The 115343-nt window shown below is 37.5% G+C and carries 111 protein-coding genes, 1 tRNA gene, 1 rRNA gene and 4 other annotated features (1 of these 117 running past the window's edge); of the genes, 105 read left to right on the top strand and 8 right to left on the bottom strand.

Annotation, left to right across the window (positions count from 1 at the left end; all coding sequences use genetic code 11):
* Positions 1-1022 carry the 3' portion of a peptide chain release factor 2 gene (gene prfB / locus FFM61_RS03345; RefSeq protein WP_074427125.1) on the top strand. The gene continues 94 nt to the left of window position 1, outside the view, so 1022 of the gene's 1116 nt are visible here — the last part of the coding sequence; the start codon falls outside the window, past its left edge; it ends in the stop codon at positions 1020-1022.
* A 124-nt stretch (positions 1023-1146) separates the two neighbouring features.
* Here the strand turns inward: prfB and femX are convergent, their stop codons facing one another.
* Entirely contained in the window at positions 1147-2166 is a 1020-nt protein-coding gene (femX, locus tag FFM61_RS03340) for a UDP-N-acetylmuramoylpentapeptide-lysine N(6)-alanyltransferase (RefSeq protein WP_074427126.1), read from the bottom strand.
* 94 nt (positions 2167-2260) lie between these two features.
* Between femX and FFM61_RS03335 the strand changes: the two genes are divergently transcribed.
* The 3 genes from FFM61_RS03335 (at position 2261) to FFM61_RS03325 (ending at position 4771) form a co-directional block, all read left to right on the top strand.
* On the top strand, positions 2261-3031 hold the full coding sequence (locus tag FFM61_RS03335) for a TrmH family RNA methyltransferase (protein ID WP_074427127.1): 771 nt from the start codon (positions 2261-2263) through the stop codon (positions 3029-3031).
* 41 nt (positions 3032-3072) lie between these two features.
* The gene (locus FFM61_RS03330; RefSeq protein WP_074427128.1) at positions 3073-3555 is read left to right on the top strand and encodes an HD domain-containing protein; all 483 of its coding nucleotides are present in this window, start codon (positions 3073-3075) and stop codon (positions 3553-3555) included.
* Between the two features lie 262 nt (positions 3556-3817).
* On the top strand, positions 3818-4771 hold the full coding sequence (locus FFM61_RS03325) for a GRP family sugar transporter (protein WP_074427129.1): 954 nt from the start codon (positions 3818-3820) through the stop codon (positions 4769-4771).
* Between the two features lie 73 nt (positions 4772-4844).
* On the opposite strand, the gene FFM61_RS03320 is transcribed toward FFM61_RS03325, so the two are convergent.
* A complete protein-coding gene (locus FFM61_RS03320; protein ID WP_083194449.1) occupies positions 4845-6068 on the bottom strand; it encodes an MFS transporter in 1224 nt (407 codons plus the stop codon).
* Positions 6069-6213: 145 nt separating this feature from the next.
* On the opposite strand from FFM61_RS03320, the gene FFM61_RS03315 reads away from it, so the two are divergent.
* The 5 genes from FFM61_RS03315 (at position 6214) to recQ (ending at position 13573) form a co-directional block, all read left to right on the top strand.
* Positions 6214-6567 (top strand): winged helix-turn-helix transcriptional regulator, encoded by a 354-nt coding sequence (locus FFM61_RS03315; protein WP_137604601.1) that lies wholly within the window; start codon positions 6214-6216, stop codon positions 6565-6567.
* Positions 6568-6604: 37 nt separating this feature from the next.
* Positions 6605-6807 (top strand) — a binding site (T-box leader).
* 60 nt (positions 6808-6867) lie between these two features.
* The gene (gene pheS, locus FFM61_RS03310) at positions 6868-7908 is read left to right on the top strand and encodes a phenylalanine--tRNA ligase subunit alpha (protein ID WP_074427130.1); all 1041 of its coding nucleotides are present in this window, start codon (positions 6868-6870) and stop codon (positions 7906-7908) included.
* A gap of 6 nt (positions 7909-7914) precedes the next feature.
* Complete coding sequence (gene pheT, locus FFM61_RS03305; protein WP_074427131.1) at positions 7915-10338, top strand: phenylalanine--tRNA ligase subunit beta; 2424 nt, start codon at positions 7915-7917, stop codon at positions 10336-10338.
* A 113-nt stretch (positions 10339-10451) separates the two neighbouring features.
* Positions 10452-11603 carry an endolytic transglycosylase MltG gene (mltG, locus tag FFM61_RS03300; protein WP_074427132.1) on the top strand — a complete coding sequence of 384 codons (1152 nt, stop codon included), beginning with the start codon at positions 10452-10454 and terminating at the stop codon, positions 11601-11603.
* A 149-nt stretch (positions 11604-11752) separates the two neighbouring features.
* Complete coding sequence (recQ, locus tag FFM61_RS03295) at positions 11753-13573, top strand: DNA helicase RecQ (RefSeq protein WP_074427133.1); 1821 nt, start codon at positions 11753-11755, stop codon at positions 13571-13573.
* Positions 13574-13773: 200 nt separating this feature from the next.
* Here recQ and greA read toward each other — a convergent pair whose 3' ends face one another.
* Positions 13774-14259, bottom strand: coding sequence for a transcription elongation factor GreA (greA, locus tag FFM61_RS03290; protein ID WP_074427134.1), 486 nt, complete (start codon positions 14257-14259; stop codon positions 13774-13776).
* 113 nt (positions 14260-14372) lie between these two features.
* Positions 14373-17015 carry a YfhO family protein gene (locus FFM61_RS03285; RefSeq protein ID WP_074427135.1) on the bottom strand — a complete coding sequence of 881 codons (2643 nt, stop codon included), beginning with the start codon at positions 17013-17015 and terminating at the stop codon, positions 14373-14375.
* Between the two features lie 181 nt (positions 17016-17196).
* Between FFM61_RS03285 and FFM61_RS03280 the strand changes: the two genes are divergently transcribed.
* The 7 genes from FFM61_RS03280 to FFM61_RS03250 all read left to right on the top strand — a co-directional run bounded on the left by FFM61_RS03280 (position 17197) and on the right by FFM61_RS03250 (position 23591).
* The gene (locus tag FFM61_RS03280; RefSeq protein WP_074427136.1) at positions 17197-19248 is read left to right on the top strand and encodes a peptidoglycan D,D-transpeptidase FtsI family protein; all 2052 of its coding nucleotides are present in this window, start codon (positions 17197-17199) and stop codon (positions 19246-19248) included.
* 73 nt (positions 19249-19321) lie between these two features.
* Positions 19322-19885 carry a 5-formyltetrahydrofolate cyclo-ligase gene (locus FFM61_RS03275; RefSeq protein WP_074427137.1) on the top strand — a complete coding sequence of 188 codons (564 nt, stop codon included), beginning with the start codon at positions 19322-19324 and terminating at the stop codon, positions 19883-19885.
* Complete coding sequence (locus FFM61_RS03270; protein ID WP_083194451.1) at positions 19878-20549, top strand: rhomboid family intramembrane serine protease; 672 nt, start codon at positions 19878-19880, stop codon at positions 20547-20549. Before FFM61_RS03275 ends, FFM61_RS03270 begins: the two co-directional genes overlap by 8 nt.
* 19 nt (positions 20550-20568) lie before the next feature.
* Positions 20569-20781 (top strand): YqgQ family protein, encoded by a 213-nt coding sequence (locus FFM61_RS03265; RefSeq protein WP_074427139.1) that lies wholly within the window; start codon positions 20569-20571, stop codon positions 20779-20781.
* A 97-nt stretch (positions 20782-20878) separates the two neighbouring features.
* Positions 20879-21847: an ROK family glucokinase gene (locus FFM61_RS03260; protein WP_074427140.1), complete on the top strand. Its 969-nt coding sequence runs from the start codon at positions 20879-20881 to the stop codon at positions 21845-21847.
* Between the two features lie 362 nt (positions 21848-22209).
* The gene (locus FFM61_RS03255) at positions 22210-23037 is read left to right on the top strand and encodes a COG3942 and LysM peptidoglycan-binding domain-containing protein (protein ID WP_074427141.1); all 828 of its coding nucleotides are present in this window, start codon (positions 22210-22212) and stop codon (positions 23035-23037) included.
* 164 nt (positions 23038-23201) lie between these two features.
* Positions 23202-23591: a rhodanese-like domain-containing protein gene (locus FFM61_RS03250; RefSeq protein ID WP_074427142.1), complete on the top strand. Its 390-nt coding sequence runs from the start codon at positions 23202-23204 to the stop codon at positions 23589-23591.
* A gap of 78 nt (positions 23592-23669) precedes the next feature.
* On the opposite strand, the gene FFM61_RS03245 is transcribed toward FFM61_RS03250, so the two are convergent.
* Entirely contained in the window at positions 23670-23852 is a 183-nt protein-coding gene (locus tag FFM61_RS03245) for a DUF3042 family protein (protein WP_042491660.1), read from the bottom strand.
* A gap of 73 nt (positions 23853-23925) precedes the next feature.
* Here FFM61_RS03245 and FFM61_RS03240 point away from each other — a divergent pair, with 73 nt between their 5' ends.
* The 17 genes from FFM61_RS03240 (at position 23926) to FFM61_RS03160 (ending at position 42268) form a co-directional block, all read left to right on the top strand.
* The gene (locus FFM61_RS03240) at positions 23926-24555 is read left to right on the top strand and encodes a glycerophosphodiester phosphodiesterase (protein WP_074427143.1); all 630 of its coding nucleotides are present in this window, start codon (positions 23926-23928) and stop codon (positions 24553-24555) included.
* Positions 24556-24557: 2 nt separating this feature from the next.
* On the top strand, positions 24558-25481 hold the full coding sequence (gene miaA / locus FFM61_RS03235) for a tRNA (adenosine(37)-N6)-dimethylallyltransferase MiaA (RefSeq protein WP_074427144.1): 924 nt from the start codon (positions 24558-24560) through the stop codon (positions 25479-25481).
* A gap of 65 nt (positions 25482-25546) precedes the next feature.
* The gene (locus tag FFM61_RS03230; RefSeq protein ID WP_137604600.1) at positions 25547-25849 is read left to right on the top strand and encodes a MerR family transcriptional regulator; all 303 of its coding nucleotides are present in this window, start codon (positions 25547-25549) and stop codon (positions 25847-25849) included.
* Positions 25850-25883: 34 nt separating this feature from the next.
* The gene (gene glnA, locus FFM61_RS03225; protein ID WP_074427146.1) at positions 25884-27230 is read left to right on the top strand and encodes a type I glutamate--ammonia ligase; all 1347 of its coding nucleotides are present in this window, start codon (positions 25884-25886) and stop codon (positions 27228-27230) included.
* 141 nt (positions 27231-27371) lie between these two features.
* Positions 27372-28250, top strand: coding sequence for a hypothetical protein (locus tag FFM61_RS03220; protein ID WP_074427147.1), 879 nt, complete (start codon positions 27372-27374; stop codon positions 28248-28250).
* A gap of 1 nt (position 28251) precedes the next feature.
* On the top strand, positions 28252-29265 hold the full coding sequence (locus FFM61_RS03215) for a hypothetical protein (RefSeq protein WP_074427148.1): 1014 nt from the start codon (positions 28252-28254) through the stop codon (positions 29263-29265).
* Positions 29266-29775 (top strand): dUTPase, encoded by a 510-nt coding sequence (locus tag FFM61_RS03210; protein ID WP_074427149.1) that lies wholly within the window; start codon positions 29266-29268, stop codon positions 29773-29775.
* A gap of 70 nt (positions 29776-29845) precedes the next feature.
* Positions 29846-29919: transfer RNA gene (locus FFM61_RS03205), tRNA-Arg, on the top strand.
* A gap of 346 nt (positions 29920-30265) precedes the next feature.
* Positions 30266-30341 (top strand) — a sequence feature (ribosomal protein L21 leader region).
* A 29-nt stretch (positions 30342-30370) separates the two neighbouring features.
* Positions 30371-30673: a 50S ribosomal protein L21 gene (rplU, locus tag FFM61_RS03200; protein WP_042491645.1), complete on the top strand. Its 303-nt coding sequence runs from the start codon at positions 30371-30373 to the stop codon at positions 30671-30673.
* A gap of 25 nt (positions 30674-30698) precedes the next feature.
* Entirely contained in the window at positions 30699-31010 is a 312-nt protein-coding gene (rpmA, locus tag FFM61_RS03195; protein ID WP_042491643.1) for a 50S ribosomal protein L27, read from the top strand.
* A gap of 561 nt (positions 31011-31571) precedes the next feature.
* Positions 31572-33596, top strand: coding sequence for a site-specific DNA-methyltransferase (locus FFM61_RS03190; RefSeq protein ID WP_083194452.1), 2025 nt, complete (start codon positions 31572-31574; stop codon positions 33594-33596).
* A complete protein-coding gene (locus tag FFM61_RS03185) occupies positions 33596-36514 on the top strand; it encodes a type III restriction-modification system endonuclease (protein WP_074427150.1) in 2919 nt (972 codons plus the stop codon). Before FFM61_RS03190 ends, FFM61_RS03185 begins: the two co-directional genes overlap by 1 nt.
* Positions 36507-37778, top strand: coding sequence for a hypothetical protein (locus FFM61_RS03180; protein WP_074427151.1), 1272 nt, complete (start codon positions 36507-36509; stop codon positions 37776-37778). The genes FFM61_RS03185 and FFM61_RS03180 overlap by 8 nt, the downstream gene beginning before the upstream one ends.
* Before the next feature lie 34 nt (positions 37779-37812).
* Positions 37813-39639, top strand: a complete 1827-nt coding sequence (locus FFM61_RS03175) for an SNF2-related protein (RefSeq protein WP_240005964.1) — start codon at positions 37813-37815, stop codon at positions 39637-39639.
* Between the two features lie 461 nt (positions 39640-40100).
* Positions 40101-40481: a hypothetical protein gene (locus tag FFM61_RS03170; RefSeq protein WP_074427153.1), complete on the top strand. Its 381-nt coding sequence runs from the start codon at positions 40101-40103 to the stop codon at positions 40479-40481.
* A gap of 115 nt (positions 40482-40596) precedes the next feature.
* Positions 40597-40929, top strand: coding sequence for a hypothetical protein (locus tag FFM61_RS03165; protein WP_074427154.1), 333 nt, complete (start codon positions 40597-40599; stop codon positions 40927-40929).
* A 187-nt stretch (positions 40930-41116) separates the two neighbouring features.
* Positions 41117-42268 carry a tyrosine-type recombinase/integrase gene (locus tag FFM61_RS03160; protein ID WP_074427156.1) on the top strand — a complete coding sequence of 384 codons (1152 nt, stop codon included), beginning with the start codon at positions 41117-41119 and terminating at the stop codon, positions 42266-42268.
* 4 nt (positions 42269-42272) lie between these two features.
* On the opposite strand, the gene FFM61_RS03155 is transcribed toward FFM61_RS03160, so the two are convergent.
* On the bottom strand, positions 42273-43454 hold the full coding sequence (locus FFM61_RS03155) for a hypothetical protein (RefSeq protein ID WP_074427157.1): 1182 nt from the start codon (positions 43452-43454) through the stop codon (positions 42273-42275).
* A gap of 321 nt (positions 43455-43775) precedes the next feature.
* Here FFM61_RS03155 and FFM61_RS03150 point away from each other — a divergent pair, with 321 nt between their 5' ends.
* From FFM61_RS03150 to FFM61_RS02985, 34 genes are all read left to right on the top strand, one after another.
* A complete protein-coding gene (locus FFM61_RS03150; RefSeq protein WP_137604599.1) occupies positions 43776-44591 on the top strand; it encodes a hypothetical protein in 816 nt (271 codons plus the stop codon).
* Positions 44578-45033 carry a hypothetical protein gene (locus FFM61_RS03145; RefSeq protein WP_074427159.1) on the top strand — a complete coding sequence of 152 codons (456 nt, stop codon included), beginning with the start codon at positions 44578-44580 and terminating at the stop codon, positions 45031-45033. The genes FFM61_RS03150 and FFM61_RS03145 overlap by 14 nt, the downstream gene beginning before the upstream one ends.
* Positions 45026-46762, top strand: a complete 1737-nt coding sequence (locus tag FFM61_RS03140; protein WP_074427160.1) for a hypothetical protein — start codon at positions 45026-45028, stop codon at positions 46760-46762. Before FFM61_RS03145 ends, FFM61_RS03140 begins: the two co-directional genes overlap by 8 nt.
* Positions 46749-46988 carry a helix-turn-helix domain-containing protein gene (locus FFM61_RS03135; protein ID WP_002827777.1) on the top strand — a complete coding sequence of 80 codons (240 nt, stop codon included), beginning with the start codon at positions 46749-46751 and terminating at the stop codon, positions 46986-46988. The genes FFM61_RS03140 and FFM61_RS03135 overlap by 14 nt, the downstream gene beginning before the upstream one ends.
* Before the next feature lie 14 nt (positions 46989-47002).
* A complete protein-coding gene (locus tag FFM61_RS03130) occupies positions 47003-48124 on the top strand; it encodes a tyrosine-type recombinase/integrase (protein WP_074427161.1) in 1122 nt (373 codons plus the stop codon).
* A gap of 179 nt (positions 48125-48303) precedes the next feature.
* On the top strand, positions 48304-48420 hold the full coding sequence (locus FFM61_RS09240) for an AbiH family protein (protein WP_083194454.1): 117 nt from the start codon (positions 48304-48306) through the stop codon (positions 48418-48420).
* The gene (locus FFM61_RS03120; RefSeq protein ID WP_371258042.1) at positions 48365-49300 is read left to right on the top strand and encodes an AbiH family protein; all 936 of its coding nucleotides are present in this window, start codon (positions 48365-48367) and stop codon (positions 49298-49300) included. Before FFM61_RS09240 ends, FFM61_RS03120 begins: the two co-directional genes overlap by 56 nt.
* Positions 49301-49762: 462 nt before the next feature.
* Positions 49763-50941, top strand: a complete 1179-nt coding sequence (locus tag FFM61_RS03115) for an isochorismate synthase (RefSeq protein WP_074427163.1) — start codon at positions 49763-49765, stop codon at positions 50939-50941.
* Positions 50934-52613 (top strand): 2-succinyl-5-enolpyruvyl-6-hydroxy-3-cyclohexene-1-carboxylic-acid synthase, encoded by a 1680-nt coding sequence (gene menD / locus FFM61_RS03110; protein ID WP_074427164.1) that lies wholly within the window; start codon positions 50934-50936, stop codon positions 52611-52613. Before FFM61_RS03115 ends, menD begins: the two co-directional genes overlap by 8 nt.
* On the top strand, positions 52610-53416 hold the full coding sequence (gene menH / locus FFM61_RS03105) for a 2-succinyl-6-hydroxy-2,4-cyclohexadiene-1-carboxylate synthase (protein WP_083194457.1): 807 nt from the start codon (positions 52610-52612) through the stop codon (positions 53414-53416). Before menD ends, menH begins: the two co-directional genes overlap by 4 nt.
* 24 nt (positions 53417-53440) lie before the next feature.
* A complete protein-coding gene (gene menC, locus FFM61_RS03100) occupies positions 53441-54553 on the top strand; it encodes an o-succinylbenzoate synthase (RefSeq protein ID WP_083194458.1) in 1113 nt (370 codons plus the stop codon).
* 39 nt (positions 54554-54592) lie between these two features.
* Positions 54593-55690, top strand: a complete 1098-nt coding sequence (locus FFM61_RS03095; protein WP_342353935.1) for a M24 family metallopeptidase — start codon at positions 54593-54595, stop codon at positions 55688-55690.
* A gap of 1 nt (position 55691) precedes the next feature.
* Complete coding sequence (locus FFM61_RS03090) at positions 55692-56141, top strand: phosphoesterase (RefSeq protein ID WP_074427166.1); 450 nt, start codon at positions 55692-55694, stop codon at positions 56139-56141.
* Positions 56142-56156: 15 nt separating this feature from the next.
* The gene (locus FFM61_RS03085; RefSeq protein ID WP_074427167.1) at positions 56157-56777 is read left to right on the top strand and encodes a metallophosphoesterase; all 621 of its coding nucleotides are present in this window, start codon (positions 56157-56159) and stop codon (positions 56775-56777) included.
* A 2-nt stretch (positions 56778-56779) separates the two neighbouring features.
* The gene (locus tag FFM61_RS03080; protein ID WP_074427168.1) at positions 56780-58156 is read left to right on the top strand and encodes a bifunctional metallophosphatase/5'-nucleotidase; all 1377 of its coding nucleotides are present in this window, start codon (positions 56780-56782) and stop codon (positions 58154-58156) included.
* Between the two features lie 21 nt (positions 58157-58177).
* Positions 58178-58846: a YutD family protein gene (locus tag FFM61_RS03075; protein WP_074427170.1), complete on the top strand. Its 669-nt coding sequence runs from the start codon at positions 58178-58180 to the stop codon at positions 58844-58846.
* Positions 58847-58855: 9 nt separating this feature from the next.
* Complete coding sequence (locus FFM61_RS03070) at positions 58856-59635, top strand: TIGR01457 family HAD-type hydrolase (RefSeq protein WP_074427172.1); 780 nt, start codon at positions 58856-58858, stop codon at positions 59633-59635.
* A 111-nt stretch (positions 59636-59746) separates the two neighbouring features.
* Complete coding sequence (locus tag FFM61_RS03065; protein WP_074427174.1) at positions 59747-60889, top strand: hypothetical protein; 1143 nt, start codon at positions 59747-59749, stop codon at positions 60887-60889.
* A 98-nt stretch (positions 60890-60987) separates the two neighbouring features.
* Positions 60988-61860, top strand: a complete 873-nt coding sequence (locus FFM61_RS03060; RefSeq protein ID WP_074427176.1) for a phosphate ABC transporter substrate-binding protein PstS family protein — start codon at positions 60988-60990, stop codon at positions 61858-61860.
* A 12-nt stretch (positions 61861-61872) separates the two neighbouring features.
* Positions 61873-62790, top strand: a complete 918-nt coding sequence (gene pstC, locus FFM61_RS03055) for a phosphate ABC transporter permease subunit PstC (RefSeq protein ID WP_074427178.1) — start codon at positions 61873-61875, stop codon at positions 62788-62790.
* Position 62791: 1 nt separating this feature from the next.
* A complete protein-coding gene (gene pstA, locus FFM61_RS03050; protein WP_074427180.1) occupies positions 62792-63685 on the top strand; it encodes a phosphate ABC transporter permease PstA in 894 nt (297 codons plus the stop codon).
* A gap of 83 nt (positions 63686-63768) precedes the next feature.
* On the top strand, positions 63769-64533 hold the full coding sequence (pstB, locus tag FFM61_RS03045; RefSeq protein ID WP_371258043.1) for a phosphate ABC transporter ATP-binding protein PstB: 765 nt from the start codon (positions 63769-63771) through the stop codon (positions 64531-64533).
* Between the two features lie 14 nt (positions 64534-64547).
* On the top strand, positions 64548-65306 hold the full coding sequence (pstB, locus tag FFM61_RS03040) for a phosphate ABC transporter ATP-binding protein PstB (protein WP_074427184.1): 759 nt from the start codon (positions 64548-64550) through the stop codon (positions 65304-65306).
* A 45-nt stretch (positions 65307-65351) separates the two neighbouring features.
* On the top strand, positions 65352-66026 hold the full coding sequence (gene phoU, locus FFM61_RS03035) for a phosphate signaling complex protein PhoU (protein WP_042491621.1): 675 nt from the start codon (positions 65352-65354) through the stop codon (positions 66024-66026).
* An 84-nt stretch (positions 66027-66110) separates the two neighbouring features.
* Positions 66111-66905: a RecX family transcriptional regulator gene (locus tag FFM61_RS03030; protein WP_074427186.1), complete on the top strand. Its 795-nt coding sequence runs from the start codon at positions 66111-66113 to the stop codon at positions 66903-66905.
* Between the two features lie 80 nt (positions 66906-66985).
* A complete protein-coding gene (gene ntdP, locus FFM61_RS03025; protein ID WP_074427189.1) occupies positions 66986-67540 on the top strand; it encodes a nucleoside tri-diphosphate phosphatase in 555 nt (184 codons plus the stop codon).
* A 172-nt stretch (positions 67541-67712) separates the two neighbouring features.
* Positions 67713-69284 (top strand): peptide chain release factor 3, encoded by a 1572-nt coding sequence (locus FFM61_RS03020; protein ID WP_074427190.1) that lies wholly within the window; start codon positions 67713-67715, stop codon positions 69282-69284.
* Complete coding sequence (locus tag FFM61_RS03015) at positions 69281-69490, top strand: hypothetical protein (protein WP_074427191.1); 210 nt, start codon at positions 69281-69283, stop codon at positions 69488-69490. Before FFM61_RS03020 ends, FFM61_RS03015 begins: the two co-directional genes overlap by 4 nt.
* Positions 69491-69638: 148 nt before the next feature.
* On the top strand, positions 69639-70085 hold the full coding sequence (locus FFM61_RS03010) for a YueI family protein (protein ID WP_240005963.1): 447 nt from the start codon (positions 69639-69641) through the stop codon (positions 70083-70085).
* A gap of 24 nt (positions 70086-70109) precedes the next feature.
* Positions 70110-71396, top strand: a complete 1287-nt coding sequence (locus FFM61_RS03005) for a replication-associated recombination protein A (protein ID WP_074427192.1) — start codon at positions 70110-70112, stop codon at positions 71394-71396.
* 358 nt (positions 71397-71754) lie between these two features.
* Positions 71755-72030, top strand: a complete 276-nt coding sequence (locus FFM61_RS03000) for a hypothetical protein (protein ID WP_074427193.1) — start codon at positions 71755-71757, stop codon at positions 72028-72030.
* 119 nt (positions 72031-72149) lie between these two features.
* Positions 72150-72602 (top strand): universal stress protein, encoded by a 453-nt coding sequence (locus FFM61_RS02995; RefSeq protein WP_074427194.1) that lies wholly within the window; start codon positions 72150-72152, stop codon positions 72600-72602.
* 236 nt (positions 72603-72838) lie between these two features.
* Positions 72839-73696, top strand: a complete 858-nt coding sequence (locus FFM61_RS02990) for a hypothetical protein (RefSeq protein WP_074427195.1) — start codon at positions 72839-72841, stop codon at positions 73694-73696.
* Between the two features lie 130 nt (positions 73697-73826).
* The gene (locus tag FFM61_RS02985; protein WP_074427196.1) at positions 73827-74555 is read left to right on the top strand and encodes a hypothetical protein; all 729 of its coding nucleotides are present in this window, start codon (positions 73827-73829) and stop codon (positions 74553-74555) included.
* 83 nt (positions 74556-74638) lie between these two features.
* On the opposite strand, the gene trhA is transcribed toward FFM61_RS02985, so the two are convergent.
* A complete protein-coding gene (trhA, locus tag FFM61_RS02980; RefSeq protein ID WP_074427197.1) occupies positions 74639-75295 on the bottom strand; it encodes a PAQR family membrane homeostasis protein TrhA in 657 nt (218 codons plus the stop codon).
* A gap of 116 nt (positions 75296-75411) precedes the next feature.
* On the opposite strand from trhA, the gene FFM61_RS02975 reads away from it, so the two are divergent.
* The 34 genes from FFM61_RS02975 to rpoZ all read left to right on the top strand — a co-directional run bounded on the left by FFM61_RS02975 (position 75412) and on the right by rpoZ (position 112547).
* A complete protein-coding gene (locus FFM61_RS02975; RefSeq protein WP_074427198.1) occupies positions 75412-76032 on the top strand; it encodes a LysE/ArgO family amino acid transporter in 621 nt (206 codons plus the stop codon).
* Between the two features lie 58 nt (positions 76033-76090).
* Positions 76091-76298: a binding site (T-box leader), on the top strand.
* 79 nt (positions 76299-76377) lie between these two features.
* Positions 76378-79044: a valine--tRNA ligase gene (locus FFM61_RS02970; RefSeq protein WP_074427199.1), complete on the top strand. Its 2667-nt coding sequence runs from the start codon at positions 76378-76380 to the stop codon at positions 79042-79044.
* Positions 79045-79208: 164 nt separating this feature from the next.
* Positions 79209-80528, top strand: a complete 1320-nt coding sequence (locus tag FFM61_RS02965; RefSeq protein ID WP_074427200.1) for a bifunctional folylpolyglutamate synthase/dihydrofolate synthase — start codon at positions 79209-79211, stop codon at positions 80526-80528.
* A gap of 88 nt (positions 80529-80616) precedes the next feature.
* Complete coding sequence (locus FFM61_RS02960; protein ID WP_074427201.1) at positions 80617-82560, top strand: ABC-F family ATP-binding cassette domain-containing protein; 1944 nt, start codon at positions 80617-80619, stop codon at positions 82558-82560.
* A gap of 230 nt (positions 82561-82790) precedes the next feature.
* Positions 82791-83066 (top strand): co-chaperone GroES, encoded by a 276-nt coding sequence (locus FFM61_RS02955; protein ID WP_042491596.1) that lies wholly within the window; start codon positions 82791-82793, stop codon positions 83064-83066.
* A gap of 44 nt (positions 83067-83110) precedes the next feature.
* Positions 83111-84730 carry a chaperonin GroEL gene (gene groL, locus FFM61_RS02950; RefSeq protein ID WP_074427202.1) on the top strand — a complete coding sequence of 540 codons (1620 nt, stop codon included), beginning with the start codon at positions 83111-83113 and terminating at the stop codon, positions 84728-84730.
* A gap of 207 nt (positions 84731-84937) precedes the next feature.
* Entirely contained in the window at positions 84938-86773 is a 1836-nt protein-coding gene (gene kimA, locus FFM61_RS02945; RefSeq protein ID WP_074427203.1) for a potassium transporter KimA, read from the top strand.
* A 271-nt stretch (positions 86774-87044) separates the two neighbouring features.
* Positions 87045-88028: a DUF2785 domain-containing protein gene (locus tag FFM61_RS02940; RefSeq protein WP_074427204.1), complete on the top strand. Its 984-nt coding sequence runs from the start codon at positions 87045-87047 to the stop codon at positions 88026-88028.
* Between the two features lie 78 nt (positions 88029-88106).
* On the top strand, positions 88107-89255 hold the full coding sequence (locus tag FFM61_RS02935; RefSeq protein ID WP_074427205.1) for a D-alanine--D-alanine ligase family protein: 1149 nt from the start codon (positions 88107-88109) through the stop codon (positions 89253-89255).
* 158 nt (positions 89256-89413) lie between these two features.
* The gene (locus tag FFM61_RS02930; RefSeq protein ID WP_074427206.1) at positions 89414-89941 is read left to right on the top strand and encodes a YqeG family HAD IIIA-type phosphatase; all 528 of its coding nucleotides are present in this window, start codon (positions 89414-89416) and stop codon (positions 89939-89941) included.
* A complete protein-coding gene (yqeH, locus tag FFM61_RS02925; protein ID WP_074427207.1) occupies positions 89934-91076 on the top strand; it encodes a ribosome biogenesis GTPase YqeH in 1143 nt (380 codons plus the stop codon). Before FFM61_RS02930 ends, yqeH begins: the two co-directional genes overlap by 8 nt.
* A 3-nt stretch (positions 91077-91079) precedes the next feature.
* Positions 91080-91394 (top strand): ribosome assembly RNA-binding protein YhbY, encoded by a 315-nt coding sequence (yhbY, locus tag FFM61_RS02920; RefSeq protein ID WP_074427208.1) that lies wholly within the window; start codon positions 91080-91082, stop codon positions 91392-91394.
* 27 nt (positions 91395-91421) lie between these two features.
* Positions 91422-92060 carry a nicotinate-nucleotide adenylyltransferase gene (locus tag FFM61_RS02915; protein ID WP_074427209.1) on the top strand — a complete coding sequence of 213 codons (639 nt, stop codon included), beginning with the start codon at positions 91422-91424 and terminating at the stop codon, positions 92058-92060.
* A complete protein-coding gene (gene yqeK, locus FFM61_RS02910) occupies positions 92050-92649 on the top strand; it encodes a bis(5'-nucleosyl)-tetraphosphatase (symmetrical) YqeK (RefSeq protein WP_074427210.1) in 600 nt (199 codons plus the stop codon). Before FFM61_RS02915 ends, yqeK begins: the two co-directional genes overlap by 11 nt.
* The gene (gene rsfS / locus FFM61_RS02905; RefSeq protein ID WP_074427211.1) at positions 92649-93017 is read left to right on the top strand and encodes a ribosome silencing factor; all 369 of its coding nucleotides are present in this window, start codon (positions 92649-92651) and stop codon (positions 93015-93017) included. The genes yqeK and rsfS overlap by 1 nt, the downstream gene beginning before the upstream one ends.
* Positions 93017-93763 carry a class I SAM-dependent DNA methyltransferase gene (locus tag FFM61_RS02900; RefSeq protein WP_074427212.1) on the top strand — a complete coding sequence of 249 codons (747 nt, stop codon included), beginning with the start codon at positions 93017-93019 and terminating at the stop codon, positions 93761-93763. The genes rsfS and FFM61_RS02900 overlap by 1 nt, the downstream gene beginning before the upstream one ends.
* Positions 93764-93777: 14 nt before the next feature.
* Complete coding sequence (locus FFM61_RS02895) at positions 93778-94959, top strand: nucleotidyltransferase (protein WP_074427213.1); 1182 nt, start codon at positions 93778-93780, stop codon at positions 94957-94959.
* A gap of 13 nt (positions 94960-94972) precedes the next feature.
* A complete protein-coding gene (locus tag FFM61_RS02890; RefSeq protein ID WP_074427214.1) occupies positions 94973-95509 on the top strand; it encodes a YceD family protein in 537 nt (178 codons plus the stop codon).
* Between the two features lie 99 nt (positions 95510-95608).
* Positions 95609-98260, top strand: coding sequence for a DNA mismatch repair protein MutS (mutS, locus tag FFM61_RS02885; RefSeq protein ID WP_074427237.1), 2652 nt, complete (start codon positions 95609-95611; stop codon positions 98258-98260).
* Positions 98261-98273: 13 nt separating this feature from the next.
* A complete protein-coding gene (gene mutL / locus FFM61_RS02880) occupies positions 98274-100310 on the top strand; it encodes a DNA mismatch repair endonuclease MutL (RefSeq protein ID WP_074427215.1) in 2037 nt (678 codons plus the stop codon).
* 21 nt (positions 100311-100331) lie between these two features.
* Positions 100332-100793, top strand: coding sequence for a flavodoxin domain-containing protein (locus FFM61_RS02875; protein WP_074427216.1), 462 nt, complete (start codon positions 100332-100334; stop codon positions 100791-100793).
* Positions 100794-100837: 44 nt separating this feature from the next.
* Positions 100838-101038 (top strand) — a binding site (T-box leader).
* 77 nt (positions 101039-101115) lie between these two features.
* The gene (thrS, locus tag FFM61_RS02870) at positions 101116-103095 is read left to right on the top strand and encodes a threonine--tRNA ligase (protein ID WP_074427217.1); all 1980 of its coding nucleotides are present in this window, start codon (positions 101116-101118) and stop codon (positions 103093-103095) included.
* A 191-nt stretch (positions 103096-103286) separates the two neighbouring features.
* The gene (locus FFM61_RS02865; RefSeq protein WP_074427218.1) at positions 103287-104018 is read left to right on the top strand and encodes a glucosamine-6-phosphate deaminase; all 732 of its coding nucleotides are present in this window, start codon (positions 103287-103289) and stop codon (positions 104016-104018) included.
* 176 nt (positions 104019-104194) lie between these two features.
* The gene (locus tag FFM61_RS02860) at positions 104195-104707 is read left to right on the top strand and encodes a hypothetical protein (RefSeq protein ID WP_074427219.1); all 513 of its coding nucleotides are present in this window, start codon (positions 104195-104197) and stop codon (positions 104705-104707) included.
* Positions 104708-104731: 24 nt separating this feature from the next.
* Positions 104732-105268, top strand: coding sequence for an ECF-type riboflavin transporter substrate-binding protein (locus FFM61_RS02855; protein ID WP_074427220.1), 537 nt, complete (start codon positions 104732-104734; stop codon positions 105266-105268).
* Positions 105269-105436: 168 nt separating this feature from the next.
* A complete protein-coding gene (locus FFM61_RS02850) occupies positions 105437-106327 on the top strand; it encodes a bifunctional 5,10-methylenetetrahydrofolate dehydrogenase/5,10-methenyltetrahydrofolate cyclohydrolase (RefSeq protein ID WP_074427221.1) in 891 nt (296 codons plus the stop codon).
* Positions 106312-107574, top strand: a complete 1263-nt coding sequence (gene xseA, locus FFM61_RS02845) for an exodeoxyribonuclease VII large subunit (protein ID WP_074427222.1) — start codon at positions 106312-106314, stop codon at positions 107572-107574. Before FFM61_RS02850 ends, xseA begins: the two co-directional genes overlap by 16 nt.
* A 1-nt stretch (position 107575) precedes the next feature.
* Complete coding sequence (locus tag FFM61_RS02840; RefSeq protein ID WP_074427223.1) at positions 107576-107794, top strand: exodeoxyribonuclease VII small subunit; 219 nt, start codon at positions 107576-107578, stop codon at positions 107792-107794.
* Between the two features lie 5 nt (positions 107795-107799).
* Positions 107800-108660 (top strand): polyprenyl synthetase family protein, encoded by an 861-nt coding sequence (locus FFM61_RS02835; RefSeq protein ID WP_074427224.1) that lies wholly within the window; start codon positions 107800-107802, stop codon positions 108658-108660.
* Positions 108661-108662: 2 nt separating this feature from the next.
* Entirely contained in the window at positions 108663-109511 is an 849-nt protein-coding gene (locus tag FFM61_RS02830) for a TlyA family RNA methyltransferase (protein ID WP_074427225.1), read from the top strand.
* Entirely contained in the window at positions 109498-109941 is a 444-nt protein-coding gene (locus FFM61_RS02825) for an arginine repressor (RefSeq protein ID WP_074427226.1), read from the top strand. Before FFM61_RS02830 ends, FFM61_RS02825 begins: the two co-directional genes overlap by 14 nt.
* A 24-nt stretch (positions 109942-109965) precedes the next feature.
* Positions 109966-111657, top strand: a complete 1692-nt coding sequence (gene recN / locus FFM61_RS02820; protein WP_074427227.1) for a DNA repair protein RecN — start codon at positions 109966-109968, stop codon at positions 111655-111657.
* Positions 111658-111732: 75 nt separating this feature from the next.
* Entirely contained in the window at positions 111733-112350 is a 618-nt protein-coding gene (gene gmk / locus FFM61_RS02815) for a guanylate kinase (RefSeq protein ID WP_074427228.1), read from the top strand.
* Positions 112347-112547, top strand: coding sequence for a DNA-directed RNA polymerase subunit omega (gene rpoZ / locus FFM61_RS02810; RefSeq protein WP_042491557.1), 201 nt, complete (start codon positions 112347-112349; stop codon positions 112545-112547). Before gmk ends, rpoZ begins: the two co-directional genes overlap by 4 nt.
* Positions 112548-112588: 41 nt before the next feature.
* Here the strand turns inward: rpoZ and FFM61_RS02805 are convergent, their stop codons facing one another.
* A complete protein-coding gene (locus tag FFM61_RS02805) occupies positions 112589-113251 on the bottom strand; it encodes a VTT domain-containing protein (RefSeq protein ID WP_074427229.1) in 663 nt (220 codons plus the stop codon).
* Positions 113252-113386: 135 nt separating this feature from the next.
* Here FFM61_RS02805 and FFM61_RS02800 point away from each other — a divergent pair, with 135 nt between their 5' ends.
* From FFM61_RS02800 to FFM61_RS02785, 4 genes are all read left to right on the top strand, one after another.
* Positions 113387-113971, top strand: coding sequence for a peptidylprolyl isomerase (locus FFM61_RS02800; RefSeq protein ID WP_074427238.1), 585 nt, complete (start codon positions 113387-113389; stop codon positions 113969-113971).
* Between the two features lie 69 nt (positions 113972-114040).
* The gene (locus FFM61_RS02795) at positions 114041-114439 is read left to right on the top strand and encodes a CvfD/Ygs/GSP13 family RNA-binding post-transcriptional regulator (protein ID WP_074427230.1); all 399 of its coding nucleotides are present in this window, start codon (positions 114041-114043) and stop codon (positions 114437-114439) included.
* A gap of 18 nt (positions 114440-114457) precedes the next feature.
* Positions 114458-114844 (top strand): hypothetical protein, encoded by a 387-nt coding sequence (locus FFM61_RS02790; RefSeq protein WP_074427231.1) that lies wholly within the window; start codon positions 114458-114460, stop codon positions 114842-114844.
* Positions 114845-115270: 426 nt separating this feature from the next.
* Positions 115271-115343, top strand: a 16S ribosomal RNA gene (locus tag FFM61_RS02785); the annotation flags it as partial.

The raw sequence follows: 115343 nt of genomic DNA, 5'->3' as shown, positions 1-115343 counted from the left end.
AAATTGCTGCTAATGAAGCTAAAATGATTGCACCAGATTTTTGGCAAGATAATATTGCAGCACAAAAAGTAATTGATGAAAACAATGTCTTAAAAGGACGTCGAGATGATTATTTAAAATTAACAGATAGTGTTGAAACTGTTGAAACGGCAATAGAATTGTTGAATGAAACTTTTGATGAAGATATGGCCCAAGAAATGGTTACCGATTTGAATCAGTTGAACGAAGATTTATTGGCTTATCGATTAGCACAGCTATTAAATGAACCGTATGATAAAAATAATGCTATCTTAGAGATTCATCCTGGTTCCGGTGGTACTGAGTCAGCCGACTGGGGGGCTAATTTGCAACGAATGTATACACGTTGGGCAGAACGCCATGGCTTTAAAGTTGATATTATGGATTATCATCCTGGGGATGTTGCTGGTATTGATTCGGCAACATTGAAAATTACGGGACATAATGCTTATGGATATTTGCGTTCAGAACGTGGGGTACATCGTTTTGTACGTATTTCACCATTTGATTCTGCTGGACGTCGTCATACGTCATTCGTCTCAATTGATGTGATGCCAGAATTAGATGATTCGGTTGAAATTGATATTAACCCGGCAGATGTTAAAATGGATGTTTATCGTGCTTCCGGAGCAGGTGGTCAGCATATTAATAAAACATCTTCAGCAGTGCGCCTAACACATATACCAACAGGTATCGTTGTTGCATCACAACAACAACGTTCGCAGTTTCAAAATAAGGATACTGCATATGGTATGTTGCGGGCTAAATTATATCAGTTAGAGATGGATAAAAAAGAACAAGAACGGGCGGCCATTGCCGGAGATCAATTAGAAAATGGTTGGGGATCACAAATTCGTTCATATGTTTTCCAACCATATCGAATGGTTAAAGATCATCGCAATAACTTTGAATCAGGAAATCCACAAGGTGTGATGGATGGCGATTTAGACCCCTTTATGAATGCCTATTTACGTTGGCGTTTAGCTGAACAAAATCCTGAATAAAAGAGTCAGTATAGTACTGATATTAAGTATTATATTTTAAAAAAACACGTTAAAAATAGCACATCACCACAAAATTTGGTGATGTGCTATTTTTTAGTTTAAAGAATTTATTTTATCCGATGATTTACTTATGAACTAATGTTGTATAGGCGTTTTCATCCAATACTAAATCAATTTCGCCAATGTATTCACGTGGATCCGCTTTAATAAAAGTGTGCTTAAAAACATAAAGTCCATCGTCAGTTGACTGTGAGGCAATCCCACCCATGTCATACAAGTCAACACCGGCGTCCAATGCCCATTGAATCATGGCTGTTTGCACGGCATAGGGTGCGTAATAAGTAGGACCATCATTTGATCCGGCATACATATACCAAATCTTACGACCGTATTTAAAACCAATACCAGTTGACAGAAGTTCACCTTCACGCTCGGCCATGTAGACACGCATTATACCATTTTCACCACCAAAGGTAGTTAACATACGTTCGAAATAATCTTTTGGTCGATATGTAATGCCGTGACGATTAGCCATGTTTACATAGGTCTCATAAAAAGCATCTAGTGAAGCAGCATCACTACCATAACGAACGGTTACACCATCACGCATTGGGCGCTTTAGTTTAGATTTTGTTTTTGAAGGATATAAGTCAAAGGTTTCTTTTGCGTCAGGATTCGTCGTTAAATCTAACACCATATTTAAACGGGGTTGAATTGTCGCATGCATTCCTTCATCAGCAACATTGCGATTACGTGTTTGAAAACCACGTGCTTGCAGTGCATCATCTAATTCTTCTGAATAGGCGACTTCTGGGTCCATGCGTAGGACGTAAGCATCGTCACCATCAAGCGCTTTTTTAGCTTCAACCATTAACTGATCTAATAAGTCTAAGTTAGCAATATCCATAACTGGCCCTTTGGCTGCATAGGCAAATTTTTTACCTAATTTTGTTTGCGTTAATAACATCGAAATGGCAGCAATAATCTGACCGGTTTCATCAGTCACGTAAGCATAACGAGGTTCCCAATTATTTTTAACTTGTGCCCAACCAAGGTCTTGATTAACCTGTCCATATGGTGAACTTTGTACAAATGATTCATATTTTTTGACAGCAGCCGTGTCATTTAAATCTAAAACTGGCATGTTATCCTTCTTTCTTTAGCAACAAAATGTGATTTAAATCCCATAATAGATTATATCATAAGCAATCACCTTCGTTTTAGCGTATAATAGAGTTATGGAAATTATAAAATCAGTAAAAAATGACCGTGTTAAAACATGGCAAAAGCTACAAACGAAAAAAGGCCGTCAAGCTAGTCAAACATACTTGCTTGATGGTTGGCATTTAGTACAAGAAGCAATTAACCATGAGGGTAAGTTACATGCACTTATGGGTACGACTGAACAATTGGCAGAACATCAGGAGGAATTGCCATTAGGAGTACCTGTATTTGAAATTACCGATGAAATTGCTAAGAAGCTATCTGACTTGGTTACGCCGCAAGGTATTTTTGCGGAAGTCTCATTGCCGAAAGCAACGCGTGAACCACAGTTTATTCATGATGGTGCTTGGTTATTCTTAGATGGTATTCAAGACCCCGGTAACGTTGGAACAATGGTTCGAACAGCTGATGCAGCAGGATTCTCTGGTGTTGTTTTTGGCCAAGGCTCTGTTGATCCTTATTCGCCTAAAGCGCTACGAGCTATGCAAGGGTCACAATTCCACTTGGTCACAACTACAGGAGATTTGGCAAAGTGGACGGCGTCATTTACCCAAAACGGTATGAACGTTTATGGTACACAGTTAGACCCACAAGCTGCAGATGTCTTTACGATACCTGCGGAAACGCAATTTGCGTTGATTATGGGGAATGAAGGACAGGGGATGCAGTCAGCACTAGCTGGTATGACCACGCAAAACTTGTATATTCCAATTACTGGTCAAGCAGAATCTTTGAATGTTGCCGTTGCTGCCGGAGTAGTAATGTTCTCATTAAAGGCTCGTTAAAGTTTGATTAGGTAATCTATACTTATGCGAGGGGGAACGCTATGGTATTAGACTGGGAAAAAGATAAAGTATATAAAGATATCGTAAAAGATTTGTTATCACATCCACAAGTACAAGAAATGGCTAACTATACGCAGCATCACCATTCGGATCGATTAACTCATTGTATTACGGTGTCTTATGTTAGTTATAAACTAGCATTGCGCTTTGGACTTAATGCGACAGCGGTTGCTCGTGCAGGTGTCTTACATGATTTGTTTTTCTATGATTGGCGTGAAACCAAGTTTGAGCTGGGGTCACATGCATTTATCCATCCACGAGTAGCATTGCGTAATGCAGAAAAAATTACGCATCTATCACCAATGGAGAAGGATATCATTTTGAAACATATGTGGGGCGCTACTAGTGAATTACCACATTATCGTGAGAGTTTATTAGTCGATTTGGTTGATGATTACTTAGCAATAGCTGAATTTTTCTCACCAGCTTCAGCACGTATGAAGCGACTATTTCATACAAACTAACAAAAATTGAAAAACGAATTGCACTTATTTTGAGATGCAATTCGTTTTTTTGATTATAAAATATAAAATTAACAATTAGATTAAATAACGGTGATAAAAAATAGATCTTAAATACTTACGCTACTGGTAAGGCTTGATTTACAGTGCTTTTATGGTGATATATTACGTTGAAAGCTAATATTTATGCTTGTGTAATCGGTTACAATAGTGTATTCTCAATCATGTTGATTTATATATTTTTTTGATTGTGGAGGAAAGAAAAATGTCGATTTTAATCGCTTTAGTTCCTGCTCTAGCCTGGGGGTCAGTTGGTATTGTAACCACCAAAGCTGGTGGAACTGCAGCTCAAGGTATTATGGGAATGACCATTGGTGCCCTTATTTTAGGATTCGGTACTTTATTTGCATTTGTTATTCCCAATGCTGGTGCAGACTATGCTTTTAACTCAAGGATTTGGGTTGTTGGATTCATATCAGGATTGGTTTGGGCTATTGGTCAAGTCGGTCAATTAATTGGTTTTAAGAAGTTAGGGGTATCAATTGGTAATCCACTTTCAACTTCTGGTCAAATTGTTGGTAATGCCTTGATGGCAGCAGCCGTTCTTGGTGAATGGCACACTGGTCGGATGTGGTTCTTTGGAATTTTGTCAATTGCATTGGTAACTGTTGGTGCTTTATTTACAACGGTTAGCGATAAAAACGCACCAAAAGATTTGAATCCGGAGCGTGATTTCAAGGGTGGGATTACTGCCGTAATTATTTCAACGCTTGGATTCATGGCCTACTTTGTTATTCCTAACTTGTTGAACAAATGGGGTTACATCTCAGATGCCGTTCATAACCAAAACAATGGTTTGGATTACATGACTGCTATTGTGGCACCACAGTCACTTGGACAAATCTTAGGGGCTATCCTAATTGTTATCTTCTTCTTTAAGGAGACAGGTGATATGTTCAAATCAGGTACTTGGCGTCAAGTTATTACTGGTTTGGTTTGGGCACTTGGAAATGTGTTCATGTTCATCTCAACTGGTAATCCTGATGTTGGTCAAGCAACAGCAACGACATTGTCACAAACAGGTATTATTGTTGGAACGTTTGGGGCCATCTTCATCTTGAAAGAGAAGAAGACCAAGCATCAAATGGGATTCATTGTTGTTGGTGCCATTATGGTTGTTATTGGTGCTATTTTGATTTCTAAGTTAGCAGAACTTTAATTTAAGATAAAAATAAATACCAGAATTTATTGGTTTACATCAATAAGTTCTGGTATTTTATTATATAAAATTATTATGCAGAGACTTTGCGTCCATGAATAAGGTAGTAAAGTACAATACCAATAACGGCAATAATTGCCATCATGATAAATAGATTTTGATAGCCTAATATTGGTTGAATAAAGCCAATGATTGAGGGACCGAACCCTAATGAAAATTCATAACAAATAAAATAAGTAGCTGTTGTTTGGGTTAGCCGATCAGCTGGGACCATTTGGGTGGTCGTTGACTGAACAGCTGATTGGAAGTTACCAAATCCAAAGCCAATAAAAATTGCAGCAAGTAGCATCGTCCAACCATTTGACATCAAAGCTAGTAATACTAAACCGATTGCTAAAATGATCAAAGCTGGATAAACAACATAATTTTCGTTTTTACTATCCATTAAACGTCCAACGACTGGTCGTGAAATCAAAACAGCAAAGGCGTAAACCAAAAAGAAATATGAGGCAAATGTCGTTAGGTTCAAATCACTTGCATAAAAATCAAGTTCGGATTGAATCGCAGCATAACCGAAAGTTACAAAACCAAGAGTTAAAGAAATGCCTAATACTTTAGGTTCAATTAAAGTTTGCCAGCTAAATTTTTTGGTTGTTGGCGTTGCTTTAATAACGACCCTGTTTGGATCAATTAGTAATGAGGCAATTAAAGCAATGATACCAATGAAAAATTCTATCCAAAATAGTACCGTGTATGAAGCATGTTGCTCAATTAGTAAAGCAAAGAACGGACCAAAAGCGGTACCTAGGATTGTTGCTAATGAGAAATAAGCAATTCCCTCAGCGCGACGAGTAGTGGGGATGACATTCACAACAGCCGTATTTGTGACAGTTCCAGTTAATCCAACAGCAAGCCCTTGAATAAACCGTATAAGTAACAAAACAGCAATCCCACCATGATATTGATAGGCTAATAAAGTGGGCACTAAGATAATCATGCTGATAATGGTTAAGCTTTTTGCGCTGAATTTAGCAGTCATGATACCAGCTCCAAAACGAGCAACCATCGTCCCAATAATCGTCATACCTGTAATTAAACCGGCCATCGTTGTACTAACATGATATGTGTTGACAGCATAAGGCCCGATAATGACAAAGAGACTATAAAAAGTCATCATACTAAGAATTTGAATAATAAATAATTGAATAAAAGTCGCATTTAAAATACGACTGGAATTTTGTGTTAACGTAGGCTGATACCTGTCTTTCCTAAAAAAATTTCTTAGATAATTATACACCTAATGTCAACTTTAACTTTCGCTGTACTGCGTATAACGTTATAATAGAAATAATGTATTAAAAGTTATTTCGTGCATTTTTTGTAAGTAAAGCATAAAATGGTTATACGATAAAAGAAATTTAGTTGATGAAGGAGAAAAACATATGACAGAAGCAACTGAAAAAATAGCTGGTGATATGTCTGAGAATAAATTGTGTGATAAGTTTGTCGCAACTTTTGAGATTTTAGGGCGCAAATGGAACGGCATGATTATTGAAACGTTATTGGTCAATGGTCCACGACGTTTTAAAGATTTAGCAGAATCTGTTTCGAAATGCTCAGATCGTGTTTTGGTTGAACGTCTAAAAGAGTTAGAAGCCGCTGGAATTATTGAACGTCGCACATATGCTGATTCAGCACTGATTGAATATGCGTTGACACCACGTGGTGAGTCAATGCGTGACATGATGGCCGCAATTCATGAATGGTCAGATAAGTGGCAAACAATTAATAAATAGAAACTTGAAAATGTAAGTTAAAGTTTGTACAATAGAGCAAGAAGCAATGAATGACCTAGTATGTGTTTTTCAATGAATTAGCGAGCAGGAGATGGTGAAAGCCTGCCTTTGGAATCATAGAATTTCAGTCAGGAGTTCATCAGTTAAACATTGATGCGGTTTATCACCGTTAATAGATAACCGAGGGTAGTCTTTTGACTACTAAAATTGGGTGGTACCACGTTAATGAGCGTCCCTTCGATAGTAATATCGAAGGGACTTTTTATTTATAATAGTTATATAAGTATAAGGAGAATGAATATGAGTTTACAAGATGAGCTCACGACACTACGTGATGAAGCATTAGGCCAAATTAATGATTCGGCAGATGTTAAGATATTAAATCAAGTTCGTGTGCACTGGTTAGGGAAAAAAGGGCCACTAACTGAAGTGTTGCGTGGCATGAAAAATCTAACGCCTGAAGAGCGCCCAGTTGTTGGTGCATTAGCTAATGAGGTCCGTGATGTATTAACGACGGCAATTGCTAATCGCCAAACTCATTTGGAAGCAATTGCTTTGGATGCACAATTGGCAGCTGAGGCTATCGATGTCACACTACCAGGTCGTGCTGTTAAGCAAGGACAACCACATGTGTTGCAACAAATAATTGAAAATCTTGAAGATCAATTCATGGGGATGGGATTCCAAGTTATTGAAGGACCTGAAGTTGAAGAGGACCAATATAACTTTGAGCGTATGAATTTGCCAAAGGACCATCCTGCCCGTGATATGCAAGATACGTTCTATATCACGCCTGATATTTTGATGCGTACGCAAACATCACCAGTTCAAGCCCGGACAATGGAAGCGCATGATTTTAGTAAAGGACCGTTAAAGATGGTGTCACCAGGTCGTGTATACCGTCGTGACACTGATGATGCGACGCATTCACACCAATTCCACCAAATGGAAGGATTAGTGATTGATAAGCATATTACAATGGGTGATTTAAAGGGTACTTTATTAGCCGTTGCCCATAACTTGTTTGGTGAAGCACATGATATTCGACTACGGCCTTCATACTTCCCATTTACGGAACCATCTGTTGAGGTTGATATTTCATGGAATGCCGTTACACCTGATATGAATTCTGAAGACATTGAATGGATTGAAGTGTTAGGAGCGGGTATGGTACATCCAAATGTGTTGCGTAAGTCAGGTATTGACCCTGAAGTTTATGGTGGTTTTGCCTTTGGCTTGGGCCCTGATCGTTTTGCAATGCTTAAATATGGTGTTGAGGACATTCGTAACTTCTACTTAAATGATGTACGTTTCTTAACACAATTTGATCAGAAAGGATAAGACAAAATGAAAGTTTCAGTAAATTGGTTACGCGATTATTTACCAATTGAATTGCCAGCAGCGCAATTATCAGAAAAAATTTCTCGTACGGCAGTAGAAGTGGAAGGGTTATACCAACCAAAAGGCAACATGAAAAAAATTGTGATTGCTAAGGTCTTGTCTGTTGTCCCTCATCCTGATTCAGATCATATGGTTATTACCCAACTTGATGCTGGTGAAGATGAGCCAATCCAAGTTGTAACAGGGGCACCAAATGTTGCTGAAGGCCAAACGGTGGTTTTAGCTAAGCATGGTTCAGTTATTGGTGATAATAAGAAAATCCGTAAAGGTAAATTACGTGGTGAACCATCTAATGGGATGTTAGCAGCACTACAAGAAATTGGCTTTGATGATAAAATTTCACCTAAAGATTTTGAAGATGGTATCTGGGTATTTAACGATGTTGATGCAACGGACCTAAAGCCTGGCGAGGATGCTCTAAAGGTTCTAGGTCTTGATGATGATGTTTTGGAAACGGGTATTACACCAAATCGTGCAGATCTGTTTTCAATGAATGGTACGGCATGGGAAGTCGCTGCCATTCTATCTGAAGAACCTGTATTACCAACGTTCGAACTAAACGAAGTTGATGAAAAGACTAGTGATGTCATTAGTTCAACGGCACCAGCAGAACTAGCTTCAAAATACGCTGTTCGCGTTGTTAAAAATGTTACGGTTAAGGATTCACCATTATGGTTGCAACGTCGTTTGTGGACCATGGGGATTCGCCCAATTTCAAATATTGTTGATATTACAAATTATATGTTGTTGATGTATGGTCAACCAATGCATGCCTTTGACTTAAATGCATTACCAGCTGCAGAAGTACATGTACGTCGTGCAGCAGATAAAGAACAGATTAAGACTTTAGATGGTGTTGAACGAGAAGCGTCAGCTGAAGATATTGTGATTGCATCAGGGGATGAAGCCTTGATGTTTGCGGGTGTCATGGGTGGTGAATCTACTGAAGTAACGGGACAAACGACAGACATTGTTTTAGAAGGGGCTATTTTTGATCCTAAGTCAATTCGTCACACGGCGCGTGATCAAAATCTACATTCTGAAGCATCAATGCGTTTTGAACGTGGTGTGAATGTTGCAGATACCTTTACTGCTTTGGATCATGCTGCTGTTCTAGTTGCTGAACTAGCTGGTGGACAAGTAACTAGTGGACGTGTTGTTGCACAAGACTTTGCTTATGAGGCACCAGTTGTTAGCGTTAGTGTGGCATATGTTAACCATGTGCTGGGGACAACAATTACCAGTGATGAAATTGCCGCCATCTTTGATCGTTTGTTCTTTGAATATGAAGTTAATGACGATGTATTTTCAGTGACTGTCCCTGCTCGTCGTTGGGATATCACGATTGCAGCTGATTTGATTGAAGAAATCGCTCGTTTGTATGGGTATGATAATTTACCAACGACGCTACCAACTGGTGATACGACACCGGGTAAGTTAACAGCACAACAACGCTTGGTACGCGCTAGTCGCCACGTTTTGGAAGGTCTTGGTCTTAACCAAGCTATTTCTTACGTTTTGACCACACCAGAAAAAGCCAACCGTTTTGCGTTACATGATGGTCAGCCAGTGCAATTGGATTACCCAATGTCACAAGATCGTCAGCAAACACGCAGTAGCTTACTGACAAGCTTGTTGGATGATGTTGCTTATAATAAAGCTCGTAAGCAAACGGATGTGGCTTTGTATGAACAGGGACGCGTTTTCGTTTCAGATGGTGATTTGACAAAGCAGCCACAAGAAATTGAACATTTAGCAGGTGTTATTACTGGGAATGTAGCAGAACGTACCTGGGCAGAACAAGCACAAGCAGCTGATTTCTATACAATCAAGGGCATTGTGGAACAATTATTAACGAACTATGGCTTTGCTGATGATGTGGCTTTTGTTGTTAATACAGTGCGTGAGGATATGCATCCAGGGCGCACAGCTGATATCTATGTGGGCAATGTATTGATTGGGTTTGTTGGTCAAATTCACCCATTGACAGCAAAAGAGTATCGGATTAATGAAACTTTTGCCTTTGAATTAAATTTAACAGCGATTATTGAATTGACTAAGGTCACTGGTCGTTACGAGGCTATTTCACGTTACCCAGCAGTTTCACGTGATTTGGCAATTTTAGTTAATCGTGATATACCAGCAGCTCAAATTGAATTGGCGATTAAACAAGCTGGTGGTAAGCACTTGCATGATATTGTCATTTTTGATGTCTATACTGGTGAAAATGTGCCAAGTGACATGAAGTCAATTGCTGTTGGGTTGACTTTCGTGAATGCAGAGCAAACAATGCTTGATGATGAAACGAGTCAAAAGGTTGACCATATTGCCAGTGCGTTAGCTGAGCAGTTTGGTGCTGAAATACGTTAAGATATAATTAAGCACTTTTTAAATAGTCGCTATTACTGATATAATTATCGTAATGGCGACTATTTTTGCTGTTGTCGTTTTTGTTAAAAAAGATATATTTAGGAGAAATTATTATGAATAATGGTAATCACAGGGGACGTAAAAGGCGTAGCCGTCGTGGTACTAACCGAGCTATCGTGATTATTATCATTCTATTGGCAATTATTGTTGGTGGCGTGAGTTTTGTGATCCATTATCAGGATAGTCGTGATTATTCTGCATTAAATACACAGGATAAAAAGAGCAAGCAAATTAAAATTAAAGCCGGCGCGGATGCAGACCAAATTGCAGATAAATTAGACAAGGCCAAATTATTGCGATCAAAGAGTGCTTTTACGCATTATGTGGCTGCTAATAATATTTCTAATTTAAAGTCAGGTTATTACTTATTTGCACCGTCTGACACAGTTGCAGACATGGTTAAAACTTTGCAAAGTGGAGGTGCTTCATCACCATTAAATAATCAAGAGACCGTTACTGTACGTGAGGGTGAAACGATTGACGATATTGCAACCGAAGTAAACAACAAAACGAAGTTTACGAAAGCTGAATTTTTAAAGGCGGTTAATGATAAAGCCTTCTTTAACCGTTTGAAGGATGCTTATCCCGGTTTATTAGACTCAGAAACCTCAAGTGAACAAGCTAAAGACATTCGTTATCGGCTAGAAGGATATCTATATCCGGCTACTTACAATTGGAAAGATGCTAATAACGTTCGTGAGTTAGTTAACCAAATGGTTGCGCAATCTTACATCCAGTTAAAGGATCGCTTTAAGAGCATTAAAGACTCTGGTTTGACAGTTCATGAAATGTTAACTGTTGCTTCCCTTGTTGAACGTGAAGGTGTTGACCAAACAAGTCGTCAAACAATTGCTGGTGTCTTTTTGAATCGTATTGATGATAAGATGCCATTACAGTCCGATGTCGCAACAAAATATGCGATGAAGACAAATAAGCCTAACTTGACTAATAAGGATGTCCAAAGTAAGAATCCTTACAATTTGTATCGTTACTCAGGATTTGGACCAGGACCACTTAATAACCCATCACTGGAAGCTATTGATGCTGTTTTGAACCCGAGTGATCGTGATAAGCAGTATCTATACTTCGTCGCTAATTTGAAGACTGGTAAAGTTTACTATTCTGCTAATTATGATGAGCACTTGGGCAAGACCGATGATGTACAAGATGCTAATGATGCCGTTGGTAATGCTAACAATAACTAAAGTAATTGAGGCTAATCAAGCAGTCAGTGGCAAAGTCAAAATAAGCAGCAAGATGCCAATTATGATATCGGTAGCTTGCTGCTTTTAAAATGTAGAATTGATGGTAAGACCTTTGAACGCATTTTACTAAATAGGTATAGGGAGGAAATATGCAATCAGCACTAGAAACATTGCAACAAACTTTTGGGTATGATGCCTTTCGTGAAGGTCAGGCAGAAATCATTGATGCTGTGTTGGCAGGCGAACGCACCTTGGGTATTATGCCCACAGGTGGTGGTAAATCATTAACCTATCAAATTCCAGCATTAATGTTACCAGGCATAACGATTGTGATATCACCTTTGATTTCATTAATGAAGAATCAAGTTGATGAATTAATTGCTAATGGCATTGATGCCGTCACCTTAAATTCAACACAAGATGATAACGCATATCGTCATGCAATGAATCATTTATTAAATGGTCAGGCAAAATTATTATATTTAGCACCTGAGCGTTTGAAGAGTGAAGGTACCTATGCATTATTAAACCGATTAGATATTTCATTGGTCGTAATTGATGAGGTGCATGTGCTGTCTCAGTGGGGGCATGACTTTCGACCTAGTTATTTAGAAGCAGTTCATCTTATTAATAATTTGCAGTCAGCACCACGTGTTATGGCGCTGACTGCAACGGCAACAAAACGTGTGCAAGATGATTTAGAGACAAGGTTGGCCATTGATCATAGTGTGCGAACAAGTGTTGTCCGTGATAATTTAACAATTCGCCTTGAAACAGGTTTGAAAAAACGCGATAAAGATGCTTATTTGTATCGTTATTTGAAAAAACATGGCGAAGATGCCGGCATTATTTATGTGCCAACACGTAAACTGGTGACGAGTATCACAGAGGACCTGGTGCGACAGGGACTATCAGTTGTTGGTTATCATGCAGGCATGTCGGATGAGGAACGTGTTACGGCGCAAGATGATTTTTTGTTTGATCGTGCCAACGTTGTTGTTGCAACCAATGCCTTTGGGATGGGGATTAACAAATCAAATGTTCGTTTTGTCATTCATTATAGTATTCCGGGATCGATTGAAGCATATTATCAAGAAATTGGGCGTGCCGGTCGTGATGGGTTACCATCCGAAGCTATTTTATTATATTCGGCAGCGGATTTACAAACGCAACGATTTTTTATTGAAAATAGTGACAATCAAACTGATGAATATCAACGCTTACAAAAGAAAAAGTTACAAGAAATGGCAAATTATGGGGCAACCACAGTTTGCTTACAGCAGTATATTACACGATATTTTGGTGAAGAAACGCTACCTTGTGGCCATTGCACCAATTGTTTAGATACACGTGCAGTAACGGATATTACCACCAATGCTCAAAAGGTGTTAAGTCATGTGGTACGGATGCGCAACTCCCGTCAAAATAAAGATGCTTTTGGTAAAATGATAACGGCCGAAACGCTGAGAGGACGGGTACCAAATAAGTTTAACTGGGCGCATTTTGACAAGCTACCAACGTTTGGACTGATGCAAGGTATACCACAAGTGCGAATTGCTGCCTTAATTGATTTTTTGCTAGCATCTGGTTACTTACAAGTAACGGGTGAATTTCGAGGATTAACAGTTTCGAAGACAGGTTTACAAGTTTTGCATGGTGATATTAAAGTGTTGCAGCGAGAAGCAACACTAGCTATAGATGACCGGATAACTGCTGGATCACCATTGACGCAAGAAGACTTAAATGAAAGTGAACAACAGCTGTTTAAGCGATTACGTGAGTGGCGTTTAGCTTTGTCGAAAAAGACTGAAGTGCCATCTTTTATCATTTTTAACGATCGTACTTTGGTTGCGTTGGCACGTCAAAAACCCACAACAATGGCAGACTTGTTGAACGTATCTGGAATCGGGCAAGCCAAAGCTGATAAATATGGGCAAGAAGTTTTGCAAGTTATAGCAAAAGTTAAGTAATATAAAAAAGCGAGACAAATTTTTTTGAAGCCGCAATGTAACGTAAATTGCGTTACATTGCGGCTTCAAACTTTTGTCTCGTGTTTTTGTTATAAAAATTGTAAGTTCATAATTAATACCATTTAACTAAAAAAGTTCTGAAAGAGATTTGTTTCAAATTTCTTTCAGAACTAATTTTAGATTGTTTAAGTTAGTATTGATTAAGCAACTTCAACTGAAATAATTTCAACTTCCATTTCAAAACCATTTGGCAAAGTAACACTAACGCGTTCACCAACTTTATGACCGATTAGGGCAGCCGCAATTGGTGATTCATTTGAGATTTTACCTTCTGTAGGGTTAGCTTCGACAGCACCAACGATACTGTAAGTTTCAGGCTCTTCATCAGGTAGTTCCTTAAAAGTGACCTTTTTACCGACGGCAACTTCATCAACAGCAATTTCTGATGAATCAATGATTTCGGCATTGTCCAACATATTTTGCAAAGTTTTGATACGTCCTTCAACGAAGGCTTGTTCGTCCTTTGCTGATGCATATTCAGAATTTTCTGATAAATCACCAAAACTACGAGCTAATTGAATACGACCAGTGATTTCGGCACGAGTTTCTGTAATAAGTTTGTTTAATTCCTCTTCGATTTTGGCTTTTCCTTCGAGAGTCATTGGAAATGTTTTTTCTTCAGCCATGACATGTTCTCCTGTAAATATAATGAATTTTTATTTAGACTAATGGTTATCCCCAAAGTTTCAAGATTTACATTACCACGCAGAATAGCGAGTGTAAAGTAATTTGAGGTGTTTTAATACAAAGAATGCTTTCTTTTCTTATTTTCTGACCATGCTATTCCAGTAATCAATAGTATCATACCTAATGAAATAATGGCGCTAATTTTGAAAAAGGGTGTTTTAAATTTAAAGGTTACTTCATGATGACCAGTCGTTAAGGGTACCCCAATAAAGAAATTACCAATCGTAATGGTTTTAACGACTTTACCATCAACAATGACTTCCCAACCAGTTGAAGCTGGAATTGTTGTCATCATGAGATCATCTTTATTTGGAATCGTGATATCACCAGTAATTTTAGTTGGTGATTGTTTTGTGATTTCATAAGGGTGTTGTTGTAATTGTTTTGCTTGTTGTGTGAGGCGCGTAGCATGTCCTTGATATAAGGAAACGTTTTGCAACCAAACGTCTTTTTTCTTAAGTGAGAACGTTAATTCTTGCGGTTGTCCTTTCGTATAAGCAGGCAAAGGCAAGATGATTGTATGACGATGACTTGGAATGACCGGCAATGACTGGCCATTTAATTGAATATCGACATTATCACTCGTAACGGCATTACCCAATGTTAGATAATAAGGATTATTTGACGTTGGTGTATAAGTTAAGGACAAGCTAGCACTGGCATTAGTGTTTTGTTTTTTCAAAAACGCGCCTGTGATCGTTGTCGGTGCAATGACGTTATCAGCACTTGATTTAGAAAAGTTTACACTCTCAAAAATAGGCTGCTGTTTGTAACCGTTTAAACCTTCCCAAAGGACGTTTTGATTGCGAAGTGGATCATTTTCTTTAAAAGTGATATTGCGTACATTAGAGCTTGCAGCAAAACCTAAAGGTAAGGCGTTCGCATTATGCGATAAAATAGCCTGATTAGTTTGTTTAATTAATTTATAATACCCGTTGGTATCTGAACGTGAATAAGTTTGCATATTTGTGGGGGTACCACTGACGTTGGGTTCATTACCAGTTGGCTGCAAGAGATAACGCATCCCCAATAATGAGTCAGATAATAAGGTCCCACTTGTGTAGGCAATGTAATTATCACCTTCAGGTTGACCAAGTGCGGCCATGATATCACTTTGTTGGTGTTCCAATGCTGAACTAAAAGTGGAAGCACCGTTATAACCACCTTGAAGTGGGTCACCTTTGGTCCGTTGGAATGACTGAGCAACACGGTAAAAGTCATGATCGTTTTTGGGTAGGTTCTTTGTGATTTGATTTAAACTACGGATATAAGTTTGGTATTCGGTATTCGTTAAGTAGCTAAAATTATTAAGTGTCATAACAGTACTCAATGTCATTTCACCAATGACAAGTACAGTGACGAGAGGCAACCATAATCGTGTTTTCATAGATGTCAGGTGTAATAATAATAAGGCTAAAAAGAATCCGCTGCCAATATACAGCTGGGTATCACTCAAAAAATTTAACGCATCTAAACGGGTAGTTAAGTATAAGATGACACCACCGGCACAAATAAGGAGTGAGAAAAATTGGCGCCAAGAAAGCCGTAATGCAGGCGACCATATTGAACCAACTAACCATAAAATCCAGAAGCTAAAGACGTATGAAAAACGATAAGGGTACCAAACTGGAAATTGAAAGCCGTGCCACAATAAATTTAAGGGTGCATACATCATAGAAACAACTAAGATGCCAGTAATCACGAATGCAGTAAGTCGAGTTTGCCAGCAAATATACTTATGAGTAAAGAAAAACCACAAGATAATAATTGGGAGACTACCAATAAAAATATTTGATAAGCCAGTCGGCATTTGATCAAAATTGAAAGTCCCTAAAAACAGTTTGCCAAGGATGTCAGCCGGCTGATAATCAAACTTCCAATTTAGATTATCAAGCATATGTTGCCCTTTACTATTCATCAACGTAAAGGCAGTGGGTAACCAAACAATTGTTGCTAATCCAATACTAGTGAGACCGCCAATAATAAAACGACGGATCATGACAAGGCGTTCCCTAATTGGATATGCTTGCCAAGTTAAGCGCCAAATGAAATATAGGATTAGGAAAATACCAATCATATAAGCCATATAATAATTAACCATAATAACGGCAGTTAATGACACTATAAAGGGCCAAGCTTTCTGGTGTGTGAGATAGTATTCTAATCCAACAACGATTAAGGGAAGCAAAATAGCAGCATCTAACCAGAGAATGTTTAAGTCATTCGCAACAAACCACCCCATCATCGCATAGGTAACGGCAAACCAAGGTAAACGCCAACTGGTTTGCCAATGTGCTTTGCGTAAAGCAAACGCAAAACTCCAACCAGCTAAGCCATATTTTAAAACAGTTAAGAATAAAATGGCTGCTGGTAGATACACATTTGAAAAAGGTAATAACAAGAAATTGGTGGGGCTTAACAAGTAATAAGCCCAATCACCATATGTTTCACCACCAAGCCCTTTCGCAAAATCATAGAAAATCCGTAAAGGATCGTGAAGGATTGTTTGACGAAAGCCTGCATAAAAATCAATATACTGTTGTCCCAAATCAACAGTTAAAATAGAACTTGGACCAAATGGCGCCATGTGGCGACAGGCAAAGTAAATTAACATGATTAGTGCAGGTAATAGGAAACTAATCCATAAAGCTTTGGTTGAAGATCGCCATTTAAGGGGATTAAAGGTTTTAGACATGATATTGTTCTCCAAAATAATTTCAATTACCTCTATTAAAACATAAAAATGACAACGGCTCGACTACGATTTATAATAATGGCGTGAGAAAAATTTATTATCTCCATATTTGGTTAAGGTATGATTGTCTTTTTTTATGCTACAATAAGTAGATTAGAGTATGAAGGAAAGGGTTTAGATTATGCGATCTCCTAAACGCCGTAGTGGCCGGCTAAAGATTAAAAAAGGCTCGATGTCACGAATACCAGTTCGATTGAATGTTCTGATGGGTATCGTGATTTTGATGCTAGTGGCATTAGGTTGGCGATTGGTGAATTTACAAATCACAGATAGTGCTAAATATAAAACAGAGGTTACCAGTTCTGAATCTAGTATCGAAAAAATAAATGTACAACGTGGTTTAATTTATGACAGTACAGGTAAAGTGCTCGTTACAAATAAAGGTTCACAGGCGATTACCTATACAAAACCGCGAACGATTACAAATAAAGGAATGTATGATATTGCTAATCAAGTTGGTTCATATTTAAAGATAAATGATGATCAACAAGTATCTACAGCAAACTTTGCAATGTATTATATCCAGTCACCCAAACGGGCGGCAAAAGTTGTTGAGGCTTCTGGCACAACATCAGCACCCGGGACTGATCAATACGTTGACGACTTAACAGATTATATTGCGAATCATAAATCAGAATTTACATTGAATGATGTCCAACTTAATAAAGTGAAAATTTTCCAAAAAATGGCTAATGCGTATTCACTTTCAACGGTCTATTTGAAGGAAAATGATGTTTCTCAAGAAGAAATAGCTAATATTGGAGAACGTCAATCAAAGATGCCGGGTGTGCGTGTCGGTATTTATTACACCCGTGATTATCCTGGTGGGCAAGATATTAAATCGTTAATTGGCGCAACGTCAACTTCTAAGAGTGGGTTGCCTTCAGATTCTGTCAATGAATTATTAACGAAGGGTTATGCGCGTGATGATATTGTTGGAACGTCTTACCTAGAAAAGCAATATGAAGATACTTTGAAGGGTTCAAAAGGGCGTGTTAAAGTCACGACAAGTAAGGATGGCCAAACAACAGAAGACAAGATTTATGCTGGTCAAGCTGGTGGTGATTTAAACTTAACTATTAATAACAAATTCCAAGAGGATGTTGAAAAAATTCTGCGTGATAATATCCCTGGTGGCAATACAACGGGTGCTTATGCAGTTGTATTAAATCCTAAAACCGGTGGTGTTTATGCAAGTTCTGGTGTTAATCGAGATGCCTCAACGGGTGCTTTGACATCAGATGCACTATCAACGGTTAATCAGGCTAACGTTGTTGGGTCAGTTGTTAAGCCGGCAACCATCACAACTGGATTTATGAATAATGTCATTACACCACAAAATAATGTTTTGACTGATCAACCAATCAAAGTGGCTGGTACATCACCCAAAACATCATGGTGGAATCAAAATGGTAGTGGTAACATGCCGTTAACAGCCGATAAGGCGCTAATGATGTCATCTAACACGTATGTGATGCAGGTAATGTTGAAACTAGGTGGTTTAAACTATTACGATGGTATGTCATTAGCTTCATTACCAACCAGTGTCTTCCAAACCATGCGTGATGGCTTTTCACGTTTTGGATTAGGTGTTAAAACAGGAATTGATTTGCCTGGTGAAATCACAGGATTACGTGGTAAAACAACACGTGAAGATATTGGTAAGGCGTTGGATGAATCCTTTGGTCAATATGATACGTACACAACAATGCAATTAGCGCAATATGTTGCAACCATTGCGAATGGTGGGTATCGTGTTCGCCCACATATCGTGCAGTCAATAACGAACCATAATGCTAAAAATCAGAAAACGACAACCACGATTCCGACTGAAGTTATGGGAACTGTTAATTGGAATGCAGACCAACGTCAATTAATTTGGGATGGTATGAACGAAGTTGTACACAGTAGTTCTAGTTACGCAACAGGTGCAGGATTAAAGGATATCAAACCAGCCGTGTCCGCTAAAACGGGTACTGCCGAAACCTTTACAAATGGACAGGCGACCTTAACGAGTTCTCTGATTTCATTCGTGCCTAATTCTAATGTTGCTTTGGCTATTGTTGTGCCAGGTGTTGATCAAGCAACTGAAAATGTTAACCAAAAAATTGCTAAAGCCATTTATGCAGCTTATTGGAAAGACGTTGAACACGCAAATTCAGCTGATAAATAGTTTATAATGAAAGCACTAGATTCACCCAATAAAATGGAGATGATATTTAGTGCTTTTATTTTATGGAGGAATCATGACAACAAAACAAATCGTACGAGAACAAGCTTTAGCTAATTTAGCTGATTTTTCAGATAAACAACGGGCACAATTTATGCAACAAACCGTTGCAAAAATAACGGCATTACCAGCTTGGCAAGCGGCGCAAGTGATTGCCCTGACCTTATCGCAGGAAAAGGAGCTTCCAACAGATTTATTGATACAAACAGCATTATTACAACATAAGACAGTGGTTTTGCCACGGGTATTACCAAAAAAGCAAATGGTTTTTATGACAATTACGCAAGATACAAGCTATGAAAAACATAAGTTTGGTATGTTAGAACCGGTTGGTGGACGTGTTGTGACGCCCTCTGAAATTGATTTTGTTTTAGTACCTGGTCTTGCCTTTACAACAGACGGGCAAAGAATTGGCTTTGGTGGTGGGTATTATGATCGATGGCTACCACAAGTTGCTGCACCAAAAATTGCCGTCTCCATTACAGCAAATGTATTTAGTCAACCAACTTGGCCAATTGAAACAACTGATCAAATAATTGACCAAGTTATTGTATTAGATGAGGAAATAGATAATGAATAATGTTAAATATGCTTGGCGTCAAGCTCCGGTGACAGTGAGTTTAGTTGGTATCATGGTGGTTATCTTTGTTATTGAAATCATAATTAGTCAACAAATCAATGTCATGGCACCAGCGTTATATAAAATGGGGGCCTTATTTACACCGGCAGTTATTTTATTTGGAGAATGGTGGCGGTTATTAACAGCAGGATTTTTGCATGTGACACTTATGCATTTAGTGTTAAACATGATTACACTTTACTATTTGGGTCGTTTACTGGAACAATATTTTGGTAGCATTAAATTTATGCTCAGCTACCTACTAGCGCTATTAACTGGTAGTTTGACTAGTTTGGCTTTTGGATCAGCCAATACAATTTCAGCTGGTGCATCAGGGGCTATTTTTGGGTTATTTGGTATGATTTTTCTACTCGGTCTGTTGGACGATGGTGATTATTGGCTATATCAAGCTAAGACTTTAAGTATTTTTGTGCTTTTATCGTTATTACCGGTGCTTTTTGGCGGGAACATTGCCATAACTGCCCATATAGGTGGTTTAGTTTCAGGATTTTTGTTGACGCCTATTTTTCTAAAGGGGCATGCAACTAATAAACAGGGCTTAATCGGTTTGATTGTTTGGCTTTTGTATATCGTGATATTATTAATGAGAATTTTTAATCGTTAGTCAAAGAGAGAGTGATAAAATGAAAACTTTTTTAGACGTTTTACAGCTTTTAAAAAAATATGATATTTATATACATCTAGGGAATCGTTTATGGGATATTGAATTAGCAGCAATTGAAGTTGATAATTTATATAAAGCTGGTTTGTTAGATAACAAACGATATGCTCAGATTAAATTAGTATTAGGTCATGAGCATGAAAACGAGGAAAAAAAACAACAAAATAGTCTGTAAACGGTTTCAAATCATGTTGTGTAATTAGTTATTTGTCGGTATAATGGTCACGAGAGCGTTGATTATTTCACAATATTTTAAAAAGAGGTTTTAAGTTATGGCTAAAGATAAATTAATCGGAATTGATTTAGGTGGTACAACCATTAAGTTTGCAATTATGACGGCTACAGGTGATATCCAACAAAAATGGTCTATCAAGACAAATATTATGGATGAAGGTAGCCATATTGTCCCTGATATTATTACTTCAATTAATTACCATTTAGATCTTTACCAACTAGACAAAGAACGCATCATTGGTGTGGGGATGGGAACGCCGGGAACTGTCGATGAAAAAACAGGTACAGTACAGGGCGCTTTTAATTTAAATTGGAAAGAACCACAACATGTTAAAGCTGATTTAGAGGCAGGATTAGGATTTAATGTTGCAATTGATAATGATGCCAATGCAGCTGCTTTAGGTGAACAATGGCGTGGTGCTGGTAATAACCAACCGGAAGTTGTCTTTGTGACCTTAGGTACTGGTGTTGGTGGCGGCATCGTTAATTATGGTAAGTTAGTTCATGGTGCTAAGGGTGCTGCAGGTGAAATTGGTCACATGATTGTGGAACCAGGTGGTTACCTATGTACTTGTGGTAACTATGGTTGTTTAGAGCAATATACATCAGCAACTGGAATTGTCCGTTTGGCACATGATTATGCTGATGCATATGCAGGTGACTCAAAGCTAAAGTCAATGGTTGCCAATGGTGATGAGATTACATCAAAAATTGTCTTTGATTTAGCACAAACAGGTGATTACTTAGCTAATGAAGTTGTTGATAAAGTTTCATTTTACTTAGGATTAGCAACTGCTAATATTGCTAATATCTTGAATCCTTCAGCAATTGTTATTGGTGGTGGTGTTTCAGCAGCAGGTGATTTTTTGTTGAACAAGGTTAAAAAGAACTTCCAAGACTTTGCTTTCAAAATGACACGTGACGTTACTGAAGTAAAGTTGGCTGAGTTGGGGAATGATGCAGGGGCATATGGTGCCGCTTCATTAGCGTTACAAGCACAGATTTAAAGATAAAATAAGTTGGGACAACTTTGGTTGTCCCAACTTATTTAGTTAAAAATGTATTAATGATGAGTCCGGAATTTTTATAACATACATGCATTCCAAAAATTTGCTCCCGCAATATAATGCAATTTTCGCACCGGTTTCAAAACGACTTTTATCTCGCTCCTTTTTGCGCTTATGAACATTGGGTAAATTAAATGAATAATAAGCGCTACAATATATTTTAAAGAGACTAATTAAGAAAATGAATCATAAATCCTAAGTTTTTATTAAAAATTGTTATACCAATGTAACTTGTATGTTAAATCAAATTGATATAATTCTTGTATCTTTTAGAGAGTAATCACATTCAAGGGGAATAAACAATGACTTTAAATGCACAACGTTCAAACAAAAACTGGCTGGTAGCAGCTGCTACTGTAGCTGCCGCAGCTATTTTACCAATGACACAAACATCAACTGTATCAGCAGATGACACAAAAGATAATGGTGATACCCACAATTCTTGGCGTGCTAAGACTGTTGAAGATGTTAAGTCAGTTTTGTTAACAGCTGGTAAAGAATATCAAGTACAATCAGGTGATACACTATCAACAATTTCAGAAGCAACTGGTGAATCAGTTGATGATATTGCTGCTGCCAATGGTGTGTCAGATATTCACATGATCAGTGTTGGTGAAGTTTTAAAGTTGGACGTTGATGGTGCTGATAAAGCCACGACATTACAATCATCTGAAGTTCAAAAGCCAGCAGCTCAGGCTACACCTGAAACACAAGCTGTAGAAGCACCACAAGCAACACAGCCAGTTGCAGCACAAACAGTAGCAACGACGCAAGCTGCAGCACCACAAAAAGTGGCAGCACCAACATATAATACAGCAGGTAACTCTTACCCAGCTGGTCAATGTACATGGTTTGTAAAGAATGCACTATCATGGGTTGGTAACAACTGGGGAAATGCCTCTGGATGGGCTTCATCTGCTGCTGCCGCAGGTCGTGTTGTTAATGGACAACCTGCAGTAGGTTCTGTTGTTGTATTTGCCCCAGGTGAAATGGGAGCCGGTGCATTGGGTCACGTTGCTGTTGTTGATGCAGTGAATGGTAACTCAGTTTCAATTTCAGAAGGTAATTATGCTGGTATGGCATACCATACTCGTACAATCTCAGCTTCTGGTTTGACGTTTATTCACTAATTAATAGCTAAAAAGACATTTTCAGAGATTATGACATCATGTCATAACCTCTGATTTTTTTAATTTTAAATAAATAAGCATGAATTCTTATTTTTTCAAAGATTTATGATATAAATTTTGGTATGATATTAGAAGCATTGTATTAAGAAATGGGGAATTGAAGTATGTGGATAACGTTATTTGTAATTATTTTGATTTGGTTATTGTGGATGGTCGGCAGTCGTATCTGGACTAACAGATTACTTAAGCAGTCGGCAACAGTATTATCAAGTGAAGATTTTGAAGTCCAAAGTCATGGCCATGATATTGTTGATATTCGAGAACCAGCCAAATTCAAAGCAAAGCACATCTTTGGTGCCCGAAACATTCAATATATGTTATTAAAGGAAAACCATGCCGCATTACGTAAAGATAAGCCAGTCTTTCTTTATGATGAAAATGGCCAGTTTGTTGCTCGGATTGCTAAAGTTTTGCATAAAGATGGTTACAACCAAGTAAACGTATTGAAGGGTGGCTTTAATACTTACAAGGGTAAGGTAAAGTCAAACCAATAATAAATGAAAATCAGCTAGATAAGTTAAGCAAAATTGCTTAACCCATCTAGCTGGTTTTTGATATTATGGTAATAGTGATTAAAAGCGGTTACCGTGTGATTGCGCAGCTTTACGAGCAGATTTACGCTCTGTTTCTTCAAACTTTGCTTCTTCTTCCTCAATTGGCTCAACTGCCACCTTGTGAAATGTGAAAGCTGTAGCTGCTGTAGCTGCAATTGTACCGATAACGCCTGTTAGAAGGCCCGCCCCAAATTTTTTCATGTTATGTTCCTCCAAATATTTGTTAAAATTATTTTAACATATTTATAACCATTTAATAAATAGAGGTATTACAATGCAATTACTAAAAAAATCCGTCATTGCGCATCGCGGCGTGCATGATCAAGGTACACTTGAAAATTCATTATTGGCGTTCGAACGCGCAATGAATAGCGAAGCAGATGGTTTAGAAATCGACGTACAGTTAAGTAATCATCGGTTAGTACTAAAACACGATATTAATGAAGAGACAACTGCAGATTTACCAACATTTAGTGATTTTTTGACATTAGTACAGCAAGCGGATTATCAAGGATTACTACTAATCGAATTAAAAGGTCCCCAAGGTGCGCAACAATTATACCAAGAACTAATGGCGCGCCAACTATCAAATACCGTGATGTTACAATCCTTTTGGGAGCAACCTTTGCGTGAATGGCGCGCTTTAGATAAGCAAGTCGCCATTGGTTATTTACGTCATTACCCTAACCGAAAATGTTGGCAACTAGCTAAAGAAAACATCATTCAACAAGTTAATTTGGATTATCGTTATTTGCCTTTGCGTATTTTTATACCATGGCAAATACCAACTTATTGGTGGACAATTAATCGCCCGACCGTCACTTGGCTATTGATGCATTTGCCAGTAGCAGGAGTTATTACGGATAATGTTGTGCAAGCGGTTAAATATAAAAAAAGGAATTAATTATGCAAAAATTGGTTGTCATTGTGGGGCCAACGGCTGTCGGAAAAACAGCCTTGTCAATAAAAATAGCGAAACAATTTAATGGTGAAATTGTTTCAGGTGATTCGATGCAAATTTATCGTGGATTAGATATTGGGACCGCTAAAGCAACATCAGTAGAACAAGGCCAAGCACCACATCATTTAATCGATATTGCTGATCCAACTGAAAATTATTCGGCTGCAAAATTTGTCCAAGCTGCCCAAAAGGCAATTGATGAGATTGCATCACGCGGCAAATTACCAATTTTAGTTGGTGGGACAGGTTTTTATGTCCAAGCGTTGTTAGGAGATCGCCCGTTAGCTGTTGTGCCTGATGTTTTAGATCCAGAGTTTGTTGCTCATTGGACACAAATAGCACATGAAGAAGGAGAAGAAACGGTGCGGTCAGCGCTAAAAGCGGTTGATCCAATCAGTGAGGCTCGTATTTTACCTGGACAAATACGTCGATTAATACGTGCTTTGCTAGTTAGTACGCATACAGGGCACCCTTTTTCATCTTTGCAACCAGAGTCTAAGCGACGTTATGATGCATCAATTATTGGGTTAACAACAGAGCGGTCAATTTTGTATGATCGCATTAATCAACGCGTGGATTTAATGATGACGACGGGGATTTTAGATGAAGCAAAATTTGTGCAAACACTACCGGCTGATAGTACGGCACAACGGGCAATTGGCTATAAAGAATTATTTGATTATTTAGCGGGAGTTAGTAGTTATAAAGATGCCGTGGCTAAACTTAAACAAAATTCCCGACGGTATGCGAAAAGACAAATGACTTGGTTCAATAATCAATTTACTGACATTCATTGGTACGATATCGTACAATCACCTGACCAGCTAGACCAAATCTTAGACCAATTAAATGAATTTATGTTAGAATAGCTAACATCAAAGCACATCTGTGTCTTAGAGCGTGGTATTATGCTAAGCATAGGGAGGTCGGTAATATGAGTGGACGAGAATTAACGGGGTTAACTGATCGTCAGGTACGATATTATGATCAACAAGGTTTGGTTGAACCACAAAGGGGTGCAGGTAAACAGCGACGTTTTTCTTTAGAAGATGTTGATCGTCTACTTCAAATTGCTGAGTATTTAGATGCGGGCTACACTGTAGCAGAAATTCGTGAAGTCGATGAAAAGAAGCTTCGAAAGCAAAATAATACAGCACCTTCCGAGGAAAGCTTACGCCATATGTTAGCAGATGAGTTATTAAATATTGGACGTTTTAATGGTCAGCAGAAATTTTAAAAGTTGTATACAGTATAAAGGAGACGTGAGTTTAATGGTACGTAGAGCATACACAAAAGATGATATCCGACAGAAAATTGTAGATGAAAATGTTGAGTTTTTGCGATTGCAATTCTCAGATGTTTTTGGCAATATCAAAAACGTTGAGGTACCTGTTTCACAACTAGAAAAAGTACTATCAAATAATTTGATGTTTGATGGTTCATCAATTGAGGGATTTGTACGCATCGAAGAATCAGACATGTACCTATACCCTGATTTAGCAACTTTCATGATTTTTCCATGGGCAACAGATGAACACGGTGGAAAAGTGGCCCGTCTAATTGCTGATATTTATACAGTAGATCGTGAACCGTTTGCAGGTGATCCACGTAGTAATTTGAAGCGTGTACTTAAGCAGATGACTGCCGATGGCTTTTCTAAGTTTAATCTGGGTACTGAACCTGAATTCTTCCTTCTTAAACTGGACGAAAAGGGTAACCCAACAATGAACTTAAATGATAAGGGTGGCTATTTTGATTTGGCCCCATTAGATATGGGGGAAAATACCCGTCGTGAAATCGTTCTTGAGATGGAAAAGATGGGCTTTGAAGTAGAAGCTGCGCATCACGAAGTCGCTCCTGGTCAACACGAAGTTGATTTTAAGTATGCAGATGCCTTAGATGCTGCTGACAACATTCAAACGTTTAAGCTTATTGTAAAAACAATTGCACGTAAGCATGGTTTATATGCAACATTCTTGCCTAAGCCTATTTCAGGAATCAATGGTAACGGTATGCACGTTAATATGTCGTTGTTTAATGATGAAGGTAATGTCTTTTATGATGAAGAGGGAGAGCTACAGTTATCACAAACAGCCTACCATTTCTTGGGTGGTGTCTTAGAACACGCTGCTAATTTTACGGCCATTACAAATCCAACAGTTAACTCATATAAGCGTTTGACACCTGGTTATGAAGCACCAGTATATGTTGCTTGGTCAGGATCAAACCGTTCACCGATGGTTCGTGTACCAGCTTCTCGTGGAAATTCAACTCGTTTAGAATTACGTTCTGTTGATCCAACTGCTAACCCTTATTTGACGTTTGCGGCTATTTTGAAGGCAGGTCTAGATGGTATTGAGCACAAGTTGGAGCCAACGCATGCTGTTGACCGTAACATCTACTTAATGGATGAAGGTGAGCGTCGTCGTGCTGGTATCACTGATTTGCCAGATACACTTCTTGAAGCTGTAAGCAAATTGCAGGAAGATGAAGTTATCCAAGCAGCTATCGGAAAGCACATGGCACGTACTTTTGTGGATGCTAAGCGTCTTGAATATCAAGCTTACCGTCGTGAAGTTTCACAATGGGAAATTGATAATTATCTAGAGCAATACTAAAATTTCTAAAAAAATTATAAAAACAACGCTAACTTAATCTTAAGTAGCGTTGTTTTTTGCATTATCGTTGTATGATAGTAATAGGCAGATTTTATTTGTCAGTATTTATATAACTTATCAATAGAAATAGGAGGGGTTGAGATGGAAAGTACGCCATATATTCAGACAAATTTACCGTCAGATCAATCCGGATTACAACAAAAGTTACAAACAAAGTTAGACTATTTAGCAGATATTCAAACTGCGGTTGTATCGGGGGATGATCGCAAAATTTATGAACTACTGGACAATCAAAAGTATGATTTAAAAGTACGACATCAATCAGAAACAGAATCGAATCGACCATTAGCAACCTTAGTGGACGATATTCGTGATGAATTAAGTCATCATTTAGGTAAAAAATTAATTAGTTACCTATCACAAACATTTCCATTTTTTTATTATGAAGAAACACAATTAGGTGTTTTTCAATTATATTTTGGTAATTGGTGGGACCGTCGTCATTTTGGTATTTTAGATCCATTGGCAGTTAATTTTATTTTTGATGACAATGAATACGAAAAGCTTGATAAGGCTGTTAGTTTAGCTGAACGTGGCCAGCGTTATAATGCACAGGTAATCGAAGATACAACTCGCGCCAATGAAACATTGCAAAAAATCGTTGACGCTCAAAATCAACGTGATGCAGAACGAACGCAATTATTAGCACAATTATCTACCACTGAAGAACGCAGTGGCCTATTTGGTAATCGTGGTCAGTCTGAGCAACGTGAAGTACTAAAAGAACGCTTGAAACATCTAGATGCAGCTGATGCTAAAGCCCAGAAAGTGCCGGTGCTAATTGCAGAGAATAATGCACAAATTTTGAGTTATTCAAAGGAAGATACAATTTTAATTTATGAACAACGCGCAATTGTAGATGCATTTGGAACATTCGATAATTTCCAACAAGCAGTTGTTAATTTGTACGAAAGTTATGTGTCAAATTTAACGGCTACTTCTGAGCAAGGAGGTGTTTAATATGACCAAACATCTACAACAACGTGTTAATTCTTATGTTAATTTACTTGCAAATGATATTGGACGTATCCAAGAATTATTAGCACAGGTTAACGAATTGGCTAGCACTGATAATCCTAAGAAAGTTCATTTATTGGCACAACAATTAACGACAGCAACTTTAGATACAGAATGGGTTGTCGTACCACGTCAATATTCGCAAGCCGATTGGTATTTGTTGGCTTTTGATCGATTCTTACAATTTGCTAAAGTGACAACATATGACATTTTGACACCAGCAGAACGAGAAGAATTAACGTTAGTATTTCCTGGTTTAGATGAGCCGGCAACTTTTGAATTTGAGGTTAACCATGATGATAATGGTGGCGCTTATTTTACTGAATTAGGCACACAAAAGCGCTTGTTTTATTGGTCGCTAACCCGTCGGCAAATTTATTTTAATGCTGATGCAATTACTGATTTGTTGGTAGAAAATTTCCGTAAAAAAACAACAGCGGGGCGAATTCGACCAATCGCTAACTTATTGACGATATTTGGTCGCTATATGGAAAAAGAATTTGATTATCAAGTTGACTATAATATTTTAGAAACGCAAGATGATTTTTTGTATCCAATGAAACAAAAAGAATTACCTGCCGGTATGTTGGATCGATTATTTGTGTTGTCAGCCGATTCAAATTATTTTTTACAAGCAATTCCAAATGGTGCCGGGTTAGTATTAGATCGCGGTGTAGAAGTGCGTCTATTTTATGTGAATGATGCAACTGTATCAAATGCGCAACGCTGGCATTTTCAAGTGATAGATGGCCAGGACGCTATCTCATGGCTAGATGTTTTGCTGGATTATGATTTTATTGGTGCATGGTATCTTGTAGAACGACGTTATTTGGCAATCGAAAGTGAATCGCTCGTGTTTGAAAATATAGCGGTAAATGAGCCTGAAACAAGTGGTATCCATGAGCCCGTTATTAAACCAGAGGTGTTGATGCCAAAATCTATTGAGGAGTTAGCATAGATGCCAAAATTGGATATTGCACAATATTTGCGCCGTACTAAAGACATGTCACATGTGATTAGCAATCAGTGGACAGTGCCAATTGGGCCTAAACAAATCTTGTTAAATGACTATTTAAATTTAGACGTCACGCTAAGTAAACTAATGATGGCGACACAGACAGTGATGATTAATGTGCCAGGTGAGATGGACCCAGTGGCTGAAGAAAAAATCCTTGATTTTTATACGCAGGCGTTAATTCAGTTTTTGACGATTAGTCTAAAACAGCAATGGACGCATTTGATGGTTATGACAGATGAGGATATTGACCAGTTTAAAAAGTTTCCGCAGCCTCGTTTAGCGCATCAATATATGGGCATCAAGACCATGTTATTAAATAGCTATCATCAAAAACGACAAGCTGACTTTGCTCATGCATGGCGTTCATTCTTGAAGTTAGGACTGGTTGAATTAAATCTGACACAGAAATCATTGGACGAGACAATTCAAAAATATTTTAATAAGAAGTAAGCTTGATTCATTATGAAAATAAACGTACAATAGATGAGGCGGATGCATATTCGTAACATCTATTGTATATGCAACTGTAGCACAACTGGATAGTGCACTCGGTTTCTACCCGAGAGGTTGTGGGTTCGACTCCCACCAGTTGCATAGATGTAGTCTTACAAATGTTGTTAAATCAATGTTTGTAAGACTATTTTTTTGATTTGTAGCACTTTATAAATTTGAAATTAAATTAACTAACTTTCCTAATTTAGATGACTCATAGTGCAAAGTGAGTTCGTTATTGGTTTGCATACCCTGTAATTTTATAGCACCAATTGGTATTTTATGATACGGTTAACCACTTTAAGCATGGTTTAGGTAAAACAAAAGTACGCACGATTAATGTATTTGTTGTAGCCTATTAGTTACATGAATGACGTGAATAAGTATCTTATGATTGAATTTCATTATGCATTGGGTTATAATATTTTATGTTGTGTTTGTGGTATCTCACAAACTGCAACCACTCATTATCTGTATTAAGTGATTAATTTAATCCGCGGGTATTGGTGAGTCTAAGTTTTTACAAAAATTTTTTATGGAGGTCTACAGACTCATGGCATCATATGCAATCATTGAGAACGGTGGAAAGCAATACAAAGTTTCTGCCGGTGACGTAATTTACGTCGAAAAGATGGACGCCGCCGAAGGTGACAAGGTTGTCTTTGACAAAGTTGTCTTCGCTGATGGCAAATTAGGTGCACCTTATGTTGAAGGTGTTACTGTTTCAGGAACTGTTGAGAAGCAAGGTAAGGAAAAGAAAGTTGTTACTTTCAAGTACAAGCCAAAGAAGCACTCACATGCTAAGCAAGGTCACCGCCAACCTTATACTAAGGTTGTCATTGACTCAATTGCCTAAGCCATCGGATAGGAGGATTTAAATCATGCAATTAAATTTGAATAACTTGACGATGCTTGCTCACCACAAAGGTGGTGGTTCATCAGCCAACGGTCGTGACTCAGCTGGTCGTCGTCTAGGTACAAAGCGTGCCGACGGACAAGACATCAAAGCTGGATCAATCATTTACCGTCAACGTGGTACTCATATCTACCCAGGTGTGAACGTTGGACGCGGTAACGATGATACATTGTTTGCTTTGACTGATGGTGTTGTAAAGTTCGGTCGTATGGGCCGTGACAAGCGCCAAGTATCAGTTGTATCTCGTGAAGAATACAAAGAAATCATTGCTAAGTAATTAGCTAATAAAATGACCTTACTAACTTTGGCTAGTAGGGTCATTTTTTGTTGTTATAATAGGGTTTGTGGGTATTAATGAGTATTATTTGTATTGAATAAGGGTAATTATTGTTAGTGTAAGTTTGTTCAAAATTGACAATAGTTGACGTCAAAAGTGTCACCAGTTGTCACTTACTTGTCGCTATATTTACTCAGAAAATGGAATATCATTAGTAATGATGTTTGTCTGACCAATAAAAAATACCACCCCAATCATCCCAATGACCCTGAATTGAATGTTTGGTATAATAAACGGTAGTTGTACACTGATAAACAATTGCTAGCGCAGAATACAAGTTAGAAATTAAGGATTTAAAGTTTCTAAATATACTAATTCAAAATGGTGAAAAAGACGGCGCTATTCACAAATAAACTTCAGCAAAAAAATAAGAACAACAAATGGTGACTATTTAGCAAACAAGGTTAAAAAATGATTGATGAAGTGAATTTCAATTCAAATGTAATATTATTATTTTAATAAATGAAAAATGAGTGATATAACTTGAAAGGTGGTCTTGCCATGGTTGATTTTAAACAAATACTAACAGAGGATAATACAGAGCCGAACACTGAATTTTTAAAGCAATTACGTAGTAAGTTGCCTGAATTTTTTACTCAAGATAAATATGGTATTGATAAAAATGGGAAAGAGGTTGTTGTTGAAGCAGGCGGATTTGATATCCAAAAATTTCAGACTAGCTTGTCTAATCATAATGTCAATGAAATTGTAGATGGATATACATTGAATTTTGTTGGGAAAAAATATGCAGAGCTACAAGTAGGAAAACCGACGGCGAGTGTTATTATTCCCGATATGAATCATAATAATGAACCAAAAAATGCGCAGTCAGAGAATATCTTTTTGACGGGTGATAATTTGAACGTGCTTAAACACCTCCAACAAGCTTACACGAACAGCATTGATATGATTTATCTTGATCCACCTTACAATACAGGTTCAGACGGATTTGTTTATAATGACAATTTTGATTTATCGGATGAAGATTTGCGAAACATTTTGAACATGAGTGAAGATGAAATTAACAAAATTCATCTATTAAACGGGAGATCAAGCCACTCAGCTTGGTTAACTTTCATGTATCCTCGATTAAAAATTGCACAACAGTTATTGAAAGATAGTGGCATTATTTTTGTCTCAATTGATGAACATGAATATGCAAATTTGAAGCTTTTACTAGACCATGTTTTTGGAGAAAATTCTTATTTGGGAGATGTAATTCGCAAAACTCGTTCGAGCGCAAATGACACTTCTAATGGATTCAACCAGCAACATGAATATGTTTTTATCTATGGGAAAAATGCTCGATTAAGTCATATACATGGTGAAATTAAGGATAACTCTAAGTACAAGAATCCTGATAATGATCCTTCTGGCGCTTGGGTTATCACTGATCCAAGCGCCAGAAGTGGCGGGCCAAACAGTTCATTTCAAATTGTTAATCCCAAAAACGGTCATGTTGATACTCCCCCTGCAGGTAGGTATTGGGCATTTTCTCGTTCTACTTTTGATAAATGGGTAGAACAAGGAAAAGTAGTATTTAAGGACGAAGTTAAAGAAGGACAGCGCGGTTTTTTTGTTAAAAAGTACTTATATGAGCTTAAAAATGAATTCAACACAGTTAACTCTTTATTCGGAACTGATAATAGATTTATGAATCAAGCGGCAACAAAGTATTTACGAGATGAACTATTTGATGGAAATGATTACTTTTCAAGTCCCAAGCCAGTTGAACTTATAAAAAATCTTGTAAAATATTCAACAAATCAGGATAGTCTAATTCTAGATTTTTTTGCTGGTTCAGCAACAACTGCCGATGCAGTGATGCAACTTAATGCAGAAGATGGTGGTAATCGTAAGTGGATACTAAACACTCTCGACGAAAAGACACCTGATGATAGTAACGCTAGCAAGGCAGGCTACCTAACCATTGATGAAATTGCACGTGAACGTATTAAGCGATCAGGAAAAAAAATAAAAAAAGAACATCCAGACTTAGGCGTACATTTTGATTCAGGATTTAAACATTACTACATTAAGGAAATGAATGCCAGTACAATTGACAAAATTGTGGATTTTGATCCTAATAATATCCAGCTGTTAACAGATGACGTCGTTTCTGAATTTTCAGGAAATGCAGTGAAATTAGGTAAATACTATGAAAAATCTGACAAAGATAAGGTAAATCCAAAATTTGCCAAGGTTGTTGATACCGGAGCAACGGGAGAAAATACAATTCTACAAACATGGTTAATCAATGATGGTTATAAGTTAGATGTACTAGTTAAAACTATTGAATTAGTACATAATAATGTACACTATGTGGAAGATGGATCAATGATATATATCATTGATCAATTTACACAAGAAGACGTGGAAGCGCTATTGAATATAATTGGCACACACCAATTAAACGTAAAAACAATTATTGTTTTTGGTTACTCGTTTGATTTTGCAACCATGACTAGTTTGAAGAACAATGTTAAAACAGCCCTTGACGGTGTGAGAGTTGAGGTGCGTTATTGATGAGAATTAACCTAGAAGAATTACAGCACCAACGTGAAGCACTGGATAATATTATCCATAATTTCCCATTACTTGACGACGTGAATTCTCAGGATAAAAATGGTATTTCTGCCACGTCAATCTATGCTAACCCACTAATCCAGTATGCGGGGCAAGAAAGTGCCTTTTTAGATGTCAAAATGGAGACAGGTACAGGAAAGACATATGTCTATACACGAATGATGTATGAACTGAATGTTGAGCGTGGTTTGTCAAAATTCGTCGTGGTTGTTCCAAGTCTGGCCATTAAAGAAGGCGCTAAGAATTTTTTAACGAGTGCTTATGCTCGCCAACATTTTTCTCAATTCTTTCCAAATAAACAATTACGGGTATATCAGATTTTAGCGGGTGATTTTGCTAAGAAAAACGGACGTTATCAGATGAGTGCTGATTTAGAACAGTTTACCAGTGCGATGACGAATGATAAAAATACGATTCACGTATTATTAATGAGTGATAAGGGTTTTTTGGATAAGGCATCTTCAGCCTTGTTCAAAGATCACTACGATGTGAGCCTGATAACATCGGCACGAACTCCAGCGGAAGCTATTATGATGACACGGCCGGTTGTAATTATTGACGAACCACATCGCTTAAAGCGTGACGGTAAATCGTATTCAAATCTTCTGAAGCGATTTAAACCAGAGATGATCGTACGTTTTGGGGCAACATTCCCCGAAAAGCCAAAGACAAAAAACCATGAAATCGATTACTATCGTTCATCAGGTCCGGTATATGATTTGGATGCTGTGCGCGCGTTTAATCAATCCTTGGTAAAGGGAGTTGAAGCCATTTATCCAACGCTAACCAATCCAGATAGCGCCCAATATAAAATTACCAAGTTGTCGGCTAAGTCAGTTACTTTTAAGTCAAGGAACCGAGAGTATGAAGTAAATATTGGTGATAGTTTAGCGTCAGTATTTAATGATAATAATTTTGATGGCGACATTATCTATGAAGGGAGTAAAAAATTATCCAATGATTTGGAACTGCATGAACATCAAACATTGATTTCAGGTACATTTGATAATTCCTACCAAGAATTAATGTTAAAGATATTGATCGATGAGCATTTTGACAAAGAACAAGAGAACTTTTTTCGTGAAGGGTATCAAGTAAAGACTCTTAGTTTAGTGTTTATTGATCATATTCCATCTTATCGTGATCAAAACGGTTGGTTAAAGCAAGCCTTTGAACGTCTGTTAAACAACAAGCTAGATGATTTAATTCGAGATTATCAGGTAAAGACCGATGAACTTAGCCAAAGTTATTTGGACTTTTTACGTACGACTAAGACTAGCTTGAACAGTGATATTCAAACTGTTCATGGTGGTTACTTTGCTAAGGATTGGGGAGAACCAGACGATAGTGCGGTGGCATCTGAACGTGATGATATCTTGCATAAAGAACGTACATTACCATTCAAAAATGAAAAAGGGGAGTGGAACTTACGCCGATTTTTCTTCTCAAAATGGACGTTACGTGAAGGCTGGGATAATCCTAATGTTTTTGTCATTGCTAAGTTGCGATCAAGTGGTTCTGATAACTCAAAAATACAAGAAGTGGGTCGTGGATTACGATTACCAGTTGATGTGAAGGGAAATCGTATCAGTAATCAAGAGTTTTATCTGAGCTATATCGTTGGTTATGATGAAAGTAATTTTGCTGACACGCTTCAAGGTGAAATTAATCAAAGTATTACAGATGATATGGTATTAGGCGAACCAATTTCTGATGCGATTATTCAAAAGTTAATTGATCTTGGTACGCATGGCAAAACAAAGCGCGCAGTTCAAAATACACTGGCGGATGATGGCATTTTGGATGATGACTTTAACGTTATTAATGTTGAAGGATTACGTCAACTGTTGCCAAAGGTAAACGGTGAAAAAATTAAAAAACGCCCAAATGGTGTAAAACAGAAGAACAAGATTAAATTAAATAAGAAAAATTGGGATAAAATAAAGAATTTGTGGCTTACACTATCCAAGCGATACATGGTCAAATATGAAGATTTGACCACAATGGGATGGCTACTTCTGCTTTCAGACATCTTACAAAATGATATTCTTCAAGTGCAACATTCAGAACAGACTCGGCAAAGGTTAACTAAAAACGATGATTTATCCGGCGTGTTAACTTTGCAAGCAACCAATGAGGAATATCTTGAAACATCTATTGGTAAATTAACATACGGTGAGTTTATTAAACGAATAGCCATGCGAACCAACTTATCAATTCAAATTGTTCATCAAGCCTTTTCAGAATTTTTACCCGAATTTGTTCAAAATAAGATGGAAAGCGGACGACAATTAAGTGATTACTTTAATGAGTCATCAGTGTCAAGCTTCGTGAGTGAATTCAAAAAACGATTTGATAATAAGTTCGCTACACTATATCGCTATCAAGCATTAGCATTTGATGCAAGTACATCAATATGGGATAAGTCTAAGCAAGAGTTCAAAGATGAAGTAGATGCGAACCTTATTGGTCAAAATGAGAGTCATGAAGTTCTGATTGATGAAACAGTTACTTTGTATGAGGGGCCATCAGTTCGATTTGATAGTGAAGTGCCTGAATTAGATTTATTAAAACAAAAATATAAGCCTCAAGTGACCAGTTTTGGCAAGTTACCCAAAAGTGCAATTAAGATTCCAAAATATACAGGTGGGACCACAACACCAGATTTTGTTTACAGTGTTAATGGTGATTTGTATTTGTTAGTGGAAACGAAGGCCGATAATAAGCGGCATACTGATGATCAGATTGTGGATATACAATCCAAATTTTTCAAGCAAGTTATGCAGGATAAAGTGATCTATAAAGAAGCACACAAAATTAACGATGTGTTAAAAGTATTGGAGAAATTGAATGATTGATGAATTTTCATTACTTGATAGAGTAGATAATGGCGATATTAAGCCAACCGGTGCAAAGCCCAAGTTACCTTTACAATTAGATGGATTAGATTCAGAGAACTTAAATGTTTATCGTATTCCGTTGGATATGTTGTACTATAATGATGCGAATGGTCGTATTCGTTCGGAACATGTTCAAGTTGAAAATGTGTCACGTTCTATTGATGATGGCGATGAGTATAACGCTATTGTTGAACGATTGATCGAAAATAGTGATAGTGTGAAGCTAAGAAATACTAAGAAGGATATTCATGACAAAGGGCAACTTATCTTTGGATATGTATTGGATGATGGTCGAGTAATTGATGGGAATCGTCGATTTACGGCGCTACGTCAGTTACAACGTGAAACATCCCAGAAACAGTACTTTGAGGCTGTTATTTTGCCGGTAACGTTCAAGAACAAAGCCAATCGTGAATTAATTAAGCGACTTGAACTAGCTCTCCAAATGGGTATCGAAAATAAGGTGGATTACGATGCGGTTGATGCTGCTGTTGATATATGGCAAACGGTTGAGATTGATCAAATTATGCTTTTGGGTGATTATGCTAAAAACGCAGGGAAAACGGTTAAAGCAGTCGAATCAAGTTTAAACGTCGTTTACCTAATGCAAGACTTTTTGGATCATATAAATGCAGACAAACAAAACTTTCAACTTATTAAAGACTTGAAAATCTATAATCTATTGGAAGAAATTGGTAAAAAATTGAAGAAGCGTTATCCAAAATCAGGTCCTGATATGGAATATAGTAAACAATTAGCATTCACGCAATTACACTCAATGATTTTGACGGGTGGTGACCGTGTACGTTATATGCGTGATTATTTTGAAGGTGTCGTAGATGCAGAAAAGTACAATGACTTTAAGGATGAAGTTGATGACTATGTTGAAGAATTACAGGACACTTTTGACAATACGAACATATCTTCTGCAGCTGATTACCGTAAAACTTTAGAAGAATTAACACCACAATTTCGTAAAATCCAAAAAATAAAAAATGATACAATCAATTCAACGAAGCGATCAAAAGATACGTTAGAATTTATCGAATCATTGCGTCAAATTAATAAAACGCTTGCTGATTTGAATGTGGGTCATGGATTAACCGGTAAGTTACGCTGGAATCAATTTGACAGTACAGAAATTCGTACAATCAGAGATTATATGGCTCAAATTGGTAAAGACGCTGAGGTATTGGTGGATATATATAATGGTGAGCTCTAAAATTATAATAAGAGATGGTGCTTTTGTTTTGGAGATGGATGAAACATTACTATCAAATCGACGTTTGCAACGGATTTTTGATCGTTATCGTCGGGATTTTGATATGGCCAATTTGATGTTTTTTGAAGGCATTAATTATATTAAACTTGAAAATTTTATTGAGTCAGTTAATAAGACTCTGATCAAAATTGATAGTGAACCATTGATATTATCAGATGAAGTTCAATCTTTCTTGAATGAGAGTGCTTATGCTATTCAGGAACATCGAATTGCTGGCATGACCATTAAGGGATACGACGCTCGTTGGCGATCAGAGTTAGTTCAATTTGAAAATGTTTTATTGCAAGAAATTACGCGTCCGTTAAAGAGGCAACAATTGCAAGCAAGTTTTTATTTGGCCAAAATGAAACGAGCCGCTAATTTTTCTGTACCTGGTGCCGGAAAAACAGCTATGATGTATGGCACATTTGCGTACCTAAGTGCACCAGTAGTAAACAGAGTAAACAAATTGTTAGTCGTCTCGCCATTGAGCGCTTTTGAAGCCTGGCGTACCGAGTATATGGAAGTCTTTGGTGATAAACGATCATTGATGTTCATGAATCTCAAAGAAAAGCGTTATAGTGATGACAGAAACATTCGATTAGATTGGGGAATTGCAGATGTGATTGTGGTGAATTACGAAGCCCTAATCGGAAAAGTTCGATTGTTAAATCAACTTATTGATAGCAAAACTATGATTGTTTTTGATGAAGTACATCGCGTGAAAAATCCTACCGGTCAGCGTGCTGCTAAAGCCTTAGAGTTGGGACCACAAGCTAGTTTTCACTATGTATTAACGGGAACTCCTATACCCAACTCTTATAAGGATATTTATAATCTCTTACATCTTCTTTATCAAAATGAGTATGATTCATATTTTGGTTGGGAAGTAAGTGACTTGGAAGCAATCGATTCTGAAGTAGTCAATGATAAGTTGCAACCTTTTTTTTGGCGAACAAACAAGCAAGATTTGAATGTGCCGTTAGCTGAACCAGATCAATTAATTGAAGTACAACCAAACAGCACTATGGCAGAATTAGCTTCGTATATTTGGAATAATGAGCCAGGTATATTGGCGATTTACATACGCTTACTTCAAGCTTCAACTAATCCTGCTATGCTATTAAAAAATATTGATGAAGTAGATTATCATGAGTTAGGATTTATCTCTGAAGAAGTTGATCAAATTAGTGCCTCAGAGGCATTAGACAAAGCCGAAGCTAAACAGGCTCGGCAAGATTACTATCGACAGATTGGTGTAGATAGGCTGGTTTCACCCAAATTTACTGCTGGTATTGCATTAATCACTCAATTGGTTCGAGAAGGTAAAAAAGTCATTGTTTGGGGAATGTTTGTCGACACAACGAAGAAGATACAGGTTGCTTTGCAAGATGCAGGAATTATGGCCAATTTGGTCTATGGTGGCACACCGAAAGAAGATCGAGTTGGCCTTATCAATTCTTTTAGAAATAAGAGGAGTGGCATCGATGTCATGATTTCCAACCCGGCAACGTTAGGAGAATCAATTTCTTTACATAAAGAAGTACATGATGCGGTTTACTTTGAGTATAATTTCAATCTGACATTTATGCTGCAATCTCGCGATCGTATTCACCGATTAGGATTAAAACCTGATGACTATACTCACTACTATTATTTGCAGCTGGATGGCGAAATAGCACGTGACGGTTTCATTGATAAACGTGTATATGAACGACTAAAGCAGAAAGAACAAATGATGTTGTCAGCAATTGATGGTGATTTGTTGCTACCTATGATTGAGGATGATTTCTTGGAAGATGTAAAACGCATTATAGAATAGTCTGGTCATTATAATTTATATGTAATTTCCATTAAACAATCATTTTATAGGGGCCAGAATATAAAATAACCCCCATTAACGATGAGGTGTAACCCGTAAGTTGAAGTAATTTCCAAAACTTACGGGGTTTTACTATGTTTTCAAAAAACACAAATCGAAGCTGTTACAAGGTATTTAAAAGGTGTGCTAACTTCCAAAATACAAAAATAATTTAGCATTAAAGGATCAGCAACGATTCTTAATTGGGTAGTAACATTAAAGACCAATGTTTTTTGTGACATAATAGTCATCTCCTAGAATATTACCTGACTAATTTAAGTCAGGTAATTTAATCATCAAGAGTACCTTTACTAAAAGTAACAAAATAATACTTAAGGGTCGCAATGAATTGAAGTGTCAAATACATATTTTAATTGTGACAGGATAACCTGTTAAAAAAATTTGTATTGGAGAAACAGACAATGGAATATGCAGTGGTATATGATATGGTTGGCCAGTTTGTTGTGCCAACAATTACAAAATGGGCAGGTGATGTAACCAATGACCAACTAAATAAAACATTTGAAGGAGCAGTTGATGTCATCGCATTACGTCTAGCGACAGATGACAAAATAGGATATGATGCTTGGGTTCGTGATGATGCTTTAGCAACCGGTATTGCAAGTGCCTATCGTGTGGAATTTGGGCAAGAATATTTTGGGATGGCTTTGTTACCGCAGGTAGGAACAGGGTTAGTTGTGTTAGGTACAGATGATGTGGGGCATACAAGCGGACTAACAGCTGAACAAGCACAAGAAGTACAAAAAAAGCTAATTATTAGAAAATGGTCGACAAATCTGTGATTAGTATGCGGACACTAAATTTTATAGACACATATTTTGACATTGTATAACAATGATGTATAAGTAATGAGAACTAGCCAGATGAGGTTGGTTCTTTTTTGTATAGGAGGAAGATATGGATGTTACACGTATAGTGCCAGAAATAGAATTAGATATCGTATATTTGGCCGTGAGTTTGTTAGACATTCAAAATGTGCAACGAATAGATTTTTCAGGACTGGATAATGTCCGCTTGGATATTGATGAGATGGAACCGACTATGGTGCCATCTTTTTTATTATCCAAGCAGACAGTCAATTGTTTTATGTTAGCTGGGACGATCAACCAAAAAGAGGAATTGTTGATAGTCGTTTATTATGATTTGGCTGGCAATTATATCGGTAAAGCAGCTTTGTATCATGGCGATGTTGCCTTTGAAAAGAAAGTGGGTGAAAGCACATGGCAGTAGACATTATCTCAATTATTGTGAAAGAAATGATGATTGCAGTTGGCAAAGCGTTAATTGAAGTAAGTGCTAATTTACGTTAAGTGAATTAGCTATATTTTCATACAACAACGTAAAAATTGGTTAGATAAAGCATCCTGAAAATGAGGATGCTTTATTTTTTTATCCTTTGTAGAAGGAGGTCATAAGGATGAAATTACCTAAGGGAATTGATTTAATGCCAAGTGGCAAATATAAGGCAACCGCTAGCATTGGGTCAGGTAACACGCGTAAGCGTAAATCAAAAAGTTTTACGACGGTGAGTGATGCTAAAGTATGGTTACTGGAAATGAATGCGGATATGCATTCAGGGACAACCTATGTTGGCGATGATGCCAAAATTACGGATGCTTATAATGAATGGGTGGCTACTTTTGTGACTAGTAAGGTCAGTCCAGCAACTGAAAAAGGCTATTATTTTACGGGAAAGATCCTTGCAAAATATTGTGAAGGTTGGTTAGTGAAAACACTAGATCGTCGACATTGCCAAAAGTTGTTCAATCAATTAATCGCTGATAACTATACCAAAAATACAATTAAGAAAATCAAGGTACATGTCGGAAAGTATTGTCGCAGTTTGGTTACGGAAGGGGTTATCAAACGAAACCCAATGCAAGAAATAGACATTCGAGGGGCTCGCTTAGGTAAGGATGCTAATCAAAAATTTATTAGTATCGGTCAGTACAAGCAGTTGTTGCAAACACTAAAGCAACGACCAATATCACAGATGACACCCTACACGATGGTTATACTGGTTATTTTGTGTACCGGTATGCGAGTAAGTGAGGCCATTGACTTACGGCAGGATGATCTTGACGAAATCAAACTGACGTTACGCGTTGACTCAAGTTATTCACGAACGGTGCACGATAGTAAAGCACCTAAGACCAAAAATTCATATCGGACCATACCGATACCTAGATTTTTATTGCAACGTTTAAGAGAATGGCGGTTTGAACAGAATCGCTTGTTAATGCTGAATGGTCATCGAAATCACGAGCAGCATTTATTCATCACCAAATTTGGTAATGTACCCGATGCAAGTAGTGTAAATTACTATGTACAAAAACTAGAACATACAATCTGTCAGATACCAGTGGGGCAAACAACTTCAACACATTCACTTCGACATACTTATGCGAGCTACTTATTATCACGTGAAGGTGGTAATCAGTCGTTACAGTATGTCGCCAATGTATTAGGTGATACCCAAGCAATGGTACAAGAAGTGTATGCACACTTGATGCCAGAAGAAAAAGCATCACAAGCCAATGTGGTTCGTGATGCTTTGGAAGTTATCTAAGAGCTTAGAGGCTCTTTTTTTCTATTTGTTTATCAACCATAAATTGGATTGCATAATCTGCCATTCCATTCAGAAGTTGATTATTGCGTAAAAATTCAAATAAGGAAGTCACTTGATCAATTGATGAAAACGTGAGGGTTGAAACAAATGGTGTAAATATCTCACTGGGAAAGCTCCATTCCATATGAATGTATGTACTTGTAATGTCTTCATTTTTTTGTGATTGGAGTAATTCTTGATGGCATCGTTCTTTGATACCGTCGTATAAAAATTCGAAAATAGGTACCCAATTATTTGGGTTAAATTTGCTGTCAGCAAGAGGATTGAATAGGTCGTCTAAATTATCATGCTCTTCAATAACTTGATTTAATGCATGAATGACGATTCCAAAACTTTGTATGTCCCTTACTGAAATATTAATCCAATCATTATAAATTGTCATCGCACTAGCAATGTAGGGGAATTCTTTATAATGAGCAAATGGGTAACTTTTCATGGACGTTTTGGATAGATGGTTAGAAAAATCATACTCTAATGATCGACTAAGTTTGAGCAAAGCGCTTATTTTGATCAAGTTAATTTTACTTATTCTTGAATTTGTTTGTTCATCCAGATGAATTTCTAGTATTTTGTCTAATATTACATTTGAAAAGCCTGAGAATAATTCAATAATGTCTTGCTTTTGGTTGTTCGTTAGAGACTTATTTTCTTTAAATAGAGTATGCAAAAGTGTTCGGGCAGATTTAATATCCAGCCGATTGGTTTCCCAATGGCTATATGTTATTCGAAGAATCTTATCAAGTAAATCTGATGGTAAATCAAGCAGCAAAAAAATTAGCAAGTCAGAAATTGATAAGGTTTCATCATAGTTGATATGAAATAGCTCAAAATAAATATTTGCTCCCTTTCGAAATGTACGTGAACGTTTTTCTTCAGTAAAGCGATATTTATGCTTAGGATCTTCTATTAAATATTTATCAAAGTTATTAAATATTTTTGTATTTGTTGAAAGAACATCTTCATCAATTTCATTTCCATTCGTAATTAGTACAAATGGATTATCCTTTTGGTCTAACCTGATTTGAATTTTATATGTACTTGTCGAATTACTTTGGGTTTCCAAAGTAACAATGAGTGAAATAGCAAAAGCTAATCGCTTGCATTCTTCTTCAGTAAATTTGTGCATAAATATTTTCCTTTTGAAAAAAGCCACTTTGAATATTCGGAGTGGCCTAAAGACTTAAAGCATTTCAAACTACAATGGTTATATTCCTTGACGCAGGCCTGCATGTTTATTCAAGGAGTGAATTAATTAGTAACGGAGGATGTAAAGTTGAAAGAAAAAATTTATGGTAAAGATGATCAATTTGATAAGTACATTTTACCACAACTTAATTCAAAGGGTTTTACCATTAGTTATTATCAAATCATTCAGGATTATCTCAGTGACAAGTTAATAATAGATGATACGTTTGAATTTCGAAGATGGTCTACTGGATTATTAAATATGCAAGGTCGAGTAATTGACGAGACTGCTGGAGTCGTACATGTTGTTGGTAGACATGAGGCATATGCTAATATTCCCATGCAGATAAGTACTAGTGCCCCCAACACACAAGCTATCCCAAAATGGTGCCGAAATTATTTAGTTGCACCTACTGGAAGACGATTTGTTGCTTTAGATATTGGCTCAGCTGAGCCGCGTGCGTTAGCTGGTGTTGCTGATGATGAAAAATTACGAATGGCAATCTCTGAAGGGTTGTACGAATCAGTGGGTAACTCTTTACTGGAGCATACGGGAATTATAATACCACGTAAAATCGTTAAACGGCTATTCATGGGCTTCCTGTACGGACAATCTCTAACTGGCGTGGCTGCTACTTTGGCAGAAATCTCGCTGGATACTGGGTACGCTCATCATATTTTTTATGAACTTCAGGGGTTATTTCCAAAATCTACATCTCTGTTGGAGCAAGTTAGTAAGATGCCTGTTGCCTATCTACAAGGGAGTCCCTCTACGATTAATGTTTTAGACAAACGACCTAATCAACGACGATCTTACTTGGCTTCAAGTATTATAGCAGCCCTGGTAAAACGTTGGTCAACTAGGCTTATTGAATTGAACCCAGAAATATGGATACATGAAATACCAAGGGATGCTTTGTGGTTAAGTATACCTGAATCAGAAACTGATGAAACAATGCTTAGTCAAGGCATTATGGCATTGAAACAAGCAATTGACGATTGTAAATTTCAGTTCCCTATTGATGAGCATGTAATGACAATTAAAAGATTAGGAGAACAGAATAATGAAAATTGGTAAGAATGTTACACCACGATTGGTTAATGATAAGGAACCTCTAGCAGTTAAATTAGTAAGTTTAGATCCTTATACACAAATGAATTCATTTGGCGAGGTTGCCTGGCGGGCGTACATTCTTGAGCTGGTTCCTGAAAACACAACCATACGTCCTTTTAAAACCCGAATGTATCTGGTAGATAAAACTGACGCCAGCTTCGAAAAAATCGATGATCGATTTTTGGCTATGATAGAACGCTTTAATGACTTTGCCGCAGAGCAATATGGTAAGGAAGAATACGATATTACTGACTTAATTGGGTCAACATTTGTAGTGGAAGTTACTTACAGTAAAGCAGGTCACTTGCCTTATATTAATTTAATTAAAATAAATTCAATGCCTGCATTGGAAGATAACAATAATAATGGGCGTGGCCTAGGCTTTTTGGAGGATGAGCATGAATAGTAATATCAAACATAGAACTACTTTAGCGGAGGATGTTGAAACGTTTATTACACCTTTGTTATCTCAAGATAAAATTATACGGTTAACTGAGTTAAAATCGATAACTATAAATGACACTCTTAAGGAACAGCTTGAGCAAGCGACACCAAGTATGATTAATGACGCTGGAGCTAAGCTAGTCACTATTTATGGCGAGAAACTAATTAGTTTTCTAAATGTTTACTTAGGTACTCTGGGCAAAAAATTGGATTATCGTGATGGACATATTGAACAGGCAGACAATACCGCGGTTCAATTATTGAACGAGTTGTTGAAGGAGGCCCTATTTGCACATTTAGGATTGCCACGTAACAGAGATGGCCATCAAACGCCTATTGATGCTGGTAAAGCCGCCATTGGATTACGTTCGATAATGAATGTTGTGACTTCAGCAACTGAATCAGCCGTAGATGCTACATCTATTCGAGTTTATAATGATATTCTTCATTATTATCAATCGATGCAAGTCACATTTGGCAGTTTTTGGTTAACACTATTAACGCGGATACTGGGTATAAAGGCTACCAGTCAATCTGAATCTGAAACTTTGCTTGCATTAGCTAAGATGGCGGATAGGTTCCATTTTTCAAAGCTGAATAATGCTTATACGACGCTATTAACCGGTGATCTTAATCTAAGTACGTTTGAACTAGAACCATTTGATGCCAGTCATATGACTTCCTATCAACTGAATTTAGCACCGAATTTAGATGCTCAAGTGATACCGCCTGCTTGGCAGAAGTATTTGGATGGACAATGGGAAAATGATGAAGAGACCGTTACGTTTATTCTGGAATGGTTAGCAACACATTTGCTTTTGCAAAATCCGGGAAAAGTGCTCTTTCTTTATTCACCAGGGGGATCTGGCAAGACACTTCTGCTCGATGCAATCAGAGCTATGCTTTCGCCACAGTTGACGGCGAGTGTGCCAACGGATCAACTGGATCGACAGTTTGGCTTGGAGTATTTACTTCAAGGCGACCGTCAAACAGTAGTTAGGGCCAACTTGGTCGACGAAAACGGCATTGACAAGGGGATCGGGATCGATTGGTCGAAGACAAAGCGTCTGGCAGATATTAATGCTGTGATGAATGTTGACCGCAAGAATACTAGCAGCTTGTTATTGCCTATGAATGTGCAATGTACATTTGCTATGAATTCATTGAATGTGCAGACCAACAATGTTGAAACAACGTATGCAGTACAACGTAAAGTTTGCTTGCTGAGGTTTGAAAAATCATTTTCTAAGGAAGAAATGGACGAGGGTCTTGGTCAAAGAATGATTGGCGAGTTACCACAGTTGGGTGGGTTACTAATTCAAACGTTAAAGGAAATGAAGGGACGCGACGATATGGTTCCAAAAGAGAGCCATAAGATGTTGGCTGATAAGAAAGCATGGTTTGCTAGCATGACACAGGATAATTCACCAGTGGCATCATTTGCAACAGAGAGATTACAGCAAAAGAATGACGAGAGTGTTACGCGTATTGAGCTCTTGGATGCATTTGTTGCTTATTGTGTAAAAAGAGATATACCTAAAATTGGTTTTGATAGTCCCAGACGCTTTTTTCCTGAACTTCGACGAGTTTTGAAAAATAATGGTATCGAAGTCGTTGAAAATAATTCGCATACGTCACCTAAATTCTTAAACTTGATAATTACAGGAGATACAGACGATGAAGCAATTTGATGAGATGGGTGAAGCTGATGATAGCATGACACTAATTAGTGCTTCGCAAGCCGCCAAGATGTTGGGAATATCACGGGCAACGTTCAAACAATTATCTGACATGTATGATTTCCCACGAATTAAGGTAGGTCGGGCTATTAGATTTCCAAAGCAAGGTCTGTTGGATAAGGTAGACTATGTTGCAACTAACTATCGAGAGTTCTTATCACTTGATGATTTATTATAGGAAGGATAGGTGATATGCAAAAAATTAGTAGTGGCAAATACAAGGTTGTCATTTCTTCAGGTAGTGGTACTAATCGTGTCAGAAAGAGTCGGACTTTTGCAACTAAAAGGGAGGCGTTAGCATGGGAAGGTAAGATGCAGCTATTACGTAGTACAACGCGCACAATAAACTATGCTAATGTGTCATTTTGTTCAGCGTTTGAAATATTTATCTTAAAGTATAAGCGACCTGTGGTATCAGCAGCGACGTATAAGTCGTATGAGAGTACATTGCGAATGCTATCCAGACAAGTACCGGATCTGAAGTTGGGTAATTTGAATCATGATATGATGCTTAAATTATTCAATAGATTAGGAAAATCTGGACTATCAAATCGTAGTTTGCGGAAACATAAGAGCAATATCAGCGCAGCTTTGAGCATGCTTGTCCAACATGGTGTCTTATTGAAAAACTATGTTGCCTTAGTTGATTGTCGAAGCGCTGCTAAAAATAGGCCGCCAAAAGAGATGAGTGTGCTATCAATTACGCAATATAGGCGTTTAGTGAGTTATCTTAATCAAAAAGAGGTATCAAAACTTGATTGTTGGCAAATGCTGATTTTAGTCATGTTGTCTACGGGGCTACGTACGCAGGAAGCACAGGCCTTAACGACTGATTGTTTGGATATGGAAAATCAAACATTGACTGTTAAGCAAGCGTGGTCTCGGGCAAGCCACTCGATAAAGGAGCCCAAGACACGGCATTCATATCGGACAATCAAGATACCACAATCACTACTTAATAAGTTAGTGACTTGGGATAATATTCATAATCAGACTCATGATGATAACCACTTACTCATTAGAAATGCTAATGGTTGTGTACCTGATTCTGCCGCACTTAATTACCACTTTCGACAGATACAACAAGACGTTTTGGAAATGGATCCTAGTGATTGTATTGCACCACATGGATTGCGAAGGACGTTTGCCTCGGTCATGCTTTCCAAAGACTTTGGTAACATGAGTGTGGAGGTGGTTAGCCAAATATTGGGAGACACTATTACAGTGGTCAATGAATTCTATCGCAAGGTAATGCCGGAAACCAGTAATGCAGAAGTCTCTAACATGATTGAGCAATTGAATGATATAGCGTAAATGATCTAGTAAAGCACGGAGTGAATAGCTTCGTGCTTTTGTATTGGGGATGTCGGGGTAGTTGGGATGATGTTTCATACTAGCCTAACTCTCTGCTGTTGAAAAATGAGCCTATTTATATGTAGTAAATTGCGAAAAATATGTTAATATAATGTAAAAATGTAAATGGAGCAATAGATATGAGCAATTTGTTGATTATTGGTAACGGCTTTGATATGAAACATGGATTACAAACCGGATATGATTCTTTTAAGGACTATTTGGAGATTAAAAAAAAAGTCTTGTTCAGATTTTGATAGTGTAAAAAAAAGTCCGGATGGTGATATCTATCTTGAGGAAGATGATGCAGCAACTATTCTTTTTGAATTATTGAATAATACTAATGAGGATTGGGCTGAATTTGAGAAAATGCTTGGATCAATAAACTATGAATATTTAGATAATCAGGTTCAACCCTTCTTTCAAAAGGACCGTTGGACGGGAGAACTAGATGAAAACTATTCTGCAAGTGATGAAAATGCTATCTCAGTATATGAGTGTCCATACTTGGCATTTAAATACCATTTAATTCCACTTTTTAAAGAATGGTTGGAATCTAAAGAAATTGAATCAAGTAAATTCGAAAAAAATAAGTTGGATGATATTAAAAAAAGTACGATAGATAAATTAATATCACCAGAAACATTAATAATAAATTTTAACTACACCAATACAGTAGAAAAATTATATGGTGAGAAATTAAATGAGAACAATGTCCTACATATTCATGGCACCATTGATAATGATGACATTGTTTTAGGACACTTAAAAGAGGGAAAAGTATTTGACAACAAATATTTTTCAGCATCAGAATATCAGAAAAAAATTTATGATTTATTGATTAAAAATACTGAAAAGGGTCAAGATGTTTTAAAAAGATTCATAGCAAATCATCAATTTGAAAAGGTTGATAAGGTGTATATTATCGGACACAGTGTATCTGAAGTTGACAAGGGATACTTTACTAAATTAGCGGGTAGTACATCGGATGTAACTTTGTTTTTGGATAAATATCAATATGAACATGCAGGTAAAAATAAGAACAAATTGATTAATAGAATAGAAAATGTGTGGAATGATAATCGAAATGGGAATAACAAGGAGATTCAGATAAAGTGTATTGATCTTGAGAAATGATTTTTTGCTTATTCCAATTTAATGATTTAGTAGTTTAAATTAACTACAGCTAATACCTTTACTAAAATTTCGATAAATTTGGCTGCATCTGTGTAAAAGAACTATCCTTGATTGATGTCAAGACTGCTCAAAATTGACTTCAAAAAAGGCGCTTAATGGCACTTGGAAAAGGATACTTGTCGCTCGTATGTCGCTTGCTATCAACGTTTTCATTGAATTAATAAGCACCGATAAAGAACTCGTGAAGAATACAAAGAAATTATTGCTAAGTAATTAGCTGTTAAAAAGACTTACTAATTTAATTAGTAAGTCTTTTTTGTTTATGATTCACGTTAAATTTATTGGCAAAAACAGGTGTATATTTAAGCCGTATTGTATACTATAAATATAAAAAAATTTGTAAAAAAAGACATTATAAATAATTAGAAAACATAAAACATTAAATATAAGGGAGGTAGCACTGTGACGTTTGCGACTGAAGAAGAATTACAGTGGTCATTTGAATTAGCAAGTGATGCCGTTTATTTTGCGTCATCAGATGGACAAACTAAATATTATGGATTTGGAAAAAATGTTGAGCTAATTGGGGGCTCATTTGAACAGGTGCAAGATTGGTTAGCTAAAGTACAACAAGCCAATCCCCAACCAGTTTTTGGTGGTTTTGCTTTTGATGACCAAGAAATTAATGATTCTGAATTGATGAATGGTTACTTTTTTCAACCTGCTATTGTTTATGATGTCGTCAAACAAGAAATAATTGGTCAAAATATTGATCTAGTTCGTCAAACACAGCCGAGCGGTGCTGAAATTGTGACAACAGAAGATGAGACTGATTGGTCTGCAAGAATTCAAGCGGCTATCGATGATATGCGACAAAATTCAGTGCATGAAAAAGTTGTTTTGGGACGTCAACGCCAAATTAATTTGTCGTCAGCCTTAAATGAAAGCCAGTTAATTAAGAGTCTACAGAAAACACAACCAACTAGTTATCATTTTGTTTTAAAACATTGTGATGAATTATTTGTTTCGGCAACGCCAGAACGATTGGTTAAAGTTGATGGTGGTAAAGTAGCGACTGCCGCAGTAGCTGGTACGATTAAACGTGGTGAAAATCAGGTTAACGATGAAACATTAGCTGATGAATTATGGCATGATCAAAAAAACCGGATTGAACATCAAACAGTCGTCGAAACAATCAAAGCAAATTTGCAAGCTGCCAATATTATAGATTTGCAAATGCCAACTGCGCCTCAAATTTTAAAGAATCCGCAAGTACAGCATTTGTATACGCCAATTACGGGTGAACTACCAGCTGATAATAATTTGTTAGGAATTGTGAAACAATTGCATCCGACCCCTGCTTTAGGTGGTAAACCAAGAACATGGGCTTTGGATAAGATTGCGGCAATCGAGAAATATCCACGTGGTTTATTTAGTGGTCCGATTGGTGTGATAACCCCAGATGCGGATGGTGAATTTATTGTTGGTATTCGGGCAATGTGGTATCGCGAGAAGATGGCTAATTTATTTGCCGGTGCTGGTATTTTAGCTGATTCTGATGCTGCCATGGAATATCAAGAAACGGGTCTAAAATTATTGCCGATGATGAATGTATTAAAGGAGCAAATATTACATGACTGATACTTTAACAACTAATATTAAACATTTACTAACCGCCCTTGTTTTACAAGGAGTTCACGATTTTGTTGTCTCACCTGGTTCAAGAACAACGCCGATTGCTTTGCTTCTGGCTGAAATGCAAAAATTACGTGATGATGTTCGCGTTACAGTAGATGTGGATGAACGTTCAGCAGCATTTTTTTCCTTAGGGATTGCTAAAACAACACATCAACCAGTTGCTTTATTAGCGACTTCTGGTACGGCAACTGGTAACTATTTGCCGGCAATTATGGAAGCAAGCATCTCACATATTCCTTTGATTGCACTAACGACTGATCGTCCACAAGAGTTACAGGAAGTGGGGGCACCACAAACAGTACATCAAGCAAATTTATATGGTGACCATACAAAATCTTTTACTGCCATCACTGTACAAGATAATAATGAGGATGTGACAGACTATATTGATTATCGTGTGCAAGAACTAGTCGGTCTGGCAATGACTAAGCCAGCTGGGCCCATTCAAATTAATTTACCATTACGTAAGCCATTGATGCCAATTTTAGGTGAAACATGGCCAACAGTCGCAACGCAACAAATTTTAGTAGGTCAACAACAAATGGGTTGGCAGAATGTGCAAGCTTTAGCTGCATTGTTACGTAAACCTAAAGCAATGATGTTGTTAGGACCAGATGAAGTCGGTTGGAATATTGCAAAATTAAAACAATTAGCAGCACATTATCAATTGCCCGTTCTGGCAGATGTATTAAGTAATTTTAGACCTAGTGAATATGCAATTAGTGGTATCGATAGTCTATTGGCAGCTGATGTCATAAAGGATGATTTAAAACCAGAAGTCGTGATACGTTTTGGTGGCACTCCGGTTTCAGCTAAAGTAACGGCTTGGTTACGAGATGCTAAAATTACGGTGGTGCAAATTGGTCAAGAACATGCGGGTCATGATCATGCACGGCATGCACAAACAACAGTTATTGCGGATACGGATGCAGTAGTAGCAGATTTGCTTGCTGAACCAGGGGTGAGAAAGGCAACTTTCTTAGAACAATGGCAAAAAGTTTCGGCAACGTTATTATCACTTACGATGAAAACGGATGAGCAAGGTGCAGAATATCAAATTCCAGCCGCTTTAGCAGATTTACCAGAAAATGGGCAATTATTTATCGCTAATTCAATGCCAATTCGTGATATGGATAATTATTATGTGCCAAACCATTCGATTAAAATAGCCGCTAATCGTGGTGCTAACGGGATTGATGGTACGATTTCATCAGCTTTTGGTATGGCGATGACAGGCAAACCCACAACGTTACTAACCGGAGATTTGACCTTATTCCACGATATGAATGGTTTGATGTTGAGTCATCAGGCCCATGTGCCATTGACAATTGTGGTAGTTAATAATCAAGGTGGCGGTATTTTTTCTTTTTTGCCACAAGCAGCAGCAAAAGCCTACTTTGAACCAATGTTTGGGACCCCGTTACCAATTGTGATTGAGCGTATTGCGCGCCTTTACGATGCGGAATACAAGTCGGTCGATGATTTAAATCTGTTGTATGAACTAGTTCATAAGCCGGCAACGCGTTTACGGATAATTGAAGTTAAGAGTAATCGTGAACAAAATGTGGTTGCACATCAAAAACTAACGCAAGCTATTAAAGAGGCGCTATCGTGAACAAAAAAGTTGTCATAAATAATTATGAATATGAAGCTATGATTATAGGAACAGGTCAACCAGCTTGGTTATTTATGCATGGCTTTATGGGAAGCATGGCTGAATATCAAGATGTTCAGCCTAAGGGTACACGAATCTATTTAAATTTGTTAGGATTCGGACCTAGTGCGCAGGTAGTTAAGCCAGCACAAAGATTTCAATGGCGTGAACAGGTTAATGATCTGAATGAGTTATTGAATCAATTGGACATTAAAAAAGTTAATTTAGTTGGTTATTCAATGGGTGCTAGGTTAGCATTAGCTTATGCGACTGTGTTTCCTAACAGAATTTCTAAACTTGTGTTAGAAAGTGGCACAGCTGGTTTAGCAACACAAAGGTTACGCCAACAACGTATTATTGCTGATACTAAAAAAGCAGCAGATGTTGTTAAATTAGGTATGCAGCAATTTATTTCTGAATGGGAACAATTGCCACTATTTAATAGTCAACGTCTTTTGCCACTAGTAAAACAAAAATTTATGCATGACCAACGGGTTAATCAGCACTCTGAAAATGTTGCGAATTCATTATACTTTTTTGGGACAGGTGCGATGCCTAATTTTTGGGGACAATTGTCATTCCTTCACGTACCAGTTACACTAATAACGGGGGTACATGATCAGAAGTTTACCATGATTAATCAGCGTATGAGTCAGCAATTACCACAAGTCACTTGGCATCAAATATCACATGTCGGGCATAACGTACATTTTGAACAAACGGGAACCGTGACAGATATTTTAAATAATTTTGCGACTGATTAACAACGATGTTAGAAGGTGATTCTGATGAAAATTAAAAAAATCAAGCTTTATCCATTGGTGTTAACGTTAAAAACGCCTTTTAAAACGGCTCATGGTACGACAAGTCAACGTCCAATTACACTGGTTGCGGTGCAGTTGACAACGGGTATTGTGGGATATGGTGAAATTCAATCATTTGCTGATAGTCAATATGTTAATGAGACACATCACCAATCAGCATTAATGGTGCAAAAACTTAGTAAGCTATTAATCGGGCAAACATTTATCAGACCAGAAGATGCTGCCGAATGGCTAGCGGCCAAGACAACGTTGTCATTTGCTAAAGCAGCTATTGAAATGGCAATTTGGGATGCGTATGGGAAGCAAACCCACCAATCTTTGACAACTTTGTTAGGTGGTCAAAGCAAACGAGTTGCGGTAAGCCAGGCAATTGGCATGCAAGAAGACTGGCAATCGACCCAACAGCTAGTTATCGAGGCCATTGCACAAGGCTACCAACGAATCAAAATCAAAATTAACCAGGCAACGAATTTGCAGCTGGTTGCCGATTTGGTGAAAGCATTCCCTAATCAGATGTTTTCATTGGATGCAAATGCTGCTTGGACGGCTGATAGGTTAGCAGATTTACAACGGTTAGATCAAGCTGGCTTAGCGATTATTGAGCAACCATATGCAACAACAGCATGGGAAAAACATCGACAAACACAGGCCAGATTAGCGCAATTGAAATTGAGTTTAGATGAGTCGTTAAACGACCTTACTGATGTCAAAAGAGCGATTGACCAGCATACCACGGCAGCTTTAACGCTCAAACAGGGGAAATTGGGTGGCATTATGCAAACAAAAAAAGCCATTCAATTGGCCAATCAATCACAGGTTACGCCATGGATTGGTGGTATGTTAGGTACTGGATTAGGACGCACAGTTGATTTAATTTTGGCTAGTCTGCCGGGGGCTAATACGATTCCGACAGATAGTTCTCAGTTTGATCATTATTATGAGGCTGATATAGTGGATGATTTACCCTATGTGAAAAACGGATATCTACCTGTTCCGGTAAATGTTGGGATTGGTGTCACTTTAAATTGGCAGATTATTGGTCAATGTTTAATAAGCGAGCCAATAGTTTATCAATAAGCAAGTGATACAATTTGTTATAATACAGTTAGTATAGAAATGAGGGCGAAGATGACAACAAGAATTGAAAATGTACGACAAGTGTTTACACTTTTAAAAATTGATGGTTTATTAATTGCTGATGGCATGAATATGGCATATTTAACTGGTTTTACTGGTGGTACCGGTGATGGCCTTGTCTTGGTTGGTGGTGATCAAGTTGCCTTGATTACTGATTCACGTTATGAAGATGCCTACCGTGATCAATTACCAGAAGGTGTTGAATTATTAGTAACACGTAATTACTGGGGTGTTGCAATGGCCGCTGCTCGTCGTTTTAAAATTGATAAGTTAGGCTTTGAAGATTCATTGCCATTTCGCGATTTTGATTATATTGATGAAAATTTTGTTGGTACTGACATTGCCCCGGTTCCGAATTTGATAGAAGCGTTACGTGAAGTAAAAGATGAACAAGAATTAGAGAAGCTTCGTCATTCAGCTCAAGTTGCTGTGGCTGGCTTTAATGACATGTTATTAGAACTACATGTGGGGATGACTGAACGTGAGATTGCTAATCTATTAGATTACAAAATGAAGCAACATGGGGCAGATAAGCCATCGTTTGACACGATTGTTGCTTCAGGTTATCGCGGTGCTTTGCCACACGGCACATATTCGGACAAGCCAATTGAAAATGGCGAATTAGTGACGATTGATTTTGGTTATTATGTGGCTGGCTATACATCTGATATTACGCGCACAATTGCATTCGGTTCACTTGATGATCAACTACAAGAAATTTATGATGTGACTTTAGAAGCGCAAAAAGCAACGATTGCAGCAATTAAAGATGGTGTTGCAGTTAGTCAAGTTGATAAGATAGCACGTGATATTATTACTAGTGCCGGCTACGGTGACCAATACACGCATTCAACAGGGCATGGTGTGGGTCTTGATATCCATGAAGGTCCTATTTTATCAGTCAATGCACCTGCAGAAGATCAAATTAAAACGGGAATGATTTTAACGATTGAGCCCGGTATTTATTTGACAAATATTGGTGGTGTTCGTATTGAAGATGATGTTGTTGTCACGGCAGATGGTTTTGAAAACTTAACTGAGGGGATCACAACTGATTTGATTGTGATTGATAAATAATATGGTATTAGAATATTTAACTTTTTATCAAGGTAATTTAGAAACGGGATTTGATTATATTTATGCTAAAAAGACAGCTGATCATGCCTTTTATGTCAATGCACCAGCTGCGTTAGATTTAGACATCATGGATATAACTGATGAAAATTTTGATTTTTCTCAAAAAAATCGATTGCAAATTACAATCGATAAAAATTTACGGCCTTTTGCCGATGTTTGGCAAAATATTACTTTTCAATGGCCTAGCGTTGAACGACAATTAGAAGCGTTAACAGCTGATTGGGGCGATGATTATGCTAAAAAACAGCCAGGTATTGTACAAGAGTGGGGGCTAACCATCAAAATGGCAGATGAAGACCAGCGAACAATTGTAGGATACAATGATTTTCCTGATAATTTTAGTCAATTGGTACAGTGGTTAAATAGTTACGCTCAAGGTAAATTACGTTAAGAAACGAGGTTGATGATGATTTTTTTTACGGCAGATACGCATTTTTACCATGAAGACTTACTCACTAGTCAACATTTTTCACCACGGCCGTATGAGAACATTCATGATGAACATAAGGGGTTAATAACCGCATGGAATGCACGTGTAACTGAACATGATCGAGTTTATCATTTAGGAGATGTGGCGATGATGAATCACGTACGACCTGAAAAGCATGCAAATGAATTAGTCGCACGGATTTTGATGCAGCTTAATGGTCACATCACCTTGATTAAGGGAAATCATGACACGCGATCATTGTTTAAATATTTAAGTAATCATAATCCAATTTTAAGCGATGGCCATACCAAGTATGCTTTCGAGGATGTGGGCTGTATCGTTAAAGCAAATCACCATCAATTTTTCTTAACGCATTATCCGTTAATTTTTGGGAAGACTCAGAATAGTATTAATTTGCATGGCCATATTCATCATACAATGGTAGCTATTCCTGAAAATATAAATGTGGGTATTGATAGCGCTGATTTAGAATATTTAACATCAGTAGAACGACCTACCTGGGGTAGCCCAATAACTTTTACAGAAATCGAAACCATTATGCAACGTAAACACGATGATTTTGCAAAACGGAGGTAAAGATGTCAGATAAAATATCAATTTTACATACCAATGATTTGCATTCGCATTTGGAACGTTGGCCTAAAATCCGCCGATATTTACTGACGCGTAAACGTCAGCTGACTCGTGATAAGCGGAGTGTGCTAACATTTGATATTGGTGACTTTATTGACCGACAACATCCGCTAACGGAAGCAACAAGTGGTCAAGCCAATGTTAATTTGATGAATGAAATTGGCTACGATGGGGTTACCATCGGTAATAATGAAGGCCTCGGTCTAAATCATGAACAGCTAAATCAGTTATATGATAATGCCAATTTTTCCATTATTTTAGGAAACATGACGGATAAGCAAACTCAAAAAAAGCCTGATTGGGCAGTGCCGTATAAAATTATTACGACACCAAAAGGAACTAGAATTGGTGTTTTGGGACTTACAGCACCATTTGAGTTAACGTATCCATTATTGGGATGGCAACCAGAAGATGTCGACCAGGCGTTAGCTAAAGTATTATCACAATTAGCGGGAAAAACAGATGTTAATATTTTATTGTCTCATCTTGGATTACCAACAGATCGGTATTTAGCAGAACGGTATAGTGAATTACAAATTATTATTGGTGCACATACGCATCACTTACTTGCCTATGGTGAAAAACATGCCAATTCATTATTGGCTGCAGCTGGTCGCTATGGTGACCATATTGGTCGAATTGATTTTGAGATGCAAGATGGTAAATTAATTAATATCCAAGCACGAACAATTACAACAGATGATTTACCAGCAGTGCATCATGATGATGTGGAGATCAGAGCGTATCAAGAAAGTGGTGCAGAGCAGTTATCAAAAAATGTGATTGCCTCCTTACCAAACGATTATCATGTGGATTTAGAGTACGATAATCGTTTGATTGATTTAGGATTAGATGCACTTAAAGCGCGTACTCATACCGATATTGCGATGTTATCAACTGGCTTGTTTTTACATGATTTACCAGCAGGCACAGTTACTGCAAATGATCTACATGCGCTGTTACCACATGCAGTGCATCCAATGCGGTCAATCTTAAAAGGTGCCGATTTATGGCGTTTAGTTCAAGAGGCAAAAAAGAATAAACGCTTTTTACAGAATGCCCGTGTAAAAGGTATGGGATTTCGTGGTAATCTATGGGGAACCGTTGTTTGGTCTGGCATTGTTATCACAAAAGCAGGTGAAATTTTAGTACATCATAAGCCGATTGATTATAACGCATACTACACAATTGGCTCATTAGATCATTATTTGTTTATCCCATATTTTCCAACTTTGGAAATTATGGGACAAAATACAATGTCATATGACACCGTTTTACGAGAAGACTTTGCAAGTTACTTGCATAAGAAATTCGCACCATAATGTGATAGAGAGAAAAAATTAATGAATCGAGAACGAATGAAAGAACTAGCCGATGCCCAATTTATTGAACGTCAAGCTAGTACAGCTATTACAACAGGAGAAACAGCAGCTGATATTTTTATTAATGAACGGCCTTATCGTTTAGTAAAAAATTATCGCGAAGCGTATGATCAACAAAAATTGGCGGCTCGCTTTAGTGATTTTTTAGAAAAATATGACTATTTGGTTGGTGATATTGCTGCTGATCAATTGCGATTACAAGGATTTTATAAAGATGGGACCAAAGGGATTGCCCGTAGTCAACAAATTGCGGCACTCCAAGACTTTTTGTACGAGCAAGCTAATTTTGGTGCACCATTTTTTGTGTTAGAAAATTTGGCACCTCATGAAGTTGTCGAAGTTGAAGAAAAGGCTGCTTCAAAGCCTAAGAGACGTCGTCGTCAGCATAAAAATGGGGTTAATAAGGCTAAACAATCTAATAATAAAGCTAACAACAGTAATAATAAATCACAAAATCATCGTGATAATAAAAAGCGTAAAAAAACACCAGTGATTAAAGAAAAGGTGAATACAGCTCATCAACCAGAAAAACATGTTGGTAAACGTTCAAATTCTGTTGCCACATCTGGATCAAAAAAGCATCGGCACTTTCAGGTTCGTGAGCGGTCAAAAAATACAGAAAAAGAATAAGGAGAAATCATGGCAAAATGTTATGACGGTTACTTAATTGATTTGGATGGTACCATTTATAAAGGCACAAAGAAAATGCCGAGTGGCCAACGCTTTGTGCAACGATTGATGGATAAGCAAGTTAAATATTTGTTTGTGACAAATAATTCTACTAAAACACCAGAAGCGGTTGCCCAAAATTTAACCCAGAATCATCAAATCCCAACCACTGCCGATCAAGTATATACGTCAGGCATGGCCTTGGCTGATTATTTAGCCAAGTCTGATGATGTTCACCGAGTTTTAATGATTGGTGAAGAAGGCCTAAAAACAGCGCTATTAGATAAAGGTTTTGAGCTTGTATCGCAGGCACCTGCAGATGCTGTGGCGATTGGTTTAGATCGTGATGTCACATATGAAAAGATTTTACAAGGTACATTAGCCATTCAACAGGGGGCTAAATTTGTTGCAACAAATCCGGACACCAATTTACCAACCGAACGTGGCATGGTACCAGGTGCTGGATCTGTTGTTGCATTTTTGGCGACGGCTGTCGAACCAGCTCCAGTTGTTATTGGTAAACCAGAAAATATTATTATGAATGGGGCACTGGAAAAGTTAAGCCTTACTCATGATCAAGCATTAATGGTTGGTGATAATTATAATACGGATATCAAAGCGGGTTTTCATGCAGATGTTGATACGTTATTAGTGTATTCGGGTGTTTCTAAAAAAGCAGTGGTCGCAAAAGAAACCAAACAGCCAACGTACGAGGTAGATTCCTTGGATGATTGGACAATTGCGAAATAATAAAAACGAATCGTCAGGATGGTTAGTAAAAAATTAGCTGTGCCTGGCGTTTTATTTTATATTCATTCTCTATATAATCAAAATTAAGAAAATAATATAGAGGATGAACGAATGAAAGTATTAACCCTCCACTTAAAAGCAACACATATTTTTGCTAACCGTGTTAATTTAGGGTGTTGGACTGATCAGACAGATGTACAATTGTATCAAAAATTATTTAAGCACATACAACAAGTCGTCACAGGTGGGACCATAAAAATTAGTGATGAAGGGTTTAGTAAACAGGCTAAAATAACGTGGTATTTATTAACGCAATTTTGGGTATACGAATGGTCCAAAAATTGGCTAATTAAATTACAACTTGACGGCTGCCCAAAAAACATAACGATTAATCAAGATGCGCAATGGTTTGAACGTGATGTTTATCAGCAACCGGTACATATGCCAGTGGCGATGATGAAATTATCAACAGCGAATCAATTGCTTGAAATGCAAGCGATTTTATTTTGGACTAGTGTAGAAATGTATCGCTTAGGATGTCGCGTCAGGAAGTTTGTCTGGTCAGCAACAATTCAAATGTTGATAATTGAATTACGGGCTACTGAAACTAAGCAGTGGTTGGGTTATCGTATTGTTTTAGAGGCGCAGGGAGCTACCTTGCTGACAGCGATTGTACCTAATGGGTATGATATAAACAGCAATGGGAAAAAAAGAGAAATAAATAAGCATATAGAATATAAAGCATATGATAAACTATGGTTAGAAACACAAGATTTTAAGGTGTTGTTTCAAAAACAAAAACAAAAGTGGAAGGATTTTTGGCAACTATTTGATTTAACTTGGGAAGCGGATTATCTTTGGAAACACGTTTATCATCGTTTAATGTATCAAATATATTTAGAGCAATCATTGGCGGGTATACAAACATTAATGTGGGCAGATCCAGTCCCGGTAACGGGAGATTTTAGTTGTCTAATATGGCAGTGTGATTGGCGGCCTGTTTTAACCGGGCTGTTAGCTTGGTTGATTGGGGGCAAAATAGTTGCACAGCAGTTATTAATTATGACACAACCACAATTACCACTCACCGGACAACGGCGATTAACAATTTTCTTATTAAATCAATCAATCAAGATTAGGTTAAGTCATGCGGGGATGGCAGTGCAACCCAGCAAACCATTAAAGGTTGTGAGCCAAGGGAAAAAGATGATTTGTCAACGTCAATGTTGGACAATTGTTTGGCAAAATGATTAATGTAAAGAAAAAATTTACATAAAAAAGGTTTCACATTTACAAACATTCGGCATAATAAAACAATAGTAACGGAAAAGAAGTTTAGGAGGCGTTCACGAATGAAACGCAATTGGTTAATAAGCGCAGTGATTATTCTTGTTGCTGGCGGCCTGTTAACGTTTGGTTACGCAACACGACAAAAAAATAGTGATGTTAACATCACTGCAGTCGGGTCAACAGCATTGCAGCCACTTGTTGAAGCAGCGGGAGAAGAATTTGCGAACAATAATTTAGGCGCTCATGTCAATGTTCAAGGTGGTGGTACCGGTACAGGACTAGCACAGGTACAAACGGGCGCAGTTGATTTAGGTAATTCAGACATGTTTGCTGGTGAAAAAGAGGGAATCAACCCTAAAAAATTAGTTGACCATCGTGTGAGTGTTGTTGGTATTGCACCAATGATTAACAAACAAGCTCATGTCAAACAGTTAACACAAAAACAGTTAATTGATATCTTTACGAAGAAAATTACAAACTGGCGCGAAGTTGGTGGTGTTGATATGCCAATTGTTTTAGTTAATCGTGCTGCCGGTTCAGGAACTCGTGCAACCTTTGAAAAATGGGGATTGCAGGGTGCAAAATCCGCATCAGCACAAGAACAAGACTCTTCGGGGATGGTGCGATCAATTGTTAGTAGCACACCAGGGGCAATATCATATGCCTCATTTGCTTATTTAGATGACTCGGTGATCGCAGCTACACTTGATGGTGTTGCAGCAACTAATAAGAACGTTATTAATGGTGACTGGCCAATTTGGTCGTATGAACATATTTATACAAATGGTCAGCCAATAGGCAAAGTAAAAGAATTTTTGTCATATATCGACTCAAAACGTATTCAGCAAACTTTGGTTCCGCAACTAGGGTATATATCAATTCATGATATGCGCGTTGAACGTGATGAAGCAGGCAATTTAAGTAGAGCAGACTAAGGAGTTTAGGCCATGGATTTAATTCGTGAATCATTATTAAAAAAATCAAAGGCAAGCAAAAAAGATCAATTTGGCCGTGTGATTACTTTTTCGGCACTATTATTGATAGTTTTGGTTGTTGTTTCGATTTTCTGGTTTGTCGCTTCAAAAGGACTGGCAACATTTTTTAGTAATAAAGTAAATCTTTGGGATTTTCTATCAGGTAAAAATTGGGCGCCTGGTCAAACAGATGCAAGCGGTACACCATTAACGGGTGCGCTACCAATGATTACAGGGTCATTTTTGGTGACATTAATGGCTGCTTTGATTGCAACACCATTTGCAATTGGAACAGCAGTCTTTATGACTGAAATTTCACCAAAACGAGGTGCTAAGATATTAGGGCCAGTTACAGAATTGTTAGTTGGTATTCCATCGGTTGTTTATGGATTTATTGGTCTATCAGTAATTGTACCAACACTACGTTACTTATTTGGTGGCTCTGGATTTGGTATCTTAGCAGGTGCCATGGTTCTATTCGTGATGATTTTACCAACAGTGACATCCATGACGGTTGATACATTAAAATCAGTACCACGTCATTATCGTGAATCAGCTTTGGCATTAGGCGCAACAAGATGGCAGACCATTTATAAGGTTATCCTAAGGTCAGCGACACCTGGTATTTTAACCGCTGTCGTTTTTGGGATGGCACGTGCATTCGGTGAAGCCTTGGCTGTACAAATGGTAATTGGAAATGCCTCATTAATGCCAAAAGACTTAACATCACCGGCTTCAACCTTGACATCAATTTTGACACAAGGTATTGGAAATACCGTTATGGGCTCATTAGAAAACAATGTTCTATGGAGTTTGGCTTTGATCTTATTGTTGATGTCACTTGTCTTTAATATCATTATTAGAGCAATTGCAAAGAAGGGAGCGATTTAAGATGTTAAACCCAAAACAAAGTGATAAGCTAGCGAGTGTTATGTTATACACCATTGCTGGGTTTGTCATATTAGTATTAGCTGCCTTAGTGGGCTATATTTTAGTCCAGGGTGTACCACACTTATCATGGCACTTTTTAACATCCCCTTCATCAGCATTTACAGCAGGTGGTGGAATTGGTGTTCAGTTATTTAACTCCTTTTACCTACTAATTATGACGATGATTATTTCGTTTCCTATTGCATTGGGAGCAGGTATTTATTTACATGAATATGCAAATCAGAAAAACCAATTTATTCGTCTAACGCGTACAGCAATTGAAATTTTGTCGTCATTACCTTCAGTGGTTGTTGGGTTATTTGGTTTCTTACTATTTGTCGTCCAGTTTAAATTGGGATTCTCTATTCTATCAGGAGCAATTGCGCTAACGTTCTTTAACTTACCATTGTTGACACGTTCCGTTGAGGATTCACTACGTAGTATTCCGAATTTACAACGTGAAGCAGGTGCTGCTTTAGGTTTGTCACGTTGGGAAACAGTTGGACATATCATCTTACCAGCTGCTGTGCCGTCAATTGTAACTGGTGTTGTGCTATCAGCAGGGCGTGTCTTTGGTGAAGCAGCCGCTTTGATTTATACAGCTGGACAATCAGCACCAGCATTGGATTTTGGTGACTGGAATCCATTTAATACAGCTAGTCCGCTCAATATTATGCGTCCCGCTGAAACTTTAGCCGTGCATATTTGGAAAGTTAATTCAGAAGGTATTATGCCTGATGCAGCAGCCGTTTCAGCAGGTGCTTCGGCAGTCTTAATTATCGCTGTTTTGTTGTTTAATTTCTTAGCACGCTTCTTGAGTAGCGTTTTGTATAAGCATCTGACAGCAACAAAATAGAATAGAGGAGGGTCGTGATGACGGCTAATTTACAAGGGTCTTTAAATTTAACGGGTTCACAACCTGATCGTCATATTTATCAAATGGATAAGGACAAGCATGAAATTGCATTGTCTACCACAGATTTACAAGTAGCATATGGTAATAATGTGGCATTACAGAATGCGGATTTATCATTTGAAAGGTTTAAAATAACATCACTAATTGGGGCATCTGGTTCTGGTAAGTCAACATTTTTACGTTCATTAAATCGTATGAACGATGATGTCGCAACAGTTGGTGGCCAAATTATGTATCGTGGTTTAGATATTAATTCACATGATATTGATGTTTATGAAATGCGTAAACATATTGGGATGGTGTTTCAACGGCCGAATCCATTTGCGAAATCAATTAGTGATAATATAACGTTTGCGCTAAAACAACATGGTATGCATGATAAGAAAAAATTAGCTGAAATTGTAGAAACGTCGCTGAAGCAAGCGGCTCTATGGGATGAAGTGAAAGATGATTTGAAAAAGTCAGCACTATCATTATCAGGTGGTCAACAACAACGGTTAGTGATTGCACGTGCGATTGCAATGAAGCCAGATATATTGTTATTAGATGAGCCGGCTTCAGCTTTAGATCCGATTTCATCATCTAAGATTGAAGATACTTTGATGGAATTAAAAAAGCATTATACAATCATTATTGTGACGCATAATATGCAACAAGCTAGTCGTATCTCGGATTACACTGCCTTTTTCCATGCGGGTGAAGTAATTGAATATGACTTAACAAGAAAGATATTCACACGACCAAAAGTACAATTAACGATTGATTACGTGAATGGAAACTTCGGCTAGAAGGGGATTAGCAGATGACAGAGAAAATTTTAGTAACCGAAAATGTTCATCTTTACTACGGCAAAAAGGAAGCCCTTCATGGCATTGATCTTTCATTTAAAAAAAATGATATAACTGCTTTGATTGGCCCCTCAGGATCAGGGAAGTCAACCTACCTGCGAGCATTAAATCGTATGCATGACTTAGCAGATAACGTTACAGTTAATGGGACTTTCATGTTCAATGGTCAAGACATTTATGCACCAAATACTGATACGGTTAGTTTGCGACAAAAAATTGGGATGGTGTTTCAACAGCCTAATCCGTTTCCATTTTCGATTTATGATAACGTTGCTTTCGGATTACGAACAGCAGGACATAAAGATAAGGGCTTCTTAGACGAAACTGTTGAAAAATCTTTAAAGCAAGCAGCTATTTGGGATGAAGTGAAAGATACCCTACACAAATCGGCTTTGTCATTGTCAGGTGGACAACAGCAGCGTGTGTCAATTGCCCGTGCTTTGGCGACCGGCCCCGACATTATGCTATTAGATGAACCAACTGCTGCCTTGGATCCGATGTCAGCAAGTAAAGTGGAAGATACGATGATGCAATTACGAAATCAGCTAACTATGATTATCGTAACCCATTCAATGGCACAAGCATCACGTATTTCAGATAAAACGGCTTTTTTTATGGATGGTAATTTAATTGAATTCGATAATACAAAAAAAGTGTTTTTGGATCCAACCAGACAAGAGACCCAAGATTATATCTCTGGACGTTTTGGTTAGAAGTTAATTTAGGGTAAGATAAAGAAATAGAAAGGAAATATTGAAATGCGACAATATTTTGATGATGAATTATCAGATTTGGATACATCCTTTAAAGAAATGGGACTATTGGTATCGGAAACCTTAGATGAGGCGGTACAAGCATTTTTAGATCATAATCGTACACTTGCTCAAGAAATTATTGATCGTGATAATGCGATTAATCAACGTGAAATTGCGATTGAAAAGAAAAGTTTTGAAATGATTGCATTGTATCAACCTGTCACGACTGACTTGCGCGAAATTATGACAGTTTTAAAAGCAGTGTCAGTCCTAGAACGAATTGGTGATAATGCGCGTAACATTGCAATTTCAACCATCCACGTTAAAGGAAGTAAGCGTGTTGCCGCTATTGAAAAAACGATTGGTGAGACTGGCTCAAACGTTGCCAAAATGGTATCACAAGTGTTAGATTATTACGTTAATGATGATGCAATTGCAGCTGAAACAATTTCAGAGGTAGCAGCAGGTATCTCAGATGTAACGCGTGATATTCGTGAGATGTCAATTGAAGCGATGAAAGCTGATCCTGAACAAGTGGCGGCTGCGACTGATTATTTAGTCGTTGCAGGTTATCTAAAGCGTACTTCAGATTATGTAACAGATATTGCCGAATGGATTATCTATAAGCGTACGGGTAAGATTGTTGAATTAAACCCTGGAACATCTTCATTTATTTAAAATGTTTTATTAACAGCGTACCGCATAATTGTGGTTCGCTGTTCTTTGTTAGTTCAGTTAAAATAAGAATGAAGGGAGGAAGATATGCCAACAGTAACGAAAGTAACACAGCAACGACGCGCAGGGCGTTACAATATTTATTTAGATGACGAATATGCATTTGCTGTTGATGAAAAAGTATTAATTACATATAACTTATTCAAGGGTGCTAATTTAGATGAAGCAGATATTGAGATAATTAAGGTAGCTGAATTTAAGCAAAAGGCCTATACACAGGCTTTAGTTTATGCAACAGGTCAAATGCGTACTAGTCAGCAAGTTAGTCATAAATTGCGTGAACGAGGTTATGAACCACGTGTGATTCAAGAAGTTGTAAAACGCTTAATCAGTGATCATGTAATTAACGATGAAATATATGCACAAACTTATGTTGATCAGGCCATATCTGCAGGAAAGTTAGGTCCCAGAGGGGTGCAATTTAAATTACAGCAAGCCGGTATTGATAAATTTGTGATTGAGGATGCACTAGTTGCCTATGATGTAGATGATCAAATTACTGCTTTAACAGCACGAGTGGCTAACTTATTAGAAAAAAATAGTCGTTACGCCAAATTTATGGCTGAGCAAAAAACACAGCAAAAATTGTTACAACAAGGCTTTGATTTAAATTTAATTAAGCAAGCGATTCAAAATTATCGTTTAAATGAAACACCTGATGAAACATTAGAATGGGATAATTTAGATCGTGACGCCAACATTGTAGCTAATCGTTATGCAGATTATACGGGTTGGGAATTTAAACAAAAAGTTAAAGCAACGTTGTATCGAAAAGGCTATGATTTGAATTTGGTCGATAAATGGTTACGACAATATCATTAAGTTGGTCGTGTTTTTTACCGATTTGCGTGATACAATGAAATAGAAAAAAATTTGGTAGAAAATACGGAAAGCTCAAGATAATGAAAGATAGTCGATTACCCCGTGAGGGCGACTTTGTAACGATTAAGAGCTACAAGCATGATGGCAGTTTACATCGGACTTGGCGGGATACAATGGTGCTCAAAACGAGCGAAAATGCAATTATTGGGCTAAATGATCATACATTGGTTACTGAAGACGATGGCCGACGTTGGGTAACACGTGAACCAGCTATTGTCTATTTCCATCGTAAATATTGGTTTAATATTGTTGCGATGATTAGAGACAATGGTGTTTCGTATTATTGTAATTTAGCATCACCATTTGTATTAGACAAAGAAGCGTTAAAATATATTGATTACGATTTGGATGTGAAAGTGTTCCCAAATGGTGAGAAACGTTTGTTGGATACAGACGAATATGAACTCCATAAAGCGCACTGGCGTTATCCGGCAGATATTGATTATATTGTGCGTGAACATGTTAAAATTCTCGTTGATTGGATTGACAATCAAAAAGGGCCATTTTCCGATGCCTATATTGACTTGTGGTACCGGCGTTATTTAGAAATAAAACGTCGCAATAGTCAGCAATAGTCGTCATAAAATAAGCAAAAAAGATTACTGGATAAGTAATCTTTTTTTGTTATTGGGATGATTAAACCATCGCTTGATTCTATTGAAACAATTGATAATATTAGTTATACTAAATTGTTAAGTTTTTTAAAATAAATTAAAAATAATAAATAAAATAAAAGGACGATAAATCATGGCTTCACTACAAGAAGAAACGCAAACACGGCGTACATTTGCTATTATTTCTCATCCGGATGCTGGTAAAACGACCATTACAGAGCAACTACTAAAGCTTGGGGGCGTTGTCCGTGAGGCTGGTACCGTTAAAGGGCGCAAAGGTAATTTTGCAAAGTCTGACTGGATGGAAATTGAACAAAAACGTGGTATTTCAGTGACATCATCAGTATTGCAATTTGATTTTGATGATAAACGCATCAATATTTTAGATACTCCTGGACACGAGGATTTTTCTGAAGATACGTATCGTACTTTGATGGCGGTTGATTCAGTTATTATGGTCGTGGATTCAGCTAAAGGTATCGAGCCACAAACTAAAAAGTTATTTGAAATTGTTAGTGAACGTCATATTCCAATTTTTACGTTTTTTAACAAGTTAGATCGTGATGGGCGTGACCCATTGGATTTGGTAGACGAACTAGAGAGTACACTTGGTATCAATGCCTATCCAATGAACTGGCCAATTGGATCAGGACAAATTTTAGCTGGCTTATTTGACCGGTATCACAATAATGTTGAAGTTTACCGACCAACTAATTCAGCAGAACGCTTTTTAGCACTTAATGAGGCAGGGGTTGATTTAATGGCTCCTAATCCTATCCAAGAAGATTCACTATGGGATGAAACCCGAGATGAAATTGAAATGTTGCAAGACGCAGGTAATACTTTTGATGAATCAGCAGTTATGCGCGGTGAGTTGACACCAGTATTCTTTGGGTCTGCTTTACAAGGGTTTGGTATCGAAACATTTTTGCAAACGTATATGCAGTTTGCACCAGCACCAGCGCCAAAGAATACCGTTGCAGGAGATAAGATTAAGCCAAATGACGAACAGTTTAGTGGGTTTGTCTTTAAAATTCAAGCTAATATGAATCCTAATCATCGTGACCGAATCGCCTTTTTACGTATTGTGTCTGGTGAGTTTGAGCGCGGCATGGATGTAACTTTGCAACGTACTAAAAAGAAAATTCGTTTGTCAAATGTGACCCAGTTTATGGCTGATACGCGTGAAAACGTTGAGAAGGCGTATCCTGGTGATATTATTGGTATTTATGATACCGGTAACTTCCAAATTGGGGATACAATTTACGCTGGTAAACATGAAATAACGTTCGAAGAGTTACCAACATTTACGCCAGAATTGTTTATGCGTGTGCATGCTAAGAATGTTTTGAAGCAAAAATCATTCCACAAGGGTGTTACCCAGTTGGTGCAAGAAGGTACTATTCAAATGTATACGGCCTGGGATTCTGGTGATTATATTATCGGTGCTGTCGGTGCTTTGCAGTTTGAAGTTTTCCAATTTAGAATGGAAAACGAATATAATACCGAAGTAACATTAGAACCAATGGGATCAAAGATCGCCCGTTGGATTGATGCTGAGCAGTTAGATCCTAGAATGGCATCATCACGTAACTTATTGGTTCGTGATCGTCACGAAAATCCGGTCTTTTTGTTTGAAAACCAGTTCGCTGAGCGTTGGTTTGCTAATAAATACCCCGATGTAAAATTGGAGGCCAAGCTGTGAGCTTAACATTGCCTATTATCCCCACTAATTGGTTAATGGGCGTGCTTGCTTTTAGTGTTGTCTTGTTGTTGCCAACAATTATTTATTTTTCAGGTCATACAGCTTTACGACGATATCCAAAACTATTTAATGCATGGCATTGGTTATTTGGTGTATATTTAGTTTATGTCATCATTACTGGTGTGCATACATTATTAATGGGTTAAAAATAAAAACACTTATGATATAACCATTTGTTAGCTTGGTTTAAAATCGTGAGTCTTTTTTTATCGCTTTTAACTGTTGACTGGTAAATTGTCGCTGTGATTTGATTATGTTAAAATTAACCTAATTATTAAAAAGGAGTGTTTTTTGATGGATAAACAATCAATGGATCCACATGTCCAAGCAGGACTATATGGGACACCCCAAATCAATCCCGATGAACAAAATCATTATTTGGGGAATTTTCGTGAACGTGTATATGTAATACAAACGCGTGAACATATTGGTGAAACCCAGTATATGCAAGCTTGGGAACGTCAGATGGCAAAATATCCTGATGCAACACTATATTTAAATGGGCATCTAGATCGCACTATTTTAGATAAATTTATGAAATTAGCATCACATTACAAAATGCGTTTCACGCTTAAAACAGATGATGTTTATGATCGGTCGAATGTTATGGTTGTACTAGCTGCTAAAACGGCAGTGCATCAAGAGATTGTTGATATTGTTGTGGCAACGGACGAACAAAATCAGTCAATACAAGAACCAGAATCAAAGCCAAAAAGTCCATGGTATAAAAAGTTGTTTTAAGTGACTGAAGGGAGGTCTTGCGAAATGCAGCAACCATTAGCTTATCGCATGCGTCCACGTTCGATTAGAGAGGTAGTAGGGCAACAGCATCTGGTTGGTGAGGGTAAGATTATTAATCGTATGGTGACAGCTAAAATGCTATCATCTATGATTTTATATGGGCCACCAGGAACTGGTAAAACAAGTATTGCCAGTGCTATTGCTGGCTCAACTAAATATGCTTTTCGAATCTTAAATGCAGCCACTGACAGTAAAAAAGACTTGCAGATGGTTGCTGATGAAGCCAAAATTTCGGGGACCGTTATTTTACTACTAGACGAAATTCATCGTTTAGATAAAACCAAACAAGATTTTTTGTTACCGCATTTGGAAAGTGGGAAAATTATTTTGATTGGGGCAACGACGGAAAATCCTTATTTATCAATATTGCCAGCTATTCGATCTCGAACGCAGATTTTTGAGGTTAAACCTTTATCAGAAGATGATATGAAATTGGCTATTGATCACGCACTAATGGATAAAGAACGGGGTTTGGGTGATTTTAAAGTTGTTTTAGATAACGATGCACAAAAACAACTTGTCTATGCGACCAATGGTGATTTACGATCGGCTTTAAATGGTCTTGAACTGGCAGTTCGATCAACACAGCCAGATGATGACGGTAATATCAAGATTACATTGGCTATTATTGAAGAAACAGTCCAGCGTAAGGCAATTACTGCCGATAAAGATGGGGATGGTCACTATAATGTGATTTCAGCTTTACAAAAGTCAATTCGTGGTAGTGATACAGATGCGGCATTACACTATTTAGCACGTTTGATTGAAGCAGGTGATTTACCAATCATTGCCCGTCGATTACAAGTAATTGCGTACGAAGATATTGGGCTAGCCAATCCAGCTGTGGTTCAAAGAGCTGTAACAGCTGTCCAAACGGCCTTGCAGTTAGGCTTTCCGGAAGCACGCATTCCATTAGCTAATGCAGTCATTGAGTTAGCATTATCACCAAAATCAAATTCAGCAATGACAGCGGTTGATGAAGCTATTGCACGTGTGCAAAAAGGGGGGACCGGCGATGTGCCAGACCATTTAAAAGATGCTCATTATGCAGGTGCCAAAAAATTAGGACACGGTGTTGATTATGTGTATCCTCATGGCCATCCAGGTGACTGGGTACCACAACAGTATCTGCCCGATAAATTAATAGGATCAGCATATTTTAATCCAGCTGGAAATTCAAAGGTTGAACAAGCATATAAAGCGCAATACGCTAAATTACGACAGGCGCAACAAAACGGATTAAAAAAATAGGATAACCTATTATGAATTGTCAAGACTTTCATTTTACCAATTTATTAGTATAATGAAATTATAGATGGATTCCTTGGGCGTACGCGTAATTCTACATTCTGTAGTTGCTTTACAACCAATTAGCTCGGGGATGTCGGGATGCCGCTATAACATGCTGTTTCACTCAGTAGTTGTAAAAGCGGACTTATTCACCCACTTACCTTTAATCGGAGCCAACTCAGTTGAATTTACTAACGGCGCCAAGCAAGTGTCCATAATTAATAATTATCAAATTGATAATTATTAATGCCGTCCATATTCGATAATAATATCGGAGGTGGGCGGCTTTTTTAATCAATAAGAGAAAAGGATTTTAATTATGATTTTCAGTTTGTATCTATTATTTGCTGTCATTATTGGTGGGTTAGGCATCTATTTACTATTACATCAAAAGGGCTTTTTAGGTATTAATTCGCAGGCGGCTAAGCAACCTGCTCGTTGGTTTGGCTGGATATTTAGTATTGATGCATTATTATTGGTCATTAGTACTTTTATCACAAAGGATGCTGCATTACCAGGTGGTTTATTTGTCATTTTAGGGACTTTAATGACAACCGTATTGGCTGTTGTAGTTGTTCGTCTTTTATTTAAATAAATATAATATATATTATTCTAAAATTTTCGTATGTGTTTCTGTGGAAAAATGTGTGAAATACGTTATAATAAAGGTGTAGTAAAGTTGCAAATAAAGTTGGATATACAGGGGGAACTGTTATGACTGATGTAAAAGTAAATTATAAGAATATTTTAGTACCTGTTGATGGATCGAAAGAAGCTGAGGCAGCGTTAGAACGTGCTATTAAGGTGACACTTCAAAATGGCCCCGATGCAAAGTTACAAATTCTACATGTTATTGACACGCGTTCGTTCCAAAGTGTAACTGATTTTAGAGCAACTATGGTTGAGCAAGTTGCTGATACAGCTAAGAAGACTTTGGAAACATACTTAGAACAAGCTAAGTCTGCTGGCTTGGAAAATGTTGCATACGCCATCGAGTATGGTTCACCCAAGAGTGTGATTGCCCAACAAGCACCAAGCAAGTATGGTAGTGACTTAATTATGATTGGTGCAACTGGATTGAATGCAATTGAGCGTTTGTTGATTGGTTCTGTAACAGAATTTGTGACACGCGTTTCTAAGGTTGATACTTTAATTGTTCGCTCATAATTAAAGCGAATCTGAATACAAAAAAGGTTGCGATTACAAATTAGTATCTTGGCCTCAAAAGTAGCAAGTTGTCATTTCATTAACAACTTGCTATTTTTTTATCTGTTTTACATAGATAACGCATCAGTTAATTAATTGACCCTAATCGAGTTAGGACGTAAGCAATTATTTTAAGTTGTCTGTAATATCTGTTACAATTATCTTATTATCGACAGTTAAAGGATGGAGATCGCAATATGAGTGAGTCAAAACTAAATTTGGTAGCATCGACATTAACAAATAGTTTGGGGACAACTGTAATTGGTCACGTGGCAACAGCTGGTGTTGTGATCACCATGAAGTATGCAAATGGACAGTTTGAAACAATAACCTCTGATGAATCGGGGAGTTTTCTGACCAAAGTGCCAGCAAGTAGTGGCGATAATGTTACAATCGAGGCACAGTTACCAGCGCAAACTAGTAAAGAAATCTTAACATTGGTTATTGAACAACCAGCACCTGTTATTACAGCAGTTATTTCAACTCAAAACGGCCAGCGTTTGCTAGAAGGGCAAGTTAATCAAGCTGATGTTGCTGTTTCAGTACATTTTATTGGGGATGAACACGTTATTTCATTACCAGTTGATGAGCATCTTGAGTTTGAATTAGTTTTGCCAGATGATGTTGTGCCGAGTCAAATCGAAGTACATGCGACAAGCAATGAAACAGGTAAAACCGGACGGACAATTGTTAGTTTGGGTGTTACGTCAAAAACTTTGGCTATACCAGCACTAACAGATGAAATGATTGCTGAATATATGCGCAATGCAGAAGTTAAACAAACACCACAACCAACTCATTCTGGCGTAACAGAAACGAAACTGACGGACACTATTCAAATAAGTAATGGACCGATTAAAGCCGATACTGCAAAGTCAGCAGATGAAAAATCTAGTGAGACACAATCAGTAGCCGATACTAATGTTAATCATAAGACAGATGGAGCGAAAGTGCCGGTTGAACATGAACAAGGGGTGGCAGAATCTCGCATAAATCGTCGTAAACGTGGTGGTATTCGTGGCTTTTTTGCGCGATTATTTGGTAAGAAACGTTAATGTTACAAAAAACAGCTTTTAATTTAATGAAATGGTAGCATTTATTAATCTAACTGTGACACAGTGTCAAAAAAGCGAACATTATTTGTGATAGAATATTATGGTTTAAGGAATAGAAAGGTAAATCATAATGCACAAACGACAAGTTACAATGATCATAGGAATTATGGTAGTTGCAGCAGTAGTTGCGATTTTTGCGATTGTTTTTAACAGTTCTTCACATCAGGCGGAAGAAGCTGCAGTAGCAGCCTCTTCATCAAGTCATAAGAAGGACGTTACTAAAACAGATAAAACGAGCACAACTACTCGAAAGGTAGTTAATAAAAAAGCTGCCAATTCCACAACAAGTAAACATCAAGAAACAGGTACTTCAAAAACAACCCAAACGTTAGATATTAAAGCGTTATTACAGGGTCAAATTGATGCACCAAAAATTGCTTCTGTGAAACAGGCAGATGAAAAGGTGACGGTTGTTTTTGAAGATGATGGGACTAAAACGCTTGATGAATTTATGGCAGCTTACGCTAAAGCAACAATTGCTGTGATTAAGGCAGCGGTTAAGAATGGCAATCAATCTGTTACGACTGCTCGTCAAGTTAAGCTAGAGGATGGCATGGAATATGCAGTTGCTGGTAAGTGGGATCAAGAACAACTTGCAAATACTGCTAAGCTATCTGATGGTGCCACAATTCAGGATGTTTTACGCAATGCTGATCAGTATGCTATTGGTGGCGCAGCTTGGGACGCTTTGACACAACGTCAAAAAAATGATTACAAAAATCAACAACATGGTGGGCAAAGTCAAGTTGCTGATGATCAGTTTGACAAGTGGGTACAAGCTGGTATTGTTAAAGACTAATTTAAAAAAGTAGCAAATTACCAAGCTATTGGCGATTTGCTACTTTTTAGAATGATATTTTTTGATTAAGAATATTGCATAACTTAATGAAACAGAGTGTCATAGATTGATAAATACATTAAGGTAGCCCCAACAAGGACAAATAAATGCCAATAGACATGATTTAAGGGGATTTTTGGCATAAGGTACAGCAATGAACCTGCAGTATAGGTGATGCCTCCGGCTAATAATAGATAAAATGCTAAGGATGATAGTGTTCCATAAAGTGCTGGTAAAGCTAGAATGATGAACCAGCCCATTAGGACATAAATAATCACCGAAACAAAGGGCCAACGACCAACGAAGAAGGTATCATAAATCAGTCCTAAAATCGTGCAACTTAGAATAGTTATCCAAATTGGCCAACCAATTTTGGGATCTAAGAATAGCCACGTATAGGGGGTATAACTACCTAAAATAACGAGATAAATACCTGAATGATCTAAAAATTGAAAAATTTTGCCTGCCTTGGTAAAAATTAAAGCATGGAAAAGTGTTGAGGCGAGTAAAAAACTAATCATTGAGAGTGCATATATAGCAAGCGCAACAATAGTGAACGTAGAAAAGTCGTGTTGGATGCTGTTCACGATTAATAAGGTAGCCCCAACAATGGCAGCAATGACACCAAGTCCATGAGTGATAGCGTTTAAAGTTTCGTAGGTAATAAGGTAACGACGATTTTCTTTAGTTAGTGTAGGCATAGGTATCTCCTATAATAGTGGCCTGAATGTTTGATTACATATATTATGATTATAATAACCAATTAAACTAGTTTTGTAAACCAGATAATTTAGTTTTTTGAAACAAAGGAGGAGTTATGGTTTTAGCAACGTTGATAAAAGGGATGATGATCGGGTTTGCTTTTGTTGCGCCGATTGGCATGCAAAATTTATACGTCTTTAATAATGCATTAACTAATTCGTTTAAACGATCATTAGTGTATGTATTATTTGTTTGGACGGCCGATTCATTATTCTCATTGGCTGCCTTTTTTGGTATGGGTGCCATTATTAGTTCAGTGACCTGGTTAAGATTGCTTGTCATGTTGATTGGTGGTGGGCTAGTGATTTGGATTGGTTGGGGGATTTTGCGAAGTGCTAATACAGTACAGTTAAATACGACAGGGAATAAATTACCAGTTAAACAAGCTCTTATCACAGCGTTCATTGTATCTTGGGCAAATCCACAAGCACTAATCGATGGTAGCCTATTATTGGGTGCATTACGGGGAACTTTAGATAAAAATCAAGTTTGGCCATTTATTATTGGTGTGATTATGGCTACCTTTATTTGGTTTAATACAATTACTATTGTGATGAATATTTTAAAAGAACGTTTACCGAAAAAGGTTTTGGTATGGGTTAATATTTTATCTGGGATTATTGTGTTGGTATACGGTGCTTATCTCTTAATTCAAGCCATTATTGAATTAATCTAATATCGCTATAAGTACGAACTAAAACTTGATTTTTTACATTTAACATTGTAAAATTGCTTTCATAGCAATGTACTAGAGAGTACAAGTAAAATTATTACCAGCGACAAAATCATTTTGGTGGAAGATTTTGATTAATATACTTGGAAGGTAACTAGTGGGCTTTATCAGTGAAATGAGTAGTTGATAACGTGACGACGCGTTAAGTCGAAATGAGATAGAGAATTAAACTCTAATTCAGGTGGTACCGCGATAATGTCGCCCTGATCATACAGATAGTTGTATGGTTGGGGCTTTTTTATTGCCTAAAGACTGGATTAAGAGGAGCAAAAATAAGGAGTTAAGGTTATGCGAGAAATTGATATGCCTGGTAAGTACAACCCGACCGCTGTTGAAGCAGGCCGTTATGATAAGTGGGTGCAAGAAAAGCGTTTTAAGCCATCCGAAAATAAAAAGGCTCGTCCTTATTCAATCGTTATTCCACCACCAAATGTAACGGGTAAGCTGCATTTAGGTCATGCATGGGATACAACTTTGCAAGATATGTTGATTCGTCAAAAGCGGATGCAAGGATTCGATACGTTATGGTTGCCTGGTATGGATCATGCAGGTATCGCAACGCAAGCTAAGGTTGAACAACGTTTAGCAGAATCAAATATTTCACGTTATGACTTAGGACGTGAAAAGTTTGTTGACCAAGTTTGGGATTGGAAGAATGAATATGCTGCAACAATAAAATCACAATGGGGTAAGTTAGGTCTTTCGCTAGATTATGATCGTGAGCGTTTTACTTTAGATGATGGTCTGTCTGAAGCAGTTCGTAAGGTCTTTGTGACGTTATATGAAAAAGGATTGATTTATCGCGGTGAATACATCATCAACTGGGATCCTAAGGCACGAACAGCTTTATCTGATATTGAGGTTATTCACCAAGATGATGAAGGGGCCTTCTATCATGTGCAATATCCATTTGTGGATGAGGATACAACTTTTGAGGGTAAGCATTATGTTGAAATTGCAACGACACGTCCTGAAACAATGTTTGGGGATGTGGCCGTAGCTGTGCACCCTTCAGATGAGCGCTACAAAGCATTGGTCGGTAAAAAAGTATTAGTACCATTGGTGAATCGCGAAGTACCAATTATTGCTGATGAATATGTTGATCCTGAATTTGGTTCTGGTATGGTTAAAATTACACCAGCACATGATCCAAATGACTTTGGCGTGGGTAATCGCCATGATTTGGAACGAATCAATACTATGAATGAAGATGCATCAATGAACGAACGTGCTGGTAAGTATGTTGGTATGGATCGTTTTGAGGCTCGTAAAGCGATTGTCGCTGATCTGCAAGCGGGTGACTGGATGTTATCAGTTGAACCAATTGTACACGCAGTCGGACATTCAGAACGTACTGGTGTGCAAGTTGAGTCACGTTTATCAACACAATGGTTTGTTAAGATGCAACCATTAGCTGAACAAGCATTAGATATGCAAAAATCAGAAGATCGGGTTGACTTCTATCCACCACGTTTTGAAGGAACTTTTACACGTTGGATGGACGATATTCATGATTGGGTTATTTCACGTCAACTATGGTGGGGACACCAAATTCCAGCATGGTATCACAAAGAGACTGGTGAGATGTATGTTGGTATGGAAGCACCTAAAGATAGTGAAAATTGGACACAGGATTCAGATGTGCTAGATACATGGTTCTCATCAGCTTTGTGGCCATTTTCAACAATGGGTTGGCCTGATACGGATGCAGAAGACTTTAAGCGTTATTTCCCAACGAATACGTTGGTAACTGGCTATGATATTATCTTCTTCTGGGTTGCACGTATGATGTTCCAGTCTAAAGAATTTACAGGGCGACGTCCTTTTAAAAATGTTTTGATTCATGGATTGATTCGTGATGAACAAGGCCGTAAAATGTCAAAGTCATTGGGTAATGGGATTGACCCAATGGATGTGATTGAAAAGTATGGTGCGGATGCTTTGCGTTGGTTCTTGGCAACTGGTTCAACACCAGGGCAAGATGTGCGTTTTTCATACACAAAAATGGATTCAGCATGGAACTTCATTAATAAAATTTGGAATGCATCACGATATGTTTTGATGAACCTATCTGATGATACTCAAGCAGAATTACCAACAAATACGGCTGATTTCTCATTAGCCGATAAGTGGATTTTGTCACGCTTGAATAAGACAATTGCCGTTGTAACCAAGAATTTTGATAAGTTTGAATTTGGTGAAGCTGGCCGAGCTCTTTACAACTTTATTTGGAATGATTTTGCTGATTGGTACATTGAAATGACGAAGGAAACTTTGAATGGTGATGACCAAGAAGCACAAAAAACGGTGCAAGCAATTTTGGCTTATGTATTAGATAATACGTTACGTCTATTACACCCGATTATGCCATTTGTTACCGAAGCTATTTGGCAAGAAATGCCACATGATGGGGAAACAATTGTTGCAGCTGCTTACCCAACTGTTAAGCAAGATTTGGATGATGACCAAGCTGAAATAGACTTTAACAGTTTGACTGACTTGATTAAAGCAGTTCGTACTATTCGTACAGAAGCAAATGCACCCATGTCAACGACAATTGATATCTTAATTAAGACAAGTGATGATAACCTTCAACGTATCTTTAAGGAAAATGTTAATTATATTAACCGCTTTGTGAAGCCAAAGGATTTACAAATTGCTGCTGATATTAAAGCACCTGATTTGGCTATGACCCAAATTATTTCTGGTGCGGAAATTTACGTGCCATTGGCTGAATTAATTGATTTGAATGATGAAATTGCCCGATTGCAAGATGAAATCAAAAAGTTCCAAGGTGAAGTAAAACGAGCTAATGGTAAATTAGGTAATGAAAAGTTTGTCAATAACGCACCAGAGGCTGTTGTCGCTGCAGAACGTGAAAAGTTGGCGGATTGGGAAACCAAAGTAGAAGCAACTCACAATCGTTTAGCACAGTTGCAAGATGCGCAAGTGTAAGAAAATATACTTGCTAACATGATGATTTACGTGTATAATTCATTGTATTGTGAATCACGAATTTAAGCTGTTCGTCGTTACAATGCAGTAAATTACACAAACATGAGCGCCGTCTACTTGGTAGAGGGCGCTTTTGTTTTTGATGGGATAAAATTGAGGGATATATGATAAAAATAACGACAGTTGCTCAAGCGATTGACTATATTCATAGCCGCCATAAATGGACTAAAACACCCAGCTTTGAGCGTTTGAATAAAATTTTAGATTTGTTAGGTCATCCTGAACGACAATCAAAGTACGTGCACATTACAGGGACAAATGGTAAAGGCTCAACCAGTAAAATGGTTGCACAATTACTTAGAAAAAGCGGATTACGTGTTGGTTTGTTCACGTCACCCTATATTTTAAAATTTAACGAACGGATTCAAGATGATAATGGTAGTATCCGAGATGCTGATTTATTAGCCTTAATGCAAGAATTAGCACCAATTATAGAGGAATTAGATAAAACGTTACCTAGTGGGTTAACTGAATTTGAAACATTGACGGTACTAATGTTTATGTATTTTGCTAAGCATGCGGTTGATGTTGTTATTTTGGAAGTTGGTGTGGGTGGTACCTGGGATTCAACAACAATCATACCGGATAAAATTGTTTCGGTTGTGACCACTGTCGGACTTGATCATATGCATGTACTGGGGAATACCTTAACAGAAATTGCGACACAAAAGGCTGGCATTATTCAAAAACAGCGCCCAGTCGTTGTTGGTCGTTTACCAGCGGAAGCAGATGACGTCATTGATACAGTCGCTAGTGCACTGGGTGCGCCAGTTTATCGGCTAGGTGAACATTTTAAAACTAAAAATCAACAACCGACACAAGCTTGGGGTGAAACCTTCACGGTAACAGGGACGGTTAATTATGAAGACGTTTTTGTTGATTTAATCGGGCGTTATCAAATTGATAATGCAGCAGTTGCCTTACAAACAGCAGCATTAGTTTGCGACTGTTTTGGGATAATTTTAACTAGGGAACATGTTTCGGCTGCTTTGCGGACGGTTACATGGCCTGTACGTTTTGAAGAAATTAGTAGTCAACCAGCGATTGTTTTGGATGGGGCACATAATGAACCTGGTGTGCAAGCTTTGGTTAAAACCATTACTGATCGTTTTAGTCAACAAACAGTCCATCTGCTCTTTGGCGCTTTGCAGGATAAAAATTATGCAAAAATGTTACAATTATTAGCAGACTTACCTAATGTTGATTTGCATGTTGTGGGATTTATGGGACCGAATAATCGGCAACCCGTCAACCCCAATACAGCTGTCCAACAGATAAAAAATCAAACGGTGACGGTCCATGAAAGTTGGCAAAGCGGTTTTGCAGCTGTGACATCACAAATGCAAAAGGATGATTTGATTTTGTTTACAGGTTCATTGTACTTTGTTTCTGAAGTAAGACAGAATTTATCAGTGTTAGATTAAACATAGGTGTGAGGCGTACTTAATAGATTATAGAAAAATAATATTAACTAAATAATGGCATAATTTAGTTAAAATGGAGTAATAAAAAATGATTATTTTGCAAGCAAGCAATGTTGCACGTCGCTTTAACGGTGTGACATTTTTTGATAATATTTCAATGCAAATTCAAAGCAAGGCCCGGGTTGGGTTGGTTGGCCGTAATGGTGCAGGAAAATCAACGTTGTTAAAAATGTTGATTGGTGAAACAATGCCAGATGAAGGTGAAGTTTCAATGAAAAAAGGGATTCGAATGGCTTATTTGGCCCAAAATTCAGGTTTGGATTCTGACTTGTCAGTCTATAATGAAATGCTAACGGCATTTGCTGACGTTATTGCGCTGGAAAAGCGGTTGCGTCAGATGGAAAACCAAATTGCAACGACAACAGATTATACTAGTGATGCTTATACAGATTTGTTGGCAGCTTACGACCAGGCGCAACATGATTTTGATGAAAAGAATGGTTATGGTTATGATGCAACAATTCGATCAGTATTACATGGATTTGATTTTGATGAATCGTTTTATGATCAAAAAATTGTCGCATTATCTGGTGGGCAACGAACACGGTTGGCAATTGCAAAACAGTTGTTGGAGACCCCTGATTTACTTATTTTAGATGAGCCAACTAACCATTTAGACATGCAAACGCTAGCTTGGTTAGAACAATACCTTAAAAATTATCAAGGTGCCTTATTAATTGTTTCCCACGACCGTTATTTCTTGGATCGTGTCGTAACAGAAGTATATGATATGCATTCGGGTCAGTTAGATCATTATAAAGGAAATTATAGTGATTTTATGAAACAAAAAGCTGCTAACGTGTTACAAGAACAAAAAGCGTATGACAAACAACAAGAAGAAATTGCGAAACTAGAAGATTTCGTTAAAAGAAATATTGTGCGTGCGTCAACGACTAAACGTGCCCAATCAAGACGGAAACAATTGGAACGCATGACGCGAATTGAGGCGCCTAAAAACGAATCAGGCGTTGCTAGAATTCAGTTTAAAGCAGATGAAGATTCTGGTAATGAAGTATTACGTGTAAATGATGTTAAGTTGGGTTATGATATGACCCACGTATTGGCTGAAAACGTTAATATTGATGTTGATAAACAACATGCAGTTGCCCTTGTAGGGCCAAATGGAATTGGGAAATCAACGTTTATCAAAACCGTTTTGGGTAAGTTGCCACTATTGGCTGGTCAAATAAAACTAGGTGCGAATGTAACGGTTGGTTATTATGATCAAGAACAGCAGACATTGGACAACAAGCGTTCTGTGATTGATACGATTTGGGATGAGCATCCAACAATGCCTGAAAAGGATGTTCGATCAATTTTGGGTTCATTTATGTTTTCAGGTGAAGCTGTCGAAAAATTAGTCTCAGCTTTATCAGGTGGTGAACGAGCACGACTATTATTAACAAAGCTAGCATTAGAACATGCTAATTTCTTGATTTTGGATGAGCCGACTAATCATTTGGATATTGATTCACGTGAGGTTTTGGAAACTGCTTTAAATGAATACAATGGGACAATTTTCTTTGTATCACATGATCGTTACTTTATTAATGAAGTGGCAACTGAAGTCGTTGAACTATCGCCTAATGGCACGCGCTTTTTTGATGGTGACTATGACTATTATCTGGAAAAAACAGCTATTGAAGTAGATGAATCAAAAACGGCTACCACTGATGATATACCAGAAACAGTTAGTGCTAAAACATTATCAAGGGCTGAACAGAAAGAAAGACAACGAGAACAACGCCGTTTGGAGCGTGCAGTAACCGCATTAGAAAATAAAATGACGGTTCTTTCTGATGATCATGAGGTTGCTAATGAAGCATTAAATGACCCTCAAAATGGTACTGATTTACAAAAACTAAATGAATTATCAGAAAAAATTGCAGAATTAGATAGTCAATTACAAGATATTGAAGATCAATGGACGGAGGCTAGTGTCGCTTTAGAACAATTTTTGACTGAAGATTAACGACATGCTGAAAAAGTTTGATTTTGAAATATTGCATCTTTACTGAAGTTAAAATAAGGCGTTAAGGTAACCTATTTGGAAGGGGAATCTTAACGTTTTTTTGTAGCGAAATATCCGATAGGAAAGGTTTGCAAAAAAAGAAGAGTATGGTATTATTAATAGTGTTGATTAGCACTTAAACGTAAAGAGTGCTAAAATAAAGAAAATATAACCTGTGGAGGTCAGATAACATGTTGAAACCATTAGGAGATCGTGTTGTATTGCAAGTATCAGAAGCACCTGAGCAATCAGTTGGGGGGATTTTATTAGCTTCTAATGCACAAGAAAAGTCAGTTACAGGAAAAGTTGTTGCTGTTTCGACGCAGACAGTTGGCGATTTAACAGCACCTGTTGCAGTTAAAGAGGGTGATCAAGTCATCTTTGATAAATATGCAGGTGCAGAAATTAGTATTGATGGGGTTGACTATTTAGTTGTTCACGAAAAAGACATCGTGGCAGTTTTGTAATTTAAATACTTAATACTTAATAAAACGATAGAGGGTAATAAATTATGGCAAAAGATATTGAATTTTCAGAGGATGCACGTGCAAAAATGCAAGCGGGTGTTGATAAGCTTGCCGATACAGTAAAAACAACGATTGGTCCTAAGGGACGAAATGTTGTGATTGAACAAAGTTTTGGAGCACCAACAATTACAAACGATGGTGTGACAATTGCAAAGGCTGTTGAATTAGAAGACCATTTTGAAGATATGGGGGCTAAGTTAGTTGCTGAAGTTGCTTCAAAGACTAATGATATTGCTGGTGATGGTACCACAACAGCGACAGTACTAGCACAATCTATTATCAACGAAGGTATGAAGAATGTTACAGCTGGTGCTAACCCAGTTGGTGTGCGTCGTGGAATTGAATTAGCGACAGCAGCAGCTGTAAAGGCTTTGCATGATATGTCAAAAACGGTTTCTACTAGAGAAGAGATCACACAAATCGCTTCAATTTCAGCAGCTAACCCAGAAGTTGGTCAATTGATTGCTGAAGCGATGGAAAAAGTGGGTAACGATGGTGTCATAACTATCGAGGAATCAAAGGGAATTGAAACCACCTTAGATGTTGTTGAAGGAATGCAATTTGATCGTGGTTACATGTCACAATACATGGTAACGGATAATGACAAGATGGAAGCATCGTTGGATAATCCTTATATCTTAATTACGGACAAGAAGATTGGTAATATTCAAGATATTCTACCTGTTTTGCAAAGTGTTGTTGAACAAGGACGTGCTTTGCTAATTATTGCTGATGATATTACTGGTGAAGCTTTGCCAACGCTTGTTCTAAATAAGATGCGTGGTACGTTTAATGTTGTAGCTGTTAAGGCGCCAGGATTTGGTGATCGTCGTAAGGCACAACTAGAAGATATCGCCATCTTAACTGGTGGAACCGTCATTACTGATGAATTGGGCTTGAATTTGAAAGATATGACGATCGAACAACTTGGTCAAGCTGCTAAAGTTACAGTTACCAAGGATAATACGACGATTGTTGAAGGTAATGGGAATTCAGCAACGATTAAGGAACGTGTTGAATTGATTAAGGGTCAAATTACAGAAACAACCTCTGATTTTGACCGTGAGAAATTGCAAGAACGTTTAGCAAAGTTAGCCGGTGGTGTCGCTGTCGTTAACGTTGGAGCAGCCACTGAAACGGAACTAAAAGAACGTAAGTACCGTATTGAGGATGCTTTAAATGCAACGCGTGCTGCTGTTGAAGAAGGTTTTGTTTCAGGTGGTGGAACTGCATTGGTTAATGTTATTCCAGCTGTTGCAGATTTGACTGAATCTGGGGATGTTCAAACTGGTATCAACATTGTAAAACGTGCCTTAGAAGAGCCAGTTCGTCAAATTGCAGAAAATGCAGGTGTTGAAGGATCTGTTATTGTTAACCAATTGAAGCATGAAGAAGTTGGTGTTGGCTACAATGCAGCAACTGGTGAGTGGACCGATATGATTCAAGCTGGTATTGTGGATCCAACTAAGGTAACTCGTTCAGCTTTGCAAAATGCAGCTTCTGTTTCAGCCTTATTATTGACAACTGAAGCCGTGATCGCTAATAAAACTGATGATTCAGATGCGCAAATGCCTGCTCAAGGTGGCATGCCAGGTATGATGTAAAATAGTAATTAAAAATGGTGGTGACTGTACAAAAGTTATCACCATTTTTTTGTGCGTAAGCCTGTAATAATGTCACGAAAAAGAAAAATAAAAAAGGAATAAAAAGATAGACAATTAATAATTTGAGAACTACAATGAGTCCTTGTATAAACTGTTGGTAAGATAATCATGTTGTATACAATTAATTATTTATTGAGGAGCAAGAAGATGTGGCCTTTATTGAAGCGGTTTTTAATTGGGAAACCATTAAAAACTTTAGATGAAGATGCAAGACACCTTAGTCGAACAAAGGCGTTGGCGTTATTATCATCAGATGCTTTGTCATCCGTTGCATATGGAACAGAGCAAATTATCACAGTGTTAATGGTTGCAGGTGGTGCGGCAACATTGTGGTTACAGTTACCAATTGTTGGGGTGGTTTTAATTTTGTTGGCAGCGATTACGCTGTCATACCGACAAATTATTCATGAGTATCCTGCTGGTGGGGGTGCTTATCTTGTTACTTCTACCAACTGGGGCCGTAATGCTGGTTTGGTTGCAGGTGGTTCGTTATTGGTTGACTACATGCTAACGGTTGCAGTATCGGTAGCTTCAGGAACGGAAGCGATTGTTTCAGCCATTCCGGCGTTACATTCGTACAATGTGGCCATTGGTGTCATTATCATTTTAGCGCTAACAGGTATTAACTTGCGTGGTATGCGTGAATCAGCAGGTGTTTTGATGCTACCGGTTTATCTATTTATTTTGATAATGGTTGTCATGATTATTTGGGGATTCGTGAATATTTTGACGGGTAATGTGCATTATCAACCGACAACTACCGGAAATATTGCAACAGGTAGTGTGTCATTATTGTTGTTCTTAAAAGCCTTTTCTAGTGGTTCATCTTCATTAACAGGGGTGGAAGCAATTTCCAATGCAGTACCTAATTTTAAGAATCCTAAGGCAAAAAATGCAGCAGCAACATTGTCAATTATGGCACTTATTTTAACCTTTTTTCTTGTTGGTGTAACAGGTTTGTCGTTTGCTTATGGGATTAAGCCAGCAAAAAATCTCACCGTTTTGGCACAAATTGGTGAACAAGTATTTGGACATGGTGTTTTATTCTATGTCTTACAAATTGCAACAGCAGCTATTTTGGCGGTTGCGGCTAATACAGGATTTTCTGCATTTCCACAGTTGGCTTTTAACTTAGCGAAAGATAAGTTTATGCCACATAGTTACATGGATCGCGGAGATCGCTTAGGCTATTCAAAGGGCATTGTTTCGCTAGCTTTTGGTGCGATTATCCTATTGGCCATATTCCAAGGATCGACAGCAGCTTTAATTCCGTTATACGCAGTCTGTGTGTTTGTCCCGTTTACTTTATCTCAGTCGGGGATGATTATTCACTGGTGGCGTGAACGTGATGGGTTCTGGTTAGGTAAATCAATTATTAACCTAGTTGGTGCCTTATTATCAGCGCTCTTAGTTATTATATTGTTTACTTTACATTTTGCTTCAGTGTGGCCATATTTGCTAATCATGCCAATTGTCCTACGCATTTTCTTGGTGATTAATCGTCATTATCGTTTAGTGGCTAAACAATTAAAAATTTTGTCCCAAGAACCCATCCGACGGAGTCGTTATGATGGTGCAACGGTTATTATCCTTGTATCTAATTTAACGCGGGCCACGGCTGATGCTGTTGACTATGCAAAGTCAGTTGGTGATAAGGTATTGGCTATGCATGTGTCGTTTGATTCAAATCCCCAAAAAGAACATCGTTTGGGCGTTGAATTTAAGCGCGAATTTCCAGATGTACGCTATGTTGATATTCATTCTTCATATCGCTCCATTACAAAACCAGCAATGCGATTTGTTGATGAAATTGCCAAAGCAACGACAGCTCGCAATCATTCTTTGACAATTTTAATACCACAATTTGTGCCACGCCATGGTTGGCAGAATGCCTTGCATAATCAAAATAGTAATAAATTAAGAGCAGCATTGGCATCGCGTGATGTTACTGTTTCAACTTATTATTTCCATTTGAAAGAGTAACCTTTAAATAGCCATTAATATCATAAAAATAAAAGCGTCTACTACGATGAGACATCCGGTAAAGAGTTAACGAATTAGTTTAACTTATAGTATATGGATGGCATTAAGCTAGTGGACGTTTTTGTTATGCTAACAAAATGTCATGAGTAAGCGACTTTAGGAAATTAATTTAGTGTACAAGTTTATATTTGTTACCATTAGTGTGTTTTTTATTTTAAATGGTTGTGGTAATCTAAATGAGACAAATAATAACAAGGAAAGGCGTCAAAGAATGGAATATACGATTGACGACGTTCGTGATGAATTAAAGTTGCTTCACGAACAAGTCTATGCAGGTAAATTATTAAATTCACTAGGTAGTCAAGTTGGTCATTTACTTGATCAAATTGATTATGATGAACCTAGCCAAGTTGTGCAATTAGCAGATGAACAAGCAGAAGATATTAAACAACGTATTTTAGAATGGCAGCAAATGATGTATGCTGGTCAATCTGTTAAAATTAGCAATCAAGACGTTTTAGATTTATTAAGTAGCCTACGTCAAACTGATCCGACATTGCGGGATAAAGGCGCTTTCTTTTTTATCAGTGATGGATTACAAAATGGTGTGTTTGAAACTAATCAATTATTTTTGATAGTACGTTGTCTTGTTCAAGATAATGTGTTGTTTAGTCATATCGATGAACTAGATAATGATGGCGTATTTTATCGCTCGTTTGCGATATTTGTCTTGTCAATGTTACGGCATGCCAATCGTAAAGGCAGTAATAAATTTATTAGTGATGAAGCAGAACAAACGTTATTCATTAACCTTGCAACGTATATTGCCTTAGAACGTGATACGCGTGGCTTTGTTGGTGATAAAGGCTGGGCCCATGCTTTTATGCACATTGGTAATTTGATGTCAGAATTTATGCATGACGATAAGGTGCAACGGGCGGATAAAATATTTTTGTTGACCATTTTAATTGAAAAATTAAAACGGTTGGATATGCCGCTTATTATGGGTGAAAATCGTCGTTTGATTGGTCTGATTACAGATTTAGTTAATACAAATGAATTATATGCAAAGTACTTTTTACAACAATTAAAACAGTGGCGTCAAGAGATGACACGGCAAATGCAACCAGAATCTGAGGGGGCATGGCATTGTTTATATAATCAGCAAAGATTTTTACAAGGTCTCATGATGCGCGATAATTTGCCTAAAGAAATTTTTGATTATTTGAACGAGTCCAGGGATCTTTTGATGTAATAATCCCATAAATCGGATTTATGTGTTATACTTAGGTTTCTATATTAAATCAGTTTGACAGTCAAGGGGAGAACCAATATGTCAGAAAAATTAAATATTGCAATGTTGTTTGGTGGAAATTCATCTGAGCACGATGTTTCAAAACGGTCAGCACATAACATTTATGATGCTATGGATAAAGAAAAGTACGATGTCACTGTCTTTTTGATTTCAAAAGACGGTATTATGATGAACTCAAAAGATTCATGGCGTGTCTTTGAAGGGGAAGATGAAGATGCAATTGTTGCTGCAGCGAAGGAAAAGATGGATATGACTAACCCATTGACACCAATTGCTGCATTGAGTGAGATGGCCAACATTGATTTCTTCTACCCAGTTGTTCACGGAAACTTGGGTGAAGATGGTACGTTGCAAGCATTGTTCCGTTTGCTAAAGAAGCCATATTTGGGGCCGGGAATTGCCGCATCAGCGATGTCATTTGATAAGGATTTGACGAAGCGTATTCTAAATCAAGCAGGTGTTCGTAACACTGATTACGTTTTGGTAACTGACCAAAATTATAAGGACTACACTTTTGATGAATTGACAGCTAAACTAAACTCAGATGTTTTGTTTGTTAAAGCTGCTAGTCAAGGGTCATCAGTGGGGGTTTCGCGTGTAACTAATGCTGAAGAGTATGCTGTTGCGTTGAAAGATTCATTCCAATATGATTATAAAGTTTTGGTTGAGGGTGGTTTGGATAAGCCACGCGAAGTCTTTATCTCAATCTTAGGAAATGAAAACCCACGTGCTTCACGTTTAGGTGGAATTGTCTTGCCAGAAGATGATGTTTGGTATGATTACAATAACAAATTCGTTGATGCGTCTGGTATGGTATTTGAATTACCCGCCAAGATGGATGATACATTAGCTGAAGAAATTACTGATATGGCTTTGCGTGCATACAAGGCATTAGGACTTGTTGGCCTAACACGTATGGACTTCATGATTGATAATAATGGTGTTCCTTACTTGGGTGAGCCCAACACATTACCTGGATTTACTAATATTTCATTGTATCCACAAATGTGGGAAGTTTCAGGAATTAGTTATACCAATCTGATTGATGAATTAATTCAATATGGTATGGCTGAATTCGAACGCCAAAATAAATTATCATACGATTTCGTTTCACTTGGCGAAGAGCGTATGGGTGAAAAGCAATACAATGCTGAAGTAGCAAAATAATAATAAAGTATAATAAGCCACGTCTCTAATAGAGATGTGGTTTATTTGTTGTCTTAATTTTAAATTTTAAAACGTGCAAGTGCGTGGCAGAGTTCTTTATAAAATAACAAATTTAGCGTATACTTTATAATAAGATTAACAGTGGAAAAGGATAAAAAATGACGAACTCATTTACCCCAACGTGGATGATTGACGCAATTTATTGCGTTACCCCAAAACAATTACAACAGCACAATATTAAAGCTGTTTTGACAGATTTAGATAATACGTTAGTAGCCTGGAATAATCCTGATGGTACGCGTGAACTACATGATTGGTTATTGCAAATGAAGCAGGCGCAAATCCCCGTCTTGATTGTTTCTAACAATTCTTCTGATCGGATTGCACGAGTGGCTGACCCCTTGCAATTAGACTTTGTCGCACGAGCTCTAAAGCCAATGACGCGTGGGTTAAAGGAAGCTGCTAAAACCTTACAACTTGATCCAAGCCAAATGGTGATGGTCGGTGATCAATTACTAACGGATGTTTGGGCTGCAAATAATGCTGGTATGCGTAGCATTTTAGTAAAACCTTTAATTGAAACAGATCAATGGAATACCAAAATTAATCGTTTCTTTGAAAAAGGTGTCAAAAAGGATATGTTAAAGAACAATCCACAATTACAATGGAGGAAGCAACTTGATTAGTGAAGAGACAATACGTCAATATATAGATGAAGGATTACGCTGTATTGGCTGTGGTGCGTTAATTCAAACCGATAATAAAAATGACATTGGGTATACACCAATGTCAGCGCTTAAAAAGAGCTTTGAAAATGATGAAGTCTTTTGTCAACGGTGTTTCCGTTTGCGTCACTATAATGAAATCCAGCCAGTTAATTTAACTGATGATGATTTTCGTCATTTGTTAGAACAAATTGCAGATACAAATTCATTGGTTGTTTATGTTATGGATGTCTTTGACTTTTCAGGTTCATTAATTCCTGGCTTGCACCGTTTCGTTGGAAACAATGACGTTTTACTAGTTGGTAATAAGGTCGATGTGTTACCACGCTCATTGAAGCGCAGTAAAATTAAAGATTGGATGCGTCAACAAGCTAATATTGCTGGTCTCCGTCCAATTGATGTTGCTTTGACATCAGGAAAAAACGGTGAAGATATTGAGAAAATGCTTGATTTAATTTCAAAGTATCGTAAAAACCGTTCTGTTTACGTGGTGGGTGTTACTAACGTTGGTAAGTCAACCTTAATCAATCAAGTTATTAAATCAGTAACAGGTGATCGGCATGACGTTATCACAACATCACGATTCCCAGGGACAACATTGGATCGGATTGAAATTCCGCTAGATGATGACAGCAATATTATTGATACCCCTGGTATTATTCATCAAGATCAAATGGCACATTATTTAAGTGCTAAGGATTTGAAATACGTGTCACCACAAAAAGAAATCAAACCTAAGACGTTCCAATTAAATGAAGGACAGACTTTATTTATGGGTGCTTTGGCACGTTTTGATTACATCCAAGGGCAGCGAACTAGCATCACAGCATATTTTGAAAATAATTTGTTGATCCACCGAACAAAACTAGCTAATGCAGATGCGTTTTATGAAAAACATGCCGGTGACCTTTTAGCACCACCAGCAACCGAAAATTTGGCCATGTTACCACCACTGCAACGCTATGAATTTAAAACAACAGAAAAAACAGATATTGTGATTGACGGATTAGGATGGCTAACCGTACCAGCAAATACTGTTGTCGCAGGCTGGGCACCACAGGGTGTTTCAGTATTAACAAGAAGGGCAATGATTTAAAACATGATATCACTACGCGGAAAACAAAAACGTTACTTACGAGCATCAGCACACGACATGCGACCACTATTTAGTGTTGGTAAGCAAGGTCTAACAAAAAATTGGCTAGATCAATTAGAAGATGCAATTAATAAACGTGAGTTGTTTAAAGTAAACATTTTAGCTAATTCAGAAGTTGACACGACTGAATTAAAGACGTTTATTGAAGAAAATTCAGATATTCAAGTTGTGCAAACAATCGGACATACTTTAGTATTGTTTGGTGAATCTGATGAAAAAGAAAACCGACATTATTCAGTAACAGTACAAAAGATTTAATAAATAATAGGCAATGGGAGATGGCTTATGGTAGCGACATTTCAACAATTTGTTACGCAACTTCAACTTGAACCAGAGGTTGCAAAAAATAAGCAAAAAATAGGGATTCTTGGGGGCACCTTTAACCCACCACATATTGGTCATCTCATCATCGCTGAACAAGTTGCCGATAAATTAGGCCTGGATAAGGTATATTTTATGCCCAATGCCAAGCCACCACATGTGGATTATAAAGCAGCTATCAATCCAATTGATCGTGCGCGGATGGTTCAGGCAGCAATTATCGGTAACAGTCGTTTTGATATTGAACCGTTAGAAGTGCAACGTGGTGGTAAAAGCTATACTTATAATACGATGTTGCAATTGAAACTTGAACATCCTAACTATGAATATTATTTTATAATTGGTGGGGATGAGGTTGCTTATCTTAAGACATGGTATCGGATTGATGATTTACTAAAGCTAGTTAAATTTGTCGGGGTTAACCGCCCCGGTCAAGTAAAAGAATCAGCATACCCCGTACTATGGGTTGATGTCCCTGATTTGATGATTAACTCAACTGATATTCGACAACGAATTAGTCATCATCAAAGTGTCCGTTATTTAGTTCCTGATCTGGTAGCAGCTTATATTGTAGAAAACGGGTTATATTTAAATGACAGATAAACTAATTTATACACAAAAAATTTTTAGTGGTTCGCGTGAACTACTAATTGATAAGGTTTCGCAAGCGTTATCAACAAAACGTTTCGAGCACGTTTTGCGTGTAGAAGAGATGGCATTACAACTAGCTGAAAAATGGCATGTTGATGCAGAATTAGCATCAATTGCAGCTTTAACACATGACTATGCTAAAGAACGTTCTGATGAAGATTTTTTGCGTGAGATTGAAAAAAAACAATTGGACCGTGATTTGACTAATTGGGGTAATAATGTTTGGCATGGCGTTGTTGGCGCTGAAATGGTAAAAGATGAATTAGGCATTGCGCATGAAGACATCTTAAATGCCATTCGGCAACATACCACAGGTGCTACAGTGATGACTAAGCTCAGCCAGATATTGTATATGGCTGATTATATTGAAACAGGGCGTGATTTTCCTGGGGTAGAAGATGTTCGTGCGTTGGCGTTTGACGATTTGGCAGCTAGTGTTGGTTGGCAAACGGCGCATACACTAACCTTTTTGCTAACTAAAAAGGTTAGTATCTACCCGGGAACGCTATTAACTTATAATACATGGAGTGTTGATAAATAATGACTAATGTTAATGATATGTTGGAAGTAGCAGTGAAGGCTGCTGATGGTAAGCGAGCTGAAGATTTAGTATCTTTGGATATTCATGAAATGAGTATTATCACAGATAATTACTTGATTTTGAGCGCACCAACTGAGCGTCAAGTGATTGCGATTGCTGATGAAATTATTGATCAAATGGCAGAGGCCGGATTCGAATTAATTCGTCAAGAAGGACGCAGTGAGGGGCAATGGGCCTTATTGGACTTTGGTGATTTAATTGTACACGTATTTAAGACAGAAACACGCGATTTTTATCGACTTGAAAAAAACTGGCAGGCTGCTCCAGAAGTAGCAATTGATCAATGGATCATTAAGGAAGATTTTTAATGAATTACCAAACATTTGCAAAGTTATATGATGATTTATTTGATGAGGATGCCTACCAAGACTGGTTATCTTATGCACAAAAGAATATAACCGCTAAAGATGGTAAATTATTAGAGCTAGCGGGTGGTGCAGGTCGCTTAGCCATTTTACTTAAACAAAACGGCTTTAAAGATGTGACAGTTTTTGATTTGTCACCAGAAATGCTAACTTTAGCCGCACAACATGCGCAAGAAGCGGAACTTGAATTACCGTTAATTGAAGGTGATATGCGTGAATGGTCTGACTTGAAGCAAAAATATGCAACAATAACATCGTTTGCCGATTCTTTTAACTATCTAGCAAACACGAAAGAAATGTTAGATGCTTTTAAACAAGTTGCTAAGCACTTGGAAGACGATGGGCAATTTTTATTCGACGTTATTTCACCATGGCAGACGGATGTTTACTATCCAGGTTACATGTTTAATTGGCATGATGATGAGACTGCTTTTATGTGGTCATCATACGGTGTTGAGGGTATGTCACATACTGTTGAGCACGAATTAACATTTTTTGTGTATAACGAAGAAATTGATGGGTACCAGCAGTTACAAGAAATACACACTGAACGAACTTATGATTTAGAGACCTTTATGCGTTTGTTGAAAAAGGCTGGCTTTAAAGATATTAAGGTGTCTGCTGATTATGGTCGTCAAGATGTTACGGCAGAAACAGATCGTTGGTTCTTTAGCGCTACTAAAGCTTAGAAGGAAAAATAGTTATGAAAGCAGTTGGGATCGTTGCCGAATATAATCCATTTCATAATGGACATGCATATCAATTAGCAAAAGCAAAGCAAATAACTGGTGCTGATACAACGGTTGTTGTGATGTCGGGCAATTTTGTGCAACGAGGCTTACCAGCTGTTTTTGATAAATGGCAACGCGCAGAATTAGCATTAATAGGCGGTGCTGATGTGGTCTATGAACTACCGTTTGCCTTTGCTGTACAACCAGCCCACTTATTTGCTCGTGGGGCGGTTAATGTGTTGGTTGCAGCGGGGGTGACTTGTATCGCCTTTGGTGCAGAACATGCACAACTTGATTTTTTGGCTTTGGCAAAAATTGCTCGCCAAAAATTAGGTGAAAATGATGCATTTAAAAATGATTATACGCAAACCTATGCAACTGTTTTTAATGATGTCTTAGCTGATGCTACTGGGCAACGTTTATCGCAGCCCAATGATTTATTAGGCTTTGCTTATGCAATGGCGCTATTGGATTTAGGGTATGCAGATAAAGTGAACTTAGTGCCTATTCAACGTCAAGGAGCGGATTATCATCAAACGGGTATTACCGATACTCGGATTGCGAGTGCAACAGCATTACGTGAATTAATGTTGCAAGAACAAACAGTTAATGAATTTGTGGATTATGTATCAAAACCAGCTGCACAGTTATTGGCGGGTGGTGAGCAATCTAAAAATTGGTCAGAAGCGTGGTACCCATTTTTACAATATAAAGTGTTAACAACACCAATTTGTCAATTAGAACAGATTTATCAATTAACTGATGGGCTTGCGTATCGCTTAAAAGAACAAATGACACGGTATACACGGGTTGACTATCAAACATTTATGACAATGTTTAAAAGTAAGCGGTATACATGGTCACGTCTCCAACGGACAATGTTATACACACTATTAAATATAAGCCATGATGAAATGATGCAAGCGCTTCAGCGTCCCTATTTACGAGTACTTGGCGCAACGAAGCAAGGTCGGTTTTTTATTAAAAAAAAGCGTGATCAAATCCAATTACCTGTTATTAATCACGTGACACATGAGATGATAAATGATATTTTACAGTTGGATTATCGTGCCGGTAAACTATATGAATTGATGGCCAAGCAACCGTTACAACAGGCAATGGATACAGGGCGTATACCAGTTTTTTATGAGTAAGGAAGGATTAATTATGAAGTGGCAATTTTCACAATTACAAACGTATAAAGATGAACCATTACAATTTAGCGAAACATTAACACTTGATAGTAAGCTAGTGGACCAGTTTAGTGATGTTATTCAAGAAATTAAGCCTGTCAAAGTGGTTGGATTTGCACAAACAGAAGCTGATGATGTATTAGTACATGCGCATGTGACTGGTGAATTAATAACACCTTCAACAAGATCATTACAGCCAGTTACATTACCAATTGATTTTGATATCGATGAAATCTATATTAAAGACAAGCAACATGAAGAACGGTATAGTGATGAACAATCAGTTATTTTGATTGAAGATGGTATCATTAATTTTGATGAAGCCTTGTTAGAATACATCGTTTTGTCAATTCCTTTGCAAGTATTAACTGATGAAGAAGCAGCCAATGACACAATGCCTACAGGTAAGGATTGGTCTGTTATTTCAGAGGAATCTTATGCAAATCTAAAAAAAGAGACAGAGCACCAAAATACACCATTAGCTAACCTAGCTGATTTATTAAAAGATTAAAGTAATTAGGTTAACCAAGATTTGTTGGTAAGCATATTGATAGAAACGAGACCAGAGCAAATCAAGTTCTGGTCTTGTTTATTAGAGAAAGGAATAATGATGGCTAAACCCAAAATAACGCCTATGATGGCGCAATATAACGAGATTAAAGCGCAGTATCCTGATGCATTTTTATTTTATCGTCTGGGTGATTTTTATGAATTGTTTAATGATGATGCTGTGGTGGGATCACAACTACTAGAGTTGACGTTAACACAGCGAAATAAAAATTCAGCCGATCCAATTCCAATGGCGGGTGTTCCGCACCATGCTGCGCAAAACTATATCGATATATTGGTAGATAAGGGCTATAAAGTTGCCGTAGTTGAGCAGGTAGAAAATCCTGCTGAAGCTGAGGGAATGGTGAAACGTGAAGTTGTTCAGTTAGTAACACCTGGAACACGTATGAAAACGTCAGCTGATGCAGCTAAAGAAAATAATTATCTGGTTGGATTATCCGTTGCACCACTTGATTGTTATGGCTTAGCCTATACAGATTTATCTACCGGTGAAATAAAAGTAACCAGTTTGCAAGGCTTAAATAGTGTTTTGAACGAAATTAGTCGCTTGGAAACAAAAGAAGTTGTGACGAGTGATGAGTTACCTAATGACTTACAAGCTAGTTTAACCACATTAGGTATTTTAGTTTCAAAAACAAAATCACAAGATGAAACGCATGCTGAAATTGCCTATTTGACGCAACAGTTACAACAAACAACCCCTAAGGCTGCTGCTAATACTTTATTGCAATACTTATTTGATACGCAAAAGCGTTCGCTAGATCATCTTCAACAGGCAACAGCTTATGAAGTGGCACAATATTTGAAGATGGATCGACATTCACGAGCTAATTTAGAGTTAACAGTTAACTTACGGACGCAACAACGATCGGGAACCTTGCTTTGGTTATTAGATGAAACTAAAACGGCAATGGGTGGACGAACGCTAAAACAATGGCTAGAACAACCACTCTTAGACGCTAATATTTTAAATCAGCGCTATGATAAAATTGGTGAGTTAGTGAAAGAATTCTTTGGGCGTTCAGCATTACAAGAAGCCCTGCAATCTGTTTACGATTTGGAGAGGCTCGCTGGTCGCATTGCATATGGTACAGCTAATGGCCGTGATTTATTACAACTACGACGGTCACTACAACAAGTTCCTGAGATTTTAAGTATTTTAGATGATCTTGATCCAGCTATTTTTGGTGAGTTAAGAATCAATTTAGATCCGGTTTCAGATATTGAAGTATTAATTGGTGAGGCCATTACAGATGAGCCACCGATTTCAGTGACTGATGGCGGTGTTATTCGTACGGGGTACCATGAACAGTTAGATAAATATCGTGATGTAATGACAAATGGTAAAACCTGGTTAGCAGAGTTAGAAGCACATGAACGGCAAGCAACAGGGATTAATTCCCTAAAAATTGGATTTAATAAAGTATTTGGCTACTACATTGAAGTGACGAAAGCCAATATTGCTAAGTTAGATGCCGATCGTTATACTCGCAAACAGACCTTGGTAAATGCCGAGCGGTTTATTACGCCTGAATTAAAAGAACGTGAGCAAATGATTCTAGAGGCAGAAAGTAAGTCAAGCGAGCTAGAATATCAGTTATTCACAAGCGTTCGACAAACTATCAAAGAGAATATTCAACGGATTCAAACATTAGCTGCTCATTTAGCACAGTTAGATGTTTTACAAGCATTGGCAACAGTTGCTGAACGATATCATTTTGTGCGGCCAATACTAACTGATGAAGATGTGATTGATATTCAGTCGGGGCGTCATCCGGTTGTTGAAAAAGTACTGGGTCATCAAGAGTATGTCGCTAATAATGTGGAAATGCAAGCTGACGACACAATTTTGTTAATAACTGGACCAAATATGTCTGGTAAGTCGACATACATGCGCCAATTAGCACTAATTGTGGTTATGGCCCAAATAGGTTCATTTGTACCAGCAACAGCAGCAACACTGCCGATTTTTGATCAAATTTTTACGCGTATTGGAGCAGCTGATGATTTGATTTCTGGTAATTCAACATTTATGGTGGAAATGGCTGAAGCAAACACAGCTTTGCAGAATGCAACGAAACATTCATTAATTTTATTTGATGAATTAGGTCGTGGTACTGCGACTTATGATGGAATGGCATTGGCACAAGCAATTATTGAGTATGTTCACGAACATACGCATGCTAAGACATTATTTTCAACGCATTACCATGAATTAACAGCTTTGGCCGATGAACTACCTGAATTACAAAATGTTCACGTTGGTGCCAATGAACAAGACGGTGAACTTATTTTTTCACATAAGGTATTATCAGGACCGGCTGACCAAAGTTATGGTATTAATGTTGCGAAGTTAGCAGGATTACCAAGTTCCCTAATTACACGGGCGGCTGATATTTTAAGTCATTTGGAAGAACAAGATGTGTCATTAAAGACGGCGCCCATGATTAAAACGGCTTTAGCTGATGAATCAGTTGATTTATCAGTTGACGAGATAACGCAACCAGCAATGGCACCTGTCGTAAAACCAGCCACGGGTGATGAGGGACAATTGGACTTGTTTGCACTATCGGAAAGCATTGATCCACAAACGCAACAAATTCTTGAAGAAATGAAACAACTGAATGTTGCTACCATGACACCATTAGAAGCATTAATGAAGTTAAACGAATGGCAGCAAAGCATGCAGTAAGAGAGGTGTGTAGATGACTGAAATCCATGAATTATCTGATATTTTAGCAAACCAGATTGCTGCTGGCGAAGTGATTGAACGTCCTGGTTCTGTTGTTAAGGAATTAGTTGAAAATGCCTTGGACGCGCAAGCAACGCAAATCGACATTTTAGTAGAAGATGCTGGCATTAAATCAATTCGGGTTATTGATGATGGCGCAGGTATTACTAACGACCAAGTACAACGGGCTTTTTTACGTCACGCAACGTCAAAAATTAGTTCTCGGCAAGATTTGTTTCGCGTACATTCGCTCGGCTTTCGTGGAGAAGCATTGCCTTCAATTGCCTCAGTAGCTGATGTTGTGCTACAAACGGCAGTAATGGATGCCAAAGAAGGTACAAAGATACATTATCGTGGCGGTGAATTATTGTTGCAAACGGGGACGAACGCACGGCAAGGAACGGATATTTTGGTCACAGATTTATTCTATAACACACCAGCACGGTTAAAATATTTAAAATCACAAGCAACGGAATTATCTCAAATCGTCGATGTTATTAATCGTTTGGCCATGAGTTATACGAAAGTCGCTTTTCATCTGGTCCATAATGGAAAAGAGTTACTACAAACGGCAGGTAATGGTAATTTACAGCAAGTCATGGCTAGTGTTTATGGTTTATCACAAGCCAAAAAAATGATAGCAGTGAATATAAGTGATAATGATTTTGCAATTGCGGGTTATGTGTCATTACCAGAGTTAACACGGTCAAATCGATCATATATTTCCATTTTAATTAATGGCCGATTTGTAAAAAACTATAATTTAAGTAAAGCCATTGTTAAAGGTTATGGTTCAAAATTGATGGTTGGTCGTTTTCCAATTGCTGTCTTACAAATTAGTATGGATCCATTATTGGTTGATGTTAATGTTCATCCGCAAAAACATGAAGTACGTCTGTCCAAAGAGACACAATTAATGGCTTTGATTGAAGAAATGATTGTTAAATGTTTTACTAATCAAAATTTGATTCCGGATGCGTATGATAATTATATGCACGATAAAATAAATGATGAGGTAATTCCGGAAACTGATAATGAGCAATTTATGGCTCAATTACAAAAAATTTCAGGAACGAGTATCGATCGTGTTAATTCAAAGCAAGATCCAAATGATGATAAATTGGCGCTATCTATTGATGAAACATCACACCACTCACAAATTCGAGATGAAATAAAGCAACCAAATCAGGAGCAAACAAGTATTAACCCTATTATGATTACCAATGTGACTGATTTGGAGACGACACGTGTCCAAGAGTTTGTGACTAAGTACCGCCTTGAAGATGCTGTACAGCCTTTTACGGAAGTATCGACGCCAGTGGCAGCCAATGAAATGCAATTAGATTGGATTGATGAATCAACGACCGAAAACACACCTGTCCAGAATGGTTTTCCAACACTAGAATACATTGGTCAAATGCATGGGACATTTTTATTTGCTCAAGCTGAAGCCGGATTTTATATTATTGATCAGCATGCTGCGCAAGAACGAATTAAATATGAATATTTTCGAGAAGAAATTGGTAAACTTGGCTTAGATAGTCAACGGCTATTGGTGCCAATTGTCTTAACATACCCGAAAGTTGATATTTTAAAAATTCAAGCACACGAAGATGAATTACAAGCGGTTGGCTTACGTTTAGAATCTTTTGGTGATGATGCGTTAATTGTACGTGAGCATCCGGCTTGGTTTGAAAAAGGACAAGAAGAGTCAACCATTCGTGAGATGATTGATTGGCTATTGCGTGATGGGAGTATTACAACAAAAGCATTTCGTGAAAAAACAGCTATCATGATGTCATGTAAACGCTCAATTAAAGCGAATTGGTCATTAAATGATTATGAGGCGCGAGGCTTATTAACACAGTTAGCGCAAGCAGCAAATCCTTATAATTGTCCGCATGGCCGACCAGTGTTGGTTTCATTTACTAATACAGATATGGAAAAAATATTTAAACGAATTCAGGATTCGCATGAGTCATGGGTTGAGTATGATAATCATCCATTTTAATAAATAAGGGGAAATAAGAGTATGCAAGCCAGAGTATTTTTTGCGACAATTACTGGTAATAATGAAGATGTAGCTGATGTTATCGTGGCTGCATTTAAATCAGCTAATGTCGCTGTTAATAAAGAAGATATTCAGTTGATTGATCCACAAGACATTAATACAGATGAAACCGATATTGTTGTTGTTGTACCATATACATTTGATAATGGTTCATTACCAGACGAGGCACTAGATTTTTATGAGGATTTAGCAGATACTGATTTGAGTGGTATGGTGTATGGTGTATCAGGATCTGGTGATGATTTTTACGGTGATGATTTTGCTGTTGCGATTGATAAATTTGAACAGCAATTTGAAAAAACGGGTGCCATTAAAGGAGCACCTGGGGTCAAAGTTAATTTAAGTCCTGATCAAGCTGCAACGAAAGCATTACGAGATTTTACAGAATCATTGATTAAAACGGCACAAGATCAAGTCAAATAAAAAGTTTTTAATTTTTAAATTTTCAGGTATAATAATAAACGAATATAAAAACGTTGAAGAAAACACGTCGTTTAATAAATTATGTTTACAGAGAGTCAACGGGGGTGGAAGTTGACAACATAAAATAAACGGTACTATTTCGGAGTGTGTTACGATTTAAGTAGCAACGTTTCCCGCGTTAAGGGATTTTGAGTGTAACAAATATGTTATAAATTCGGGTGGTACCGCGTGTAAGCGCCCCGTTATCGGCTAAAAATCGATAACGGGGCGCTTTTTATTTTATGATGTATTAACAGGCAACGAAAGAAAAGGAGTAATAATTATGTCAGACGTACAACTAACATTACCAGATGGTGCCCAAAAGACTTACCCAATGGGTACAACACCAATGGAAGTTGCGAAAGGTATCGCAACTTCATTAGCAAAAAAGGCTGTTTCAGGAAAATTAAATGGTCAATATGTTGGTATGAAAGATGCTATTGAGCAAAGTGGTCAATTTGAGTTAATTATGAAAGATGAAGAAGAAGGGTTACGCTTACTACGTCATTCTGTATCACATTTATTGGCGCAAGCCTTGAACCGTTTGTATCCTGATCAAATTCATTATGGTGTTGGTCCAGCTATCGATAATGGTTTCTATTACGATACGGATAAAGTTGAAGGTAATCAAATTTCAGTTGATCAATTCCCAGAAATTGAAAAAATGATGAAGCGTATTGCTAAGGAAAATTTACCAATTGTCTCACGTGAAATTACGCGTGATGAAGCTTTGGAAATGTTCAAAGCGGATCCTTACAAAATTGAGTTGATTAATGATTTACCTGCTGATGAGCATATTTCAATTGCTGTTCAAGGTGAGCATATTGAATTGGACCGTGGTGGTTTGGTACCAGCAACCGGCTGGATTAAGCACTTTAAGTTGACTTCAGTTGCTGGTGCATATTGGCGTGGTAAGTCATCTAATCCCATGTTGCAACGTATTTACGGAACAGCATTTTGGAATGCAGAAGACTTGGATGCTGAAATGACGCGCCGTGCCGAAGCAAAAGAACGTGATCACCGTAAGATTGGTGCCGACCAAGATCTATTCTTTACATCACAAGAAGTTGGGGCCGGATTAGCAGTTTGGATGCCAAATGGTGCTGCAATTCGTCGTACGTTAGAACGCTACATTGTTGATCGTGAAGTACAAGATGGTTACCAACACGTTTATACACCCGTTTTGTCAAACTTAAACTTATATAAGCAATCTGGTCACTGGGATCATTATCGTGATGACATGTTCCCACCAATGGACATGGGAGATGGTGAATTCCTAGAATTGCGTCCAATGAACTGTCCTTCACATATTATGGTCTTTAAGCACCATCAACGTTCATACCGTGATTTACCATTCCGTATTGCGGAACTAGGTATGATGCACCGTTACGAAAAGTCAGGTGCCTTAACAGGTTTGTCACGTGTACGTGAAATGACATTAAATGATGGTCACACGTTCGTTATGCTTGATCAAATTGAAGATGAGTTCAAGAAAATTTTGCAATTAATGGTCGATGTTTATAAAGACTTTGATATTACTGATTACCGTTTCCGTTTGTCATATCGTGATCCACAAAATACTGAAAAGTACTTTGATGATGATGAAATGTGGGAAAAGGCCCAAAGAATGTTGAAGACAGCTATGGATGACATGGGGTTGGAGTACTTTGAGGCCGAAGGTGAGGCAGCCTTTTATGGTCCAAAGCTTGATGTGCAAATCAAGACAGCCTTGGGTGGTGAAGAAACACTATCAACCATCCAATTGGACTTCTTGTTGCCAGAACGCTTTGATGTAAACTATGTTGGTTCTGATGGTGAACTACACCGCCCTGTTATGATTCACCGTGGTATTATTTCGACTATGGAACGCTTTACAGCTTACCTAACTGAAATGTACAAGGGGGCTTTCCCAACATGGTTGGCACCACATCAAGTACGTATTATTCCAGTCAACCGGGAAGCTCACGGTGAATTTGCCCAATCTCTAGCAGATCGTTTGGTTAAGCAAGGTGTTCGGGTTGAATACGATGGCCGTAACGAAAAGTTAGGTTACTTAATCCGTAATGCGCAATCTTTGAAGATTCCATATACGTTGGTAATCGGGGATGAAGAAGTATCAAATGATACTGTTACAATTCGTCGTTTCGGTTCACGTGATACAGCAGCTAAGTCAGTTGACCAATTTGAAAAGGATTTACTAGCTGATATTGCCAGTCATTCACGTGCCTTGGATACACTAGAAAAAGCCGTTAAAGGTGAATAGTTAAATCGTGTTACATTGAGGTTTCAGACGCTTGAAACGCGGTTATGCTACAAAACTTTAGGCGCATCATTAATACATGTTTTACTAAGAAGTTGGGACATTATCTTTTGTCTCAACTTCTTTTTTATTGCAAAAAATAAAATGGTGGTATATAATTGGTCTATACCAAAACGGATAAAGGGGATATCATGATGAAGATTATTGAATTAAAAGATGAACAAGCAGGTGGAAAAGTAGGTTTTGAAATTTTTAAAGAGGCTTTGGCGGATAATGCGCAAGTATTTGGTCTGGCAACGGGCTCAACACCAATTACAATTTATAAGGAATTAACTGCTAGTGACCTGGACTTTTCAGACAAAATTTCAATTAATCTGGATGAATATCAAGGTTTACCTGGTACCCATGAACAAAGTTATCGTCATTTTATGGCAGAGCACTTATTTAATCAAAAGCCATTTAAAGAATCATACGTTCCTAATGGTTTAGATGAAGATAGTGAGGCCCAAACGGCATACTATGATACGCTGATTGCTGAACATCCCCTTGATTTACAATTGCTTGGATTAGGACAAAATGGGCACATTGGCTTTAATGAACCTGGTACACCATTTGATGTGCAAACTCGTTTAGTTGATTTAACTCCATCAACCATTGCAGCAAATGCTCGTTTTTTTGCTAGTGAAGATGAAGTGCCCCGTAAAGCCTTTTCAATGGGGATTGGTAGTATTATGAAGTCAAAAAAGATTTTGTTGGTTGCTTATGGTGAAAACAAAGCGCAAGCAGTTGCAGATATGGTTGAAGGTCCAGTCACAACTGATGTACCTGCTAGTGTTTTGCAAAATCACGATGATGTTACTGTTATTATTGATGAACAAGCAGCCTCAAAAATTAAAAATCGTGATCTTATCACAACAATTGCCTAAAGATAAAGACAGACTATAATGAAAAAGCAAATTTCCTATTTTAGGTAATTTGCTTTTTTATTATTATTTATGGGAGCTTTTAATAGCATACGATAGCTTATTAACGATGTTGCCTAGTGTAAAATATGGTTGGTGTGCTAAACTTATATGTAAAGTTAAAGAAGAGGGGATAACCCATGGACATGACAGGAAATGATTTCATTGAGATTTTAACCAATGAAACCTATACTACAAAGACTTTTGAAGCAGCTGATCAAGCAACCATTAATTTAGATGAATTGTTTTCAGATGTTACAAAAGCAATGGCAGCTGGTAAAATTTTCAGTGATACCTTAGTCATCAATGAAGAAGAGCCAATTATTCTACGAATTGAGACGAATTTAATTAATTTACCAATTCGTTATACGAATGCTATTCGTAAAATTGTCGTCAATGATGAAGCAAAAGAAATTTCATTATATATGGTTGTAGAGCATCCATTAGTGACTAAATCACATTTGTTTATTAAAAAGGCCGCCTCAGTGCAATCGTTTTTAGACGATCCAACGTCAGTCGCTGAAAAAATAACCATTTTTTTCAATGAACAAATCGAACAAATCAATGCTAATAAAGAGGCTGCTAAGCAAGCAGAACAACTAGAAGCAGAACAAGCTGAAAATGAGCCGGTAGCAGAAACCAAAAATCAATAATTGTTGTTATAAAGGGGTGAGATAATGAAACATAATATTATCGCAGCGCATAAAGTGATTGGGACGATTGTTGGCATTATTATTTTTATTGTGTTGTTTAAATATTTAGCAGTTCAAATCGGTGATACATCAGACAATGTGACATTAGCGCATGCGTGGTTGTCATTAATTACCGCAATATTTGGACCAGTTGTTGGTGCTGTAACGGCGTTTATCGGTCATGCAACGAGTGATGCGTTGACTAATAATGGAACGGCGTGGTGGACTTGGGTCATTGCAGATGGATTGTTTGGTTTATTTATTGGACTGATAACGAAACGTTTGGGTGTTTTAATTGGTAAATTGACGACAAGAAAATTAGTGTTATTCAATATTTGGCAACTAGTTGCTAATCTTGTCGTTTGGTTAATCGTAGCGCCTTTGGGTGATTATTGGGTTTACAATTTATCGTTGGGGGTTGCGTTCAAAGAGGGATTAATATTGGTTGTTGTTAATTTTTTGACAATTGCAATCGTCGGTACAGGACTATTAAAGATTTATCAACATTATTTTGTTGAATAGCTATAATGTTTATGCAATAGCTTTAACAGATCAAATGCTGTTTTTTGAACGAGCAAACCGCTATATTAAAGCGATTTGCTCGCTTTTTTTGTGGATAAATGACGTGGTTAAAAATAGCGTTTTGTGATAGAATTTATGCAACAACAATGAATAAAAGGTGAGGGTGAGATGGCTAAAATTATTGATGGTAAGGCGATTGCTAAAAAATTACGAGCAGTTGTAGCAAAGCAAGCGGCAGTATTAAAGGAACAAGCAATTACACCAGGATTAGCGGTTATTTTGGTGGGTGACGATCCAGCTAGTGAAATTTATGTACGTAGTAAAGAACGTGCTGCAGCTAAAGTGGGTGTTGATGCGAAAACATTTAAATACCCTAATGATGCAACAGAGGAAGAAATTTTAACGCAAATTAATGCATTGAATCAAGATGAAACAGTCGATGCTATTCTTGTCCAAAGTCCAGTACCATCACAAATTAATGAACAAACAATTCAAGAAGCTATTTTACCAGCAAAAGATGTTGATGGGTTCCATCCTGAAAATAGTGGCCGCTTGTTTGCAGGTCAAACAGGTAATTATCCCGTTGCTAATACGCCGCGTGGTGTGATGACAATGTTGCATCATGAAGCAATTGACTTGGACGGCAAACATGCAGTTGTCCTTGGACGTTCAATTTTAGTTGGTCGTCCCATGTTCGCTTTATTGCAAAAAGCCAATGTTAGTGTGACACTCTTACATCGCTATACGCCAGCTGACTTACGACGACAACTTTTGGCAACAGCTGATATTGTAGTCGTTGCCACTGGTGTCCCTGATTTGATTATGGGGGCTGATTTGAAACCTGGCGCTACGGTAATCGATGTGGGGATGAATCGTTTACCAAACAATAAATTAGTTGGTGATGTTAATTTTGATACAGCCCAAAAAGTTGCTGGTGCGATTACACCAGTTCCAGGTGGTGTTGGGCCAATGACAATTGCCACGTTGTTAGAAACAACAGTGGAATTAGCAGCACATCATCATCATATAGAATTGGAGCACGGATGGCAGAATATTTAACAGTTTCAGCACTAACTGCCTATTTAAAGCATAAATTTGTTGCCGATCCATATTTAAAAAAAGTCTATGTAACAGGTGAAATTTCTAACTTTCGGCAACGATCAGGTCATCAATATTTTAAAATAAAGGATGAGCAAGCTGTCCTTTCAGTAACGATGTTTAAAACAGCATTTAATCGACTAAAATTCCGTTTAGAACCTGGTATGAAAGTCAACATTGTTGGACATATTGATTTATATGCACCAAACGGCTCGTATAGTTTAATTATTGATTCATTGGAACCTGATGGCGTTGGGGCGTTGTATCAAGCCTACGAACAATTAAAAAACAAGTTAGAACAAGAAGGCTTATTTAATACACGACAAGCGCCTGTTTCACGTTTTCCTAAAAAAATTGCAGTTATTACTTCACCAAGTGGGGCTGTTATTCGAGATATTATGACTACCGTTAATCGTCGTTACCCAATTGCCCAACTCGTTTTATATCCAGCAGTTGTGCAGGGAAGTGGTGCGGTGCCATCTTTAAGCAAACAAATTGATGCGGTTAATCAGGCCAATGATTATGATGTGTTGATTATTGGGCGTGGTGGTGGCTCAATTGAAGATTTATGGGCTTTCAACGATGAATCCTTGGTACGCCGATTGTTGACTGTTAATATACCAATCATTAGTTCAGTCGGTCATGAAACGGATACCACGATTGCTGATTTTATTGCTGATAAGCGTGCTGCAACACCGACTGCAGCTGCAGAACTCGCAACGCCAGTTCCCTTAGCAGATCTTTGGTTATCGATACAACAGGCTCAACAACAATTAGTGACGATTTTACAACGAGAGATTACGCAACGGGAAAACTATTTGGCTCGGTTACAAAAAAGCTACGTGTTAACGAATCCAGAACGCTTATACGAAGGCTATTTACAACGATTAGATATGGCGCAGGATAAATTAGTACGGGCAATGACATTAAAAATTGAACGTCCAAATCAGCAACTGCAAAATTTAGTACCGCGTTTAAATCAAAGTATGAATTATGAAATGACGCAAGCTGAGCAACATTTTAAGCATGTGATAGCTAGTTTACAGCTAGTTAGCCCCTTAGCAATTTTAAGCCGTGGGTATAGCGTGACTAGAAAAGATGCAACAGTCATTCATCAGTTAAATCAGGTAGCAGTTAAAGATGAAATTACGGTGCAATTATCTGATGGCGAGATTGTTGCTCAGGTGACAGAAAAGAAAGAAAAATAACATGGCAGATAAAACATTTGAAGAGAACTTGGCAACATTAGAAACCATTGTTAGCCGACTAGAAAAAGGTGATGTGCCACTAGAAGAGGCGCTAAAACAATTTGAAACAGGTATTAAAATCAGTCAAGATTTACAAAAGACGTTACAAAATGCAGAAACAAGTCTCGCTAAGATTGTTAATGCTGATGGTAGTATGAGTGATTTTAATAAAGGGGAATAAAATAGATGCATTGGGAAGAATTTTCAAAAGTAATGGTGCCCAAAATTGAACAAACTTTGGCTGATGAACTAGCAAATAGTTCGTTTGTACCACAATTACGTGATGCGATGACGTATGCCGTAATGGCAGGCGGTAAGCGATTGCGTCCAATGTTGACTTTGGCTGTTTTAACAACGTACCAGTTACCAACTAATCACTTTCTTAAAGCTGCTAGTGCCTTGGAATTAATTCACACATACAGTCTAATTCATGACGATTTACCTGCAATGGATGATGATGATTTACGTCGCGGTAAGCCGACAACGCATCGTGCATTTGGTGAAGATATGGCTATTTTAGCTGGAGATGCCTTGCAACCATTGGCTTTTGAATGGCTAACAAATGGTAATCTTGCTATTTCATCTGAGCAAAAAGTTCAGCTAGTAACGGCACTAGCAAAAGCTGCCGGTGCCTCAGGAATGGTAGCTGGTCAAGTACTTGATATTGCAGGGATGCATCGTGAAGGTGTTACGCTAAATGAAACTCAAACAATTCATTATCATAAAACAGGGGCTATAATTGCATACGCTTTACAAGCAGGGGCAATTATAGCTAACGCTACTCAAGCAGTACAAAATAGTTTATACGATTTTGGGATGGCATATGGGTTAGCTTTTCAAATTAAAGATGATTTAGATGATTATAATGCGGGTAAAATTGAACCTCAGGGATATCCAACGATTCTTGGTGTCGCAACTACTAAAGAAATGTTGCAAAAACAAATCGACATTGCAAAAGAATCGTTGAATACATTCAACAAGTTAACACAATTAGATATACAATTATTAGCCTCATTTTTGGATTATTTTAAAGATATAACGGAGTAAGTATGGCAGTAGAAAAAGAATGTGTTGATGTTTTGGCTGTTCAACAAGGGTTATTTACATCACGAGAACAAGCAAAACGGGCAATTATGGCTGGTGAAATTTTAGGCGTAAATGAACAACGGATGGATAAAGCAGGTGAAAAAATACCCGTTACAACTGAATTACATTTAAAAGGGGCACCGATGCCATATGTGTCGCGAGGAGGCTTTAAACTAGAGAAAGCCTTACAGGTGTTTAACATTGATGTACAAGATAAAACAGCTTTAGATATTGGTTCATCAACAGGTGGTTTTACAGATGTTTCTTTGCAAAATGGTGCTAAACGAGTTTATGCTCTTGATGTAGGAACTAATCAATTAGTGTGGTCATTACGTTCAGATGAACGCGTGATTGTGATGGAGAATACGAATTTTCGTTATGCAGAGCCAGAAGATTTTAAAGATGGACAACCACAAGTTGCCACAATCGATGTTTCGTTTATTTCATTGAATTTGATTTTGCCACCATTATCAAAAATACTAACGTCAGGTGGTTCAGTTGCAACACTGATTAAGCCGCAATTTGAGGCAGGACGTGAAGCCGTGGGTAAGCATGGTATTGTCAAAGATGCAGCCACACATAGTCAAGTGATTAATAAAGTAGCTGATTATGCCCACGAGGCTGGATTTAGTATTGTTGGTTTGGACTATTCACCAATTAAGGGTGGTTCAGGGAATATTGAATTTTTAGCTCACTTGGTATTAGACGGTGGTGACAGTACAATGACTTTAGCCGAACGTGAAGCCGTGGTGACAATGGCGCATGAACAGCTAAATGCTCATCGTGATGGTAAAGTAGATGAGAAAAACTAAAAAAGAACGCCAATTTGCGATTCGTAATCTCATAGCAAACCAGACTATTCAGCGACAAGAAGACGTTGTCAACGCACTTAATAAAATGGGATGGGATGTTACCCAGGCAACAATTTCGCGTGATATTGCTGAAATGCAGTTGGTTAAAGTACCTTTAGAAGTAGGCGGTTTTGCTTATGCAGTTGTGGCACAAGCTGATGCGTTAGCACATATTAAACGTATTATTCAGGAACCGACAACAACAATTCGTACACAAGATAACTTTGTGATGATTTCAGTAGCACCTGGAACGGGTCCAGCTTTGAAATTAGCTTTACAAGAAGCAGATTTTGACGAATTATTTGGGATACTGGGTGATGATGCTGATGTTTTAATGATTTTAAAAAAGGAATTACAAGCCCAAAAATTTGTGACACAAAAATTCCAATAAGTTGTTTATGGGATAGGAGGCGGCATGCTACAAGAATTATCCATTCAAAATTTTGCAATTATTCCAAAATTAAATATTAGTTTTGAACCAGGCATGACTGTATTAACTGGAGAAACAGGTGCTGGGAAATCGATTATTATTGATGCTGTGGGATTACTAACAGGTGGTCGTGGTTCACAAGACTACATCCGTCAGGGTGCTGATAAAGCAATTTTACAAGGGTTGATTGATGTTGAACCAAATGATGCTTTACAGCAGGTGCTTGAATCATTAGGCATTCTACTCGAAGACAATCAATTATTAATTCATCGTGAGTTACATCGAAATGGTCGGAATGTGATTCGTGTTAATAATGTATTGGTTAACGCAACTGCTTTAAAATCGTTAGGGCGACATTTAGTAGATATACATGGTCAAAATGAACACCAGGCATTAATGCAACCAGAGCAACATTTAGGTTTGTTAGATGAATTTGCACAAAAAAAATTGCAACCAGTGCGATCAGCCTATCAAAGCGCTTTTAAAAAATATCAACAACTAAATGATGCATATCATAAGCGGCAAGCAGATGAACAGGCTTGGGCACAACGCCTAGACATGTTGAGTTTTCAAAGTAATGAATTAAATGAAGCTAATTTAGTGGTTGGTGAAGAAGAAGAACTTGAAACTGAGTATCAAGAATTGTCGAATTCTCAAGATGTTTTAACGGCTTTATCAAAAGCGTATGAAGCACTTGAAGGTGAATGGGCTAACAATGGACTGGAAACAATTGGTACAGCAGTTAATGAACTTGAAGATATTGAAGAATTAGCACCACGTTATACAAAATTAACCGAAGCTGTTCGAGGCGCATATTATGAGCTTCAAGAAGCAGCATCAGAAATTTTAAATGTGCGTGATAATTTAGCTTTTGATGAAGAACGATTGCGTTATGTGGATGATCGGTTAAATTTAATTCGTTCACTAGAAAAGAAATATGGTGCAACAGTTACTGATGTGTTAAAGCACCAACAACAAGTGGATAATGAATTGTTGCAAATGGGTGGTAATGAAGAAAATGCTGCTGCCCTGGCAGATCAGTTGCATGATGCTAAACAAACTGCGCACCAATTAGCGCAACAAATGCATGAAATTCGAACTGATGCGGCGATATTATTAACTGACCAAATTCATGAACAACTAAAAGATTTATACATGGATAAAGCCATTTTTTCGGTGAAGTTTATGAATCAAAAATTAAGTTTGACTGGTCAGGATAGCGTAGAGTTTTATATTCAAACTAATTTAGGTGAAAGTGCCAAACCATTAGCAAAAATTGCATCAGGTGGTGAACTATCACGAATGATGTTAGCAATGAAAACAATTTTTTCTCGTGAGCAAGGGATTACTTCAATTATTTTTGATGAGGTTGATACGGGTGTGTCTGGTCGAGTGGCTCAAGCAATTGCTGAAAAAATTGCAGTAATCGGCCGGTATTCTCAAGTTTTAACCATTACGCACTTACCACAAGTTGCTGCAATTGCGGACCATCATTTCTTTATTGAAAAACAAGTGATTGATAAGCGAACAGAGACATCTGTTCGTCAGTTAGAAAAAAAGGAACGCATTGACGAATTAGCACGGATGTTATCGGGCAATGAATTAACCACAGCAGCCAAAGAAAATGCCCGTGATTTGTTAAAAAGAGCGCATACACATAAAAATTCAGTCGAATAAAGTTGTTTACCTGACAAAAAGCGAGTAAAATAGTTATTTAAACAACTAGATAAAAAAGTTAGGAGTATGTGTACCATGAAGCGTGGCGTATTAATCGTACTATCTGGACCGTCTGGAGTAGGTAAAGGAACTGTACGAAAAGCCTTATTTGAGGAGCCAGATATTGATTTTCAATATTCTATTTCAATGACAACTAGACAGCCTAGAAATGGTGAAGTAAACGGTGAAGATTACTTTTTTGTTACTCGCGATGAATTTGAAACAGAAATTGCAAACGGTGATATGTTGGAATATGCTGAGTATGTCGGTAATTACTATGGTACTCCTAAAAAGTTTATCGACCAGACTTTGGCTGCCGGACGTGATGTTTTGCTAGAGATTGATGTTCAAGGTGCATTGCAAGTAAAAGAAAAGATGCCTGAAGGGGCGTATATCTTTTTAACACCACCAGATTTAGCTGCGTTGAAAGAACGGTTAATCGGTCGTGGTACCGAGGCAATGGAAGTTATTGATCGGCGTGTTTCAGCAGCAACTGCTGAAATTCGTATGATGGCCAATTATGATTATGCGGTGGTAAATGATGAAGTATCATTGGCAGTTAATCGGATAAAAGATATTATTAAAGTTGAGCGTTTACGTGTTAATCGCGTATTACCTGAGTATATTAAGATGATTGAGGAGTTGGAAGCATGATTTTATACCCATCTGTTGACAAGTTATTAGAAAAAGTTGATTCACGTTATAAGTTAATTGCTCTAGGAGCAAAGCGGGCACATGAATTGGAACAAGGTGAATTACCTACTTTAGCAAAGTTTGATTCAGTAAAGCCTATTGGGCAAGCTTTTGAAGAAATTGAAGCGGGTAATGTTGTTATTGATCATAACAAATAAAATAAAAAGAGGATGGTTTTAGCCATCCTCTTTTTATTTTATTATTTATTCATTTGTTGTTGTTTTTTATTAATTAATATTTGTCGAATGGCACTAATAATAGCTGGTAGGGCAGATACTAATAGTATGCCAATTAATACTAATGAAAAATGTTCACTAACAAATGCATTACCACCAAAGTAGAACCCAGCCTCTACAGCAACGATAACCCATACTGTAACAGCGATTATTTCTAACATAATAAAATTACGGTAGCGGAAACCAGAAACAGCTGCAGTAAACGGTACTAAGGTACGAATAATTGGTAGAAAACGCCCTAAAATAATCGCCATCTTACCATGTTTAACAAAAAAATTATTCGCTTCTTGAAGATGTTTTTCTTTAATGAAGCGGCCTAGGATGGGATGACGAACTAATTTCAGACCAACAGTACGCCCTAAAAAGAAATTAAGCGAATCACCAGATAAAGCGGCAATCCAAAATAATAGCATTAATAACCAATGGTTTAGTGAATTACCCGATAGTGCAGCAATTGATCCGGCAGCGAATAGTAATGAATCACCAGGTAAAAATGGTAACACAACGGCCCCGGTTTCAATGAAAATAACTGCAAATAAAGCGGCGTATGACCAACCACCCCAGGTGTTAACTAAATTATTTAAATGAACATCTAAGTGGAGGAATATGTCGATGATTTGAATCATTATATGTTTAAGCTCCTATAATTACTTGATTAACTAAAATGACTTAGATACTAGTTTATCACTTTTTTAAGGCACTGTAAGTTATATGTTATAATAACCACAGTGTATTTAATAGAACTTAAGAGGTAGAAAATGATGACATATCCACAATTAAATATTGATGAAGTAACAGGACCAATTGCGACCCTATCAACAACGATGGGTGATGTAAAAGTACAATTATTCCCGGCACAAGCCCCTAAGACAGTTGAAAACTTTGTTGGCTTGATTAAGCAAGGTTATTATGACGGGATTATCTTCCATCGTGTTATTAATGAATTCATGATTCAAGGTGGTGACCCCACTGGTACTGGTATGGGTGGTGAATCAATCTGGGGAAAGCCATTTGCTGACGAGTTTTCCGATGAGGTATTTAATCTACGTGGTGCGTTATCAATGGCCAATGCTGGTCCTAATACGAATGGATCACAATTTTTTATCGTGCAAGCTAATAAAGTACCAGCTCGTATGTTGCGTTCATTGACAGGCGTTATACCAGATGAAATTGTATCAGCATATGGTCAAAATGGTGGTACACCTTGGTTAGATAAACATCATACTGTCTTTGGTCAAGTTATTGAAGGTATGGATATTATTGATAAGATGGCCGTTCAAAAGGTTGATTATGCAGATAAGCCAGAGACCGAAATTAAGATCTTAAAAGCAACTGTTAGTGAGTAATTAACAGACTTATTTTAAACCGAGATTAGTTCTCGGATACATATAAACTACTATATAGGAGATAAAATAATGATGTTTCACATTGGGGATGTCGTTGAGGGGATTGTAACGGGTGTTCAGCCATATGGTGCTTTTATTCAATTAGATGATCATCATCAAGGCCTAATTCATATATCTGAATGTCGTTCTGCGTTTATACGTGAGATTGGGGATGAACTCGTTGTTGGACAGACAGTGACCGTAATGGTTTTAGATATTGATATTTATAGTGAAAAGATTTCTTTATCAAGAAGGGCAGTATTAGACGGTTATGATAAGGCAGCGATAGATAAAGAAAGAATAAATCAAGATTATAAGTTTACACAACATCATTATTGGACTAATCAACATTTAGCAATTGGTTTTGAGACGATTGCTAAATCAGGGTCTATAATGATTAATGAAGCGCTAGAAAGATTACATCAATAGAGAAAAGGGGCTATAAGCATGTCATTAATTGCTGGTACAATTATATTTACACGAGATGATCAGTCATATTTTTTAGTGACTGATGAGTTACCTAAGCCTAAGTTTTATACGGTTAAAATGCATAAGCATGATGGGGATACGGCACTTGGTTCCATTGTTAATGGTATGAGGGATGAATTAGGAATTGGATTTGATAATTTACGTTTTGGTGAATTAGCCGCATGGCATTTACAAGAGTTAGAATCAAGTGAAGATCTTGTTTCTTTGTATACATTTGAAGCAATCGATTCAAAATTGTTGAATTTAGACCGTTTGAATCTATTAGGGTTACAATTTATTAATGCGCGGGATATTAGCGGCTTGCTAAAAAATGTTGATATGGCGGGTGTTATTCAACTAGATTAATGTTTTTAAAAAAAAGCTTGCATTTATTTTATAAATTCGGTATTATTAAAAAGTTGAGTTTTCAGGAAAGATTACATTCTTCATTTAAATTCAATAATAATTTATTCAAATTAAATGTTGACAATCATCATTTAGTGAGATATGATTATTAAGTTGCGTTAAGGAGTGACGGATTTGCTTGATTGTTCAAGTAAAAAAGCTTGTTGACAAATAACAAACAAGATGTTATAATTTAAAGGTAACTGTTAGCCGAAACGGCTATGAGATAGTTCTTTGAAAACTGAATATCGTTTCGATAGAACAAATGTGTAGGGTCTTCAAGCATTAAGCTTGAAACAAAAACATTTGCGAGGTCAATTCGCTAATAAATTCGTTTAACTTCTGTTAAACAATTAAAACAACAAAATTGAGTTATACTCAAACTTTTAAAATGAGAGTTTGATCCTGGCTCAGGATGAACGCTGGCGGCGTGCCTAATACATGCAAGTCGAACGCTTTG

This window comes from Weissella hellenica, from assembly GCF_005405545.1.
Lineage (GTDB): Bacteria > Bacillota > Bacilli > Lactobacillales > Lactobacillaceae > Weissella > Weissella hellenica.
This window is presented reverse-complemented; position numbering and strand designations above follow the sequence as displayed.

What these genes read in the sequence shown, in the direction of transcription:
- FFM61_RS02840 (WP_074427223.1), top strand. Translation starts at nt 107,576, where the DNA reads ATGGCAGATAAAACATTTGAAGAGAACTTGGCAACATTAGAAACCATT.
- ntdP (WP_074427189.1), top strand. Translation starts at nt 66,986, where the DNA reads ATGAAAGATAGTCGATTACCCCGTGAGGGCGACTTTGTAACGATTAAG.
- FFM61_RS03005 (WP_074427192.1), top strand. Translation starts at nt 70,110, where the DNA reads ATGCAGCAACCATTAGCTTATCGCATGCGTCCACGTTCGATTAGAGAG.
- FFM61_RS03185 (WP_074427150.1), top strand. Translation starts at nt 33,596, where the DNA reads ATGAGAATTAACCTAGAAGAATTACAGCACCAACGTGAAGCACTGGAT.
- mutS (WP_074427237.1), top strand. Translation starts at nt 95,609, where the DNA reads ATGGCTAAACCCAAAATAACGCCTATGATGGCGCAATATAACGAGATT.
- FFM61_RS02875 (WP_074427216.1), top strand. Translation starts at nt 100,332, where the DNA reads ATGCAAGCCAGAGTATTTTTTGCGACAATTACTGGTAATAATGAAGAT.
- FFM61_RS03250 (WP_074427142.1), top strand. Translation starts at nt 23,202, where the DNA reads ATGTGGATAACGTTATTTGTAATTATTTTGATTTGGTTATTGTGGATG.
- FFM61_RS02955 (WP_042491596.1), top strand. Translation starts at nt 82,791, where the DNA reads ATGTTGAAACCATTAGGAGATCGTGTTGTATTGCAAGTATCAGAAGCA.
- FFM61_RS03090 (WP_074427166.1), top strand. Translation starts at nt 55,692, where the DNA reads ATGGTATTAGAATATTTAACTTTTTATCAAGGTAATTTAGAAACGGGA.
- kimA (WP_074427203.1), top strand. Translation starts at nt 84,938, where the DNA reads ATGTGGCCTTTATTGAAGCGGTTTTTAATTGGGAAACCATTAAAAACT.
- phoU (WP_042491621.1), top strand. Translation starts at nt 65,352, where the DNA reads ATGCGACAATATTTTGATGATGAATTATCAGATTTGGATACATCCTTT.
- FFM61_RS03065 (WP_074427174.1), top strand. Translation starts at nt 59,747, where the DNA reads ATGAAAGTATTAACCCTCCACTTAAAAGCAACACATATTTTTGCTAAC.
- FFM61_RS02965 (WP_074427200.1), top strand. Translation starts at nt 79,209, where the DNA reads ATGATAAAAATAACGACAGTTGCTCAAGCGATTGACTATATTCATAGC.
- FFM61_RS02825 (WP_074427226.1), top strand. Translation starts at nt 109,498, where the DNA reads ATGAGAAAAACTAAAAAAGAACGCCAATTTGCGATTCGTAATCTCATA.
- mutL (WP_074427215.1), top strand. Translation starts at nt 98,274, where the DNA reads ATGACTGAAATCCATGAATTATCTGATATTTTAGCAAACCAGATTGCT.
- FFM61_RS03075 (WP_074427170.1), top strand. Translation starts at nt 58,178, where the DNA reads ATGAATCGAGAACGAATGAAAGAACTAGCCGATGCCCAATTTATTGAA.
- FFM61_RS02835 (WP_074427224.1), top strand. Translation starts at nt 107,800, where the DNA reads ATGCATTGGGAAGAATTTTCAAAAGTAATGGTGCCCAAAATTGAACAA.
- FFM61_RS03240 (WP_074427143.1), top strand. Translation starts at nt 23,926, where the DNA reads ATGCAATTACTAAAAAAATCCGTCATTGCGCATCGCGGCGTGCATGAT.
- FFM61_RS03230 (WP_137604600.1), top strand. Translation starts at nt 25,547, where the DNA reads ATGAGTGGACGAGAATTAACGGGGTTAACTGATCGTCAGGTACGATAT.
- rpoZ (WP_042491557.1), top strand. Translation starts at nt 112,347, where the DNA reads ATGATTTTATACCCATCTGTTGACAAGTTATTAGAAAAAGTTGATTCA.
- pheS (WP_074427130.1), top strand. Translation starts at nt 6,868, where the DNA reads ATGAGTTTACAAGATGAGCTCACGACACTACGTGATGAAGCATTAGGC.
- FFM61_RS09240 (WP_083194454.1), top strand. Translation starts at nt 48,304, where the DNA reads ATGAGCAATTTGTTGATTATTGGTAACGGCTTTGATATGAAACATGGA.
- rplU (WP_042491645.1), top strand. Translation starts at nt 30,371, where the DNA reads ATGGCATCATATGCAATCATTGAGAACGGTGGAAAGCAATACAAAGTT.
- FFM61_RS02830 (WP_074427225.1), top strand. Translation starts at nt 108,663, where the DNA reads ATGGCAGTAGAAAAAGAATGTGTTGATGTTTTGGCTGTTCAACAAGGG.
- FFM61_RS02860 (WP_074427219.1), top strand. Translation starts at nt 104,195, where the DNA reads ATGGACATGACAGGAAATGATTTCATTGAGATTTTAACCAATGAAACC.
- FFM61_RS03170 (WP_074427153.1), top strand. Translation starts at nt 40,101, where the DNA reads ATGGAATATGCAGTGGTATATGATATGGTTGGCCAGTTTGTTGTGCCA.
- FFM61_RS03330 (WP_074427128.1), top strand. Translation starts at nt 3,073, where the DNA reads ATGGTATTAGACTGGGAAAAAGATAAAGTATATAAAGATATCGTAAAA.
- FFM61_RS03260 (WP_074427140.1), top strand. Translation starts at nt 20,879, where the DNA reads ATGGCTAAAGATAAATTAATCGGAATTGATTTAGGTGGTACAACCATT.
- FFM61_RS03280 (WP_074427136.1), top strand. Translation starts at nt 17,197, where the DNA reads ATGCGATCTCCTAAACGCCGTAGTGGCCGGCTAAAGATTAAAAAAGGC.
- FFM61_RS03085 (WP_074427167.1), top strand. Translation starts at nt 56,157, where the DNA reads ATGATTTTTTTTACGGCAGATACGCATTTTTACCATGAAGACTTACTC.
- FFM61_RS03120 (WP_371258042.1), top strand. Translation starts at nt 48,365, where the DNA reads ATGATTCTTTTAAGGACTATTTGGAGATTAAAAAAAAAGTCTTGTTCA.
- FFM61_RS02790 (WP_074427231.1), top strand. Translation starts at nt 114,458, where the DNA reads ATGTCATTAATTGCTGGTACAATTATATTTACACGAGATGATCAGTCA.
- thrS (WP_074427217.1), top strand. Translation starts at nt 101,116, where the DNA reads ATGTCAGACGTACAACTAACATTACCAGATGGTGCCCAAAAGACTTAC.
- groL (WP_074427202.1), top strand. Translation starts at nt 83,111, where the DNA reads ATGGCAAAAGATATTGAATTTTCAGAGGATGCACGTGCAAAAATGCAA.
- xseA (WP_074427222.1), top strand. Translation starts at nt 106,312, where the DNA reads ATGGCAGAATATTTAACAGTTTCAGCACTAACTGCCTATTTAAAGCAT.
- FFM61_RS03180 (WP_074427151.1), top strand. Translation starts at nt 36,507, where the DNA reads ATGATTGATGAATTTTCATTACTTGATAGAGTAGATAATGGCGATATT.
- FFM61_RS02895 (WP_074427213.1), top strand. Translation starts at nt 93,778, where the DNA reads ATGAAAGCAGTTGGGATCGTTGCCGAATATAATCCATTTCATAATGGA.
- FFM61_RS03190 (WP_083194452.1), top strand. Translation starts at nt 31,572, where the DNA reads ATGGTTGATTTTAAACAAATACTAACAGAGGATAATACAGAGCCGAAC.
- rsfS (WP_074427211.1), top strand. Translation starts at nt 92,649, where the DNA reads ATGACTAATGTTAATGATATGTTGGAAGTAGCAGTGAAGGCTGCTGAT.
- rpmA (WP_042491643.1), top strand. Translation starts at nt 30,699, where the DNA reads ATGCAATTAAATTTGAATAACTTGACGATGCTTGCTCACCACAAAGGT.
- FFM61_RS03265 (WP_074427139.1), top strand. Translation starts at nt 20,569, where the DNA reads ATGAAAACTTTTTTAGACGTTTTACAGCTTTTAAAAAAATATGATATT.
- FFM61_RS02985 (WP_074427196.1), top strand. Translation starts at nt 73,827, where the DNA reads ATGCACAAACGACAAGTTACAATGATCATAGGAATTATGGTAGTTGCA.
- FFM61_RS02960 (WP_074427201.1), top strand. Translation starts at nt 80,617, where the DNA reads ATGATTATTTTGCAAGCAAGCAATGTTGCACGTCGCTTTAACGGTGTG.
- yhbY (WP_074427208.1), top strand. Translation starts at nt 91,080, where the DNA reads ATGATATCACTACGCGGAAAACAAAAACGTTACTTACGAGCATCAGCA.
- menC (WP_083194458.1), top strand. Translation starts at nt 53,441, where the DNA reads ATGAAAATTAAAAAAATCAAGCTTTATCCATTGGTGTTAACGTTAAAA.
- femX (WP_074427126.1), bottom strand. Translation starts at nt 2,166, where the DNA reads ATGCCAGTTTTAGATTTAAATGACACGGCTGCTGTCAAAAAATATGAA.
- FFM61_RS03270 (WP_083194451.1), top strand. Translation starts at nt 19,878, where the DNA reads ATGAATAATGTTAAATATGCTTGGCGTCAAGCTCCGGTGACAGTGAGT.
- mltG (WP_074427132.1), top strand. Translation starts at nt 10,452, where the DNA reads ATGAATAATGGTAATCACAGGGGACGTAAAAGGCGTAGCCGTCGTGGT.
- FFM61_RS03155 (WP_074427157.1), bottom strand. Translation starts at nt 43,454, where the DNA reads ATGCACAAATTTACTGAAGAAGAATGCAAGCGATTAGCTTTTGCTATT.
- FFM61_RS03060 (WP_074427176.1), top strand. Translation starts at nt 60,988, where the DNA reads ATGAAACGCAATTGGTTAATAAGCGCAGTGATTATTCTTGTTGCTGGC.
- FFM61_RS03325 (WP_074427129.1), top strand. Translation starts at nt 3,818, where the DNA reads ATGTCGATTTTAATCGCTTTAGTTCCTGCTCTAGCCTGGGGGTCAGTT.
- FFM61_RS03215 (WP_074427148.1), top strand. Translation starts at nt 28,252, where the DNA reads ATGACCAAACATCTACAACAACGTGTTAATTCTTATGTTAATTTACTT.
- FFM61_RS03010 (WP_240005963.1), top strand. Translation starts at nt 69,639, where the DNA reads ATGGATAAACAATCAATGGATCCACATGTCCAAGCAGGACTATATGGG.
- FFM61_RS03335 (WP_074427127.1), top strand. Translation starts at nt 2,261, where the DNA reads ATGGAAATTATAAAATCAGTAAAAAATGACCGTGTTAAAACATGGCAA.
- pstB (WP_371258043.1), top strand. Translation starts at nt 63,769, where the DNA reads ATGGATAAGGACAAGCATGAAATTGCATTGTCTACCACAGATTTACAA.
- yqeK (WP_074427210.1), top strand. Translation starts at nt 92,050, where the DNA reads ATGACAGATAAACTAATTTATACACAAAAAATTTTTAGTGGTTCGCGT.
- FFM61_RS03140 (WP_074427160.1), top strand. Translation starts at nt 45,026, where the DNA reads ATGAATAGTAATATCAAACATAGAACTACTTTAGCGGAGGATGTTGAA.
- FFM61_RS02850 (WP_074427221.1), top strand. Translation starts at nt 105,437, where the DNA reads ATGGCTAAAATTATTGATGGTAAGGCGATTGCTAAAAAATTACGAGCA.
- glnA (WP_074427146.1), top strand. Translation starts at nt 25,884, where the DNA reads ATGGTACGTAGAGCATACACAAAAGATGATATCCGACAGAAAATTGTA.
- FFM61_RS02900 (WP_074427212.1), top strand. Translation starts at nt 93,017, where the DNA reads ATGAATTACCAAACATTTGCAAAGTTATATGATGATTTATTTGATGAG.
- FFM61_RS03275 (WP_074427137.1), top strand. Translation starts at nt 19,322, where the DNA reads ATGACAACAAAACAAATCGTACGAGAACAAGCTTTAGCTAATTTAGCT.
- FFM61_RS02805 (WP_074427229.1), bottom strand. Translation starts at nt 113,251, where the DNA reads ATGATTCAAATCATCGACATATTCCTCCACTTAGATGTTCATTTAAAT.
- FFM61_RS02940 (WP_074427204.1), top strand. Translation starts at nt 87,045, where the DNA reads ATGGAATATACGATTGACGACGTTCGTGATGAATTAAAGTTGCTTCAC.
- FFM61_RS03165 (WP_074427154.1), top strand. Translation starts at nt 40,597, where the DNA reads ATGGATGTTACACGTATAGTGCCAGAAATAGAATTAGATATCGTATAT.
- menD (WP_074427164.1), top strand. Translation starts at nt 50,934, where the DNA reads ATGACTGATACTTTAACAACTAATATTAAACATTTACTAACCGCCCTT.
- FFM61_RS03160 (WP_074427156.1), top strand. Translation starts at nt 41,117, where the DNA reads ATGAAATTACCTAAGGGAATTGATTTAATGCCAAGTGGCAAATATAAG.
- pstA (WP_074427180.1), top strand. Translation starts at nt 62,792, where the DNA reads ATGTTAAACCCAAAACAAAGTGATAAGCTAGCGAGTGTTATGTTATAC.
- greA (WP_074427134.1), bottom strand. Translation starts at nt 14,259, where the DNA reads ATGGCTGAAGAAAAAACATTTCCAATGACTCTCGAAGGAAAAGCCAAA.
- FFM61_RS03255 (WP_074427141.1), top strand. Translation starts at nt 22,210, where the DNA reads ATGACTTTAAATGCACAACGTTCAAACAAAAACTGGCTGGTAGCAGCT.
- FFM61_RS03070 (WP_074427172.1), top strand. Translation starts at nt 58,856, where the DNA reads ATGGCAAAATGTTATGACGGTTACTTAATTGATTTGGATGGTACCATT.
- FFM61_RS02995 (WP_074427194.1), top strand. Translation starts at nt 72,150, where the DNA reads ATGACTGATGTAAAAGTAAATTATAAGAATATTTTAGTACCTGTTGAT.
- FFM61_RS02970 (WP_074427199.1), top strand. Translation starts at nt 76,378, where the DNA reads ATGCGAGAAATTGATATGCCTGGTAAGTACAACCCGACCGCTGTTGAA.
- FFM61_RS02890 (WP_074427214.1), top strand. Translation starts at nt 94,973, where the DNA reads ATGAAGTGGCAATTTTCACAATTACAAACGTATAAAGATGAACCATTA.
- pstB (WP_074427184.1), top strand. Translation starts at nt 64,548, where the DNA reads ATGACAGAGAAAATTTTAGTAACCGAAAATGTTCATCTTTACTACGGC.
- FFM61_RS03030 (WP_074427186.1), top strand. Translation starts at nt 66,111, where the DNA reads ATGCCAACAGTAACGAAAGTAACACAGCAACGACGCGCAGGGCGTTAC.
- trhA (WP_074427197.1), bottom strand. Translation starts at nt 75,295, where the DNA reads ATGCCTACACTAACTAAAGAAAATCGTCGTTACCTTATTACCTACGAA.
- FFM61_RS03220 (WP_074427147.1), top strand. Translation starts at nt 27,372, where the DNA reads ATGGAAAGTACGCCATATATTCAGACAAATTTACCGTCAGATCAATCC.
- pstC (WP_074427178.1), top strand. Translation starts at nt 61,873, where the DNA reads ATGGATTTAATTCGTGAATCATTATTAAAAAAATCAAAGGCAAGCAAA.
- FFM61_RS03095 (WP_342353935.1), top strand. Translation starts at nt 54,593, where the DNA reads ATGAGGGCGAAGATGACAACAAGAATTGAAAATGTACGACAAGTGTTT.
- FFM61_RS03285 (WP_074427135.1), bottom strand. Translation starts at nt 17,015, where the DNA reads ATGTCTAAAACCTTTAATCCCCTTAAATGGCGATCTTCAACCAAAGCT.
- FFM61_RS03245 (WP_042491660.1), bottom strand. Translation starts at nt 23,852, where the DNA reads ATGAAAAAATTTGGGGCGGGCCTTCTAACAGGCGTTATCGGTACAATT.
- FFM61_RS02935 (WP_074427205.1), top strand. Translation starts at nt 88,107, where the DNA reads ATGTCAGAAAAATTAAATATTGCAATGTTGTTTGGTGGAAATTCATCT.
- recN (WP_074427227.1), top strand. Translation starts at nt 109,966, where the DNA reads ATGCTACAAGAATTATCCATTCAAAATTTTGCAATTATTCCAAAATTA.
- FFM61_RS03135 (WP_002827777.1), top strand. Translation starts at nt 46,749, where the DNA reads ATGAAGCAATTTGATGAGATGGGTGAAGCTGATGATAGCATGACACTA.
- FFM61_RS03175 (WP_240005964.1), top strand. Translation starts at nt 37,813, where the DNA reads ATGGATGAAACATTACTATCAAATCGACGTTTGCAACGGATTTTTGAT.
- FFM61_RS02930 (WP_074427206.1), top strand. Translation starts at nt 89,414, where the DNA reads ATGACGAACTCATTTACCCCAACGTGGATGATTGACGCAATTTATTGC.
- FFM61_RS03020 (WP_074427190.1), top strand. Translation starts at nt 67,713, where the DNA reads ATGGCTTCACTACAAGAAGAAACGCAAACACGGCGTACATTTGCTATT.
- pheT (WP_074427131.1), top strand. Translation starts at nt 7,915, where the DNA reads ATGAAAGTTTCAGTAAATTGGTTACGCGATTATTTACCAATTGAATTG.
- FFM61_RS02990 (WP_074427195.1), top strand. Translation starts at nt 72,839, where the DNA reads ATGAGTGAGTCAAAACTAAATTTGGTAGCATCGACATTAACAAATAGT.
- FFM61_RS03145 (WP_074427159.1), top strand. Translation starts at nt 44,578, where the DNA reads ATGAAAATTGGTAAGAATGTTACACCACGATTGGTTAATGATAAGGAA.
- FFM61_RS02855 (WP_074427220.1), top strand. Translation starts at nt 104,732, where the DNA reads ATGAAACATAATATTATCGCAGCGCATAAAGTGATTGGGACGATTGTT.
- FFM61_RS03150 (WP_137604599.1), top strand. Translation starts at nt 43,776, where the DNA reads ATGCAAGGTCGAGTAATTGACGAGACTGCTGGAGTCGTACATGTTGTT.
- miaA (WP_074427144.1), top strand. Translation starts at nt 24,558, where the DNA reads ATGCAAAAATTGGTTGTCATTGTGGGGCCAACGGCTGTCGGAAAAACA.
- FFM61_RS03210 (WP_074427149.1), top strand. Translation starts at nt 29,266, where the DNA reads ATGCCAAAATTGGATATTGCACAATATTTGCGCCGTACTAAAGACATG.
- FFM61_RS03080 (WP_074427168.1), top strand. Translation starts at nt 56,780, where the DNA reads ATGTCAGATAAAATATCAATTTTACATACCAATGATTTGCATTCGCAT.
- gmk (WP_074427228.1), top strand. Translation starts at nt 111,733, where the DNA reads ATGAAGCGTGGCGTATTAATCGTACTATCTGGACCGTCTGGAGTAGGT.
- FFM61_RS02795 (WP_074427230.1), top strand. Translation starts at nt 114,041, where the DNA reads ATGATGTTTCACATTGGGGATGTCGTTGAGGGGATTGTAACGGGTGTT.
- FFM61_RS02800 (WP_074427238.1), top strand. Translation starts at nt 113,387, where the DNA reads ATGACATATCCACAATTAAATATTGATGAAGTAACAGGACCAATTGCG.
- FFM61_RS03000 (WP_074427193.1), top strand. Translation starts at nt 71,755, where the DNA reads ATGATTTTCAGTTTGTATCTATTATTTGCTGTCATTATTGGTGGGTTA.
- FFM61_RS02975 (WP_074427198.1), top strand. Translation starts at nt 75,412, where the DNA reads ATGGTTTTAGCAACGTTGATAAAAGGGATGATGATCGGGTTTGCTTTT.
- FFM61_RS03315 (WP_137604601.1), top strand. Translation starts at nt 6,214, where the DNA reads ATGACAGAAGCAACTGAAAAAATAGCTGGTGATATGTCTGAGAATAAA.
- recQ (WP_074427133.1), top strand. Translation starts at nt 11,753, where the DNA reads ATGCAATCAGCACTAGAAACATTGCAACAAACTTTTGGGTATGATGCC.
- FFM61_RS03130 (WP_074427161.1), top strand. Translation starts at nt 47,003, where the DNA reads ATGCAAAAAATTAGTAGTGGCAAATACAAGGTTGTCATTTCTTCAGGT.
- FFM61_RS02915 (WP_074427209.1), top strand. Translation starts at nt 91,422, where the DNA reads ATGGTAGCGACATTTCAACAATTTGTTACGCAACTTCAACTTGAACCA.
- FFM61_RS02865 (WP_074427218.1), top strand. Translation starts at nt 103,287, where the DNA reads ATGAAGATTATTGAATTAAAAGATGAACAAGCAGGTGGAAAAGTAGGT.